Genomic DNA, 113,222 nt, shown 5'->3' with positions numbered 1-113,222 from the left:
ACACCGCGCGAAAGCTGCGGTGCGGTCTCGAAGAGATCAGCATAGTGCTGCTCGACCAGGCGCAGGCTTTCGCGGAAGGCTTCTGAAAACGCTTCTGCATCGTCGAAGGCGAGCAGATGCGCGATGCGCTCCAGTTCATCGTCCTCTTCGGGAAGCGTGTGGGTCTGCTCGTCAGCCACCATCTGCAGGGCGTGCTCGACATCCCGCAGGAACCAGTACTGACGCGTCAGCGCTCCCCGCGCCTCTTCGTCGATCCAGCCGCAACAGGCGAGTTCCTTCAACATAATGACGGTGCGCCGGCCGCGCAGTTCCGGGAAACGGCCGCCGGCGATCAATTGCTGGGTCTGGACGAAGAACTCGATCTCGCGGATGCCGCCGCGCCCGAGCTTGACGTTATGGCCGCGCACCGCCACAGCCCCATGTCCCTTGTGCGCATGGATCTGGCGCTTGATGGAATGGACATCGGCGATGGCCGCATAATCCAGATATTTGCGCCACACATAGGGCTGCAGTTCTTTCAGGAAGCTTTCGCCGGCCACAAGGTCGCCGGCAATCGGGCGGGCCTTGATCATCGCCGCCCGTTCCCAGTTCTGGCCGCGGCTTTCGTAATAGTGAAGCGCCGCCTCGACGGGTATTGCCAGCGGGGTGGAGCCCGGATCGGGACGCAGCCGCAGGTCCGTGCGAAAGACATAGCCATGCTCTGTCCGGTCCTGAAGGATTCGAACGAGCCTGCGTGTCAGGCGGACAAAGAGATCGATGGCCTCATAGGCATCGATGATGGCCGGCGCGTGCGGATCGACCAGCACGATCAGGTCGATATCGGAAGAGAAGTTCAGCTCATTGGCACCGAGCTTGCCCATGCCAAGCAGGATCCAGCCGCTGCCTTCTGCCGGTCTCGCTTGATCGGGGAGTTTCAGTTTCCCCGCCCGGTCCGCATCGAGAAGCAGAAAATTGACGGCGGCGCGAATGCATTTGTCTGCAAGAAGGCTCAGCCGCTCGGTGGTTGTGGCCGTGTCCGCAACATCGGCAAGCCGGCAGAGCGCAATCAGGAAATGCGCCTCCGCCTTCAGATCGCGCAGCGCCTTCATTTGACCGCTTTCGGTCTGTTCCTCAGCAAAGGCACTCGCATCGATGCGCTCGAACAGTGTTTTGAGCCGTTCGTCGGCCGGCGCGTCGAACAGGGCTTCGAGAGCGTGCGGGTTGCGGCGCGCGCAATCGCGCAGGAATGGCGAAAGCTCGAACACCGCCGAGAGGAAACCCGTTAAACCGGTGTTGCTCCCGAGGAGCTCGCACAGGCGCGCGCATTGAGCATCCTCGGCTGCTTCACGGACCATCTCAAGCGCTTCGGCGGCCTCGTCGTCATCCACCGGCTTCAGGACAAGAACCGGCGCCCCAAACCAGAGGCTTCCATCAGCAACCGCATCACGCCCCATCAAGGCCCCCTCTCCGGTCAAGCATTTTCGCTCGCCCAATCCCTCTCAGTCGGAGGCTTCACGTTTCCTGAAAACCGTTTCGACTTTCCGTTTCGGCGCTTCAGCGGGAAACACCATTGTCACGGCGAGACCGGGCTCGTTGTCGGCGAATTCGAGACGTCCACCATGGAATGTCATGACAGCCTTGGCAAGACTGAGCCCCAGACCGGACCCCGGCTGGGTACGGCTTTCCTCAAGGCGCACGAAACGTTCCGTCACGCGGCGACGGTCCGCGTCGGGGACACCGGGACCATTGTCGCGCACCGTCAGCCGAATTTCAGAGGCTGCGGTTTCCAGGGAGACCTGCACCGCCGGCGTCTCGCCAGAACCCGCGGAGTATTTGATCGCGTTGTCAACGATGTTCGATAGCGCCTGTCCGATCAGTTCGCGGTTGCCCTGCAGTGTGACGGCACCGTCAATCTCGGCCTCAAGCGCCACGCCCTGCTCCTCGGCGAGCGGCTCGTAGAGCTCCACCACATCGGCCAGAATGGCGCGCAGGTCGATTGTCGACGTGGCTTCCGCTGAGTAACCCGCCTCGAGCCGCGAAATCATCAAAATGGCGTTGAACGTGCGTATGAGCTGGTCGGATTCGGCGATGGTGCGCTCCAGAGCAGCGCGGTAGTCCGCCGTTTTCTGCTTTCCGGCGAGCGCAGCCTCCGCCCTGTTGCGCAGGCGCGTCAACGGCGTCTTTAGATCATGGGCGATGTTGTCAGAGACCTCCCGCAACCCTTCATTCAGGGCCGCGATACGATCGAGCATCTTGTTCAGATTGTCGGAAAGCCGATCGAACTCGTCACCCGCTCCCGAAACGGGCAGCCGGCGGTTGAGATCGCCACCCATGATGCTGCGGCTGGCCTCGGAGACGCGGTCGATGCGCTTCAACGCGCGGCGGCCGACAAAATACCAGATCAGCAGGGCGCCCGCACACATGATGGCGAGCGTGACCACAAGGGCGCGCTGCATCACATTGCGGAATTTTTCCGGTTCGCCGAGATCGCGCCCGACCATGACGATGATCTGGTTGGGCAGGCGAAAGACCACGGCCATCGCCTTGTGTTCCGCCTCACGCGCTCTTGGATCCAGACGCGCCTCGCCCTCGCCAAAACGGCTATAGGTGAAAGGCCGTTCGGTCCAGCCCATCACGTCGAGCACACCCGGCTGCAGGCTTTCCACATTGCCGGAAAGGATGCGACCGTTCGCATCGGCCAGAAGATAGAGATTGGCGCCGGGCTGACGCGCGCGCGATTCGATCACCCGCACGAGAAACGGCAGGCCGCCACGGCGATAGGCGCGGTCGAGGCCGCGCACCTCCTCGTTGATGGCCTCATGTGTCTGCCCGACCAGCATGCGGGCCGACAGAGATGTCATGTAAATGACGAGGAATGTGGCACAGACGGCGAAAAGGATGAGATAGAGCGCAGAAAGGCGCGCTGCCGTCGTGTTGAGGATCGAAAGGAGCCGCGCCATCAGTCCTTCAGCATGTAGCCGGCGCCACGCACCGTGTGAAGCAGCGGCTTCTCAAAGCCCTTTTCGATCTTGCCGCGCAGACGCGAGATGTGCACGTCGATGACATTGGTCTGCGGGTCGAAATGATAGTCCCAGACATTCTCGAGGAGCATGGTCCGGGTCACCACCTGGCCGGCATGGCGCATCATGTATTCGAGTAGCCGGAACTCGCGTGGCTGGAGAACGATTTCCTGCCCCGCGCGTCGCACCGTGTGCGACAGGCGGTCCAGCTCCAGATCGCCGACATTGTAGACGGTTTCGACATCCTTGGTGCCGGCCCGCCGGCGCAGGACCTCGATGCGGGCGAGCAGTTCGGAGAAGGCATAGGGCTTGGTCAGATAGTCATCGCCACCGGCACGCAGGCCGGTCACCCGGTCATCCACCTCTCCCAGTGCCGAGAGGATGAGCGCAGGCGTGTCGTTGCCGCCGTCACGCAGTTCGGCAATGATGGAAAGACCGTCGCGGCGCGGCAGCATGCGATCGATGACGAAGACGTCGTAGCTGCCGGTCTCGGCCATGGAAAAGCCGCTGTCGCCGTCCCGCGCGATGTCTGCCGTGTGGCCTGTCTCGGCAAAGGCGTTCCTGAGATAGTCCGCCGCTTCCCGGTCGTCCTCGATGACAAGAATCTTCATACGGTCGTTATAACCCGTTCACAGATGAGACGTCTTCCTGAAAGGTCTGGATGACAACCGAACTCCCCCACAGCGACAGCGGGGGAGCTCGAAACCTGCCCGAGAGATCAGCCTTCCCCGGTCGGCAGGGCGACAAAGCGGCTGGCATCGTCGCGCTCGATCTGCACGAGCACGGCCTTGCGACCGGCTTTCACGGCAGCCGAGACGGCTTCCTCGACATCCTTGCCCGACTTCACCGCCTGCGAGTTGACGGCGCGGATAATGTCACCAGGGCGGATTCCGCGGTCATCTGCCGGGCTCCCGGGCTCCACATCCGTCACCACCAGACCATCGCCGTCTTCTGCCGGCGTCACCTTCAGGCCGAACTGGGCATCCATCGTGCTCGACTGCGAACCGCCTCGCGCCGATGCCATCGTCTCCACGCCCGGCATTTCGGAAAGCGTCACCGTGACGTTTTCCGTCTCGCCATTGCGCCAGAGTGTGACGTCGACCTCATTGCCCGGCGCGAAGCCCGCGATCAGGCGGGCCAGTTCCTTTGGCGAAGCGACTGGCTTGTCCTCAACGGCGATGATGATATCGCCGGAGCGGATGCCGGCCTTGGCAGCCGGTTCGCCTTCCTGCGCATCGGCGACCAGCGCGCCTTTCTCCTCATCGAGGCCAACGGATTCGGCGATGTCTTTTGACACCGGCTGAATCTGGACGCCAAGCCAGCCGCGTTCAACCGTACCGTCCTTGATCAGATCCCCGACAACCTCTTTGGCGACCGAGGCTGGAATCGCGAAGGCGATGCCGACATTGCCGCCGGAGGGCGAGAAGATCGCCGTATTGATGCCAACGACCTCACCGGTAAGATTGAAGGCCGGGCCACCGGAGTTTCCGCGGTTCACGGCCGCATCGATCTGGATGAAATCGTCATACGGTCCGGCGCCGATATCGCGGCCACGGGCGGAGACGATGCCTGCCGTCACCGTGCCGCCGAGACCGAACGGATTGCCGACGGCAACCACCCAGTCACCGACACGCACCTTCTCGTCGTCTGCAAAATCGACATAGGTGAACTTGCGTTCCTCATCGACCTTCAGCACGGCAAGGTCCGTGCGCGGGTCGGTGCCGACCAGCTTTGCGTCGATCTCGGTACCGTCATCCATGACGACGGTGAAGTTGCTGCCGCCATCGACCACATGGTTGTTGGTGACGAGATAACCGTCTTCGGAAATGAAGAAGCCGGACCCCTGAGAAACCGGGCGGGGACGACGACGCTCGGACCGGCGATCCTGCTCAAATCCGCGATCGCCGCGGAACTCGCGGAAGAAGCGCTTGAGGGGGTGCCCGTCCGGCAGTTCTTCAAAGCCCGGCATGTCGAAGAAACCCGAGCCGCCAGGATTCGATGTCATTTTGACATCGGCTTTGACGCGCACGCTGACCACCGCAGGAGAAACCTTCTCGACGATATCGGCGAAGCTCGGAGCCTGAACCGGCTGGTCGAGCCGGACGGCTTCAGCCATGACCGGCGCCGTTCCGCTGGTAACGGCACCCAGGCCAATCGCCCCGGCAATGGCGACGGAAGCGATTGTCGCCATCAGGCGCCCGCGCTTCTTTGTGATGATACCCTTCTCCGGTGCCTTGTTATCCGCGTCCTGGTGCATGGTAACCTATCCTCTTGGAAAATCTCATTTCGGCGCGCAAACGCGTCTTAGGGTGATGAAATAGCGGTGCCTACATTACAACGCCATTTCCAGCCGATGAAATTTTCGTAATGTTCGGGCCCGCTTCGGGTCACTCCGCTCCGCTTTCCTCCCCGCGAACACCTGTATGAACATGCGCGACGCTCTCAAGCGTTCTGTGGACCGGACACTTGCCGGCAATTTCGATCAGTTTGTCCCGCAGCTCGGAGGATACGGGTTTCTCCACTTCGATGACGCGCTCAAATCGGTCGATACGCCCCTGAGCCTTCGCCGCCTCGGAGCAGTCCTCGCAATCCCTGGCGTGGACCTTGTCGTGCGAGACGTCGACGCTGATGCGCCCGAGATCCAGCTTCTTGCGATCTGCATAGAGCCGCAGCGTCATCGTGGTGCAGGCGCCGAGGGCTATGGACAGAAAGTCATAGGGGGACGGCCCAGTGTCGAGCCCGCCGAAACTCTCCGGCTCATCGGCGAACAGACGATGCCGGCCGGCCTGTACCGCATTCTGGAACTTGCCCTGTCCCGTCTCCATCACGCGCACATGCTCGACCGGCACCGTGCCCTGCGGTTCGTCGCCGGGAAGATAGCGCGAGAGCCAGCCATACATCGCACTTGCGGCAAAGGATGCGTCCTCGGGGGTTGTCAAAAGATGATCGCCCTGGTCCAGCGATATGAAGCTCTTGGGATGTTTTGCCGCCAGAAATATCTGCGTGGCGTTGTCGATGCCGACAATCTCGTCGAGCGGCGCATGCAAAACGAGCAGCGGCTTGCGCATGCCGGCGACGGCATCCAGAAGACTGTGCGACCGGACATCCTCGACAAACTGTCTTTGCACGCGAAACTGCCGACCGCCGAGCGAAACATCCGCTTCGCCTTCCTGCTGGATACTCTCAAGCGAAGCGCCCAGATTCTTCAGCACATGCGCCGTATCGGCAGGCGCTCCAATGGTTGCGACCGCCGTTACGGAGGGCAAGCGCCCGGCAATGGCAAGAACCGCCGCACCGCCCAGAGAATGCCCGACCAGAACGGAGGGCGCCTCATAATGCTTTTCAAGAAAGGTCGCCGCACTGAGCAGATCTTCGAGATTTGTGGAGAAATTGGTCGATGCGAATTCGCCCTCGCTGGACCCGAGGCCGGTAAAGTCGAAGCGCAACACGGCGATGCCGGCCCGCGCCAGTTCTGCAGCAATACGCCGCGCAGCAAGCAGATCCTTCGAGCAGGTAAAGCAGTGCGCAAACAGTGCGTAGGCTCGGATCGGCCCGTTCGGCAGGTCGAGCCGCGCAGCGAGATCAGCGCCGGAGTGGCCTTTGAACGCAAGCTTCTGTGTTTTCGCCGTCATGGGGTCCCCTTTCGCTTGTGCCCGAACCTGCCAACAGGCAGGCCGGTTTCAGGCTAGGTGAGCGCGGACCCTTCGTACAGGTTTGCGACGCAAAATTTCAGTCACGGTCGTTCAAAATCTGGTCAAGGCGCTTTTGCTCTTCAGCGCTCAGGCCAGAGATAGCCTCTCCGGTCTTCCTGCGCCGTGCGTTTGCGACAATCAATGCCCCCCGAACAGCAAGAGTATGACAGGAGCGCCCCAGAGAAGCGCGTTGCGATAGCTGAAGCGCGGTTTCAGGAGAACGAACTCGCCGTAGCGATCGACCACATAGGCGATGACCTCTTCGTCGCGGTCGCCCGCCTCCAGGCGGTCGCGCACCAGGACCCGGAGGTCACGTGCCAGCTCCGCATCGGAATCGTCGATCGACTGGTTCTGGCAGACCATACACCGCAACTCGGCAGAAAGGTCGCGCGCGCGCGCCTCCAGCGCCGGATCATCCAGCACCTCGTCGGGCTGCACGGCAAATGCGGGCTGAAGCGCCAGAAACACAAGCCCGCAGATTGCGAAGAAAGCGCCGGAAATCAACCGCCTCATGCCGCCCTGCCCTCTGCAGCCGGTTTTCTGCGTGGCATCGGCGCTCCAATCCGCAGCCGGCGGTCAAGCAGCGACACCGTCCCACCAATCATCATGACCAGCGCACCCAGCCAGATCAGCGTGACCATCGGCTTCCACCAGATTCGCACCACGATCTTGCCGTTCGGGGTCTGGTCGCCGAGGGAAACGTAGAGCTGGCTCAGGCCAAGTGTGCGGATGCCAGCTTCGGTGGTGGGCATCTGACGCGCGGTGTAGAGACGCTTGGAAGACACCACCTCGCCAAGCGGTTTCCCGGTCACACGGGTCAGGATGAACGTTGCCTGATCTTCCGTGTAATTCGGTCCGGTGAAGGGGCGCAGGCTGTCGAACCGTAGATTGTATCCCTGCATCTCCACCGTTTCGCCCGGCTGCATTGCCGCGATCTGCTCGGTTTCCAGCGTGGTTACGGAGATGATCCCGATTGTCGTGAGCCCGATGCCGGCATGGGCCAGCGCCGTCCCGAACACCGAGCGCGGCAACCCCCTGAAACGGCTGAACGCCACGGACGGCGCTGCCTTGCCAAGCCCGGATTTGACCACAAGGTCGGTCAGCGCGCCGAGCACCAGCCAGACGCCCAGCCCGATGCCGAGTGCCGCCAGAACGGAGGCGCGGTCAATCATCAGGACGACGAGAAGCGCAATCGCCAGTGCGCTGCCAAAAGCCCAGAACAGGCGTTGCGAAACGGCCCATAAATCACCGCGTTTCCAGGCAAGCAAGGGCCCGAAAGGCACAATCAGCAGCAAGGGAAGAATGAGCGGGCCGAAGGTGAGATTGAAGAAGGGCGGGCCGACCGAAATCTTGTCGCCCGTCACGGCTTCAACCAGAAGTGGATAAAGCGTGCCGATCAGCACGGTGGCGGTCGCCGTCGTCAGGATGAGGTTGTTGAGGACAAGCGCACCCTCGCGCGAAACCGGCTGAAAAAGGCCGCCCGGCGTCAGGGTTGCCGCCCTCCACGCAAAGAGCGCCAGCGACCCCCCGATGAACAGGATCAGAATGCACAGGATAAAGACACCGCGTGCCGGATCCGTAGCGAAGGCATGGACGGACGTCAGGACACCGGAGCGAACCAGGAACGTTCCGAGCAGCGACAGCGAAAATGTCAGGATTGCGAGCAGGACGGTCCAGATCTTCAGCGCCGAGCGCTTTTCCATCACCAGCGCCGAGTGCAACAGCGCCGTTCCTCCCAGCCACGGCAGCAGGGAAGCATTCTCGACCGGGTCCCAGAACCAGAACCCGCCCCAGCCAAGCTCGTAATAGGCCCAGTAAGAGCCCATTGCGATGCCTCCTGTCAGAAACATCCAGGCCGCCAGCGTCCAGGGCCGCACCCAGCGCGCCCAGGCCGCATCCAGCCGCCCCTCGATCAGGGCCGCAATGGCAAAGGAAAAGGCAACGGAAAACCCGACATAGCCGAGATAAAGAAGAGGCGGGTGAACGGCGAGCCCGATGTCCTGGAGAATGGGGTTCAGATCACGCCCTTCCATCGGCGCCGGGTCGAGGCGCGCAAACGGATTGGAGGTTGCCAGAATGAATATGATGAACGCACAGCTGATCGCCCCCTGCACCCCCAGCACATTGGCACGCAGCGACAGGGGCAGGTTGCGCCCGAAAACAGCCACCAGTGCACCGAAGAAGACAAGGATCAGCACCCACAGGAGCATTGAGCCCTCGTGGTTCCCCCATGTGCCGGTGATCTTGTAGAGAAGCGGCTTGGCCGAATGCGAATTCTCCCAGACGTTCAAGACGGAGAAATCCGACTGGATATAGGCCGAGGTCAACGCCATGAAGGACAGCGCCACCAGCATGAAGTTGGTCAGAGCGGCCGGTTCGCCCACGCGCATCAGCGTGTCGTTTTTGAGTTGCGCTCCAACGATCGGCACCGTCATCTGAACCAGCGCCAGCGCAAAAGCCAGGACAAGGGCGAAGTGACCGAGTTCGATGCTCATTCTTTCATGCGCTCCAATCAAGCCGTTTATGGCCTCGTCCCGACGGACTCTCAACCAGCGTCAGTTTTCCTGCCAGACACCCTTTTCCTTGAGGCTGTCGGCCACTTCACGTGGCATGTAGTTTTCGTCATGCTTGGCGAGCACCGTATCGGCGACAAAGGTCTGGCTCTCATCAAACACACCCTCGGTGACCACCCCCTGCTCCTCCCGGAAGAGATCGGGAAGGATGCCGTTGTAGCGCACCGTCACCGTGTCGCTTCCATCGGTCACCGCAAAGCGGACATGGGTATCGTCGGAGCGCTCGATGGACCCCTTTTCCACGAGGCCGCCAAGGCGGATGCGCTGGCCCGCAGCAACCGGCTTTTCCGCCAGGTCACCGGGCATGTAGAAATAAGAGGTCTGTTCCCCCAGAGCATAGAGGGTCAACCCGGTGGCGGCACCGAGAAAGCCGATCGCGCCTGCGATGATCGCCAGTCTTTTCTGTTTCCGTGTCACATCAAACCTATTCGATAACGACGCCGAGATCGGCCGCAAATCCCTTGAGACCGCCGCTTTCGGGAGCCTCCGGGCCGAATGCCGCCACGGCCCGCTCTAAGGCTTCTTTCGCGGCCTCCGGACGCTGCAGCACCATGTATGAACGAATGAGACGCCGCCATCCATCCAGATCGGTCGGATTTTCACGCAGCTTCTCGTCCAGTCCAGCGACCATGCCTTCGATCATCTGCTGCCGGTCAGCCCCGGAGAGGTCCGAAGCGGCCGCAACTTCGTCTTCACTGGGCCCCGCGCCGGATTCGGCGGCACCACCCGAACGCGCCATAGCCTGCTCAACCGCCGAGCGCCACGGCGAAACCTCCGGCAGATCGTCGAGCATTTCACGCCAGAGCGACCGGGCGTCGTCAGTCGCGCCGTCCTGTGCACGCGCCAGCCCCAGGAAGAAGCGTGCCTTCGGCTCCCTGGGATCAAGAACGAGCGCTTCCTGAAAGACCGTCTCGGCCTCAGCCGTGACCATGCCCTGTGCACTACCGACGATCGCCTCGCCCAATGCCGCTTTCATATCCGCCGTATCGCCCGACAGGCGCATGATGTTGCGCAATGCTGTCTGTGCATCGCCAAAACGCCCCAGACGCATGTAAACCGGCGCCAGCACCTGCCAGCCGCGCACATCGTCGGGATTGTCTGCCAGATGTGTCTCGGCCCGTGCAACCAGCTCATCAATCGGCGCTTCGGCGGGCTCCTCGGCCAACCGCGCATGCAGGGGCTGCGCGGGCATTTCCGGCGACCCGGTGAACACATAGAGCCCCCAGCTCACCAGTGGCACGGCGAGCACGGCGAGCACGGCGATTGCTGCCGTCAGGCGTGTCACGCGCTGGCTTGCCAGATGTTCCTTCTGGCCGCCAACCGCTTCTGAAATCCTCAGAATGCGGCGTCCGATCTCGGCCCGCGCCTGCTCGGCTTCCTGCTGCCCGATCAGCCCGCGTTCGGCGTCCCGCTCAACTTCCTCGAGTTGGTCACGATAGACCTCGATATCGTGAGCGCGCGCGTCCTCGGACATCGTGCTGCGCATGGCGAAAGGCCGCAGCACTGCAAAGGCTGCGACGAAGGTCAGAAAAGCTGCGAGTATCCAGAACAACATGGGCTTTAAATAGCGGTCGGGGAAGACGCTGCCAACTCGGCGCACCTGCGGCCATTTGGCAAACCCGTCCCGCCGCGGGGGTTGCCGCCATGGCAGCAGGGCTGCTCCCGGAGCGCTTCCACTTTTCAATAGAGCGCAGAAGCGCTCAATCATATTGTTCTCACGCAGTTCCGGATGGAGAACCGGCGCCAACTTCTCCGGGGATTGCTCTAACCGAGCAGCATCCAGCTTCCATCCTCATTTCGGCATGCGGTCCCGCGCGCTTCGCGCGGTGTGCCGTTGATCTGGATGGTATGGGTGTATTGCCTACAATCCTGGGAACCAACGCGGTAAGGCTGTGCCGCGCGCACCGTCCCGGCCCGGCTCGAGCCAGTGTCCTGCCAGGAAACATCCTGTCCGGCCGGTGTGTTCTCCAGCGCCTTGTATTCAGCCTCTATCGCAAGGCGCTTTTGCCGGCGCGACAGTGCCTCACCGAATTCACCGCCAATCAGGCCGCCACCCTCCATACCCAAAATGGCGGAGCTGTCAGCCGCCGCCTGGGACGCCGCGAACTGATTTGGCTCAAGCTGCGAACCCGACATGTCGCTGCTCAGGCAGCCCGACAAAACAGCGGAGAAGGCTATTGCAAAAACTGCTGCGACTTTCATTGATCCCGATGGTCCCCTGAGACACGCTTATCGTTTGCAAGGCATTTAAGGCGTCGATTTGGCCCAATTTAGGCAGTTCTCGTCAGCTGGCGCCCTGAGTTTCTGCCCGCGGCAAGGAAACAACGGCCTTTAGCCCGCCAAGCGAGGATCGTTCCAAAGCGAGAGAACCACCATACTCTTCCACCAGGTCTGCGACAATCGCAAGCCCAAGCCCCGTTCCCGGCTTTGTTTCATCGAGCCGCCGGCCACGCTTCAACGCATCGCGCGCCTTTTCCTCCGGAATGCCCGGACCGTCATCTTCGATGAGAATCAGAACGCCATGCCCATCGCCCTGCGTTTCTCCTTCCTCAACGGAAAGAGAAACCCGGCTTCGGGCCCACTTCATGGCATTTTCCATGAGATTGCCACTGATTTCCTCCAGGTCTTCCCGCTCTCCCGCAAAGATCAACGGTTCATCCGGGAATTGCACCTGAAGGTCGATGGAAGGATTGAGTTTGCCCATCACGCGCGCCATTCGCTCCAGCGACGCCTTGACCGGCGTGCGAAAAACAAGACTGTCGCGCTGTGCGGCGGCCCGCGCTCGCTGCAGATAATGATCAAGCTGCTGTTGCAGCGCGGTCGCCTGTGCGGTGATCAGCTTCCCGCGTTCGCCGCCAACGGCATGCCCTTCGTTCATAAGCACCGCCAGGGGCGTCTTGAGAGAATGCGCCAGATTGCCCACCTGCTTGCGTGAGCGTTCAACGATGCGGCGGTTGTTGTCGATCAGCGCGTTTGTTTCATCAGCGAGCGATTCGATCTCCGTCGGAAACGGCCCCTCCAGACGCTGCGCAGAACCCGCCCGAATATCCGAGAGGGCCTGTTGCACGCGATTGAGCGGGCGCAGACCGTAAAGGATGGCGAAGACGTTGATCGCGATCATGCCAAGACCGAATATGGCGAGGTAGCCATAGAGCTTGCGGACAAACTGACTGACCTCCTCCTCCAGCTCGCTTCGATTGCCCATGACACGAAAGCGGGCCACCTGCCCCTGATCTCCCACAACGAGTTCGGCCTCGACCACCTCGATCGTATCGCCGCCGGGTCCCACCGTCATGTAGCTGCGCTGGAACCCCGTATTAAACGGCACCTCACCGCTATCCGGTGAAGGGATCGGCGTCGCCATTGAGGGCGAGCGCAGTGCCCCACCCAGATCGCTGGTCACCGGTTCTACTGCCCAGTACCAGCCCGATTGGGGCTGCAGAAAACGCAGATCGTCGAGATTGGGACTGCCCTGCAGGTCACCGTCTTCAGCGATGCCCACCGAGCCGATTACATTGTTGAGATAGGCGGAAAGAACACTGTCAAAACCACGTTCGGACACCTGTCGAAACAAGGCCGAGATGATCGTTGCGATGACAACCAGCGCGATGACTGCCCAAAAAGATGAAAACGCGATGACGCGCACCGCAAGCGAGCGGGATACGATGCGCCTGAGCCAGGACTGCGTCTTCGGATCAGTCATCACCGGGGCCTAACCGGCCTCCGGTTCGCGCAATCGATATCCCATACCGCGCACGGTTTCGATCAGGTCCACATCTCCGAGCTTCTTGCGCAGCCGACCGACAAAAACCTCGATTGTATTGGAATCCCTGTCGAAATCCTGATCGTAAAGATGTTCGACCAGCTCCGTCCTTGAGACAACCGTGTCCCGATGGTGCATCAGATAGGCAAGCAGCCGATATTCGTGGGAAGTGAGCTTCAGCGGGATTCCGTCGACATCGGCCTTGGAGGCCTTGGTGTCGAGGCGCACCGGCCCACAGCGCAGTTCCGTCGAGGCGTGACCTGCTGCGCGTCGGATGAGCGCGCGCAGCCGTGCGAGCACTTCCTCGATATGAAACGGCTTGGTCACGTAATCGTCGGCTCCCGCATCGATGCCGGCCACCTTGTCGCTCCAGCGATCACGTGCGGTGAGGATCAGAACGGGCATTTTGCGGTCGTCCTGGCGCCAGCGTTCCAGCACGCTGATGCCATCCATCTGCGGCAAGCCGATATCGAGGACCACGGCGTCATAAGGCTCGGTGTCGCCGAGAAAATGTCCTTCCTCGCCGTCAAATGCCCTGTCCACAACGTAACCGGCGTCGGTCAGCGCCTCGCATATCTGCCGGTTCAGATCCTTGTCGTCTTCGACAACGAGAATGCGCATTAACCCCTCGACCTGGTTCGTTTCAAAATTTGGTTTTGTCGCCGCCGCTGCGCGACACTAGAGCAATTCCAGGATAAGCGAAAACGCTCTAATTTGCGGGTACAACGAATTCGGCCCGCTTCGGACGTTCCCCGTTGCCCCCCGGAATGACCACCACCACCCTGCAGACGGTCTGTCCTCCCTGTGTCTCCGCAGTTGCCTGAACAAGCGTACCACCGTTTTGGGAGGCGACCCGTGAACCGACCGAGTAGCAATCGACGCCCGCCTGGGCTGGCGATGCCGTGGGCCAGAGCAGCACCGGCAGAAGAGCCAGAGCCGCAAGGAAGCCGGGTTTATGTGCGCGATGCCAGAACATGTATCCGATGTACCCCATCGAGGCTGAATAGGAAATGAACAGCATGTCATTTTACCCCGATCCTGCCCTTTCGAAGCAGCGGCGCAACCGCCCGCTGCGCCGCTGCTTCGTTGTGTCACCGTATACGGCTACGGGCCTGGATCCTGCCGAAGATGGCGACCAGGCCGGAAATTGCGGTAACCGCCTGCAGAAGCCCGTCGGATACGGCAGAACTGTCAATATCGCCCAGCGGATAGCCCAGCATGGTTGCCGCCGTCGCTGCAATTGTCACCATCGACGCCCAGATCGTGCGGGACAGGTACCAGGGTTTGCTGTCATTCATCCTTTTTCCTTTCGCTCCTTTGGTGCTCAGCCGGCGACGGAAACTGCCGCCGGTATGCCCGGGCCGACCTGCGCGCTTAGCTGACGCACGGTGAACCGGATTTCAGACGGCGCCACCGGAAAATCAGCAGCCCTCATTTCCGGCGTGTAAGTCCAGTCCGCAGTCTCGGAAGTCACGCTGCGGAGCGGAGCGCCATCGTCACCGGCTATGTCGATCCGATAACGCTCGCTCGTTTCACCAAGCGGCACATCGTCGCCAAGCCAGCTGTCGGCATCCATGCGTCCACGTCGTATCCAGGAAAGTACGACCGCACCCGACGAGGCCTCACGGGCCCTGAGGTGCACCGGTGACAGGGGCATCAGCGCTCTCAGACCACCCGCCGCCCGCATCTGAAAGAAGCGGGCGCTGCCAAACGCCTCGCCGGCGGGGCCTATGCGCCAATGGCGTTCAAGTCCGATCTCTGCGGCACGCAGTCCCACGGCCTGCACGGCCTGATCGAGCAGGATGAATCCCGCCCCATCCGGGGCACCGGCCCTCATTGCATCGTCGGTACCAAGCTGCCCGCGCAGGAGCCCGTCAAGCCGCCATACCGATGGCTCGATCTCATCTGCGGACGTGAACTGCAGCACTTCCCAGACTCCGGCCCCGCTGAACACCGCGGCCGCGTTCGCGCCATTGACGAGCTGCGCCGGCGAAACACTCTCCAATGCGCCGGAAAGAAGCTCCACGGTGATTGTCCGGCTCCGGTCCAGTCGGCCTGAAACGCCCACATCCAGTCCCTCTCTCAGGAACCCTATGGTGGCACGCCGGGCAATCCGGCTCCGCATTTCGAAGCCGCTCTCCTCGGGTGAGGCGAACGCCACGTGGCTGCTCCATGGGGTTGCGTGAACGGCGACACGAAACTGCTCTTCCGCTTCCCTTGTTCCCGGCTGCCAGGGCAGGTCCAGCAACAGCGCGAAGGCAGCGCTTTCGCCCTGCTCGCCATCATCTGCCGGTGGCGTTGAAGCCGCTCGTGCCGCGGGCGCGGGATTGGCGTGTACGCGCCGCGCCTTCACGCTGCTGAACAGGCCGTCTTCAACCTCGGTGACCAGATATCGGGTCGGCCCCGAAACCTCCGGAAGACGCAGGATCGAACCCGGCTGCACCCGATCTGCAGAAAACGGTAGCGCAAAGCGAGCCTCTTCCCGCGCCGCCCAGTGGCGCAGCAGCCAGTCCTTCGCCTGTCTTTCAGCCTCCGGCGCCGCTAATACGCCCGGGAAACTCAAAAAATGCTTTCGTCGTCCTCTGGCGCCGATATGAACCGCGCGCGTCGTCGCGGCCTGGTGGTCGCGCATCTCATCGCGGAAATCCACATGCAGTTCAGCAGGCAACGCATGGTCGGGTTCGCGTATCCGCTCGAAAACGGCGCCATCGGCTTCCGTCGCCAGTTCCGAAACCTCCCGAGCATCCTTCAGGGCCGCTCCCAGCGAGCGGAAAACGAGTTCCCCGTCCCGCTCATGGGCACCGATCCCGAACAGATCGACAATCGGCTCGATGGCAGCCCGTGCGGTGGCCGGATTGGCGACCACATAACCCGCGATCGCGCCATCGCCATGCATCGTTTCCGCTGGCGCCAGACCATGGTCCTTCAGAATAGCGTTGATCAGGTCCCCGACCGTCATGCTGCTTGCGCGGCCATTGAGCCAATGTCCGCATGCCCAGTTTCCGCCATCTCCCCAGATGTCGCCGCGATTGGGAAAGGCCGGGAAGGGCCGTGCATCCCATGCCCACAGGCTGAACATCTTCGGATCGACCATCGGCCCTTGATAGACGGGCGAAACAGGGTTGTGAGACCCCGTTTGCGCCCAATAGGCATAATGCGCCTCGAGCAGACGATGCTGCGCCAGGTCAGAACGTCCGCCGTTTGAAAAGTACGGCAAGGCGTTCTCGGACGACTTGGCATCCGGGAACACGTTCGGCTGGTTCGGCCCCTTGTCGACCGCGGGGCAGCCAAGCTCGGTGAAAATGATCGGTTTGGAGGCCGGCACCCATCCCGTTGGCGAGAGCTGCTCCACACCACCTGGACGGTCGAAATGCTGATTCGACCACCACGAAACCAGATCCTTGTAGCGGAAAACCCAGGGTTTCCCGTGCGCGCCGTCGGTGATGGGCGTGCGAAGCCGCGCGTTCCTGTCCGCCTCGCTCGCATAGTACCAGTCGTAACCTTCGCCTGCGGCGATGTTCGCTTTCAGTCCGGTCGGGTCGTAGGGCCCGGAAAACCCGTCCGGGCTGTCGCCGGCATAGTCCTCGTCGCGCCAGTCGGCGAGCGGCATGTAGTTGTCGATGCCCACCGCGTCGATGGCGTCGTCCGCCCAGAGCCCGTCCAGGTGAAACAGCACATCACCGCTGCCATCGGCAGGACGATGCCCAAAATACTCGGTCCAGTCCGCGCCATAGGTGATCGTGGTCTGCGGCCCCAGAAGTCCGCGCACTTCGTTGGCCATCACCTTTAGGCCTTCGACAAAGGGGAATTGACCGTTCTGATCCCGTAGCCCTGTCAGCCCGCGCAGTTCCGAACCGATCAGGAAACCATCCACACCACCGGCCACCGCCGCCAGATGGGCATAATGCAGGAGAAAACGCCGGTAGCCCCAGTCCTCCGGTTCACCGGTGAAATCGACCGTATCACCTGCCTGCGCAAATTCTGCGGTGCCGGCATTGCCGAGCAAAGCGCTTACCTGCGCGGCAGCCGCTGCCGTCTTGTCGGCGCTTCCCGGGCGCCCCGGCCCCGGGTAGCACGTGATCCGCCCCCGCCAGGGATAGACCGGCTGATGCGCCGCTCCGTCGGGGCTCGGAAGACTGTTGCCGGCAGGCACATCCATCATGATGAACGGATAGAGCCAGACCTTGAGCCCCCGCGCCCTGATTGCCCGGATGGCAGCCACCACCGTATGGTCTGACGGCGTGCCCCCATAGGCGGCACCGTTTTCGGTGAATGAGACGATCGGTGCGTTCCATCGCATGAGGCTGGAAACCCGCCACCTCTCATTTTCGCCACCGCCGAACAGGTGACTGGAGAACGACGAAGGAACCCCCATGAGCGACCAGATGTTTCCCCAATGATTCGGGAAAGCGCTCCCGCCATGCGTGGTCACCATGGGTTTGATCTGGCAGTTGCCTGCCCGCAGATCCGTGCCAAACCAGGAAACCACCAGCGATATGCTTTTCAGGTTGGGCAGCAGCGCCTGCAACTCGTCAAGCGAGGCTTCGAAATCGCTCTCCGCAACCAGCGTATTGCGATTGATTACTTTATGATGTCCGGGTCTTTCATGGATTCTTACCGCATCAGGTGAAAGGCCGAACTCCGTGGAACCGGGAATGAGGGCGACGGAACCGATCTTCCCGTTCAACGCGCCAACCGGTCGAAGAACCTCGAACTGGAGCTGCGGTATGCGCCGCCCATAATCGTCGATCGGTATTCGGTCGATGACGACATAGGCGGTTCCCCGATAGGCTGGCGCGTTGCCCGCCCCCTGTTTCGCCTCGATCAGCGGATCGGGCAACTGGTCCTCGGTTCCACGATAGATCCGGATGTTGACCTTGCTCTGATCCACCTCCTGCCCGTCGGCCCAGATGCGCCGCACGCCTGCGATTTCCCCCTCGCAGATCGCAAAGGCAGCATTGGCGAAATACGCGTATGTCGTTACCTTTGGTCCACCCTTGCCCCCCTGGCGCTCCGTGGTGCTGGTTTCTTCGAAGCGCGTCGCCCAGATCAGTGTCCCGCCGGTGCGCACGGTGCCGTAGAGCCGGGGCAATGGCGCGCCTTCTTCCCCCGAAAACGGCCTTGCCGCCGAGAGGCGTGGCCCTTCGTAGTGCTGAGACCCTCCAAAAAGGGCCCGGTCCACAACATAGCCGGCCAAGGCACCTGCGGCGGTTCCGATGGTCGCGCCGACAGGGCCAAGAAGGCCGCCGATGAATGCACCGGCCGCCTGCAAGACGAGTGTAGCCATGAGTTCCTACTTTCCGGATCTGGAGGGCGCAGGCATCGGGAAGGCAAAGATACCCGCGATGCGCCTGCGCCACTGCGGCACGAGTGGCGACACCACGACTGCGCTTCCCTCATAGGCATGCACGAATGCGTCCCCCGCCGTCATGATGCCCACATGCTTGGCGGGGAGATGCGGGCGCCAGCGAAAAATCACCATGTCGCCCGGTCCTGGTTCTGAAAGCGCCCCCTCCAGGCAGTGCCGTCTGGCTGCTGCAAGGAGCCGGTCCTCTCCTGTGGATTCGGCCCAGTCAGCGCTGTAAACACCGGGATTCTCGGCCTCGCGGCCGAAAACATTCCGCCATACGCCACGGAGCAGACCAAGGCAGTCACAGCCCACGCCCCTACGGCTTGCCTGATGACGATAGGGTGTCCCGACCCAACTCAGCGCCTCTTCCACAATGGCATTTCGCAGGGCCGCTTCTGTCGGAAATTGCCGCTGCATCATTTCACCAGCGCCTTGCCGTCGAAGACACCCTCGTCCCGCACATAGCTATAGGCTGCATCGTCACCGGGAAGATGCGGAAACCCGCGAAAATTCCGCTGGTTCAGGAATTTCGCCTTGCAGGTGGAAAACCGCTTGTCGCACCCGGCGACAATCGTGAATGCGTCTCCCGCATCCCCAGCCAGCGGCGCTTCCCGCCACAGTGACAGCCGAGCATCACCACCAGCGTTCACATGGTTGACCACGCGCTCCTTCCGGCCTGAATGCGCACCGCTGGTCCAGGTCAACACCCCATTGTCAAACCAGCCCGTCTCAAAGGCACCAATCCCCGCAACAACCACGATGCCGCCGTCTTCGACGCGAAGGAGCGTGCCGCTACCCGCAAAGCGACTATCGTTCAGGTTCACGCCGCATCGATGGTCCCCGAGTTCGGCGTCGCAGCCGCGCCCGATGGTTCGCCCATTCGGCTGATCGAGCGCCCAGGCCTCGCTTTCCAGCTCGGCAACGAAACTTCCATCCCGCCGCGTCACCTTGCCGATCACGGCAACACGCAGTCTCTGAAACATCGAAGGGTCCCGCCAGTTGACGAGCAGTGTCTCGACCCTTGCACCGTCATAGAGCCCGGACAGAATGTCCTCCTCCCGGATATCAGAGGCGGAAAGCGCTCCTGCCACGTCCACCGTGTCCACTGAAAGCCCGAACGACGATCTGGCCTCGCTTGCCGTGAAACCCGTCTCCGGCTGGAAATTTGTTCCGTCGCACTGGAGCGCCCTGTCATGATCGGTAAAGCCGAGCACGGTGCCATCGGACCGGCTCAATCGCCAGCAATTGCAAAGACTGGTGACCTCCCCTTCAATGTGCGCGGCCAATGTTTCGCCCGTTGATGTCATGCAAGTATCTCCACAAGCGGGATCGAGGGGATCTGCCCTGCCCTGAAAGCACTCAGGCTCACAGACAGCCGTTCGATATCGAAGCGCACGGGCACGTCGAACACGAACCCGGCTGTTACGACTGCACCCACAGCCGGCACGGCCCCGGGCTGGAACACAAGCTCACCGGTCTCACCGTCGACTGCATAGTCGAGTGACGTTTCCTTCAGCACACCGTCGACGGCCACGAGCACCGCATCGGCCACGGGGTGGGTGATCGGGCGCCTGACCGCCTCCTGCCCCTCGCCATAGGTTTTCACCAGCGCGAAGCGTTCCGTCACGCCATCGCCCGTACCGATGGTCTGATCGTGCTCCGTCGGTGTCTCCGAAGGCCGGCATGATTTCATGTCGAACGGGTCGCGGAACCGAAAGCCGTGCAGCGAGCCGCGCCGCGCCTCGAAGAAGGCAAGCACTTCATGCACGTCATCGAGCGAGCGCAACCCGGTCCCGGCGTCGTAATGCCGCCGCGCCAGCGCCTGTCGCGCATTGCGTTTTTCGCGGCCCGACACCAGTTGCACAATCTCGTTGCGCCGCTCTGGCCCGCCCGTGGCCCCAAACGAGATAGCTAGCGGAAACCGCACGTCATGAAAGGCGTTCATGCCGGTTCTTCTCCTGCCTCAAAAGGTTTTGGCGCCACGCGAGACAGCCCGCGCCAGCATGCCCGTAATCTGGGCCTCCGATTTGCGAAACGATGCAGCGTCCGGCGTCGACACGTTGAAGACGATGTTCGCCGCGGGGGCGCCGCCGCCCGCCGCCACTCCCAGCCGCCCGTCAGCGCCGCGCTGCAGGGGGAGGATCGCCTCTGCGCCCGCCTCACCCATCAACCCCGTACCGCCTGCCATCGGAAAATAGGTTGGCGAGGAGACAATCCCGCCATCTGCAAACGGCACCACGCCGCCCTTGGCGAAAGGCAGGATGCCACCCAAGACGCCGGAAAACAGCGACGAGCCCAGCGCCGCCAAAGGCTGCAGCGCCTGCGACAGCGCCATGCTCGCCAGGTTCATGCCGATGTTGCGCAGCACGTCTTCAAACGATTTTCCGCTGACAACCGCGCTTTTCAGTGCACCGGTCATCTGCCGGCCGAAGCCGTCCGCCAGTTTTTCCAGTTCGCCCAGCGCCTCCGCGAACGGCTTGGTATCCGCGCGGATCTCAAAGGTCATGTCTTCCAAGGTTTTGCCTCCGCTCAGTCTCGGTTTTGGCGATCGGGAAACCGTTCCATCAGCTGATCGAGATCGTTGCGTGCCGGTACACTGACAGCGCTGCCGCACACGGTCTCCAGCGCGCAATTCAGTTCGCGCGGCGTCATGGACCAGAACGCATCCGGTGAAAGCCGCAGCACCCCGAAGGCAAACCCCATGACCTCACTCCAGGGAAAGGGTCTCGCGCGGGGTGCTGCGGCGTTCAAGGGTTTTGCGGCGGTTCCTCCGAGCCACCGAAGGTTGCCATCAGAAGCGCGCTTACAGTGCGGGCAAAGCCGGCCGCCCCCTCGTCGCATCGCATCGCCCGCACGTCTTCCTCGCTCACGGCGTGGCCGCCGCCGCGAAGACCGGCCGCGATCACCCGCAGCATGTCCCGTGCCGAAAGGCGTCCACTCGAAAACCGTGTTGCGAGTTCCCCCAGATCGTCCGCGGCAAAGGCGTCTTCGAGCTCGGCCAGCGCACCCAGCGTCAGGCAAAGCGTGTAGTCCCGGCCGTCGATCCGCGCGGCCACCTCGCCGCGCCTGCGGTTCACGCTGCTCATGGGACCTCCGCAAAGCTCACGGCACCGGCCGATTCCAGCGCAATCTCGAAGGTCACCTCGCCGTCGTGATTGCCGCCATATTCAAGAGCGGTGATCTGGAACGAGCCGGACACCACGCCGAAATCCGGGATCGCGAGTTGCCAACCGGCGATCTCACCGGCGAAGAACCGGCTGCGAATCGCGGCATCCGAAGCCCCGTCCTTGAATATCCCCGATCCGCTTATGGCCGCACGCTGGACGCCGCTGCCGGCCAGTAGTTCGCGCCACCGGCCTGCTGAATCCGCGTCGGTCACGTCCACTGTCTCGCTGTTGAAGGCGAGACGCTTGGCGCGCAGCCCCGCAACTGTCGTGAATGCCCCTGCTCCGCTCGTGTCGAGCTTCAGGAGCAGATCCTTGCCCTTCTTTGCACCCATATTTGTTCTCCAGGGATGTGTTGGTGTGTCAGACCGGCTCGATCACGGCGCGAAAGCGCATCAGGCCGTGATAGGCGATAAGGTCTTCATCGAAGCGGATTTCACTGCCCTCGCGGCGCAGGTTGACCAGTTGATGCCCCGCAACCGGCAGGGACGACCCCTTCAGCACCGTGTCGATCCGATCCATCAGTTGCAGCGCTTCGCGCCGCCCCTTGCCGTTCGACCAGACATTGACCGTGAAAAAATGCTCGCTGCCCTCTTCAGTATCCGTGCTCCAGTCATGAGCACTGGCCGGACCGAACATGACATAGGGATAGGCCGTGCGGGCCGGCGCCAGATCGTAGAGTTTCGCGCCGCCCAGCGCGCCCGTCAGCGCCACATCTGCCGCCAGCGCACCGAACACCGCCTTTTGCAGTTCAAACGCGGCGTCGAGCATTATCACGCTCCTGCGCTTCCAACCTGGCCTTCTCCTTCAGGCGTGAGGCGCGACGCGCCTCTTCCCCCGCCTCTGCGACCCTGTGCGCCAGCCGGCGCAGCGCGCGGGTCAGTCCCTCGCCAGTCAGTTTCATGCTCATCTTCATGTCTGCTTCTCCTTGGCGAGACAGACCAGGTAACGCCCGGTCTCGTCGGGATCGTGCGCCGTCAGGATGGTGAAAGCCCGTGTTGCGCGCACAAGCCGCATGCCGCCGCCCACGCCGGGTCGAAACCGCAGCGTGATGCGATGCGTCACCTCTTCATGGCGCTGCCCCGCGCCGAAAGGTGCCGACGCCCGCACCGGCTCGATGAAACCGAAGACCGTCGCCGTCTCGCTCCAGCTTTCGGTGTACCCGCCCGCCCCGTCCGGAACGAGTGCCGCATGCTGCAGGCTGAGTTCCGTGCGAAACGCACCGGGATCGATAAACTGCACCCGCATCACAGCCTCGGCTTCCGATAGCCCTCGACGAGCCGCTGATAGCCAGCCGGCAGTGAAACCGGTTGATCTTCCGCCCCAAACGAAGTGCGGAATTCGAACCAGTGCGCCACAAGAAGAAGGATGGCGCGCCGCAGAAGGTCCGGCACATCCGTCCCCGCCTCGCCATAGCCGGCCCTGAAATCAATCTCGATGCCATTCAGCAGCCTGCCCGGAAGCGGCCGCGATGCAATCGTCAGCCGCGCCGGTTGCGCATGCACATCGAGTTGACAGGTAGCGGGATCGACAATCGAGGCCGCACCATCGGCATCGAACACCGTCACCGAAAGCACTTCGCGCACCGGCGTCCGGTTCAGATAAAGCACATCGCCCTGCGGCCAGTCGTCCAGCGTCAGCCGCCAGGACTGATCGATCAGCGCCTGTCCGGTTGTCTTCTCCACTTCCTGGCGGGCGGCACGGATCAACCCTTCGATGAGCGCATCCTCGCTCAGATGTCCGATCCGCAGATGCGCCTTGGCCTCGGCAAGCGTCACCGGCTCGACCAACGGATCGACCGTTCGAAATAGCGTCATGCGTGAAACTCCCGTTGAAAAAACGGCCCCGGAACTGCTTCCGGGGCCGCATCGGCATGGTCGTCGAGGGAGGGCTAAACCGTGCCGAATTTCAAAAGCTTGACCGCATCGAAATCCTGAATGCCGCCGCCCACGCGCTTGGTCGTGTAGAACAGCACATAGGGTTTGGCCGAATACGGATCGCGCAGCACGCGAACGCCGGCGCGGTCCACCACCAGGTAGAAGCGGCGGAAATCGCCGAACGCGATGGGTGTCGTGTCGGCGCCGATGTCGGGCATGTCCTCGGCCTCCACCAGTGGGAAGCCCATCAACATGGCGCGGCTGCCCGGCGTGGCCGGCGGCTGCCACATATAGTTGCCGTCCGCGTCCTTCAGCTTGCGCAGCGTCGCCTGCGTCTTGCGGTTCATCACCCAGCTGGCGCTCTGGCGATAGCCCGCCTTCAGCGCATAGACCAGATCGATCAGCACATCCGAGGAGTCCGTTGCCGGCAGCGCGCCTGCGGCGCCGGTCACATTATAACCGACATTGCCCCAGCTCCAGGTGGCATTCGCCACCCGAGCATAGCTCAGGAAGCCCTTCGGCTTGTTGATCCCGTCACCATTGACGAAAGCCGCGCCCTCCTGCTCTGCGAAAGCGGTTTCCACCTCGCTGGCGATCCACTGGTCGAGATCGACCACCGCATCGTCGAGCAGCATCGCCGTTGCCGCCGGCATGGCGTAGAGCTCGGCCGTGGGAAACTGCAGTTCGTCCAGCGTTCCCGTCGCCGTTTCCGGGCGCGCCGCCGTCTCTGCCACCCAGCCCACCGCCGGGCCGGTCACCGCAAACGGCTTTTTCAGAACCGCACTCGAAACCTGCCGCACCGAGGCGATGGAGCGGATCGGAGAGAGTTCCGCCAGCCGCGCGCCGATGGCTGCCTCCGTTTCATCCGGCACCAGATAGCCACCATCCGGCGCCGAGCCATAGGACATTGCCTTTTCTTCAAGCGAGCGCATGCCGCGCTCGTCGCCCGAACGCATATAGGCGTCAAACGCCTGTTTGCGCTCCAGGTCATGAAGTGCCGCGCCGCCGCGCCCCAGCACCGGCCGCGTCTTCTTCAGAACCAGCGTGTCCAGCGCCTGTTTCTGCTCGTCGAGCGCCTGCGAAATGCGCTCCACCTTATCCACCGTCACCACATCGGCACTGCGCGTCTCAAGCTGTTTCAGCTTCTCGTTGTTGGCTTCCTTGAAGGTCTCGAACGCGTTCATGAATTCATGGAAAGCGCCCGTCACATCGCCCTCGTCCAGCGCCGATTTCACCTCCGGCGCGCGTTTTGCCTGTCCTGCCGTCATGTCTTCATCCTCAATCGTTGAACATGCGGGCCGCGCGGCGGATCACCGCCGCCAGCCCGTCATCAAAGCCCCGCGCGGCGTCCCGCTCGCGTTTCAAAGCGCCAAAGCCCTTGGCGATCACCACCCGGGCCTCGCGCCGCGTCAGGCCGGCATCCCGCGTCAGCCAACGCTCGAAGTCGCGCGCCGTGGGCAACGGCGCGCCCCTTCCCTCCGTCTTCACCTCGTCCACACGCGCCTCCGGCAGCATGGGAAAGGTGACCACGGAAATCTCCCAGAGATCCGCTTCCACAATGCGGCGTACGCCGGTCTTCGCCTCCGTCTTCGCCTTTACGGTGCGAAAGCCAATGGAAAGCCCGTCGAGCGCCCGGTCGCGCATCAGCTCCCAGACCTCCCGCGCCCTGGCGACACCAAGCGCCAACCTTCCCCGCACCAGAAGGCCGCGTGCGTCTTCGCGCAGTTCCTCCCAGGTGCCGATGGGCTGGTTCGGGTCGTGCTGGAAAAGCATGCGCACCCCGGCCGCCCCGCGCTTTTCGAGCGAGCGCGCAAACGCGCCCCGCTCCACCGCGTCACGGCCAAGGTCGACCTTCCCGAACAGGCTCGCATAGCCAGAGAACGTTCCATCCGCCTCGACCGTCTCGATATCGAGCCCGGCATATTTGCGCTCGTCGGGCATCGGCGCGATCTTTGCCTGCATGCTCTAGCGTCCTTTCTCATTGTGAAAAGTGTCGGCACGGCCATGCGGCAGCGGCGCAATCGGGCGCGCCTGAAAATACCGCAGCGCAAGCCCAATGGCGCTCCAGGCGCAAAGGCTTGCCACAGCCGCTCCCATCAGCATGGTTTCGGCCGCCCCCAGCCGTTCCGCCAGCTCCAGAATTTCGGCGAGCTTCAGCCCCGTCGCCCCGCCGAAAACCATTCCGCACACCACACCGACAGCAAAGCGGATCGCCGCATCGCGCCGGTGATTGGGCAGGATATAGGCAAGCGAAATCGCGGAGCCGGCCACAGCGCCAGCCCCCTTTGCGAGCCATATCCAGCCCGCATGGGTCATGTCGGTCATGGGAAAAATCCTCGTTCGGGATCTTGTTCAAATATCCGGGCTCAAATGCCCGGCCGTCTACGCAGCATCGAAACGCCAGGCGCCCCTCATGGTGCGCCTGACGCGTGGATCGTCAAACAGGCGTTCCAGCAGTCTTCTTTCGCAGCAAAGCAGGCGCTCCCGGCGCTCACGCTTGGCGACAGCCTTCGCCAGATATCGATACAGTTCCGCCTCACTGCCGGTATCCTGGTTGCGGTAGATCACACCATTTCCACTTTTGGCATTGCGCTCAAATCTGTACCCGTTCCGAAAGAGCTCTTTCAGCAACCGCCTGCGTCCCCAGAGAGGATTAAAATGGGGAATCGCCCCGCGGGTCAGCTCGTGAAATCGTTCACGCGCCTGTCGAGCAACAGCTTCGAAATGAAGTATTTCACCGTGTATGGTGGACGTGGCGCTTGTCGATCCACGCGCTCCCAGCCGAGAGAAAGACAACCCGTCATCACACCGATTGCGGGTTCTACCGGTCTTCCGGAATCTCCACTTGCAGCAACTGCCCGGCCAGCCGATCGACCCTCTTTCGATTCGGCACCAGCTCAGGAAGCATGCGCTCCGCAGCAAGCAGATGATACTTCAGGTCCTTCTCCGAAACGCCATCTTTCAGCAAGCCGTAAAAAGTCCACATCTGATCGGTGTAGGTGCGGTCGAGCTTTGTAAGATTCTCCACCAGTTCCGGGTTCCACTCCGCCAGAAGAATGCACAGGATGCGGTCCAGCGTCTGGCTGCGCGCGGTCCACCATTCAGTCCCGCGTTCATATTCGAGCTTCAGGCCGATAAGAGCACCCGCCTCCCCGATGACGACCTGCGGAATGTTCATTCTGCCAAAATCGCCCTTGCTGCAGGTCCAGTAGCCATCATCCGCAAGGACAAACCAGCTCTCCATGGAACGCAGAAACTCCACAGTTTCAGCCTCCGACATGGGAGGACACCTGCCAGGTTTCACCGTATCCCACGAGAACTGCGCAAGTCCTTTCCGGTGCAGAGACCTAACCGCCTCACAAAACTCAACCAGATCACTACGGGAAGGTGGCTCGAACACCGTATTGATCAGGGTAAAAACGTTCTGTTCCCAACTTTCCTCCAATGTGGCAAGCAAACGGTTGCAGACTTCATCGATCGTGGTCACTGAAAGTTGCCTCACTGGCCATCGGGAATAGGAACGTGTCGTCCCTCGCGACGATTTGGGACTTTATACCTATAGTAGTATTGCATCAACCATTTACCGGGATCCGTGTTCCTTAGCGGTGGCTCTCTATTGGGACGCCTCATGATACGGACTTCAGTGTCTTGGGCGTAGTTCCTGTAGATAACACCTTGCCCGGTATCCGCAGGTCCTTTGTATCGGTATCCCGCGTTGCGCAACTCTTCCAATAAGCGCGTTCGCCCCCACAATGGATCGAACTCCGGAATTGCACCCCGGGTCAATTCACCAAAACGCTTCCGCGCTGCCGTCGCCACAGCCTCCAAATCCCTGATTTCACTATTTATTCCCGGTCCCCTCAGCCGTTCCCCGAAACTCCATCGAGGGTCGAGCCTGCGTACCTTGTAGAGTTCGGTGCGCGCCTGCATCGTAGCAATCTCGAGACGCGTGATCTGCGCGAGCGATGCACCCGGATAGCGCCGGCGCATTCGCGCAATACGCGATGCCCGCCCGCTTGCCGGCACCACAACGGACCCACCCCCGTCCGTCCACCGCCCTCCACCGGGATTTCCCGCCGGAACGCGCGGCTGAAGGCGCCATCTGGGGTTGTGTTTCAGTGCCCGTTCCAGCCGCCCTGCAGCAGCCAGCAGCCGGACCCATGCCGCCTCCCCGCGCATTCGGGCGGCAAGCATTTCCGTATCCACCATAAAGCGCCTCACTCGCCGCGCGGGCCATAGCCCACGGCCCGGCGTTTTTCCTCGTCGCTCAGGAAGTCGGCTGCGCCCACCCGGCTCCACAGCGCCTCGCGCTCGGCGGCTAGCCCCTCGATGCCATCCGCGTCGTACCAAAGCCGCACGCCAGCGCCGAACACCGGCTGGAGCCAGGCGGAAAACTCCTTCGCCACCCGCCCCACAAGCGGCAGCACGGTCAGGCGGTAAAAGGCCCGGTTCGCCTCCTGATAATTGGCATAGGTGTTGTCGCCGGGAATGCCGAGCAGCATGGGCGGCACGCCGATCGCCAGCGCGATGTCGCGGGCGGCGCCATTCTTCGCCGCCATGAAATCCATGTCGCGCGGCGAAAGGCTCATCGCCTTCCAGTCGAGCCCGCCTTCCAGAAGCAGCGGCCGCCCGGCGCGGGCGGCACCCGCGTAACCCTGTTCCAGTTCCACCTTCAGCCGGTCGAACTGGTCGTCGGAAAGGTTCCCGCCCTCCTTCGGCGCATAGACCAGCGCGCCCGAAGGCCGCGCGGAATTGTCGAGCAGCGCCTTGTTCCAGCGCGCCGCCTGATTGTGCGTGTCGAGCGCCATCAGCGCCGCGCCCAGCGGCGCGAAACCATAGTGATCGTCGAGCGGATGAAAAAGCGTGAGTTGCAGCGCCGCCCCCGCCTCCAGCGGCACGCGCTCGCGCGCCTTGCCCTCGCGATAGTCCAGCGCCACCGGCCAGCCGCCCGCATCCGCCACCACCGACACCCGGTCCGGCCGCAAGAGATGCAGTTCGCGCGTGCCGGTGCCCGTTTCCAGCATGCGCGGATAGGCATTGCCCGACAGAAGCAGATGCCCGTAAAGCGCTTCCATGAAGCCGCTGCCCGCCTGGCGCTGGTTGGGCCGTGCCATCATCTCCAGCACGGGATGCGCGTCGTGCTCGCGTGCGCCTTCGTAAAGCAGCCAGGGGATCGCCGCCGCCGCCTCCGCCACAAGCCGCACGGCGCGATGCGCGATCGGGTTGGCCATAAACCCCTCGCGCGACATCGCGGCATAGTCGCGCCGCGTAAACCGCGCCTCCGCCTCCCGGTGCAACGCGACGAAGCCGCCGGCATGCATCTGTTTGGTTTCAACCGGCGCGACAGCACCTCCCGGACGCTTTGCCCAGGGCCAATACCAAGCCATGTGATTTTCCCGATCCGTGTTTCTTTGTCTGCTCAGCCGAGTGCGCGCACGCGCGGCTCCCGCCGGTTCGAAAGCATGAGTTCGCTCAAGGCCCAGACCAGTGCATCCACCCGGTCCGGCGAGTGCCCGCCCGAGAGACCGTCGAGACCGAAATCGCACATTTCGTCTTCAAGCTCCGGAAACCGCGCCGCATGGCGCACCCGCCCCTGCTCGTAAAGTGCCGCCACCGGCTCGGCCCGTAGCCACTTGCCCCGTGTTGCCCGCACCGCCTTCACCGGCACGCTCGCGTCCACCGTGGCAATTATCGTCGCCACCATCTCACCGCCCTGGTTCACCTCGGCCACAAGACAATCGGCCTCAAGCCGGTGATAAAGCGCCACCGCGCGCGCCGCCCATTCCTGCGGTTTTGCGCCTTTCACCGTCTCATCGCACAGCACGACGCCATGGCCCACCGCATCCAGCCCCGCCGCCACCAGCCCGCAGGCGTCCGAACTGCGGCCCGAGGCAGCCGGCGGATCGACCGCAACGACAATGCGCTTCAGGTCATCCACCCGTTCGGCGCAAGCTGCCGCCTCCAGCATCGCCCTTGTCCACAGTGCGTCGGGCCGATCCTCGATCAGTTCACCGTCGAGTTCCTGCCGTCCAAGCCGCGTTCCCGCATAGCGCTGACGGATCGCCCGCATGAAGCCCGGAGCCAGATTGTCCCGATTCTCATCCGTGCGCATCCGCGTCACCGTCACATGCGGATCGTCCATCAGCCGGCGGATCAGCGGGATCGGCCTCGGCGTGGTGGTCAGAATCTGCCTTGGCCGCTCGCCAAGCCGCAAACCGAACTGCAACATATCGAATGTCGCATCCGCCTGTCTCCATTTGGCCAGTTCGTCGCACCAGGCAGCGTCGAATTGCGGACCGCGCAGACTGTCCGGGTTCTCGGCAGAAAAAAGCTGCGCCACCGCGCCATTGTCCCAGACGATCCGCCGCCTGCTCGCCTCGAAGCGCGGTCGCACCCCACGCGAAACCGCCAGCACACCCGACGGCCCCTCCACCATCACCTCGCGTGCGTCGGAGAGCGTCTCGCCGATCAGGGCCAGCCGGCCATACCGCGCACCACTGGCAAAGGGCGGAAACCCACGAACCAGCGCATTCACCCATTCCGCGCCCAGCCTGGTCTTGCCTGCGCCACGACCGCCCATCACCAGCCAGCTGTCGAAAATCGCTCCAAGCGGATATTGCGCGAGCCGCGCAGCACCCAGCCATTCGCGTTCAATGGCGTGTGCCAGTTCCTGTGCCAGATTCAGCCTTGCCCATCCTTTCTGCAAGCTCTGCAGCAAGGCAGCGGATGCGGTCGTCAATGCGGTCGAGTGCGGCGGCCATTTCTTCATCGCTGGGGGCATGCTTTCCATTCATGTCCTGCTGCTCGATCGCGATTTCGTTCATCTTTTCCACGACCTTGAGCATCGAACCGAGGCCTTCGATCCGCCCCTTGTCGAAAAGATCGCGATGAACCGCATCCTCGATTGCCCGCTGGAGTTGATTGAAGAGCATCCCGATCATGCTTTGCGTCCGCTCGATCGATGGCGGCAGCGCCGGATCGTCTGGCGATCCCCACTCTTCCTCCTGCGCCCGCTTGCGCAAAAGCCGTTCCGAACGACCGCTTGCCAGCGCCAGCAGTTCAAAAGAGGGAGGCGCACCTTCACGAAGCGCACGCACGGCCATCAGATCGGCCGCACCCATCTTGCCCATAGCGTCCATCCATGTCCGAAAACAAAAAAGGCGCGCCCTCGCCAAAGGACCCGCCTCGAAACGCCGCAACTTTGCGACCATGCATGAACCCTACCGGCGAACCGTTACGCTGTCAAGAATTTTTTCCTAAATTCTCCTGCACGCATCCCATCCGTTAGCCATTTCGGCGAAATTCCCTTGCGGAAGCGGCGGAAATGCGAAGAAACTCACAGAGCAATCCGCTAGAATGGCCATTACATGCCGGAAATCGATGTGGGGTCGTGTCCGGCTGGCGGTTCCGCAGGACGGATTCGAACGGGTTGGCCGCAAATGGCCGGACGGGAGTTTGGGTGAGAATGCCGCGCGAAAAACGGCAGAGTAAGGCGCCGCGGGCGACCAGATTGCTGGCGCTCGACGCCTGGATCGATTCCACGCTTTACGAAGCGGGCTTCAAGCTCGCCGAGTTCTGGGAAAGCGTGACGATCTTCTTCCGCCGCTTCCGCGTCTACGGTGCCAGGCGCGCCGTGGTCGAAATCTTCAGCGAGGGTGCCACGCTGGGAGCTGTCGGGTCGGTCGTGATGCTGGCGCTCGCCATGCCTGCCTTCGAGGAAACCGCGGGCGACTGGCGCGCGCAGGACGATTACGCCGTCACGTTCCTTGATCGCTACGGCAATGAAATCGGCCAGCGCGGCATCATTCAGCGCGATTCCGTGCCTGTCGACGAGCTTCCCGACCACGTGATCAAGGCAGTTCTGGCCACGGAAGACCGGCGCTTCTTCAGCCATTTCGGGATCGATTTCATGGGCCTTGCCCGTGCACTCACCGAAAATGTGCGCGCCAATTCCGTTGTTCAGGGCGGCTCAACGCTCACCCAGCAGCTCGCCAAGAACCTGTTTCTCTCCAACGAGCGAACGCTCGAGCGCAAGGTCAAGGAAGCCTTCCTCTCGATCTGGCTGGAGATGAACCTGTCGAAAACCGAAATCCTGCAATACTACCTCGACCGTTCCTATCTTGGCGGTGGGACGTTCGGCATCTCCGCTGCTGCGGACTTCTACTTCGATAAGCCGGTCAAGGATCTCAGCCTCTCTGAAGCGGCGATGATCGCCGGGCTCTTCAAGGCACCCGCCCGCTACGCGCCGCATGTGAACCTTCCGGCTGCGCGTGCACGCGCCAATGAGGTTCTCACCAACATGGTGCAGGCCGGTTTCATGAGCGAGGGGCAGATTCTCTCCGCCCGCCTGCATCCGGCAACGGCCGTCGACCGTGACGGCGCCGATACACCGGACTATTTCCTCGACTGGGCCTTTGAAGAGGTCAAACGGGTGGTTCCGCGCAGCGCCACCCATTCCCTCGTTGCCCGCACCACGCTTGATCCCAACCTCCAGAAAGCTGCGGAAGAATCGCTCGAATTTCATCTGCGCCAGTACGGCAAGGACTATGACGTTTCCGAAGGCGCCATCGTGCTCATGGACACGGAAGGTGCGGTGCGCGCTGTCGTCGGTGGCCGCGACTATGGCGCGAGCCAGTTCAACCGCGCCACAAAGGCCGAGCGCCAGACCGGTTCGTCCTTCAAACCCTATGTCTATGCGGTGGCAATGGAGAACGGATTCGAGCCGGAAACCGCCATCTCTGACGGCCCGATCTCATGGGGCAGCTGGTCCCCGCGCAATTATGGACGCAGCTATGCCGGGCGCGTCACGCTGACGCGCGCTCTGATCAAGTCCTACAACACCGTTCCCGTGCGGCTTGCCCGTGACCATCTGGGCATCGATCCGATCATTTCCCTGATCAAGTCGTTTGGCATCGAATCGCCGCTCAACGGCCACAAGACGATGGTGCTGGGCACGTCAGGCATGACCGCGCTCGATCAGGCAACCGGCTATTCCGTCTTTGCCAATGGCGGTTATGCCGACAGGCGCTTCGGCATTGTCCAGATGATGACCCATTCGGGTAATCTCATCTATGATCATGGCCGCGATGCTCCGCCACCGCGCCGCGTGCTTTCGCAAAAGGCGGCCGCCTCCATGAACCAGATGCTCATCCTGGTTCCCGAACAGGGCACCGGCCGGCGCGCGGCCCTGCCGATGACGCGGTCTGCAGGCAAAACCGGCACCACCCAGTCCTACCGCGACGGCTGGTATGTCGGCTACACCGGAAACTATGTTGCATCCGTCTGGCTCGGCAATGACGACTTCCACCCCACAAGGCGCATGACCGGCGGCTCCCTGCCCGCCATGGTCTGGCAGCGCCTGATGGCCTACGCACATCAAAACGTCGAGATCAAACCCCTGCCGGGCATCGAGGGGCCGATGCGCATCGAGACGGACGCGGTAGAGACCGCCAGCGAAGAAGGCGCCGGGGACCGCCAGGAAAGCGAAACGCTTCCGCTGGCACTCTCGGCGCGAACCTCACTCTTCCTGAAGGGACTTTCCAAGGATTTCGAGGCCGCACCGCGCCTGCGCAAGCCCACCTCCAACGAAACCCTGTCCGCCCTGTAATGCTGCGCAAGGCATACCTCAAAACGCTTGAACCTTCCGTTCGAGTTGAAGTATCCGGAAGTGTCCGTGGCCTGCCGGAACACGTATGCTGAAAACCGTAATCTTCGTGGCCTTCGTATTGCTCATCGCGCTTGGCGGCGGTGCCGGCAGCGCGTGGCTGGCGCTCGAATCGACGCGGACAATCGGCTCCGTGGAAATCGGCCCATGGGTCACCTTTCCCAGGCAGGGCACACACGAGGCCGACCCCTATTCCCGGGCGAGAAGCACGCGTCTGGGGCAGCTAAGCCTTGGCCAGGCGGAAGGCATCGTCCTTGTCGCGGGTTCAGACAGCGCCGGGCGCCCTCTCCTGCGCCAGTGCACCTATCAGCTTCAGGGCGATCTCCCGCCCACCCGGTTCTTCACCCTGCATGCCACCGGTGAGAACAGGCAGATCCTTTCGGCGCCCGCCCGCTTTTCTTCGGCGCTTCATTCCCGCAACCTCCTATGGCGCCATGGCCAGCCCCTGAAGATCGTGGTTTCGGCCCGCCCCCAGCCTGAAAACTGGCTGGCCGTTGCCGGAACCGGCCCCATGGAACTGGTACTCACCCTGGTGGATACGCCCATATCCACGGGCGCCCGCGTTGGTGAAACGAGCCTGCCCGGCATCACCCGGATGGAGTGCGATGTTTAGGCTCCTTCATGTGCTCCTGCTTGGCCTGTTCGGCGCCGCCGCCGTTCACATCGCCATCCTGTTCCTGCTTCCCACCTATTCAGAACGCGATGTCTGGTCGGCGATGGCAGAGGAAGGTGATCCCTACGCATTCATCCGTCTGGGCGAAGGCAATGGCAACCCACTCCTCGCCGAAACACAAAATCCGTTCTTCGATACGGCAGCGTGCCGCTTTGATCTGGAAAACGGAATGGTCCGCATCACCGCGGACGAACGCGTGCCGTTCTGGTCGTTCTCGGTATACGACCGGGACGGATTCAACGTGTTCAATGCGAACGACCGGAGCGCCACCAACCGGGGACTGGATGCGCTGATAGTGAACGCCGCCCAGTTGCTGGAGTTGCGCAAGGGGGTTCCCGAAACACTCGCAACCTCGCTGATCGCCCAGACGGATATAGGGGAAGGCATGGTTGTGATCCGCGTCTTCGTTCCCGACGGGAGCTGGCGGATCATCGTGGAGCGGTTCTTTGAGGGCCTTCGCTGCGAGACACTGTGAATCTGACACGCTTTCCAGCCGCCTCCACGGGAGCGCACCGGACAATACCGGTGTGCCATCGGCCGCGTTCTTGCGCCAGGGTCCGGACCCTAACCCTTGGTCGAGCGTCGGCGGACATCGTGCGGGCGGTCGTCTCCACCGGTGTCGGGATCACCGTCCGGTCGTCTCTCATAGCGCACGCCGGGAAAAATGATGATCGAAGCGCCGGCAGTCCGTCTTTTGGGTGCAGCCGACGACGATCGTTTCGCTGCCGCTGCAAAGCTCAGTATCGTAGCCATGACATCGCGTCCCTTTCGGTGATGGAGTGGTACGCAACGCCTCCTTCTTCCAGTAAGGCAGTACATGGTTAACGTTTGGTTACCTCCCATCGACAGACAAACCCATCAACCGGGTCAGAACCGGAGAGTCTGAACAGAAGTCTAAAGAACCCGGTTAACAGCTTGCTAAGGGAATGGGTGTAAATCTCATCAATCATCGGCGCTCCAGGTGCAGCACCGGTGAGGTATCTTGTAACCAGTCGCGTTTCGGAGGTTTTGGTCTGCGTGTCGTCCGCTGTATTCAGGCAACTGGCTTCTGGCGGGGAAGCGCAAAGACCCGAGCGGCTGTTTCGCGCCGCGGTGTCCGCCTTCGTGTCGCTCACACGTCCGACACGGCGCGAAATCGCGCAGCTGGATGATCTTGTCCTTCCCCTCTACCCTTTGATATCCGCCGAAACGCGCCGCTACGCGGCCGCGGTCCTTTCAGAATGCAGAACCCCGCCGCAGGGCCTGCTCAAGAAGCTCGTGGACGAACCCGCGGAGATTTCCGCGCCACTTCTGATACGCTCACCGGCCCTGTCGGACGTCGATCTGATCGGTCTTATCGCACGGCATGGAAAGGGCCATGCCCGTGTCATCGGGCGCAGGACGGATCTCAATCCGGCGATTGCGGCGCTCACCCGCGCGCTGACGGCGCAAATTGCCGAGACGGACAGCCAGACGGAAGCCGGAGAAAGTGCCGCTGAAGCGGACGTGCGCAACCGCCTGCGTCTCATCATGCGAGCCGCCAATTCGCAGGCCCCGCTCGGCTGGCAGGGCAACGGCGCTGAACGCCCATCTGCGGGCGATGCCGGGCGGATTCTTCGTGCGGCAGCCCTTTCCGGCGAAAAGGATGCGTTCGAAAAAGCTCTATCTTCTGTTCTTGGGATTACCCTTCTGGCGGCCCGCGAGATAACCGGTTTTCCGACCTATGGCGAACTCATCATCGCCCTGAAAGCGCTGGAGCTGGATGATGCGGAAGCTTTCCTTCTTTCCGCGGCGGCTTTTCCCGGACTGTTTTCGCAGCGCAGCGCCATCGGCTTCTTTCTAGAGCGCTACATGGCTCTGTCTCCAGACGCCGCGCGCCAGACGCTGAACGACTGGCAGACAGGTGCCAACTGCCCTGGGCACGCTGGTCAGCCGGCCGCAATCTCGAAATAGCGTTCCGCCTCGTCCAAATCCGTCACTTCGATCTCGACCAGCCAAAAGTCGGGATCGAACCTGCGCTCGCGCTCAAGGCGCCTGTTGATGGCTTCCTCATCGTCCCGCGCAATCAATGCAAAGCGCCGCTCATTGGGCCGGGCCTCGTCATAGACCGCCTGCGCCGCAGGACCATAAAGCGCCTGCTGGCCTAGACGATTGCGCAGCAGAATGTAGACGGTTCCGGCCTCGCGCGCGCCCTTTTGCAGAACCGTCGCAAACCCGCCTTCCGCGAAGAGCCTCTTTGTTAGGGCTGAAACCCAGAATTCGCTGGTCAGACGCACGCGCAGCGCCTCCTTGGTTCCTGCGGAAAAATGATCTGCCGACGACGTCCGCGCTCACCTCAGTTGGTCAGGCCAACTTCGCGCATCTTGGCCAGAAATGCCTCATCCGGTCGCCCGCTGACCGGAAGACCGAAAAGGCTCTGGAACTCGCGGATGGCGGCCTGGGTGCCCTGCCCGAGAACACCATCAACCTCGATCCCGTCATTGCCGAACGCTTTCAGACCGGCCTGCACGCGCATGATGGTCGGGTCGGCTTCATCCGTATCAAGTGACGCCGTCTGAACACGCGGCTGCGGAACCTCCGCCGCCGGCACCGGCACCTGCGCAGCTTCCCGCTCCACGCTCACCGGGGTTGCCGCCGGGCGTTGATAGGCCGGTCGCGGCGTCGGCGTCGGCAGCACCTGCGGCATGGAAGGCGCTGCAGACGCGGGCGGCGTGTGGCTGACAGGCTGTACCGCCGCGAGACCGAGCTGACGCAGCAGCGCCTCATCGACCATCGGCGACGGATCCAGATCCACGATACGGCGATAATTGCCAATTGCCGTGCGGGTTGCAGGCCCTTCAAGGCCATCAATCGTGCCACGGTATAATCCCAGCTCCTGCAGCACTGTCTGCACCTGGCGTATGGTCGGATCGCCTCCCGCCACCTCGTCTGGACGCTCGACCGGGATCGCGCCGGTCGTATCCTGATCGGGCGCCACGTCACGTGGTGCCTGGCGGGGTGTTTCGGTGATCACTGCCGGCACCGCTGGCATGGCGGGCCGCCCAGATGCCGGCCCGCTCCGGGGATCCGTGAAGGCGGGCGTGCGCGTCGAAATCAGCGCGCCCGAGTGGAAATGCGGCTGGTACCAGAGCGCGTTTGCCGAAACGAAGGAGAAGGCGACGGCAAAGGCCGTCGCGCCACCGACTGCCACCGGATTGCGCACGATTGCCATTCCGACGCCGGCAAGCCCGGCGCGGAGCAGAGTTCCAAACGTGACCTCCGGTTCAGGCCGTCTTGCGGTATTCTTCATGACTCCACTCATCGTCAGATACCGGTTTGCCACCCCGGCCATTCTCGTCCTTTTCCGCGCCAACACCAACCGGCAGCGAAATGCTTACGCGCGTGCCTTCGCCGGGCGCGCTGTCGATCGTCATACCACCGCCCTGCAGGCTCACAAGCCCCTTCACGAGCGCGAGGCCAAGGCCCGTTCCTTCAACGTGCCTTGTCTCGTCATTTCGCACCTGGGCGAACGGCTCGCCGATGCGCTCCAGATCATCGGCCGCGATGCCGACACCGTTGTCGGTGACGCTGAAATCCAGGCGATTGCCGGACCGTTCGGCTGTGACCTGGACGCGGCCATGGGCGTGCGAGAATTTCACGGCGTTCGACAGAAGATTTATCAAGACCTGCTGCACGGCACGCCGGTCGCAATAGACGACGCCGACGTTCTCCGCAACAGCCACATCGACATCAACGGAACGGGCAGCCGCATCTGCCATGGCAAACGCCACGCTTGCGTCCACCGCCTCCGAAAAGCTGAACGCTTCCGGGTGCAGCGTATAGGTGCCTGCCTCCAGTTTGGAGATTTCCAGCGTCGAGTTCACGACCGAAAGCAGATGCTCACCGGCCTCATGAATGAGCCGCACATATTCGCGCTGCCGGTCATTGGAAAAGCGCCCGAATATCTCCGTCTGAAGCGTGTCGGAGAATCCGAGGATCGCGTTCAACGGCGTGCGCAGTTCATGACTGACGGCGGCCAGCATGCGCTTGCTCTCAACCTTTGCGACACGCGCCTCTTCCCGCGCCCGCGCTACATCATGTTCCAGTTCTGCCCGATCGCTCTCGTCGCGGATGATGGCGACGATCTGCCCGGCGTCGCCCTCCTTCAGAAGCTCGACACCGAACTGTCTGTATCCGGGAGCACGGAAGGCGTCACCCTCGGCGGGCATGCGCAGGCGGATACTGATCGCGCGCTGGTCGGCACCATCGGTCAATTCCGACACGGCACAGAGATAGGCAACGCGGTCGCCCACATGAATGCGCTCGAAAAAGCCGTTTCCGAGGAGAATGTCGGACCGGACATTCAGGACACGTTCCGCCTGGCACGACGCATCCATCACATCGCCGGTGCCATTAAGGCGCAGCACGAGCGCGTTCATCCGCGCCTCGATGCCTGTCTCTTGTGACGGCGTCTCGAGGCCCTTCTGCTTCGCCCCTGTTGTGCCGAAGCGCAGGGCGAGCGTCGCCGCATAGACAAGTGGGATCAGCCAATGGGCTGCCAGCGGCAGCGATGACTGGAACCCGAAGCCCAATGTCCCGCCGGAGACCGCCAGCACAAGAACCAAGGCACCGGCAGCACAGCCCGTAAGGGCAGCGCGCCGTGTCCGCGCGATCCAGAAACTCTCTGCCGCAAGAACACCGGCCATCGCCGTCATGGGAGAAGCAACCCCGCCCGAAAGCACGATCACGGCGCTGACGGCAGCAAGACCCAGACCAAGCGCCAACCCTTCAATCCACGCCCGCCGCCCGCCGGCAAGCAGACCCGCCGCAGTCAGCCAGCTAACCGCAAATCCCGCGCTGGCGAGCGCCAGCGTCTGGGCGAAACCGACCGTTCCTGCAAGAAGTAGTGCGACCGCTCCCGCGAACAGAAAGGGTGCCGCAAAGAGCACACCCGCCAGCCGCAACTGACGCGAACGCTCCACCCCGTGTTCGACACTGGGATGAATCAGCCTTTCGCATGCGGCAGAAAGGGCTGCCGGCCATTCTTGATATGATGCTACTCGTGAACTCAACTCGACGCGCTCTTGCTTTGTCCGTTCGGCGGGTTCTTGTTCCTGTCGAGACTCGCACCGAGCGTTTAAGGAAAGGATAAGCGCAGGCACCGATGGGCGAACGGCAAGCGCAAAAAGGAAGAAATCGGCCCGTTAAACGCGGATGAATGTCGTCATGGTTAACGCGCGCTGAACAAAATGACCTTAGAAACAGGCGCACTGAAAACCGCCGAATTCGGCCATGCCGGAGAAAAAGATCAACCGCGCCAGATCATTAGATGCCCAACAAAGCGTAACCGTCATCCCGCGGGTTTGTGACAGGTTTGCTTCAAAGGCCAGCATTTCCGAACTTTTAAAAAGTTTGCCTTCAATTTTAGGAAAAATCTCAAGAGCTCCTTGGCATGGCCATGACAGGATATTTGCCAGGGACGCCCCACGGGGCACGAAACGGGACTGGACGTCATGGGCTTTCTTATTCGCTCGATCTTCTGGCTTTCACTGGTGCTGCTTTTGCTGCCAATCGGCGGAACCGGCAGCGAGGATGGCACGGAAACACCGCAGGTCGGCGCCCTGCAGGCGCTGGGTGCGGCGCGCGAGGCCATCAGCGACATGGTCGGCATCTGTGAACGCAAGCCCGAGGTCTGTGAGACCGGACGTGCCGCCCTTCAAACGATCGGCGCGCGCGCCCGCGAAAGCGCCCGTTTTGCCTACGAGATGCTCGAAGAGCCGGCAGATGGTTCGGCAGAGGGTTCGGCAGGGGCCACTGCAGGCACAATGGAAGCGCCCCTGACAACCGGAAGCGTTGCCGAGCACCCCGCCGGTCACGATCAATAGATCATCGCCGGCTTTTGGCGGCAAACAAAGGTTTTCCGTGACGAACGGCCGGACAATCACTATATCCGGCTTAATGAGCACCACGATCGACACCATCTACGACGATTTCGCCTTCCTGGACGACTGGGAAGAGCGTTACCGCTATATCATCGACCTCGGCAACGGCCTGGAACCCTATCCCGAAGCCGCGCGCGACGAGGCGCATCGGGTGCGCGGCTGTGTCAGCCAGGTATGGCTACACACCGAGCGTGGAGACGGCGACGACCCGGTGCTGAGCTTCAGGGGCGATTCAGATGCCCATATCGTACGCGGTCTTGTCGCCATCATGATGCTTCTGTTTTCCGGCAGGCGCGCCAGCGAAATCCTGGCGATCGACGCCGAAAACGTCATGCGCAAACTCGGTCTTGACGAGCACCTCACACCCCAGCGCGCCAACGGGCTGCGGTCGATGGTTCAGCGCATTCGGAACGAAGCCACCGAAGTCGCGCCCGCGGCAGGCTGATTGCCTGCCTGGAGCCAGGACTTTCAGGCGAGCTTCGGTCGGTAGTTCTCCACGCCCCAGTGCAGGATGGGCCGAGATTTGTCGCCTCGAGCGCCGGAAGACGGCTCGTAGTGCCGCGCGAGCGCGCCGAGTGCGGTTTTCAGCACCACCTTGGCCGAGCGGACGGGCCAGCCCCTCTCCGTTTCCACCTGCTCAACCCCCTTCAGGAAGCAGCATATGTCGACGAGGATGCCGGCCAGTTCCGGCCCGACGGCATCGAGCGCGCGGTCGACACGCTGACGCGCGGCCAGAGCAGCGTCCGTGAGTTCCACGCCGCCTCCGGCCGCCGCGCCGCGCTTTCCCGCTGCAACGGTCGCCATCCAGTTCGCGCTCAGCCGCGGCATGATCTGCCCGCAGGTGTAATCCGCGCGCAATTTCTCTCCAGCGTCGAATTCCGCCCGGGTCAGAAAGGGCTCGCCGTTGCGTGTCCGCCGGCGCGCCAGTTGCGCAAGCGGAGATTCACTGAGTGTCGCCGAAACGATCTCCTTCTCAGTCCCCTGCTGCAGCACCCTGCGTTCAATCTCCCAATGCTGGCCCCTGAAAGGATCCCGGCGCGCTGCCAGCCGCCGCGCGCAGGCGACACCTGTTGCAGTCAACACAACCCTGCCCTCACTGCAGCGCAGGAGATCATCCTTCTCCAGCGCTCCCAGCACGGTAAGAGATACCGAAACCGTGCCCCGCTCACCGCCGTCGAGCAGCACGCATCCCCCCTTCGCGCCGCGCTGTTGCCAGGCCGGCCCCTTCTGCAGAAACCGCAGACAGCGCCGGCGTTCGCGCGCATGGCGCACCTCTTCCTTGAATGCAGCCATGTCAACGCAGCTCCATGTTGCGGAACGCCGCGGCAGTGATGCGTTCCGTCATCAAAACAATCCGGTCGAACTCCTCGTCGTCACGCATGTCCTCGATGATATGACAGGCGTACTGGACCGTGGTTCTGTCGCGCCCGAAGCCGCGCCCCACCTCGGTCATGTTGAGCCCAAGAACCACGTGCGCAGCGTACATGCCGATCTGCCGCACGCGCGTCACGCTGGTAGAAGAGCGCCGTGTTTCGCGCAGCTCACGCCCACTCACGTTGAAGAGTGCGGCAACGATGTCGAGAACACATTCGCAAACCTCCCCGACACGCTCCTCCGCAACCGGGCTCAAACGGCGATGCAGCATTGCGGGTGACTGTTCTCCAGGCGTTCCGATCCGCCCTTCTCTTTGTTCCGATGATTTGGCAGCGTTTGAATGCACAGGCTTTATCCCTTCACAGGAAAGAGGAATAAATTCTTATACCCTAGACATCCACACCCGGGAACAAATTACGAACAGATAATCCGCTGAAATCCTGCAAAGGTTTGAAATCACAGAAGAAGTAAAGCCGGCCTGCAATTTTCAGCACTGGTTTATCCCCGCACCGCCAGAGGCCCGCATAGTTGTCGCTCACGACAAAAAGGGTTGAGCATGACATCGATAAAGCAGGAGAGCCTGACCTTCCGCGAAGCCAAGCGGCAGCGCTACGAGAACGCGCGGCAGACAGCAGCGCTGTTCCTGACGGGCGGACTGGATCTGCAAAAGGCGCAGCAAAGCTCGGGCGCCGAGCGCATCAACATTCTTCGTCGCCTCAGACGGCTGATGGAGCGCGAGCGTCTGAAGGGTGCGCGCAATCACTGGAGCTACGACCTCAACCGCCACATAGCCCTCAGCCAGGCGCTCAAGCGCCTGGCGTCGAACGAAGCACAAAACGTTCCGCTTCACCATTGAACGGCGATGGGCAACCGCACGGCCCGCCCACATCGTGAGATGTTGGCCGGGAACATAAAAAAAGCGGCGCAGATTGCGCCGCCTCGGAGAAAATTACTCTGACGCCTCGCCGCGCCAAACGCTATTTTTCCTTGCGCTTGCGTCCTAAGCCCATCTGCTTGGCAAGTTTCGAACGTGCCACGGCATAGCTCGGAGCGACCATGGGGTAATTGGCATCCAGGCCCCATTTTTCCCGGTACTGCTCCGGCGTCATGCTGTAATGCGTCATCAGATGGCGCTTGAGCGACTTGAACTTTTTCCCGTCCTCAAGACAGATGATATAGTCTTCATGCACGGAGCGTTTCGGATTTACAGCCGGCTTCTGCTTTTCAGCAGGCGGAGCTTCCGGAGTGCCGCTCACTCGACCGAGCGCTGCATGAACGTCCGCAATCAAATTGGAAAGTTCGGATGCAGGAACAGGATTGTTGCTGACATAAGCAGCAACGACGTCTGCGGTCAGTTCAATAAGAGTATCATCGTTTTTTACAGAATCTTCGTTCATTTCGTTACCTTGCCCCAACGTAAATTCAAAACCACAACCTCATGCCGCCAGTGATGAGGTGTCTGTAGGAATCTTTAGTTCTTCAGGCATTTTTTGATCGATTCCCGACAAGCCGCAATCATATCGTTCTTTTCCTCCGGCCGGTCAACTCACAATTTCAAATTAATACTATCAGAACGCGAAATCAGATTGTTTATCCCATCTCAAAAATTCGAAATTCATTCCAAAAATCAGATAAGTTTGATCTTAAACTGAGGGCTAATCTAAGTCGACCTTATCAATTTTTCCGCGCATTGCGTAACAATCGGAGACTGGAGCGCGCGGAGAAGCGACTGCACGCATGCGAAACGTGCGAAACCACACCGGTCCGCGTCTTTCGTTCGGAAAGAGACGTCATGAAAAATTAAAAAAGAATACTGGAAGAAAAACTTTCTCTATTCTTCTTCACTTCTTCTATCTTCGCCCGGAAGCGAACCGGCGCTTTGAGGCGTTGCCATCTCGTCGTGTACCGACTGCCCCCAGAGCCTGTAGCCTGCCGCATAGGCGGCCTTGGCCAGAAGGTGTGCAGATATCGGCGCGGTAAGCAGAAAGAAAACCACCGCCGCCAGCGCACGCGTCACGATGGCCTGGTCCTGCGCAAAGATTGCCAGCGCGATAAGCATGAGTCCCGATCCGAGCGTCCCGGCCTTGGATGCAGCATGCATGCGCGTGTAAAGATCGGGCAATCTCAAAATGCCGATCGCAGCGATCAGCGTGAACGCTGCGCCAATAATGATGAGCAGGCCCGTAAGTATGTTGAACACGTCGCCCATCACTGCTCCTTGTCGCCGTAAATGCCCAGCGTATCGCGCTTTACGAACTCCTGCTCATACCGACGGCTGAGAACGAAGCGGGCAAACGCCACCGTTGCGAGAAAGCCGACAAGCCCCAGAGCGATGGCGATATCGAGATAAAGCGTGAACCCGGTGCGAATGCCGATAACCGCTATGAAGCCGATGGCGATGGTTACCAGCATATCAAGGGCAAGCACGCGGTCTGGCAGGCTCGGTCCCACCAGAACACGAACAACCGTCAGCAGAAAAGACAGGCTCAGCAATGCGAGCGCAATAAACTCGGCAAAGACGAGAAATTCTTCACTGGCGCTCATCGAAACGCCTCCATGATCTTTCGTTCAAAACCTTCGGCAATGTCACGCCGAAGTTCATCAGGGTCGGAGCAGTCTATGGCATGGACATAGAGAAAGCGGCGATCCTCCGAAACGTCGACAGACAGGGTTCCCGGCGTCAGCGTGATCAGGTTTGCCAGAAGCGTAATCTCGAAATCCCGGTCGACCTTGAGCGGATAGGCAAAGATGCCGGGTTTCAGGTCCATTTTCGGCGACAGGACGAGAAGAGCGACCCGCCAGGCCGATAGCACCAGTTCGTAGAGAAAAAGAAGCGCGAGCGAGACCACCCGCATGCTGCGCGCAAAATACCCCAGCGACCCGACCTGTTCGCGGATAAGGTAAAGCGCAGCGGCACCGAGGAGAAAACCGAAAATGAAATTCGGCAGGGTGAAGGAACCGCTCACCGCGGTCCATATCAGCGCCAGAATGATGTTGATCAGGGACAGTCTCATTGCGCTGCCTCCGCTGGAAACACCGCACCAATATAACCCGATGCATCCAGAAGCCCGGCAGCGGCAGCCTCGGCCACCTGGATGAACGGTTCCGGATAAACGCCAAGCAGGATAATCGGGACGCACAGCAGGGTCATTGAGGCGTATCCATAGCCGGGGGCGCCCGCAACCACCTCATCGGAAGGAGCCTCCTGTGGCCTGTTGCGCCAGATCGCCAGGATATAGACGCGCCCGAGGGCGATCGTGGTCAAAAGCCCCGTCAGCAGAATGGCGAAGGAGAGCCAGGGCCAGCCGGCTTCCAGCGAAGCCCGTACAAGCAGCACTTTCGGCCACAGACCGGATGCCGGCGGCAGCCCTGCCACGGCAAGCATAAGAACAAGCGCGAAAGCCCCCATCGCCGGATAGGCACGGTAGAGCCCGCCCAGTTCATGCAGCGAATAGCTCCCGCCAAGCTCCTTGATCACGCCGGCCAGAAGATAAAGCGCCGTCATCGCCAGAACGGAATGGAACGCATAGAGGATCGTCCCCGTCAGTCCCGTCTCGGTTCCCAATGCGAGCCCCGCAAGCATCACACCGACGCCGGAAATCACCACGAAGCCCAGAACGCGGCGAATATCCGACTGCGCGATCGCGCCCATGATGCCGAGCACCATCGTGCCGGCAGCCACCCAGGCGATGACGCCGGAAAGCTCCGCCCGCTCGATGGGGAACAGCATCACCAGAACGCGCAGAAGCGCATAAACGCCAACCTTGGTCAGCACACCGCCAAACAGCGCCGCCGTGACGATGCGAGGGGTGTGATAGGAGGCAGGAAGCCAGAAATTGACGGGGAACGCGGCGGCCTTCATGCCGAACGCGAGCAGGTAGAGGACGCTCAGCGTCATCAGTGGCCCGGTCTCGCGCATGGCACCGGCCCTGCGCGCAATGTCGGCCATGTTGAGTGTTCCGAACGTACCGTAAAGGTAGGCGGTCGCGGTCAGGAACAGTGTCGTGCCCACCAGGTTCAGAATGGCGTATTTGGTCGCGCCGTCGAGCTGGCGGTCGGTCGATCCGAGTATCAGAAGACCGAAGGACGAGATCAGAAACACCTCGAACCAGACATAGAGATTGAAAATATCGCCCGTCAGAAATGACCCGCCGACCCCCGCCATCAGAAGCATCAGGAACGGGTAGAAGCCGTAGCGCCGGCCGGTCGCGCCAATGTCCCTCATCGCATAGAGCGCGCAGACAGTCGCGACCAGCGTCGCGACAAAGGCAAGCGACGCGCCAAGCGCATCCGCGGTAAAGGATATGCCGAAGGGCGGCAGCCAGCGCCCCATCGTCATCACCTGCGGCCCGTCCGCCAGCACCTGCAGAAGGAGTGCCGCATTCGCGGCCAGCGTCAGGAGCAGCCCAGCAATGGCAATGCCCGCATGCAGCCGGGTTTCGTGACGAACCATGAGCAGCACGGCGCCGAAGAGGATCGGCACCCCGATCGGGGCCACCAGCATCCAGTCGCCCAGCACCGTCGGCTCTGTCACCATTGCGTTGGAAATATCGATCGTTTCAGCGGCCATCGGTGTCTCAGTATCCAAGCGGGGGCATCGGCTCACCCTCGGGTTCGGCAACGCGCATACCGTCCGTGTCGTCGGTTCCCAGTTCCTGATAGGCGCGGAATGCCAGCACAAGCAGGAAGGCGAAGAGCGAGAACGAGATCACGATCGCCGTCAGGACCAGCGCCTGCGGGAGCGGATTGGCGGTGGCGATCTCCGGTGTCTGCAATGCCTCGGGAATGATCGGCGGAACCTCGCGCATCAGCCGGCCAGCTGTGAAGATGGACAGGTTCACCGCATTGCCGAAGATCGATACCCCCAGGAGAATGCGAATGATGTGCTTTGACAGCATGAGATAAATGGCAACAGCAAAGAACACGCTGACCACAAAGGAGAGGGCGACTTCCATTATCCATGCTCCCTTTCTTCAAGGGCGAGCGCAATCGAGGTGATCGAGCCAAGGACGACGAGGTAAACGCCGATATCGAAGAACAGAACCGTGGAGAGGTCCACGGGGACACCGAGAACGCTCACCTTGACCCAGAGCCCTGTCATGAAGGGTACGTCGAAGGCGAAGGACAGCCATCCCGAAATCGCCGACACCAGCAATCCGAACCCCGAGATCGCCATGGGGTGGAAATAGAGTGCGCGGCGCACTGGTGAAACGCCGCAGGCAATACCGTAGATCGCGAAGGCCGACGCAGCGATCAGCCCTCCGATAAACCCGCCCCCCGGCTCATTGTGTCCGCGCAGAAGCACAAACACGGAGAACAGGATCATCAGGCTTGTAAGATAGGGGGCGACGGTTCGGAAGATCAGTGTGCGCATATCTCACCGCTCCTCTTTGTTGTCGGCCAGCGGCTTCACACTGCGGATGCGCACCAGGGCCAGAATGGCAAGGCCGGCGATCATCACCACGGCGATCTCGCCCAGCGTATCCGTTCCGCGGAAGTCGACGAGGATCACGTTGACGATGTTGCGGCCATGGGCGATCACGCGGGAATATTGCGAGAAGAAATCGCTGAGTTCGGTGTTGAACGGCACCTGCGTCACGCGCAGCAGCATCAGCCCCAATGCCGCACCGCACGTTCCGGCCACGGCAATGTCGAGCAGCTTTTCGCCCGTCGGACGATGATCGGTCGGCGACAGGCGCAGCCGCGTCATGACAAGGGCCAGAATGACGACGGACAGCGTCTCCACCATGAACTGGGTGAAGGAGAGGTCCGGAGCGCCAAGCAGCATGAAGATCAGCGCGACCGCAAATCCCTGAATGCCGAGGGAGACAATGGCGGTTAGCCGGTCACGCGCATAGATCACCGCACCAAGCCCGATCAGCGCAATCAGCAGAACTGTCCATTCATAGAACGGCATTCTTGGAAACTGCGGCGCCGCGGGCCATTCATCGTAAAGCCCCATAGGGACCAGAACAGCGACGGCGACAGCGATGAATGTCGCCGTCATGTAGTAGTCGAGGCGGCCATTCTGGATGATGTTGGTGACGCGGAAAGACAGGCGGGTCAGGCCGCGCATCACCTGGTCAAAGCCCTTGTCCGGTCCCCAGCCGATGGCGGCGAGAATGCCGGCCATGGTGGCACGCCCCTGCCCCAGCATGATGAAAACCAGAATGCCCAGCGCCACGGTTAACACCGAGAGTGCGAGTGGCAGGCCGATATGCGGCACGGTCGAGATCGTCACCGTTACGGGCTCGCCGAGAACGGCCGTCGACATCGGGCTGCTGACGAGTTCGTGGCTCACGCCTGAAAGCAGGGCCGAGACCAGCCCCAGTCCCGCCAGAACGAGTGGCCCGAGCCAGAGCAGGATCGGCCCTTCATGCGCATGTTTGGGCGTTTCAGTCTTCGCGCCGAGGAACGGTTTCAGCGCCACGGCAAAGCCGATGGCGAACATCAGGCCGTTGCCGGCGAGCGCCACCAGTGTCAGCAGCGTGGTCCAGCCATCGGCAAAACCGAGACCGGCGTAAATTTCCTCCTTGGCGAGGAAGCCGAAAAACAGCGGAACGCCACCCATCGACGCGGCAGCCAGAACCGCAGCGGCAAAGGTGACCGGCATCGCCTTGCGCAGGCCACCCAGTTTCGTGATGTCGCGGGTGCCCGATTCATGATCCACCAGGCCCGCCACCATGAAAAGTGCGCCCTTGAACATGGAATGTGCCACCAGGTAGAGCACCGCCGCCTCAACGGCCTTCTCCGAACCCACACCCGTCAGCATGACAAGCAGGCCGAGCGAGGCCACAGTGGTATAGGCCAGCATCAGCTTCAAATCCGTCTGACGCACCGCCAGAAGCGTGCCGACGAGCAGCGTGGTGCCGCCAAAGACGGGCAGGATCGTCTCCCATGCCGCAGTGTCGCCGAGCACCGGATTGAGGCGCATCAGGAGATAGACACCGGCCTTCACCATCGTGGCCGAGTGCAGATAGGCCGAAACGGGCGTCGGCGCTTCCATCGCGTTGGGAAGCCAGAAGTGGAACGGGAACTGCGCCGATTTCGTAAACGCGCCGCCAAGAACCAGGACCAGCGCAGCCATGTAAAGAGGTGCATCGCGCAGCGCGCTTTCGCTTGCGAGCAGCGCCGACATGGAGGTAACGCCCGTAGCGCTCCAGATCACCAGAAGGCCGGCCAGAAGCGAAAGCCCGCCAAGCCCCGTCACCACAAGCGCCTGCAGTGCGGCACGCCTGGAGGCTTCCCGTGAATGATCGAAGCCGATCAGCAGGAACGATGTGATCGAGGTCAATTCCCAGAAAACGAACAGGGTCAGGAAGGAATCGGCCACCACAAGGCCCAGCATGGACCCCATGAACATCAGGATGAACGAGAAAAAGCGCCCCTGATGTTCATGTCCCTTCAGATAACCACCCGCATAAAGCACGATCAGCGCGCCGATACCCGTGATCAGCAGCGCAAACGTGACGGAAAGACCGTCGAGAAACCAGGAAAAATCGACCGACAAACTCGGGATCCACACATAGCCCCCGGTCAGCGTCTCTCCACTGGAGATCGTTCCGACAAAGCCAGTGAAATGCAGAAAGATGAGAGCGGGGGCCAGGGCCAGCACCCATGCCGCGTTGTGTTTCAGCGCTTTTGTCAGCACTGGTGCGATGGCGGCGGCTGCAAACGGCAGCAACAGAGCGAGAAATGTCAGCCACTGGCCGTCTGCCGTCATGAACTCTCCCCAACTAAATTCGTGTTTCAGGACACGTTTGAAAAACTTACGGTGACATAAACACTCGCCTCAGGCACCACAAGGCGTAAACCGACCTGTAAAGCGCGATGAAACGCCGCCATTCACAGGAGATTGCACAGCTTAAACCACCCATCACGCCAGATGCAAAACCCGTTCACCGGATATGTCCCGGTTCCCGAAGCCGCCTGAAAAACACAACAGGCCATTGCCATGCCCCATTCGGTCGGGACATGTATGGAGCAATCCCTGCGGCGCATCCCGCGCGCCTCCTGCAGATATCCACAAGGTAACCTCATGACTTCCAGACCGTTCGCCACGGACGCAAAAGCCCCCTCGCCCCGCGCGCATCCCGTAAAAGACACGCGTCACGGCATCGAGCGCACGGATGAATACGCGTGGATGCGCGCCGAGAACTGGCAGGAGGTCCTGCGCGACCCGAGCCTTCTCGCCGACGACATCCGTGCCCACCTCGAAGCCGAGAATGCCTATCAGGCAGCGCTCATGGCCGATACGGAAGCCTTGCAGAAAACACTCGTTGCCGAGATGCGCGGCCGCATCAAGGAAGACGAAACCTCGGTACCGGCCAGAGACGGCCCCTATGCCTATGCCGCAGGCTTCCGCACCGGCGGCGAATATCCCCGCTTCTTCCGCCTGCCGAGCGCGGGCGGCACTGAGGAGACCCTGCTCGACGGCGACCGGGAAGCCGAAGGCAAAAGCTATTTCCGCGTCGGCGGCGTCGACCATTCGCCCGATCACAGGCGTCTCCTGTGGGGCCATGACGACAAGGGTTCTGAACTCTACACGATCAGCGTGCGCGACCTCGCCACCGGCGAAGACCTAGCCGACACGGTCGCCGAGACCGGCGGCGGCGGTGTGTGGGATGCGGCAAGCGACGGCTTTTTCTACACCCGCCTTGATGAAAACCACCGCCCCTCGAAAGTGTTTTTCCATCGCGTCGGCGCAAACCCCGACGAGGATCGCCTGGTCTATGAGGAGGCCGATCCGGGCTTCTTCGTCGGCGTCTCCGGCAGCCGTACACAGGAATGGGTCTACATTTCCGCCCACGATCACGAAACGTCGGAGTGCCACATCCTGCCGGCGAATGATCCCGAAGCCGCGCCGCGCCTGGTCGCCCCACGCGAGACCGGCCTTCAGTATGATCTTGAAGAAGGCGGCGACATCTTCTTCATCCTCACCAATGCGGACGGCGCCAGGGATTTCAAGATCGTCACCGCGCCGGCCAGCGATCCCTCGCGCGAAAACTGGCAGGATCTCGTGCCCCACGAGCCCGGCCGCCTGATCCTCGCAATCATGGCCTTCGCCGATTACCTCGTCCGTCTCGAGCGGAAGGACAGTCTGCCGCGCATCGTCATCCGCGACCGCCACGATGGTTCGGAGCATACCATCGCCTTCGACGAAGAGGCCTATTCGCTGGGCCTTCAGGGGTCCTACGAATACGCAACCGATACGCTCCGCTTCTCCTATTCCTCGATGACCACGCCGGAGCAGGTCTTCGACTACGACATGCGCACCCGCACCCGCACGCTCCTGAAAACGCAGGAGGTGCCGTCCGGTCACAATCCGGATGACTATGTCACGCGCCGTCTGATGGCCCCGGCTCCCGATGGCGAACTGGTGCCGGTGTCCCTCGTCTATCGCAAGGGCATCGCGCTCGACGGCTCCGCCCCCTGCCTGCTCTACGGCTACGGCGCCTACGGCATGGCCATGCCCGCCTCCTTCAGCACCAACTGCCTGTCGCTGGTCGATCGCGGCTTCGTCTACGCTATCGCTCATATCCGCGGCGGCAAGGAAAAGGGGTACGCCTGGTACGAGGACGGGAAACGCGAGAAGAAGGTCAACACGTTTACCGATTTCATCGCCGCCGCCCGCCATCTGGTGGCCGAGGGTTATACCAGCCACGACCGCATCGTCGCCGAGGGCGGCTCGGCCGGCGGCATGCTCATGGGTGCGGTTGCGAACATGGCGCCGGAAGCGTTCGGCGGCATTGTCGCCGCCGTGCCCTTCGTCGATGTGCTCAACACCATGCTCGACGACACGCTGCCGCTCACCCCGCCTGAATGGCCCGAATGGGGCAATCCAATTGCCGCGCGCGAGGATTACGACACCATCGCGGCCTATTCGCCCTACGACAATGTGGGCGCGAAGGACTATCCGCCCATTCTGGCGCTTGCCGGTCTCACCGACCCGCGCGTCACCTACTGGGAACCGGCTAAATGGGTTGCAAGGCTGCGTGATCGCAAGGGCGGCGACCACCCGGTCCTGCTGAAGACCAATCTCGATGCTGGACACGCCGGAGCCTCGGGCCGCTTTTCGCGGCTCGAGGAAAAGGCGCTCACCTATGCCTTCGTGCTAAAAGTTACCGGGACGATGGATAGCCATTAGGCCTCGCAGGCACCGCCTTCAGATAGGCGGCAATCGCCTCGCGGTCTTCCCTGGAAAGCCGGGCCATGTTCTTCTGGACGGAGACCATGGCCCCGCCGACCGAATCGAACTCCGGCGTAAACCCGCTCTCCAGATAATAGGCGATGTCGCCAGCCGACCAGGAATCGATCCCGCCATCGCCGGAGGTGACGTTGGGCACGACCCCCTCGCCTTCCGCCGACACGGCTCCGGCAAGCCACTGGTCGTAAAGCTGCCCGCCGGCAAAATTCCGCGGCGTGTGGCATTCGCCGCAATGGCCTGCCCCCTCCACCAGATATTGTCCGCGCTTTTCCGCCTCCGAAGCGTCGGAACCAAGCGCGAGCACCGGCGCTTCATGCATGAAGGCGAGCTTCCAGAGCCCGATGCCCCGGCGCATTGTGAAAGGGAAGGAGAGTTTATGCTCCCCCGCATCACCTTCCACTTCCGGCAGCATCTTCAGGAAGGCAAAGAGGTCGCTCACATCCTGCGCCGTCATCCTTGCATAGGAAGGATAGGGGAATGCAGGGTAGTAGTGCTCGCCCGCAGGAGAAACGCCGTGCAGCATCGCATTGGCGAAATCCATATCGCTCCACCTGCCAATGCCGTCCTCAGGATGCGGCGAGATGTTGGGTGCGACAAAGGTCCCGAAATCGGACTTCAGTTCCACCCCGCCCGCAAGCTCCAGCCGCGCATCGCCGTCAGCCCCGGGGCGGGCATGGCACGAGGCACAGCCGCCGGCCCAGAAAACCTGTTCGCCACGCGCCACGTCCGGCGCTTCAAGCGCGCCAAGTGCCCCGGCCTCCAGTGAGGTCGGAGCGCTCAGCATCCATAACGCCACTCCACCGCCCGCGATGGCCACGAGAGCGGTGGTCAGCAATGTCTTCTTCATGACAGCTCTAAATGTCCCGGATCAGTTGTTCTGCACGCGGAAATTCTCGTGGCAGCTCTTGCAGTTTCCGAAGACGGGCCCGATCGCAGCCTGGAAGGCGGCAAGGTCGGCAGGACCGTCTTTACCGGAGGCTTCAACGGCAGCCGCCGTGTCGGTCATGTACTTGTCGAGCGCGGCCTGAAAGCCTGCTGCATCGCCCCAGATGGCAGGTGCGGCCGTTGTGTCGCCGTCGCCCGAGCCTTCGGGGAAGAAATCACCAAAGGATTTCGCACTCGCGCTCAGCGTCAGAATGGCCGCCTTGGCGATGGCGGGGTTGTATTCCAGTTCCCGTTTCATCATCGCGCCAGCAAGCCCTGCAGAAGCGGCATTCGCCTGCATGATCGCCTTGCGCACGGCAATCGGATCGTCCGCCGCGGCAACAGCAGAAACGGATAAGCAGAGTGCGGAAACGGCAAGCGCAAATTTCTTCATGAGAACCCTCCGGTGATTTGTTCGAACAATACCCCGACCAACGCCCCTGACCCGCATTTATTCCAGAATGCGCACTCACGGTTTCGTGAAGGCGCATACGGACCGAGATGGTCCGGCGAATCAAAAAGGCCCGGCGCTGGCCGAGCCCTTTGGTACAGTTCGAGACTGTACTGATTGTGAAATCGCCTGGATCGTCGTGCGTCCGTCCGGACGCACAAAGGACGATCTAAGCTATGAATGGAGCATCGGAATAGCCCGAAAACCGGATTCCACTTTTCGGTCCGATGCTCTATCGCAATTACGAAGCCTGCTCGTAAAGCTCCAGCACGTAATCCCAGTTGATCAGGCTGTCGACGAAAGCCTCGAGGTATTTCGGGCGCGCATTGCGGTAGTCGATGTAATAGGAGTGCTCCCACACATCCACGCCCAGGATCGGCTTGGCATCATGAATGAGCGGATTCTCGCCATTCGGGGTCTTCATGATTTCCAGCTTGCCGTTCTTGACGGCGAGCCAGGCCCAGCCGGAGCCGAACTGCGTCGCGCCCGCATTGATGAAGTCGGCGCGGAACTTGTCGTAGCCCCCGAGATCGCTGTCGATCGCCTTGGCCAGCGCGCCCGGCAGGCTGGTGCCGCCGCCGCCCTTCTTCATCCACTTCCAGAAATGAACGTGGTTGTAGTGCTGGGCTGCATTGTTGAACAGGCCGGCATTCTTGCCGTGGGACTGCTTTACGACCTCTTCGAGGGAAAGGCCGTCCATTCCTGCTTCAGCCGCAAGCTTGTTGCCATTGTCGACATAGGCCTTGTGGTGCTTGTCGTGGTGGTACTCCAGCGTCTCCTTCGACATGAAGGGCTGCAGGGCCTCATAATCATAAGGCAGATCCGGCAGTTCAAAAGCCATGGTGGTAAACTCCCTCGTACAGGTGGTTGAATTCTGCAGGACGCAGATGGGGGTGCGTCTCCAGTGAGACAATACCCATCGCTCCCGATTGTTCCCGGCGCGTCAGGCGGGCAGCCCGGAATGGGCCCACTCCCAATAGAGGTCACGCGCCTTTTTGGCCACAGGCCCGGCCTGATAATTCTGGTCTTCGACCCTGCTCACCGGCACGACCTTGGAATGATTGCCGGAGGAGAAGACCTCATCCGCATCGAGGAAATCCTTCACCGAGAGCGTTTTCTCGACCACCTCGACACCGGCCTCGCGCAGGAGCGTAATCACGCGGCTGCGCGTGATGCCTGAAAGGAAGGTGCCATTCGGCGCAGGCGTGAAGACCACGCCGTCCTTCACCATGAAGATGTTTGAGCTGCCAGTTTCGGCGACATTGCCGAGCATGTCGAGCACCAGCGCATTGTCATAGCCGCGGCTGCGCGCTTCCATGATCGCGCGGCCATTGTTGGGATAAAGGCACCCCGCCTTCGCATTTGTCGGCGCGGTTTCGAAGGTCGGCCGACGGAAGGGCGAGACGGTCACCGAGAACCCGGTCGGCTCCAGCATCGGTGCCTCATACAGACAAAGGCAGAACCGGCTCGATTCAGGATCGGCAGGAACGCCCATATAACCGCCATGCTCACCCCAGTACATTGGCCGGATGTAAACAGCCGTCCTGCCGTCGAACTTTTTCAGGCCGTCCTTCGTCAACCCGACGATCTCATCGGCCGAGACTTTCGGCGAGAGGCCGAGATTGGCTGCCGACGCATTGACACGGCCGGCGTGAAGATCAAGGTCAGGGGCCACGTTCTCGAACCAGCGGGCACCATCGAACACGGTGGAACCGAGCCACATGGCATGACTACGCGGACCGATGAGCGGTACGTTCCCCTCGTGCCAATCGCCGTCAACATAGGTCCAGGTCGTCGATTGGACTTCGCTCACCACGGTCATGCTGTGTTTTCCTTCCTGTGATTGCGCACGCATCTCGGCAGAGATGCGAATTCTTCAACGCTTCGTGCCGTTCATCGAAATGGCTTTATCGGGTTTCGTCAATCGTTCCTGCATCGCTATCGATGGGGCCAGATGGCGTTTCTTGACCGGCGTTGGCAGGTGCGGTCAAGTAGAGAACACACAGAAGGAGTCTTCATGCGCCACGCGGCTTTCGTCTTCGATGCATATGGCACGCTGTTCGACGTACATGCGGCCGTGCGCCGCCACGCAGGCGAAATAGGCCCGGAAGGACAGCGGTTTTCGGAACTGTGGCGTGCGAAACAGCTCGAATATTCATGGGTTTTCACACTCATGGGTCAGTATCAGGACTTCTGGACGATGACGGAGCGGGCGCTTGATTACGCCTTCGCGAAAATACCGTCCGTCGATCCGCGCCTGCGGCAGGATCTTCTCGATGCCTATTGGCAACTCGACTGCTACGAGGAAGTGCCGGCGGTTCTCAAAGCACTGAAGGCGGGTGGTGCCCGCCTCGCGATTCTGTCGAACGGCTCACCGGCAATGCTTGAATCGGCGATCCGTTCATCGGCCCTCGATTCCGTTCTGGACGAAGTTTTCTCGGTCGAGAGCGTCCGCCGCTTCAAGACGGATCAGAGCGTTTACGAAATGGTGACAAACACCTGGCGTCTCTATCCGGAGACCGTTTCGTTTCAGTCGTCAAATCGCTGGGATATTGCCGGCGCGCACCAATTCGGTTTCCGCACGGTCTGGCTCAATCGGACCGGCCAGCCCGACGAGTATGAAGATTTCCCGCCCGATCTCATCCTTCCCTCTCTTGACGGGCTGGTGTCGTAGCGGCTTCTCTTCGTCATGCCCTCCCGTGTTATGATGCATCTATAACACACCTGATCGATAACTTGTGTGCGTGAGGCATTTTTCACCTTCAAGTCGAAGTCACTCGGTCTATCAAGCACACTCCGATAACTCTTCGGATCCCAGGGAGGGAAAGTGGGGTTGTCCCAGGGTGAGTGGGCGTTCACATGGAACGTTCGTTCTCACCGGTCCTGACGAAACGCGAGTCTACGAAGAAACCATGTCCAATTCTCCCATTGCCGCACGATCCCTTAACCGGCGCCGCTTCCTGTCCATGACCGCCGCTGGCGCCGCGTCGCTTGGCCTGTCCGCATGTGTCAGCAGTTCAGGTGACACGCCCAGAATCGTCGAGCGGCCCGAGCCTGAGCCCGGCCCGGTGCAATACAGCTCCATGTATGGAGCCGTCACTGATGCAGGATACGACATTCCCGCAGTGCCGATCGAAAAGATCAACCCGCGTTACTATCGTCAGGAAGTCGCTGATCCGACAGGCGAGCGTCCCGGCACCATCGTCGTCGATACCGCCAATCATTTTCTCTATCTCGTGCGTGAACGTGGCCGCGCCATGCGCTACGGCGTTGGCCTTGGCCGCGCCGGGTTCGAATGGGCCGGCCGCGCCGAGATCAAGTACAAGCAGCAGTGGCCGCGCTGGTTCCCGCCTGCGGAGATGATCGACCGCCGTCCCGAGCTCGAGAAGTATCGCGCAGAATACGACAAGGCCAACGACCAGTGGCTTGGTGGCATGCAGCCTGGCGTTTCCAATCCGCTCGGCGCCCGCGCGCTCTACATCTTCGAAGACGGCAAGGACACGCTTTACCGCGTCCACGGCTCGCCTGAATGGTGGACCATCGGCAAATCGGTTTCGTCGGGCTGCGTGCGCATGATCAACCAGGACGTCATCGATCTTTATAATCGCGTCCCGGACGGTTCCCCGATCCTCGTCACCTCCGGCCTGCGCAGCGTTTAAGCCGGCAGTCCTTTCATGATGGAACTCTAAGGGGCGCTCTAGCGCCCCTTTTTCAAACTACCGAGAATGCCCCGCACCAGGGCACGGCCAAGTGACGTACCCACGGAACGCACTACGGATTTGATCGCCGCTTCCGTCACCGACTGGCGGTTGGATGTGCGCCGGCGTGTGGTGGTGGTCTTGCGCCGCGTCTTCGTGCTCGTGCCGCCATCGCCGAAGTCCGGCAGCGACCAGCGCGAACGCTCATCGACCTCACCCGCCTCCTCGGCCTTCTGGGCTTCTGCCTCGGCCTTTGCCTTGTCGGCCGCCTTCTTCTGCAGGATTTCGAAAGCCGATTCGCGGTCGACGCTCTCGTCATACTGACCGAACACCGGGCTTGCCTTCAAAAGCCTGTCGCGCTCAGCGTCCGTGATGGGCCCCAGTCTGGATGCAGGCGGGCGGATCAACGTCCGCTGAACCATGGATGGAACGCCCTTTGATTCCAGCGTCGAGACCAGCGCCTCGCCGACCCCGAGCTTGGTGATCGCCTCGAAACAGTCGAAGTCCGGATTGGGCCTGAACGTGTCTGCTGCCGTCTTCACCGCCTTCTGCTCGCGCGGCGTATAGGCGCGCAACGCATGCTGTATGCGGTTGCCGAGCTGGCTCAGCACGGTTTCGGGCACATCGAGCGGGTTCTGGGTGACAAAATAGACACCGACACCCTTCGAGCGAATGAGGCGGACAACCTGTTCGACACGGTCGACCAGAATTTTTGGCGCTTCATCGAAAAGCAGATGCGCTTCATCAAAGAAGAAGACCAGCCGTGGCCGGTCCGGATCACCCACTTCCGGCAGCTCCTCGAAGAGTTCCGACAAAAGCCAGAGCAGAAACGTCGCGTAAAGACGCGGGTTCATCATCAGCTTGTCGGCGGCCAGCACATTGATGGCGCCCCGCCCGTCCGGCGTGGTGCGCATGATGTCGCTAATCTTGAGCGCGGGCTCGCCAAAGAAGAAGTTCGCTCCCTGCTGTTCAAGCACAAGAAGCGTCCGCTGGATCGCGCCCACCGACTGTTTCGACACATTGCCGTAGCGCGTGCCGATCTCGTCGGCGCGGTCGGCCACGTGAACGAGAAGCGCCTGCAGGTCCTTCATGTCCAGAAGAAGGAGACCTTCCTCGTCGGCGATGCGGAAAGCGATGTTCAGAACGCCTTCCTGCGCATCCGAAAGGTTCATCAGCCGCGACAGAAGCAGCGGCCCCATCTCTGAAATGGTCGTACGGATCGGATGCCCCTTCTCGCCGAAGAGGTCCCAGAAGATGACCGGAAATTCCTGGAAGGCGTATGGATCGAGCTTGATCGTATCAGCCCGTTTGGAAAGAAAATCCTTCTCCTCGCCCATCATGGCGATGCCCGAAAGGTCCCCCTTCACATCGGCGCAGAAGACCGGCACGCCCGCATTGGAAAACCCTTCCGCCAGGATCTGCAGCGTCACGGTCTTGCCGGTGCCGGTCGCCCCGGTGACGAGGCCGTGCCGGTTGGCGTATTTCAACAGAAGGCGCTCGGCCTGCTGGTAGCTGTCGTCGGGATGCCGGCTGGCCCCCAGAAAGATACTGTCTTCCGCCATCTGAATTCCGCCTCGCTTGCCGGTCCCGCTGAAACTTGGTGCTCTTCCGTATAGTCAGCCTCGCATAAAGTCTCAACGCCGTTGTGCGTGAAGTAAAGCGCGGCTTTCCTGCAACGCTAGCCGGCTATTCGGCCTATTGTGCATTGCGGCGTCTCCTGTGGCGTCCTAAACTTGTCCCTCAATGAACGGGTGGTTGCCCTCGGGATTCATTGCCCACTTTGCGGCATGGATTTCCGGGCCAACGGCGAATCGGGAGGCATGATGGATCGCGCGATCCTGAAAAAGGTGAAGTTTCCTCAGATCGACCAGGAGCGCTGGCGCGATCTGGTGATCGAATCTCTCAAGGGAGAAGCCGGTCCCGAGGCGCTTTCCTGGCAGACGGACGACAACATCTCCATGCGCGCGCTCTATGAGCGGATGCAGGATGCCAAGCCGCTTGCCCGCGGGCGGGACAAGTCCGGCTGGGCCACCGTCCAGCGTATGGACGATCCCGATCCGGTCCGCGCGAACCGTCAGGCAAAGGAAGACATTGCCCAGGGAGCAACCGGGCTCGCGCTCGTTTTCGAAGGTGCTCCCAACGCATTCGGCTATGGCCTTCCCGCCACGCCCGAAGCGGTTGCCAAAGCGCTCGACGGCATCGACCTTCAGGGTCTGCACCTGCGCATGGATGCAAATCCCAGTAGCCGCGCCATAGTCGACTGGCTGACGCAGATTTTCACCGAGCGCCGCATCAACCCGGCCGCCATGACGCTGTCCTTCGGCATTTCGCCGGCCGCCACCTTCGCCGGCACCGGCAAGCTGCGCATGTCGATCGAGGCGCTCGAAGCCTCCATGCCGCAGTCCTTTGCGGGTTTTTTCGCCATGGACCTGCCAGGCATCCTGCTTGAGGGCGATGGCCGTGTGTTTCACAATGCGGGCGCTTCCGAGGCACAGGAGCTCGGCATCATGCTGGCCTCCGCGGTCTCGCATCTGCGCATGTTCGAGCAGGCCCGCCAGCCGCTTGTCTACGCCGCACCGCATATCGGCTTCTCGCTATGCGTCGATCAGGACCAGTTCCTGTCCATCGCCAAGATCAGGGCTCTGCGCCGCCTCTGGGCGCGCGTTCAGGAGACCTGCTCCATCGAACCGTCGCTGGCGACGATCCATGCCGAAACCTCCTATCGGATGATGACCGCGAAGGATCCAGAAACCAACACGCTGCGCACCACCATCGCCGCATTTGCCGCCGCTGTCGGCGGTGCCGATTCGCTGTCCGTCCTGCCGCACACCATCGTCCACGGTCTGCCGGACGAAGATGCAAGACGGCTTGCCCGCAACACGCAGCTTATTCTCTCCGGCGAGAGCCATCTCGACCTGATCATCGATCCCGCCGCCGGCGCCGGCGGCATGGAAACGCTTACCGCAGCCCTTTGCGAGAAGGCCTGGGACGAGTTCCGCCGCATCGAGAGCGAGGGGGGCGTGCTGCGCAGCCTGATGAATGGCCACATTCAGGAACGCGTGCTTGAGATGCGCGAGCGCCGCGAGCAGCGCATCAATGATGGCAAGAAGCCCATTGTCGGCACGACGATCTATCCCGCCGCGGAAGAGCGTCCTGTCAGGACGTTGAAGGCCGAATCGCCCGACTTCTCGGGAGAAACGGCCGCCGTGCGCTGTCAGCCGCTCCTGGCGCAGCGTCTGGATGAGACCGGAGGAGGCATCGCATGATCCCGGATTTTGCCAGCATCGGCTGGTCGAATCCGGACACATCGCCTCTTCCAGCAAAGACCCCGCCCACGGCCACGCCCGAGGGCATCGAGATCAAATCCTTCTATTCGCAAGACGACCTGAAGGGTCTGCGCTTTCTTGACACCTATCCGGGCGCCGCGCCCTTCATTCGCGGCCCCTACCCCACCATGTATGCGCGCCAGCCATGGACGATCCGCCAATATGCCGGTTTCTCCACGGCAGAGGAATCCAACGCCTTCTACCGGCGCAATCTGGCAGCCGGGCAAAAAGGCCTCTCGGTCGCCTTCGACCTTGCCACCCATCGCGGTTATGACAGCGACCACCCCCGCGTTGCCGGCGATGTGGGCATGGCCGGTGTGGCGATCGATTCCATCCTCGACATGCGCCAGCTCTTCGACGGCATCCCGCTCGATAAAATGAGCGTGTCGATGACCATGAACGGCGCGGTCCTGCCGATCATGGCGCTCTACATCGTCGCGGCGGAAGAACAGGGTGTCGCTCAGAAAGACCTTTCAGGCACCATTCAGAACGACATCCTGAAGGAGTTCATGGTCCGCAACACCTATATCTACCCGCCCAAGCCATCGATGCGGATCATTTCTGACATTTTCTCCTACACGGCGGAGAACATGCCGAAATTCAACTCCATATCCATCTCCGGCTACCACATGCAGGAAGCCGGCGCGACGGCGGATCTGGAGCTTGCCTACACCATTGCCGACGGCATCGAGTATGCCCGTGCCGGCATTGCCGCCGGGCTCGATATCGACCGTTTCGCACCGCGCCTGTCCTTCTTCTGGGCCATCGGCATGAACTTCTTCATGGAAGTTGCCAAGATGCGTGCCGCGCGCCTTCTCTGGGCGACACTTCTTCAAAAGAATTTTGCGCCGAAGAAAGAGCGTTCACTCTCCCTGCGCACCCATTGCCAGACCTCCGGCTGGTCGCTGACGGCGCAGGATCCCTACAACAACATCGTGCGCACCATGGTCGAGGCCATGGCCGCCACCCAGGGCCACACCCAGTCGCTCCACACCAACGCCTTCGATGAGGCGCTGGCGCTGCCGACCGACCATTCCGCGCGCATTGCCCGCAACACGCAGCTTATCCTGCAGCTTGAATCAGGCACGACCCGCATGATCGACCCATGGGGCGGCTCCCATTTCGTCGAACGCCTCACCCACGACCTCGCCCATCGTGCGCTCAAACACATCGAAGAGGTGGAAAGCCTCGGCGGCATGGCTGCGGCCATCGAAAAGGGCGTGCCGAAAATGCGCATCGAGGAAGCTGCAGCCCGCACCCAGGCGCGCATCGATTCAGGCGAACAGACAGTGGTCGGCGTCAACCGCTTCCAGCCCGAGCGCGACACCGAGGTCGACGTTTTAAAGGTCGACAATGCCGAGGTCCGCGCCCGCCAGCTCGCGAAGCTGCAGCAGCTCAAGGGCACCCGCGACGTGGCCGAGACAGAAAGCGCGCTTGAAGCCCTCACGCGCGCAGCCGCAGAAGACGGAAACCTGCTCGAATTCGCCGTGCGCGCCGCACGCGCGAAGGCCACGGTGGGCGAGATCTCCACAGCCCTTGAGAAGGCCTTTGGCCGTCATGTGGCGGAAATCCGCACCATTTCCGGCGTCTACCGCAAGGAGGTAGGCGATCTCTCCTCCTTCGAACGCGCCCAGCAGAAAGTGGCAAAATTCCGCAAGAAGACCGGCGCCGCCCCGCGCATCCTGATCGCCAAGATCGGTCAGGACGGGCACGATCGCGGCCAGAAGGTCATTGCCACCGCATTCGGCGACCTCGGTTTCGAGGTCACGGTCGGTGCCATGTTCCAGACCCCGGAGGAAGTGGCCGAACTGGCCATTGCCAACGACGTCCAGATCGTCGGTGCCTCCTCGCTGGCCGCCGGCCATCTCACCCTTATCCCCGAGCTCAAGACAGCGCTTGAAAAACGCGGCCATGGCGACATTCTCCTGGTGGCCGGCGGCGTCATCCCGCCCGACGATTTCGAAGCCGTGCGCGAGGCCGGTGCGGCCGAAATCTTCCCGCCCGGAACGGTCATTCCCGAAGCCGCCGAAAAACTGCTCGACCGGCTGCTGAAAGCAGGCTGACGCCCTGATCTTGAAATGGACGGCGCCATGTTATACCTTAAGTTATAACAGACGGAGCCAAAGCCATGAACGTGACCATTCGCAAGATCGGCAATTCGGAAGGTGTCATCCTGCCGAAGGAGGTGCTTGAGCGTTACAATCTGCGTGCTGGCGACACGCTCAACCTTCTTGAGGACGGGACCGAACTGCGCCTTCGTCCTCCCGCGGATGATCCCGAAGAATTCGAGCGAAAGATGAAGATCGCTCGAGAGCGGATGAAGAAATACGAAACGGCCTACCGCGTTCTGGCCAAGTGACAGAGTTTCACTCACGTGACTTCGTCGAAGCGCTGCATGTCGAGCAGTTGCGCCTTCACGGCGGTGCCAGTGGCGTCCGCGATGAAGGTGCGCTGGAATCTGCGCTTCATCGCCCGCTGCAGAAACAGGCCTACGAGGAACCGGATCTGTGTGCGCTCGCAGCAGCGTACCTGTTTGGTATCGTAAAAAACCATCCGTTCGTTGACGGAAACAAGCGTACCGGCCTCGCTGCGGCCGACCTTTTTCTCTTCTTCAACGGGCTCAGCATGGAAGCCGAGCAGGAAGACGTCATTCAACTCGTTCTTCTCGTGGCCGCCGGCGAGGTCGACGAAGAAGGCGCAGCCCGTTTTTTCCGCGACCATACCGTCCCGATAGATACCTGACGCTGCGGCACGAAACCTGCATATAACAACCGGCAACAGCAGACCAAGTCGGAGTTGTACCAATATGAACCGCCGTCGCCTGTTGAAAGCCACCGCAGGGTTTGCCGTCTTCGGTCTTGCGATGCCGCGCACAGCCTTTGCTGACGCCGCACTGCGACGCGCTGCAACAGGTGCCGCAAACGCAGCCGAATTCGGCCTCACACCCAACGCAGCCCAGAACCAGACTGCAGCCCTCCAGGCCCTGCTTGAACGGGCAAGCGCGGAATCCATTCCCATATTCCTGCCGCCGGGTCGTTATCGTCTTTCAAGTCTCGTTCTGCCCCGCCAAACTCGCCTTGTCGGTGTTCCCGGCGCCACCCACCTGGAACAGGATGATCTGGGGTCGCTGCTGACTGGGCGGGAGGGCAATCATCTCGCGCTCTCCGGCCTCGCATTCGATGGCAGACTCATGCCGCCTTCCGGTTCAGGCGGCGGCCTGCTCGACATTGACGGTACACTGCACCTTTCCATCGAAGCCTGCACCTTCGCCAACAGCGGCGGCAATGGCCTCTCGCTCAGCCGCACACAGGGCAAAATCCGCAACTGCGCCATCACCGACATTGCGGACTACGCACTCTACGCACTCGATTCGAGTGGCCTTGATGTCATCGAAAACACTGTCTCCGATTGCGGCAATGGCGGTATTCTCATCCACCGCAGCGCTCCTGGCGCGGACGGCAGCCGTGTTTCTGGAAACCGCATCAGCCGCATCCGCGCCGACAGGGGCGGCACCGGCCAGTATGGCAACGGCATCAACGCCTATCGCGCCGACAATGTCCGTGTATCGGACAACGAAATTGCGGACTGCGCCTTCTCAGCCATACGCGGCAACAGCGCCGGCAATCTCCAGATATCCGGCAACACCTGCCTGCGCTCGGGCGAAACCGCGCTTTACGCGGAGTTCGCCTTTCAGGGCGCGGTCATCTCGGGCAATCTCGTGGATGGCGCCGCCCACGGCATCTCCATGGCCAATTTCGACAAGGGCGGGCGGCTCTGCGCCTGCACGGGCAACATCATCCGCAACCTTTCAGAAGATGGTCCGTACCCCTCACCCATGGCCGGTTTCGGCATCGGCATCAATGTCGAGGCCGACAGCACGGTCACCGGCAACATCATCGAAAACGCGCCGCTTGCCGGCATCCGCATGGGCTGGGGCCCCTTCCTGCGCAACGTCACGGCTTCGGGCAACGTCATCCGCAAGGCGAAAACCGGCATCATCGTTTCCGTGGTCGAAGGGTCGGGCGCAGCCGTCATTTCCGGCAACGTCTTCGAGGATACGCCCAATGGCGCGGTCGTCGGCCATCGGTGGGCCGATGCCGCAACCGGCGATCTGCTGCGCTCCGGCAGCGAGACCATCCCGCACCTGACGCTTGCGGGCAATCGCTCAAATTAATCCGCGCGCACGACCAGCGCTTCCGAGGGCCGCAGCGATCCAACCTCGAACCCGCGCCGATTGGTCAGAACCGGTCGGGCCATATCACGCAGCGTCTCGGCCAATGCATCACCATCCAGAAGCTGCGCCAGCACTTCGGCGACCATCACTTCTGCTGCCCGTGTCGTGCCATCATCGCATTTGAGCGCGATGCCGATGCCCCTTTCAGGGATTGCAGCACAAAACACACCTTCCGCGCCTGTCTTGGTGAAGATGCGCCCCTTGCCCGCTTCCATCATTAGCGTATCGGCGCGCCCGCTGCCTGCCACATAAAACGGTTCCGCCATGCAGGCGGCAAATATGCGCTTTGCGGCTTTCGCGCGTTCGGGCGCGAATCCGGTCCCCGTCGCCATGCGTGCGAACCCGTGCGCCAGCGCTTTCAGCGGCACGGCATAGGTGGGAATGGAGCAGCCGTCCGTGCCGCAGAGATCGGTCTCGTGCGCTGCACCCGTCACCGCCTCCATTGCAGCCTTCACGGCGTCCTGCGCCGGGTGCCCAAGCGCCACATAGCCCTGCGGATCATGGCCGAGATGCGCACAGGTGCACAGGAAGCCAGCATGCTTTCCCGAACAATTGTTGTGCGCCGCCGTCGGCTCCACGAGATCGCGCGCCTGCGCGATCAGTACATGCTGCTCTGATGACCAATGCGCCCCGCATTCGAACGCGTCGCTGCCAAGCCCTGCCCGTTCCACCATGGCAATCGCCAGCGCCGCATGCTCCGGCTCGCCTGAATGCGATGCGCAGGCAAGCGCGATTTCCCGATTGCCGAAGCCGAACGCATCCGCCGCCCCGCTTTCCACGAAAGGCAGCGCCTGAATGGCTTTTACAGCAGAACGTGGAAACACGGGCCGATCGACGTCGCCAAGGCTCATCACCTTTCCGCCATCCGCCTCAAACACGGCTATGGCGCCACGGTGCCTGCTCTCGACAACGTTACCGCGCAGCACTTCGACCAGAACCGGATTGCCCATGTTTTCACCGTAATTTGCGGGTTTCACTTTCAAATCAAGCCGACCGCAATAGACTGGCCCTCATGCGTTTTTTCAAGCGGACTTTGCTGTTTATCACCCTTGTCTTCATTCTGCCGGCCTTCGCCTCGCTGGCATGGTGGACCATGCAGGACAGGCCGGGCTCGTGGCGCAGCGCCGACTGGTCGGCGAGCGGCGTTCTTCCACACGCAACCGATGACCCAAGGGCAGCGATCTATGTCATGGCCGCGCGCACCGGCGGCATGAAGGGCGCCCTGTCCGTCCATAGCTGGCTCGTGCTCAAGCGCGCTCGTGCTTCATCCTATGACCGCTATGACAAGGTCGGCTGGGGAAACCCCGTGCGCCGCAACGCCTATCCGGCAGATGGGCGCTGGTATTCCAACACGCCCTATGTCGTGGCCGCGATCACAGGAGAGGAAGCCGAACGCCTCATGCCGCAAGTGGAAGCGGCCATAGCCAGCTATCCCTTCTCGCAGCGTGGCGACTACGGGATCTGGCCTGGACCAAACTCCAACTCCTTCACCGCACACGTGCTGCGCAGTGTGCCGGATCTCGACATCGCCCTGCCACCGACCGCTGTCGGGCGCGATTATCGTCCGGGCCTTTTCGTGTTTGATCACACGCCAGACTGGAGCGATGTGCATGTCTCGCTCGGCGGGCTGGCAGGCATTGCAGCCGGTCTGCGCTCCGGTGTCGAGTTGCATTTTCTGGGGCTGGTCGCAGGCCTCGATTTGCGCCGCCCGGCACTCAAGGTGCCGGGCTTTGGCCGCGTCGAACTGTGGCCCTCAGCGACGGCCGGCGAAAAGGGACAGCCCGCTACTTGATCCGTTCGAGGATCGACACATAGTTGGCGACCGCCGCGCCACCCATGTTAAAGATGCCGCCCAGCTTCGCGTCGGGGATCTGGATGCCGCCGGCCTCGCCGGTCAGTTGCATCGCCGTCAGCGCATGCATGGAAACGCCGGTGGCGCCGATCGGATGGCCCTTGGCCTTCAGCCCGCCTGAGGGGTTCACCGGCAGCCGCCCGTTCTTCTCGGTCTGGCCTTCGAGCGCGATCTTTCCGCCCTCGCCCGGCTTTGCCAGCCCCATCGCCTCATACTCGATCAGTTCGGCAATGGTGAAGCAGTCATGGGTTTCCACGAAGGAGAGATCGTCCAGCGTCACGCCCGCGCTTTTCAAAGCACGCTTCCAGGCCTCTTCGCAGCCCTCGAACCGAAGAATGTCGCGCTTGGACATGGGCAGAAAGTCCTGCACATGCTCGTTTGCCCTGAGCGCCACCGCGCGGCGCATCGAAAGTGCGGTTTGCGCGTCCGTCAACACGATCGCAGCCGCACCATCCGAAACGAGCGAACAGTCCGTCCGCTTCAGCGGTCCGGCGACATAAGGATTGCGCTCACTCTCCTGGCGGCAGAAGTCAAACCCCAGATCCTTCCGCATCTGCGCAAACGGGTTCTCGACACCGTTTTTGTGGTTCTTGGCCGCGAGTGTCGCCAGCGCGTCCGACTGGTCGCCATATTTCTGAAAATAAGCATCCGCGATTTTCCCGAAAACGCCGGCAAAGCCGCCCGGAATCTCGCCATCTTCGGGCAAATAGGACGCTTTCAGCAGGTTCTCGGCAATTTGCGGCCCAGGTGTTTTCGTCATCTGCTCCGCGCCCACCACAAGCACGATGCGGGCGTCGCGCGCGGCGATGGAACGGGCTCCTTGCCGAACTGCGGCAGAGCCGGTCGCACAGGCGTTTTCCACCCGTGTCGCCGGCTTGAAACGCAGCCGGTCATCGGCCTGCAGCACGAGACTTGCCGTGAAATCCTGCGGCGAGAAACCGGCGTTGAAATGGCCGAGCACGATCTCGTCCACATCCTCTGCTTCGATGCCGGCATGGTCCAGCGCCTCGCGCGCCACCTGAACGATCAGCCCTTCAAGCGTGTCATCGGTCAGCTTGCCGAATTTTGAATGGGCCCAGCCCACAATGCATGCGGTCATCTCGTCTCTCCCGGAGGGCGGCATTCTATGCCGCAGATTAGAGCAAACATGTGAGCGGCACCATAAATCCGCTGCCGACTTTGTTCAAGCATGAACTATTTTCTGCAAAGCCCCTGTTCTCTGTCTGACGTTTCATCCAAGTCCTCCTCCCTGGAGCGTGACCTTCTCCCCGTGAAGCCCGACAAATTTCCTTGATTGATTAGTCAATCAATAATAAATGTGACCCATGCCAAAAATCGGAATGGAACCCATACGCCGACGCGCGCTCATCGATGCGGCAATCAGCGCCATTGGCGAGCGCGGTGCGCTCAACGTCACCATGTCGGACATTGCCGGCCGGGCCGGCGTCTCGACAGCCCTTGCCCACCACTATTTCGGCGGCAAGGATGATCTTCTGTTCGCAACAATGCGCCACATCCTTTCACAGCTGGGCAATGAGGTCCGCCCGGCCATGGCAGGGCTTGCGGGCGCAGACCGTGTTCGCGCGATCATCGCGGTGAACCTCTCGCCCGATCAGTTCCGCCCCGAAATCATCGCCGCGTGGCTCGCCTTCTACGTGGAGGCGCGGCGTGATGCGGCACTCGGCCGCCTCTTCCGCATTTATGTTCACCGCCTTCACAGCGACCTGATGAGCGGGCTTACCCACCTTCCGCGCGCGCGCGCTGTCCACATCGCGCGGGGCCTCGCCGCCCTCATCGACGGGCTTTATCTGCGCCGCGCGCTCGGCGAAGGCGTCGAGGATTCCGCCGCAGCCATCGCCCTTGTCGAAGACTACCTCGACATGGCCCTTGCCCGGCACCCGTCATTCGGGAGCCTGCCCCATGCGTGAGGCCGATTTTGTCATCATCGGGTCCGGCTCCGCCGGTGCCGCGCTCGCCTACCGCCTTTCCGAAGACGGCAAAAACTCCGTCATCGTCATTGAATATGGTGGCAGCGATTTCGGCCCCTTCATCCAGATGCCTGCCGCCCTCTCCTTCCCCATGAACATGGCGCGCTATGACTGGGGCTTTGAGAGCGAGCCCGAACCGCATCTGGGCGGCCGCGTGCTCGCCACACCGCGCGGCAAGGTGATCGGCGGCTCCTCTTCCATCAACGGCATGGTCTTTGTGCGCGGCCACGCGCGCGACTTCGACCACTGGGCAGATGAGGGTGCGACCGGCTGGGCTTCTGCGGACGTCCTCCCCTATTTCAAGCGCATGGAAACGATGGCCGATGGCGAGCCCGGCTGGCGCGGCACGGAAGGCCCGCTCCATGTCCGCAAGGGACCGCGCGACAACCCGCTTTTTTCAGCTTTCATCGAGGCCGGCCGCCAAGCCGGTTTCGAAACCACGGAAGATTACAACGGCTCCAAGCAGGAGGGTTTTGGCGCGCTCCAGCAGACCATCCACAAAGGGCGGCGCTGGTCCACCGCCAATGCCTATTTGAAGCCCGCGCTCAAGCGAGAGAATGTGAGTCTCGTCAATGGCTTCGCCCGGCGTATTGTCATGGAGAATCAACGCGCCATCGGCGTCGAGATCGAAGCTCACAAAAAGATTCAGCTCGTTAAAGCGCGACGTGAGGTCATCGTCGCAGCCTCCTCGATCAATTCGCCAAAACTTCTGATGCTTTCGGGCATCGGCCCGGCGAAGCACCTGCGCGAGAATGACATCGATGTGGTGGCGGATCGCCCCGGTGTCGGCTCCAATCTGCAGGACCATCTGGAACTCTATATCCAGCAGGAATCACTTCAGCCGATCACGCTCTACTCAAAGCTCAATCTCCTTTCCAAAGGGTTGATAGGCGCGCAGTGGCTGTTCCTGAAATCAGGCCTCGGCACCTCCAACCATTTTGAGGCTGGTGCTTTCGTGCGCTCAGCCGCCGGGGTCGATTATCCCGACATCCAGTTCCATTTTCTGCCCGTCGCTATCCGTTATGACGGCAAGGCGGCAGCAAAGGGCCATGGCTTCCAGGCCCATGTCGGGCCGATGCGTTCGAAATCGCGTGGCACAATCCGTCTTCGGTCGGGCGACGCCTGGGAGAAGCCGGAGATCCGCTTCAACTACATGTCCCATCCGGACGACTGGCGCGACTTCCGCCACTGCATTCGCCTCACCCGCGAGATATTCTCGCAGGATGCCTTCACCCCCTATCGCGGCCGCGAGATCGCGCCGGGCGAGGCTATTCAAAGCGACGAGGAACTGAACGCCTTCATCCGCGAACACGCCGAAAGCGCCTATCATCCCTGTGGCACCTGCCGTATGGGTGCGCCTGACGACGCCATGAGCGTGGTGGATGCCGAATGCCGGGTGATCGGGGTGGAAGGTCTGCGCGTCGCGGATTCGTCGATTTTCCCACGCATCACCAACGGCAATCTCAACGGCCCGTCCATCATGGTCGGCGAGAAGGCGGCTGACCATATTCTCGGTCGCACGCCACTCAGCCCCTCCAACCAGGAGCCCTGGATCAACCCGCGCTGGCGGGAAGCCGACCGCTAGAACATTCTTGCGAAAAAATTGAATGGATCGGGAACGCGTTTCCATGAAACGATGTTCCGTTCCGAAAACTGGAGAATTCATGCGCGCGCAGCCAAAAGCATCGCACTACATCAATGGCCGCTATGTCGAAGACGAACAGGGTGAGGTGATAGAGGTCGTCTATCCCGCCACCGGCGAGATCATCGCCCGCGTCCATTCGGCAACGCCCAACATTGTCGAACTGGCCGTGGAGGCAGCCCGCGCCGCCCAGCCCACATGGGCCAGGCTGAAGCCGGTGGAGCGCGGCCGTATCCTGCGCCGGGCGGCAGACCTCCTGCTCGAGCACAATGAGGAACTGGCGAAGCTCGAAACACTGAACACCGGCAAGGCGCTGCAGGAAACGCTTGTCGCCGACGCCCCCTCCGCTGCAGAGGCGCTCGAATTCTTCGGCGGCGCTGTCGCAGCCTTCAATGGCGAGCAGGTCGAGCTTGGCGGTTCCTTCGGCTATACGCGCCGTGAGCCACTCGGCGTCTGTGTCGGCATCGGCGCGTGGAACTATCCGATCCAGATCGCCGGCTGGAAATCCGGTCCCGCCCTCGCCATGGGCAACGCCATGGTATTCAAACCGTCCGAGGTGACCCCGCTTTCCGCACTCCGGCTCGCCGAAATCTTCACCGAGGCCGGCCTGCCCGACGGTCTCTTCAATGTGGTGCAGGGTCTGGGCGATGTCGGCGCCTCTCTTGTCGCCCATCCGGAGGTCGCCAAGGTCTCGCTCACCGGTTCCGTCGAGACCGGCAAAAAGGTGCAGGCGCTCGCCGGCGGCGAGATGAAGCCGGCCACGATGGAGCTCGGCGGCAAATCACCCCTGATCGTGTTCGACGATGCCGATCTGGAAAACGCCATTGGCGGCGCCATGCTCGGCAATTTCTATTCGACGGGCCAGATCTGCTCCAACGGCACGCGCGTTTTCGTTCAGAGCAGCATCTACGAGCGCTTCCTGTCGCGCCTCACCGAGCGCACCAGCGCCATTCGCCTGGGCGATCCGCTCGACCCCGAGACTCATCTCGGCCCGCTCATCAGCAAGGCGCAGTATGACAAGGTGCTGCGCTATATCGAGATCGGCCGCGAGGACGGCGCAACCCTGCACCATGGCGGTGGCACGCCACGGCTTCAGGGCCTTGAAGACGGTTTTTATGTCGAACCGACCATCTTTACCGACGTCACAGACCGGATGCGCATTGCCCGCGAGGAGATTTTCGGTCCGGTCATGAGCGTTCTGACCTTCGACGACGAGGATGAGGTGGTCGAGCGCGCCAATGACACACCTTTTGGCCTTGCAGCCGGTGTCTTCACGCAGAATCTGGCCCGCGCCCACCGCGTGATCGGTGCGCTGAAAGCCGGAACCTGCTGGATCAACACCTATAATCTCACCCCGGTAGAACTGCCCTTCGGTGGTGTGAAGCAGTCCGGCTTCGGGCGCGAAAATGCCATGGCGGCACTCGCCCATTATTCACAGGTCAAATCGGTCTATGTGGAAATGGGAGACGTGGAAAGCCCATATTGATGACGGTTTGATCTTGCGCAGTCGAAAGACGGCAGCTATAAGCCCGCCGTCTGGTCATCGGAGTGTAGCGCAGCCTGGTAGCGCACCTCGTTCGGGACGAGGGGGTCGCAGGTTCGAATCCTGCCACTCCGACCAGTTTTCCCAGTTCATCGATATTACCCGGCCCGTTTAACACGGGATGCTGAAGGTGCTTGTCAGCATTCCTCGTTGGCGCCATTGCCGGCGGGCCGCGCGGCGCTAATTCTTTCGCCATGGACCAGTATGAGATCACTGCGCGCACCATGTTTGCGGCACTGGAACGCGGAAGCTGGAAGCTACAGCCTCCATCCGTGCGAGAGGAATGGCTTGCCAAGGCGCGCGCGCTTCACGCCGCCATCGACGCGGGCAAATGGCCTCCACGAGACAGTAGTGGACTCTAACTCTCCTGCGGCCTGGCGCGGCCTCGGGTCGCCCTCGCTCAATTTCTTAACGCAACGTTAAGCGCCCGCGCTTACACATCCAGGACAATTCCAGGAAAGCGGAAACACTCTGGAACCAGGACATCCCGCCCCGACGCCATTGGGAGAGACACATGCGCGGCCTGCTGAGATCGACATCCGTTGCCATCGCCCTGCTTTTCCCGGCGGCCTCGCCCTGCCTTGCCGAAAGCACTGTGCTGACAGTCAGCGGCGCGATCGGGAAGACCAACCGGGAGGCATTCGATCCATTCTTCGACGGCTTTCTCAAGTTTCACGACAAGACTTTCGACAAGGCCTACACGTTCGACTGGGATGCTCTTGCCGCCCTGCCGCAGCAAACGATCAAGGTGAACGCCGATACGGAGGACTGGCCCCGCACGCTCGCCATGGAAGGCCCGCTTCTCAGGGATGTGCTGGCCACTGCCGAGGCATCGGGGAAGACGGCCACGCTATACGCCCTTGATGGCTTCGGTTTTGAGATGGGCGCGGATAAAATGGCCTCTCACGACTGGATTCTGGCCATGAAGGTCGACGGGAAGCCACTCGGCATCGGCGGGTTTGGCCCGTTGTGGCTGGTGTACGACACTGGAGGCCGCAAGGCGCCCGAAGAAGAAGAGCGAAGCTGGGTCTGGTCTGTGTTTCACATCGAGGTCGAGTAGTCCGGCAGGCAGTGCCCAGGGCTGAACCTACGCGACAATCTCCTGTGGCGGGTGGTGCACCACGCGGTCGCGACCGCCCTGCTTTGCCTTGTAGAGCAGCGAATCAGCTTCCTTGACGACCGCATCGAGGGACTGCAGGGGCCGATGTACCGCGATGCCGATGCTGACGGTCGTGGATATGTCTTCGACGCTGGCGCCGCAACCGACAAGGCGGCATGTGATTGCAATGCGTTCGGAAACCATGCGGGCCAGCGGCAGATCCGCACCGGGCATGAAGACCGCGAATTCTTCGCCGCCGATGCGGGCGCAGATGTCGTCTGTGCGGACGCTCTGCCTGATCGCTTCTGCAATGAGAACAAGAACCCTGTCGCCTTCTGCATGACCGAAACGGTCGTTGATGCGTTTGAAGTGATCCACATCGATAAACAGGACCACGCCCGCCGATGCGTCGGTGGCGTCGATGGTTTCACCGGCGATCCGCATGAAATCCCGCCGATTGCGCAGCCCCGTCAGGAAATCCGTAGCGGCGGCCATATCCAGTTCTGCGGCCAGTCTGGCAACCGTCGCCGTCTTGCGCAGAAAGACGAAGGAAATAGGATAGGCGATCACGACCGTTATGAACGCGGTCAGGACCAGATCCAGCAAAAGCCGGTCTGAAAAGAAGATGGCGTAGAAGACGAGGGTCAGCGCATCAGCGCCCAGAACGGCAAAAAGCGTGACGAAGCAGGCCTGCTGCCAGATCCGCAGTCCATAAAATCTGTCAAATGCTGCCTGAAACCAGCTCATTCCGCGCCCCACTTTGCCGGCATATGAATAATCCGATCTCGTAAAGATGACGTTACCCTACGGAAGCACACATCCGACCAAATGACACTGACAAGTGAAAACTGGAGCTTTTCGCTGGAATTTCTTGTAATTTGCCTGCCTTATCATTCATACTGTCAATCAGCTAAAGTAACGGCGGTCTACGCTTCAGCGGCAGGACCTAATGCGAAGCATGCTGGTTTCTGAGGCTGTTTCTGAAGAAGCTGCTATTGGGTTTCCGCCCGAGGTGAGCGAATTCAGGAGACTGGACTGGCCCGTCATATCCGGCAACGATGAGACAGTCGGACAGGCTTCCGCGGAGATTGACCCCATGGAGATGGTTTCTCTGGCATCCGAGTTCCTGCAGGGCCTGGGAATTGCCGTTATCGCGGTACTCCTTTGTGAGCGCGCCGCCCGACTGACCATGACGTCGCTGCAGCGCAACCTGCTCGTTTCTGTAATGTTTTCGATCGGCACGATCGGCCCCGACCTTCTCGCGGCACCGTCGTCTTCCGGCTTTTCCTTCGATATTGGCAATGTCTTCGTCGTCCTCGCCATGACATATGGCGGCTGGATCACGTTGACCGTCACGACCGCGGTCGCGGTCCTCGGTCGCCTCTGGCTCGGTGGAGCCGCGGTGGCGAGCAGCGTTCTTGCCGTTCTGATCTGCAGTGCCATCGGCCTCGCTTTCGCCCAGATGGTAAAGGGCCGGCGTGTTTCGATACCGGCACTGGCCGGGGTCGGGCTTCTGGCATCAGTGTCGCTGATCTCGGTTTTCCTGCTGCCGCGGGAAATCGCCATGGAAACCTTGGGCGAAGTCGCATCTATTGCTATTGTCGCCAATGTAGTTGCCGCCGTGGTCATCGGTCGCATTCTCGAATTGCAGCGCTCGCATTTCGGCACCCCACGCCTGAAGGAGGCACCATTGGGAACCACCGACACAGCAACCGGGCTTTTGAACAGACGGGTGTTTGACAAGCTGGGGCCGGAACTCGCGGCCGCCATGAACTGGGCAGGACAGCCCTACTCCATGGCCCTGATCGACATCGATGAGTTCGATCAGGTGGTTGAAGCGCATGGGCATGCCGCCGGCGAGCAGACATTACGCCATGTTGCTTCGGTCGTTCAGTCCGCCGTCCGCCAGACTGACATGGTGGCAAGCTTTGGCGGCCAGGCCATTGCCCTGGTGCTGCCGGCCTATGACGCTGAACGCGCCTTCGGGCTTGCCGAGCGTATCCAGAGCGCGGTCGCCGACACGCCGTTTCATCTCGACGGGATCGAGATTCCGCTGACCGTCAGCGTCGGGCTACACACACCGCTGCCACGCAAGGAAAGTTTCTGGATCGCGCTGGGGCAGGCTGACACGGCGCTCAACCGTGCCAAGTCCACAGGCGGCAATCGGCTTGAAGTGGCTGTCTGAAGCCGAAAATTCTTCCCCGTCATAGAAGCGATGACCTGCCTGCATTGTGGGCAGGATGCCTGCCCTCATGTCACGATGACCGTCAAACGTTTTGCGCGAAACCGGCGATGGTGCGGGCAACCCCATGAAAAGGCGTGAAAAAGCCGGAACAAACATATTTGGCACGTTTGATGCTTCTCTTCCTGCGAGTCCGGAGGGGACTCTCCAGGAAAACGCCACAAGAGCGCTGGAGTAAGCCGTCAGACTGATCGTGCCTGCCGTGGGGCCGATCGTCTGGCGGCTTTTCATTTCTGCACATGGTCCCGTCCGGGATCACGGAACGATTGATTTGTTCCTCTTTTGTTCTTATTATGCAGGAATGCAATACACCCTGCCCCTTATGCCATTCGACCGGATGGCAAGCCTCCACCGGCGCTTGCTGGCTGTCTTCGGACCGCCAGCGGAGTTCGTGCGTCTAGACCCGGTCAGCCAGATGGTTCTGGCGATGCTTAGCGCCAGAACGCGCAGCGAGGCGGCGTTGAATGTCTTTGCCAGGCTTGTCGAACATTTCGAAGTGGCAAAATTCAGGGGCTCCTGGACACGGCTGGCCGAGGCTTCTTTCCACGAAGTAGACCCGCTACTCGAAGGCATTACCCATCCGGAGCGCAAGGCTGTTGCCCTGCCCCGCGCCCTGCAGGAGATCGCCAGTCTGAGCGGCGGGCTCGATCTCGGCTTCCTGCATGGCTGGTCTGTCGATGACGCCTTGTCCTGGCTGGAGCGCATTTATGGTGTCGGCCCCAAGACCAGCACTGCCACGCTCAACATGAGCACATTGCGCAAGCGCGTTCTTGTCGTCGACACGGCGCATTGGCGCGCGGCGCGCTGTCTTGGCCTTGTGCCCGAACAGGCCTCGCCGGAACGCTCGGTCCGCCTTCTCAATCGCCAGCTTCCCGATCGCTGGGAGGCTTCCGACACCGAAGAACACCACATCCTGATGCAGGATCTCGGTCGGGCGTTTTGCGCCCGCAACCGCAATGCGTCTTGCCCTTTCGCAAATGTATGCGCCGGCAAGGCCGCGCATCGGCGCACGCGCCTTCTGGAAGAGTGGCTGCGCGATGCGCCGCCCGCAGAGGCCCTGCCGGGCGCAGGCGCGAAGATGAGTCAAATCAGTCCCTTGAAGGAAAACATTGCGATTTTGAATCAGGGCGCTGCAAGCGTGCCGCCGCCGGCGCAAGGGGCGCCGGCATCCGCCGCGTCCTGTTAGCGCGTTCCGGAGTTGCGTCATGAACCGTGCGTTCGAAATAGAGGCTTTACGCCGCCGCATCGCCCCTCAGGAAAGGCTCACGCCCAACACCCGCCCGGCGCTTGGGCTGGGCGCGGAGGCGCTTGACGCCGCCTTGCCCGCCCATGGCCTCAAGACCGGCGCGCTGCACGAAATCCTTCCGGAAAGCCATGGCGATTTCGCCGCCGGAACCGGCTTCGGCATCTGTTTTCTGGCGCGTCTTCTGCGCCAGCGTCCCGGCCCCATCCTCTTTGCCGTGCCCGCGCATCTGGCAAACAGCGAAGGCGCGCTCTACCCGCCGGGCCTCGTCGCCCTCGGCCTCGACCCGAACCGCCTGATCCGGATCGAAGCGCGCAAGCCCGTCGACATTCTGTGGGCGCTGGAGGAAGGGCTTTCCCATGCGCCAATTGCCGCCGTCGCCGGCATCCTGCCGGACAGCGCCCGCGCCTATGACTTCGCCGCCAGCCGCCGCCTTGCCCTGCGCGCCGCGCGCCATGGCGTCACCGCGCTCATCCTGCGCGGGCGGCAGGCTTCAAAAGAGAGCACAGCCGCCGAAACCCGCTGGTCCGTCGCATCGCTGCCCGCAGCGTCCGCCGGGTCGGGTGCACCGCGCTGGCGGCTGGCTCTCATCAAATCAAGGCAAGGGATGTCCCGCCATTTCTCAAGCGGCTGGGATGTCGAGTGGGATCATGACACGCTTTCTTTCCGTCTTCCTACCCCGCTGGCCGATAGAACGCCGGCATGGGCGACTAAAGGGTCAACCGCAGGAGCATCCGCATGGCCGCATGATGCGGGACGCGGCAACGCCGAATGGGCGGAAGCCTCATGAGGCCGAGCCGCTGGTGCTCGTCACCACCACGGACAATGGCCAGCGCATCACCGCGCTCAACTCGGCAGCCCAAGCGCTCGGCTTTTCGCCCGGCATGGCGCTGGCCGATGCGCGCGCCATCCACCCCGCCCTCAGGGTCGCCCATGCCGATCTTCCAGGCGACGAGCGCGCGCTCATCCGGCTGGCGCTCTGGTGCCAATGTTTCTCGCCGCTCACGCGGCCCGACTTTCCCGACGGGGTGAGCCTCGACATTGCCGGCTGCGCGCATCTTTTCGGCGGTGAGACCGCGCTCATGGAGATTCTGGCGGCAAAGCTCGACCGTTTCGGCCTCACCGCGCGGCTGGCGCTCGCGCCCACCATCGGTGGCGCGTGGGCGCTTGCCCGCCACGCATCCGATGCCCGCCTTGCCGTCGCCCGCCCCGCCCTTGTCGAACACATGGCGCCGCTGCCCGTCTGCGCCCTTCGGCTGGAGGAAAGCACGGTCAAGGCGCTTGAAAAGCTTGGCCTCAAACGCGTCGGCGATCTCATCGGCAAGCCGCGCGCGCCGCTGGCGTCGCGCTTCGGCCCGCTGGCGCTGCGCCGGCTGGATGAAGCGCTTGGCCATGAGGACGAAAGCTTTCGCCCGCTCAACCCGCCGCATCTTCATGCCGCGCAATGCCGTTTCGCCGAACCCATTGTCACACAGGAGGCAATCGGGATCGCCATCGACCGTCTTTCGCGCGACCTGTGCGCGATGCTTGAAAAGTCCGGCAAGGGCGCGCGGCGGGTGGAGCTTCGCCTGTTCCGTATCGATGGCTGGTTCGAGGCCCTGCCGCTCGCCACCAGCATCGCCACGCGCGATGCGGCGCATCTTGCCCGTCTTCTCGGCGAGCGGCTCGACCGCATCGAGGATCGCGCGGGTTTCGGCTTCGAGGCCGCCAGTCTCACCGCCTTTTCCGTGGAAACGCTTGCCGTGCGGCAGGAGGATCTGGGCGACGACGCCCTGACCACGCGCGATGGCGACATCGCCCCCCTTCTCGATCGGCTGGTCAACCGGTTCGGCGCGCGCAACGTCACCCGCGCCGAGCCCCATGCGAGCTTTCTGCCGGAGCGCGCCGCGCGCGCCGTCTCCGTGCTCAAACCGGCGCAAGGCCACGATTGGCAGGCGCATGCCCGCTGCATTCAGGATGGCGCGGGCTTTGCCCGCCCCCTCTTCCTCTTTGCCGTGCCGGAACCGGTCACCACCCTTGCCGGCGTGCCCGATGGCCCGCCCACCCGGTTCGAATGGCGGCGCGTGGCCCACCGGGTCACCCGCGCCGAAGGACCGGAACGCATCGCGCCCGAATGGTGGCGCGCGCCGCTTGGGGCCAGCCGCAAGACGCGCGATTATTTCCGCATTGAGGACGAGGCCGGCCGCCGCTTCTGGCTTTTTCGCGACGGGCTCTATGAACGCGATGAGGAAACGCCGCGCTGGTTCATCCATGGGGTTTTCGCATGAGCGCACAATCGCCAAACCCCATCCCTCTCGACAGCGGCTCAAAGGCCGACATGCCTGCAAAACAGCGCCCGGCGCCGCCGGTCCCGCCCTTTGCCGAGCTCGGCGTCACCAGCAATTACAGCTTTTTGCGCGGTGGGTCGCATCCGCGCGAGCTGGTTGAAGAAGCCGCCCGGCTTGGCCATGCGGCCATCGGCATCGCCGACCGCAACACGATGGCTGGCGTCGTGCGCGCGCATGTGGAAGCCAAGGCGCAGAAAATACGCCTCGTCGTCGGCACGCGGCTGGCCATGCGGGACGGTTTCGAGACGCTTTGCTTCCCGACCGACAAGCATGCCTATGGCCGGCTGACGCAGCTTTTGACCGATGGCAACCGCTACGCGCCGAAAGGCGAATGCCACCTTCATCTGGAGAACCTCGAAAAACTTGGCGCAGGCCAGCGCTTCATCGCCATGCCGGCTTATGATTTCGGCACCGGTTTCGAGGAAAACCTGCGCCGCCTCGCCGCTCTTTTTCCCGGCAATGTGTTTCTGGCGCTCACGCCCCATCGCCGGGCCAATGACGGCGCGCGCCAGCACCGCCTTGCCGCGCTCGCCGCCGCCTGCGGCACGCCGCTCATCGCCACCAATGACGTGCTCTACCACACACCGGCCCGCCGCCCCTTGCAGGATCTCCTCACCTGCATCCGCGCGCACTGCACCATCGACGAAGCCGGTTTCCGGCTGGAGCGCAATGCCGAGCGGCACCTGAAAGCGCCAGCGGAGATGGCCCGTCTGCTGCGCGGGCACGAAGACGCCATCGCCCGTTCCGTGGCGCTCATGGACGAATGCCGCTTCTCGCTCGATGAGCTGCGCTTCGACTATCCGAGGGAATCGAGCGGCGAGAGCGCCACCCCGCAGGAAGAGCTTGAGCGCCTCACCTGGCTTGGCGCAAAAGACCGTTTCAACGGCATGGTTCCACCGAAGGTCGCGGGCATGATTTCCCATGAGCTGAAGCTCATCGGCCAGCTTGGCTATGCCGCCTATTTCCTCACCGTGCACGACATTGTGCGGTTCGCCCGCGCGCAGGAGCCGCCCATCCTGTGCCAGGGGCGCGGCTCGGCGGCCAATTCGGTCGTCTGCTATTGCCTTGACGTCACCTCGGTCAATCCCACCGAGATCGATCTTCTGTTCGAGCGTTTCATCTCCGCCGAGCGCGGCGAGCCGCCGGACATCGATGTCGATTTCGAGCATGAGCGGCGCGAAGAGGTGATGCAGTATGTCTACGACAAATACGGCCGCCACCGCGCCGGGCTTGCCGCCACCGTCATTTCCTATCGCACGCGCAGCGCCGTGCGCGAGGCCGGCAAGGCCATGGGCCTCTCGCCCGATGTGGTGGCCGCCATGACCGGCCTCGTCTGGGGTCATTCAGAAAAAACGCCGGCCCGCGAGCAGGTGCGCGAAGCCGGGCTCGACCCCACCGATCCGCGGCTGCGCCAGACCCTGGTGCTCGTCAGCCAGTTGATTGGTTTTCCCCGCCACCTCTCGCAGCATGTGGGCGGGTTCGTGCTCACCCACTCGCCGCTCAGCGAGATCGTGCCCATCGCCAACGCCGCCATGAAGGACCGCACCGTGGTGGAATGGGACAAGGACGATCTCGACGCGCTCAATATCCTGAAGGTGGATGTGCTCTCGCTCGGCATGCTCACCTGCCTGCGCAAGAGTTTCGATCTTTTGCGCGACCACTATGGCCAAGAGCGCACGCTCGCCACCGTGCCCCGCGACGATGGCCCCACCTATACGATGATCCAGCGGGCCGACACGATCGGCGTTTTCCAGATCGAAAGCCGGGCGCAGATGTCCATGCTGCCGCGCCTGCGGCCGAAGAACTTTTACGATCTCGTCATCGAGATCGCCATTGTCCGTCCCGGCCCCATTCAGGGCGACATGGTGCATCCCTATCTGCGCCGCCGCAATGAGGAAGAGGATGTGGATTATCCCTCCGAGGCATTGCGTGCAGTGCTTCAGAAGACGCTTGGCGTGCCGCTCTTTCAGGAACAGGCGATGAAGATCGCCATCGTTGCCGCCGGCTTTTCGCCGGAAAAGGCCGACCGGCTGCGCCGCGCCATGGCTTCCTTCCGCCGCACCGGCACGATCGATCAATTCCGCGAGGATTTCATCAACGGCATGCTCGCCAATAACTACGAACCCGATTTTGCCGAGCGCTGTTTCAACCAGATGAAGGGTTTTAGCGATTATGGCTTTCCCGAGAGCCATTCGGCCAGTTTCGCGCTGCTTGCCTATGCCTCCTCCTGGCTCAAATGCCACTATCCGGATGTCTTTGCCTGCGCGCTTTTGAATTCGCAGCCCATGGGGTTTTACTCCGCCTCGTCCATCGTGCGCGATTTCCGCGATCATGGCGGCGAGACGCGCCCCGTCGACATCAACCGCAGCGACTGGGACCACATGCTGGAACCGGCCTCCAGGCCGGGTGCGATCCGCCATGCGCTGCGGCTTGGGCTGCGCCAGGTGGATGGCATCCGCGAGGCGGCGGCGCTGAAAATCATGGCCACGCGCGGCGCGGGCTTTGCCTCCGTGCGCGATCTCTATTTCCGTTCCGGCATCGATATGTTTTCGCTGCGCCGGCTGGCCGAGGCAGACGCCTTCCGTTCGCTCGGGCTCGACCGGCGCGCAGCCCTTTGGGAAGTGCGCGGCCTGAGCGGCCATCAGGGCGTGCGCGCGGCGGCGGAGGAACTGCCGCTCTTCGCCAGCAGCGGAAGCGCGAGCGAAACCCCGCTTCAGGCTGAGGAAAGCGTCGCGCTGCCGGACCTTCTTGCCGGCGAGCAGGTGGTTGAGGATTACGGCACGCTTGGCCTTTCGCTCAAGGCGCATCCCGTTTCCTTCGTGCGCCGTCTGCTGGACAGGCGCCGCGTCCTGAAAACCCGCGCCCTTGCCGAGACACCGGCGGACCGCTTCGTGCGCGTGTCGGGCCTTGTGCTGGTGCGCCAGCGCCCGGGCACCGCCAGCGGCGTCATCTTCATGACGCTGGAAGACGAGACCGGCATCGCCAACGTCATCGTCTGGCCGCGCGTCTTCCAGCGGTTCCGCCGCATCGTCTTCGGTGCGCGCATGGTGACGGTCGAGGGCATTCTGCAGAAGGAAAGCGATGTCATCCATGTGGTTGCACGGCGTCTCATCGACACGACGCCGGACCTGATGGCCGCCATGTCCGATCAGGGTGGCGAGACGCGGGATGAAAAGGCCGCCACCGCGCAAAATCTCTGGCGTCATCCGCGCGATGTGCGCGTTCTACCCAAGGGCCGCAACTTCCATTGATCAGGCCCCGCGCATCCTGCATTGCCAAGCTGCCCGCAGCCCGCTACTCCCGATGGGCAAAACGAACGGGAGGCTTTTCATGATCCTTTGTTGCGGCGAGGCGCTGATCGACATGCTGCCGCGCCAGACAGGCCAGGGCGAGGCTGCATTTGCGCCCTATACGGGCGGCGCAGTCTTCAACAGCGCCATCACCATTGCGCGCCTTGGCATTCCGTGCGGTTTCTTCACCGGCCTATCGGACGATCTTTTCGGACGGATGCTGCGGGAGAAGCTCGAGGAAAGCCATGTGGATCTCTCCCTTGCACAATTTTCGAGCCGTCCCACCACGCTCGCCTTCGTGACCCTCGCCGACGGCCAGGCCGAGTACAATTTCTACGACGAAGGTACAGCCGGGCGCATGGTCGAGCCATCCGATCTGCCGGCTGTCTCAGACAATGTCTCGGCCATGCTCTTCGGTGGCATCAGCCTCGTTTCGGACCCCTGCGGCTCGACCTATGAGGCGCTGATGGCGCGCGAGGCCAAAAACCGCGTCATCATGCTCGATCCAAACATTCGCCCCGCCTTCATCACCGATGCGGCCACCCACCGCGCGCGCATCGAGCGCATGGTGGCGAACGCCGACATTGTGAAGATTTCAGCCGACGATCTTGAATGGTTCGGAGAGATAGGCAGCACTGACGAAATTCTCACCCGCTGGCTGGAACGCGGCCCCAGCCTCGTCATCCTCACCGATGGCGGAAAAGGTGCAACAGCCTACACGAAATCGCAAAAGCAGTTCGTTCCGGCAACACCCGTCGAGGTGGTGGACACGGTCGGGGCCGGAGACACATTCAACGGTGCGCTTCTGGCGGCCCTTGAGACGGCAGGGCTTCTGACGAAGCAAAAGATCGCGGCGCTCGACGAGGCGCAGATTTCCAAGGCAATCGCCTTCGCCTCCCGCGCCGCCGCCGTCACCGTGTCGCGCGCGGGGGCCAATCCGCCATGGAAAAATGAGCTTCCAGTGGGTTGATCAACCCGCGCCCTCAGCCACGAAAGAGGGGCTCACAAAGGCTTCCAGCCCCTCCCCGCCCTTCGGTCCATAGGTGAGCGGCGCGCCATCGAGCGTGCGCGCCATGCCGCCTGCCGCACGCAGGATCGCATCGCCTGCCGCCGTGTCCCACTGCATGGTGCGGCCGAAACGCGGATAGAGGTCCGCATCGCCCCGCGCGATCATGCAGAATTTTAGCGACGAACCGATGGAAACCGTCTCGGCATCGGGATAACGGGCGATGAAGGTGCGCGTCTCGTCGGTGCAGTGCGAGCGACTGGCAAGAATGGCGGGCGGTGTCCGGCGCGGCCGCGCGCTGATCGTCCGCCGATCCTGCGGCTTTCCGGCCACCACCGGAATTTCAAATGCAGAGCCCGGCCGCGCTGAATAAAGTAGATCGCGTGCCGGCGCATAGACAACGCCTGCCACCGGCTCGCCATTGCGGATCAGGCCGATATTGACGGTGAAATCGGGACGCCGCGCGATGAATTCGCGCGTGCCGTCGAGCGGATCGACCAGAAGGAAGTTGCCGTCGCCGCAGGCCGGAATGACGCCGCCGGACGCGGCCTCTTCGGAGACGCAGGGCGTTCCAAGCCCCACATTGCGAAAACCGTCGAGGATCACCTTCTCCGCCGCGCGGTCGGCCGCGGTCACAGGCGTGTCGTCGGCCTTTTGCTCCACCTCGAAGCCCGCTTCATAGTGCTGCATGATTGCAGCGCCCGCCGCCAGCGCCAGTTCCTCAAACAGCGCCAGAAGTGCTGCGTCGTCCTTCATCATGCCCATGGGCCAGTCAGTCTTTCCACTCAAGTCATCGGCAACAGCCGCAGATCAGCAATAGCCGCGTTCCTTGAGCCAGGCCTCGACCTCGTCGACCAGCTCTTCCGGCGCGCGGGCCGTCGTCTCGATGTGGATATCAGCCCTTTCCGGCGTCTCATAGGGGGAATCGACACCTGTAAAGTTCTGGATCTCGCCATTGAGCGCCTTGGCGTAAAGCCCCTTCGGGTCGCGCCTTGCGCATTCCTCGAAGGGCGTGTCCACGAAAACCTCCACGAATTCGCCTTCGTTCATCAGCTCGCGCGCCATGCGCCGCTCGGCCCTGAAGGGCGAGATGAACGAGACGAGCACGATCAGCCCGGCATCGGCCATCAGCTTCGCCGTTTCGGCCACGCGGCGGATGTTTTCCACACGGTCCTCGTCGGTAAAGCCCAGATCCCGGTTCAGCCCGTGGCGAATGTTGTCGCCATCCAGAACATAGGTGTGGCGCCCGGCCGCGTGCAGCTTCTTTTCCAGCAGGCTGGCGATGGTGGATTTGCCGGAGCCGGAAAGCCCGGTGAACCACAGCACCGCCGGCTTCTGGTGCTTCAGCTCCGCGCGCGACTGGCGCGTCACGTCGAGCGCCTGCCAGTGGATGTTCGCCGCGCGCCGCAATGGCCGCTGGATCATGCCCGCCCCGACCGTCGCATTGGTCAGCCGGTCGATCAGGATGAAAGCGCCCGTGGTGCGGTTGTCGCTGAACGCGTCGAAGGCAATCGGCGCCTGAAGCGAGAAGTTGCACAACCCCACCTCATTCAGATCGAGACTGGTCGCCGCTTCCTGGGCGAAATTGTTGATGTTGCGGCGATGCTTCAGCTGGCTCACCGTGGCCGAGACCTCATCCGTCTCGGTGCGCAGAATGTAGGAGCGCCCCGGCAGGAGCGGCTTTTCATCGAACCACACCAGCGTGGCGGAAAACTGGTCCGCCACATGCGGTCGCGCCTGAGGCGTCACCAGCATGTTGCCGCGCGAAAGCTCCACCTCGTCTTCGAGCAGAAGCGTCACCGCCTGCCCTTCGGATGCGACCTCCAGATCGCCATCCTGCGTGACGATGCGGCGGATGCGCGTCTGCTTGCCGGATTTGGCGACCGACACCCGCTCGCCGACGCCGATCCGCCCCGAGGCAACCGTGCCGGAAAATCCGCGAAAATCAAGGTTTGGCCGCGAGACATACTGCACCGGAAAGCGGAACGGCTTTGCCTCCGCCTCGGCTTCGATGTCCACCGTTTCCAGATGCTCCAGAAGCGACGGCCCCTCATACCAGGGCGTCTTGCCCGACGAGCGGATGACATTGTCGCCATAGCGCGCCGACAGGGGGATCGGCTGGATCGTCTCGAAGCCCAGTTCCTCGGCGAATGCGCGATACTCCGCCGCGATACGGTCGAACACCGCCTCGTCGAAACCGACAAGGTCTATCTTGTTCACCGCAAGCACGATGTGACGAATGCCCAGAAGCGAGGCGATCATCGAGTGTCGGCGCGTCTGCGGCAGGATGCCCTGCCGCGCATCCACCAGCACGATGGCCACATCCGCCGTGGATGCGCCGGTCGCCATGTTGCGCGTGTACTGCTCGTGGCCCGGCGTGTCGGCCACGATGAATTTGCGGCGCGGCGTGGAGAAGAAGCGATAGGCCACATCGATGGTGATGCCCTGCTCGCGCTCGGCCTCCAGCCCGTCGACCAGCAGCGCGAAATCGATCTCGTCGCCGGCCGTGCCGTGCTTGCGGGAATCGTTTTCAAGCGCTGCCAGCTGGTCCTCGAAGATCAGCTTGGTGTCAAACAGGAGACGCCCGATCAGCGTCGATTTTCCGTCATCCACCGACCCGCAGGTCAGGAAGCGCAGAAGACCCTTGTTCTCCTGCCTGGCCACATAGTCGCGAATATCGACAAGAACATCGTCTTCTTCACGCAGAAGCGCTGTGTTGGCGGTCAACATATCAGAAATACCCCTCGCGCTTCTTCTTTTCCATGGAGCCTGCCTCATCGCGGTCGATCAGACGCCCCTGCCGTTCAGACGTGCGGGCCGTCAGCATCTCGCCGACGATTTCCTCAAGCGAGGCGGCGGTGGACGGGATCGCGCCCGTCAGCGGATAGCAGCCAAGCGTGCGGAAGCGCACCATGCGCTCCTCCACCTTCTCCCCCGGCTGAAGGCGCATCCGGTCGTCATCGACCATGATAGTCATGCCACCCCGGTCCACCACAGGCCGCCGTGCGGCGAAGTAGAGCGGGACGATAGGAATTTCTTCCTGCAAAATGTATTGCCAGATGTCCTGCTCGGTCCAGTTGGAGAGCGGGAAGACGCGGATCGATTCCCCCTGCGCCACGCGCGTGTTGTAGATCTTCCACATTTCCGGCCGCTGGTTCTTGGGGTCCCAGCCATGGCCGGCGGAACGGAAGGAGAAGATGCGCTCCTTGGCGCGGCTTTTCTCTTCGTCGCGCCGCGCACCGCCAAAGGCGGCGTCAAACCCGTATTTGTCGAGCGCCTGGCGCAGCGCCACTGTCTTCATCACATGGGTGTGGGTGTTGGAGCCGTGGTCGAACGGGTTGATGCCGTCGCGCACGCCCTCCTCGTTCACATGCACCAAAAGGTCAAAACCCTTTTCCCGCGCCATCCGGTCGCGAAATTCGATCATCTCGCGAAACTTCCAGGTGGTGTCCACATGCAGAAAGGGAAAGGGCGGCCTAGCCGGATAGAACGCCTTCATCGCCAAATGCATCAGCACGGACGAGTCCTTGCCGACAGAGTAGAGCATTACCGGCTTTGAAAAGGTCGCCGCTACTTCGCGGAAGATGTGGATCGCCTCGGCTTCCAGCCTGTCGAGATGGGTAAGGGCTGCCGGCATGTCTTCGCCTTCGCGTCTTTGTCGCTGCGGCCGGAGCCTTCGCGACTTCCGGATCATGCCTTTGAGGTACCATGCGGTTTTCGGCCCTCTCAAGGCGCGCACGCCCAACCTCACCCCGGTTTGCGAGGCACATTTTGCGTTGTTTCCGGCAAAGAGGAAAAGGCATTTCAGAATGCGAAAAAGGCCCGTTTTCACGAGCCTTTTTGAGGTTTCCGACGCTGCTTTTTCGCCTATTCGGCGACAGCGCTGCGAATGGTCTCGATCACGCGGTCCTGGTCGCTCTCAGCCAGATAGGGGTGCATTGGCAGGCACAGGATGCGGTGCGGCAGGCTCTCCGAGATGGCGAGACCGCCCGGCGCTTTCGCATGCATCTCATAGGCCTTCTGCAGGTGCAGCGGCTTTTCGTAATAGACAACCGAGGGAATGCCCGCCTCGCCAAGGCGCTTGCGCACCAGATCGCGCTTTTCGGTCTCGATGGCATATTGTGCCCAGGCCGAGCGATGCCCCTTCGGCGTCACTGCCACCTTCACCACATCGCCAAGGCCTTCGGCATAGCGTGCGGCAACCTTCTGGCGCGCTTCCATCTCGTCTTCGAGGATGGCCAGCTTCTCGATCAGGATCGCGGCCTGGATCGTGTCGAGGCGCGAATTCAGGCCCACGCGCACATTGTCATATTGGCTTTCGCCCTTGCCATGGAAGGCGATGGAGCGCAGCACATCGGCCAGCTCGTCATCGTCGGTGAACATCGCACCGCCATCCCCATAGCAGCCTAGCGGCTTTGCCGGGTAGAAGCTCGTCGACGCCACATGGCCGAACGCACCGCAGCGCTTGTTGTTGAGCGTGCCGCCGATGGACTGGGCGGCGTCCTCGATGATGCGCAGACCTTCGCGCGCGGCGATGCCTTCGATCGCGCCATAATCGGCAGCCAGTCCGAAGAGGTCCACCGGGATCACCGCCTTCGGCGTCAGCCGGCCTTCCGCCTTGATGTGGTCGATGGCAGCCGTCAGGCTCTTGGGATCCATATTGTAGGTGTCGGCATCGATTTCCACGAAGACCGGCTCTGCACCCGCGAGCGCCACGACTTCGGCCGTCGCCGCAAAGGTGAAGCTCGGGCAGAACACTGCGTCGCCCGGTCCGACGCCATAGGCCATCAGCGGCATGAGCAGGGCGTCGGTGCCATTGGCGCAGGCAATCGCGTGCTTGGTGCCGACATAGGCTGCGAGTTGTTCTTCGAAAGCGCCAACCTGCGGCCCTAAAATATAACGCCCCTCAGCCACGACCGTGTCGATTGCAGCTGCGAGCTTGTCCTTGATGCGCTCACGCTGAGCGCCGAGATCGATAAATTGCATTTATTGCCCAATCGGTTGCGGGTGATTCCGCGTTAGCCCCGTCCGTTGAATAGGGCCCTCTCGTGCGCTCTGCAACCAAAGGGCCTCTTCAAACTGATGCGCCAGCTGTTACACGAGGTGAACAAGCCCGCATGCAACCGTTTCAGCTCTTGTGTATTTGCGTAGCGTGCGCATTTGTCGCCGCAATTCTGTCTCTGTGTGCGATCACTCGACTCTAACAAAACTTCAATCAATCATTGCAATGCTAAACGATGACAGATCATTGTTCATCTTCGAGATTATTCAGGAAGGAAAGTATGGGCGCCCCCTTTAAAGCGTATGACGTTCGCGGCCGTATCCCCGCAGAAATCAATGTTCCCTTCGCCTATCGCTTTTCGCAGGCGCTCAAGCAAAGCCTCAATCCCGGCACGGTCGTTATCGGCCACGACATGCGCATGGACAGCCCGGCGCTGGCCGAAGCGCTCACCCAGGGCCTTCTCGACAACGGCGTCGATGTGCGCCCCGTTGGCCGCTGCGGCACGGAAGAGGTCTATTTCCACACCGCCGCCAGCGGCGCGGATGCCGGCCTCATGGTGACCGCCAGCCACAACCCGCCCGATTACAACGGCATCAAGATGGTGCTGAAAGGCGCGTCCGCCGCCACGCCGGACAATGCTTTCAACGCAATCGAAGAGATCATGCGTTCCGATGCAGTGCTTCAGCCGGTTGCCGATTATGCCGCGCGCGGCGCCCTGCACGATCTTTGCGACCGCGACGCCTATATCGAACGCCTTCTCAACGAAGTGGCCGGTCAGGACCTGAAACCGATGAAGATCGTCTGCCATGCCGGCAATGGCTGTGCGGGCCCGATCATCGACCTTCTGGGAAAGCACCTGCCCTTCACCTTCATCAAGATCGACCATGAGCCCGATCCGCGCCTTCCCAATGGCGTGCCCAACCCGCTGCTTCCGGAGAAGCGCGAGAAGGCCAGCAGGGCGGTGATTGAGCACGGCGCGGATCTCGCCATCGCCTGGGACGGAGATTTCGATCGCTGCTTCCTGTACGACCACAAGGGCCGTTTCGTGGAAGGCTATTATCTGGTCGGCATGATCGCCCAGTCCCTGCTCGCCAAGCATCCGGGCGGCACGATCCTCTACGACCCGCGCCTGACCTGGAACACGATCGACATGGTGAAAAGCGCCGGCGGCGTGGCAAAACCCTGCCGCACGGGCCATGCCTATTTCAAAAAGATGATGCGCGAGGAAAACGCCATCTATGGCGGCGAGATGAGCGCGCACCATTATTTCCGCGATTTCGCCTATTGCGATTCGGGCATGCTTGCATGGCTCAACGTCATTGCGGACCTTTCGGCCAGCGGCACCACGCTTGCCGAGCGCCTGGAAGAGCGCATTGCCGCCTATCCCTGCTCGGGCGAGATCAACTTCACCGTTTCGGATGCAGCCGAGGTGCAAAAACGCATTTCCGACCACTACATGCCAAAGAATCCTCAGATCGAGAATCAGGACGGCCTCGGCATGGTGTTCGACGACTGGCGCTTCAACCTGCGCGCCTCCAACACCGAACCCCTGCTCCGCCTCAACGTGGAAACCCGCGGCGACAAGGCGCTGTTGCAGGCGAAGGTGGACGAACTGCGGGGGATGATCGAGGGGGCTGGTTGATCGTACGCACCGTGCAAATCCGGCCGAAGCCCGCTGCTCACCCGGCGGGCTTTCCTTTTGGGTGATATCTCAATCGGCTTGCCCAGCCGTAGCTTTAGCGGAGGCTGGCTGGGGCGGCAGGATTCGAACCTGCGAATGACGGTACCAAAAACCGTTGCCTTACCACTTGGCGACGCCCCAAGACCGAGCGAAGCGGTGGATAGCAGAAGCGCCGCCCCACGACAAGCAGGCGTTTTGTGCCTTTCTGTGGAGCACGCGCTTCCCATTCCCGCACGTGTCAGGCCATCCACTCTCCCCAGAACCGCGTCACCGTCGCCGGCACATAGCCATCAAGACCGCCGAAGAACTGTGCAAGCTCCACCGTGTCGCCCGCTGTGAGGTTCGCCATCACGTGAAGGTGCAGCGCCGTCTCCGACCCGTCGACCGCGAGACTGGCCACATCGCCCTTCACCAGAGGCGCGCAGAGGTCGCCCGCACCATTCAGCACCAGCTTCGCCTTTATCAGGGTGGGAACGTTCGCACCGTTCTGCTTCCAGCCGATGGCCGCTCCGAAGCGATAGAGCCCGTCGGCCGGCGCGGTAAAGCGGTTCGTTCCCGTGTCGAAGGCGATCTGATCGTTGGCCAGCGTGTTGTTGATGGCCACAGTCTGCCAGGTGTCGGCAGCGACATACTGGTCGTAGTTGATGAAGCCCAGAAATTTGGGGTTCGACGGCAGCGTGATACGGCCGGAGTTCTCGTCCGCGCGAATCGCATCGTTGAAGGCGGAACCGTCTGCAGAGACCGCAAGCCGCCAGTCATCCGATCCGAAAAGCCCCATCGTCGCCCTGGTGACAAACCCGCTCTGCAGCAAGAGGCCGACATCGCCGGCAGGCGCCTCCTTGTTCATCGTGCAGAGCAGGCTTCCTGTTCCCCCTTCGGCCACATAGCGCGCCGTCCAGAGCGCCCGGTCGAGTTTTACGGAAAACGGGTTTGCCGCATCGGCGCTGGTTCCAAGCCCGAACAGGGCCGCGTTCTGGATCTCGGCCCCGCTTTCCGGCACGCCGTCGATTGGCTGCCAGATCGCCCCATCGAACACCGCAAGGCATGCCTCGTCCACGATCCAGGCGCGCCAGCCCGCAACCGGCGCAAGCTTTTCCCATGCGCCGTCGACGAAATAGGCGATCGCACCTTCCCAGCCGGTCCATTCACCGCTGGCTGCGGGGCCGACAATGTAACTGTCGCCATCGTCTGAAGTGACCGGCGGTGCCGCGAGGTCACGGTCGCGCACGGCAAGGTGCACCAGCGCGTCGAGCAACCGGATCGCTTCGTTGTGGGTCACGTGCTTTTGCGCCTGCGAGGGCATGATATAGGGCAGTTTGAGCTTTGCAGTCTGTTCCATGTCGGCCGTTCCTTGTGAAGGCACAAGTCTACGGGCGGTTGCGCCTACGGGGATAAACGCGTGCGTGCCCGTTCCGGCCTTCCCCCCGGCAAAGGGCGCAGCACGCCCGCCCTTTTGGCTGCTTTCACGGGTTGCGGCGGGGAAAAAGAGCCTGTCGGGGTAGCCCCCTCTCCCCATGGACGCACCAAATCCACGGATGGGCCTATTGCCTACACCCCGTGTCAACGTTTCCAATCTAATCTCGGGGCACTCTTCGTGAAGGCATTCTGAAACGCTGAAAAGTGTTTCGCCGCGTTCACGGTCAAGACAACGCATTTTGGACGATGATGGCGGGGTAGGCTCATGTTGGTACCGGTGATCATGGCGGGCGGAATGGGAACGCGGCTGTGGCCGGTTTCGCGCGAGCACTATCCCAAACAGTTCTGCGCGCTGGTTGGCGACACGACAATGCTGCAGCAGACGATCGGGCGTCTCGACGGCCTCGACTGTGCTCCCCCGCTTACCGTCTGCAATGAAGAACACCGTTTTCTGGCCGCCGAGCAGCTTCGACAGGCAGGCGTTGAGAATGCCCCGATTCTGCTCGAACCGGTGGGCCGCAACACGGCACCGGCGATCACGCTTGCCGCATTGCAGGCGATGGCACATGGAGCTGACCCGCTGCTTCTGGTAATGCCTGCCGACCATCTGATCCCGGATGTGCCCGCCTTCCACAGGGGGGTCGAAGAGGCAAAGACACTGGCACAGGAAGGCCGGCTGGTGACCTTTGGCATCGTGCCGACCGGTCCAGAGACCGGCTTCGGCTATATTCGCCGTGGCGAAAAGATCGGCGAGACGGGGTTTGCGGTTTCCGGTTTCGAGGAGAAACCAGATCTGGCCACCGCAAAATCCTATCTCAAGGATGGCGGATACGACTGGAACAGCGGCATGTTCGTGTTTCGCGCCAGCGTGTATCTGGACGCCATGCAGACGCATGCCCCGGCAATACTGGATGCGTGCAGGGCGGCGATGGCGGGCGTTGAAAGCGACGCCTATTTCCTGCGGCCCGAACGCACGGCCTTTGAAGCCTGTCCGTCCGACTCCATCGACTATGCCGTGATGGAGAAGACCGACCGGGCTGCCGTCGTACCGCTCAATGCGGGCTGGAACGACATCGGGTCATGGTCGGCCATATGGGAAGCGCAGGACAAGGATGCCGACGGAAACGCGCTGACAGGCGACGTGTTGCAGGTTGCCTCGAAAAACTCCATCGTCTCCGCCCAGAAGCGCCTCGTCGCCATTGTCGGCGTGGAGGAGCTGGTCGTGGTCGAGACGGCGGACGCGGTCCTCGTCGCCAGCCGCGACGCGGTACAGAACGTCAAAGAGATCGTCACGCAGCTCAGGTCGGCCAAGCGCACCGAACACATGGACCACCGCCGGGTTTACCGCCCATGGGGCGACTACGATTCCATTGATTTCGGTAACCGCTATCAGGTCAAGCGCATTACCGTGAAGCCGGGCGCAAAGCTCTCCGTGCAGAAGCATCACCATCGTTCCGAACACTGGGTGGTCGTACGCGGCACCGCGCAGGTCCTGAAGGGTGAAGAAACAATCACGCTGACCGAGAACCAGTCGACCTATATCCCGCTTGGCGAGATCCACGCGCTTGAAAACCCTGGCAAAATCCCGCTCGAACTGATCGAGGTGCAGTCGGGATCGTATCTAGGCGAGGACGACATCATTCGACTGGAGGACCGATACGGCCGCGTTTGACGTTACCGAAAGGGTGCCGGTGCTTCGGCGTCGGCCAGGCGCGACGTGCCCCGCGCGAGAAAGAGCCCGATGATCAGGAAGATCATGAAAACCGTGTCGAGGATGTCGTGCCCGAAGATGAGGTTGACGGTTCCACCGCCGGCGTAGACGGCTGCCAGTATCAAGAGCACCACACCTCCCAGACGCTCCAGTCGATCCTCGGCTTTCGCCAGACTGCGCACGGCGATGACGGTTATCAGCGCAAACATGGCAATGATGGCAAGACCGGCAACGATCCCGCCTTCCACGAGGATGGTCAGGAAGCCATTGTGGAAATGCGTGAACCCCACCTGAATACCGAAATTCTGCTCCACGCCCTCTCTGATCAGGGTGGAAACGTTCTGCATTCCATGGCCGAAGAGCGGGTCCTCGGCAACGAGCTGCAAGCCGATTTTCCAGACGGCCACACGAAGCCCGAGGGAAGAGTTGTAATCTCCTCCCTCCGTAAGCTTGTCCATATTCTGCCAGAGGGCCTCGAAGCGGTTTACGATCAAGCCGGATGTCAGTACGGCGACCACGATCGCAGTGCCGAGTAGAGCTAGCACACGTCCACGAAACAGAGGCAGAACGCGGCTGCGGAACACGAAAAGCTGTGCCAGTGTGAGAACGGTCATCACTCCCCAGACTGAGCGTGACCCTGACAGCATCACTGCACCGAAAGCTGCTGCAAAGGCAGCAAGCAGAATCAATGACCGCCTAGTTTCAAGAATGAGAGCGCCTGCGAGGCACATCAACCCCGCCAGACAGATCACATCTGCAAAGACCAGCGCATTGCCAGCTCCACCTTCAGCACGCATTCCCAGAAATTTGTACTGCACGAGCGCGAGGGCAAGCCCCCCAAAACTTGCTATAACGGCACCTGCAAGCGCAGCATACGCGACCTCTTCCCTGTCAGCTATTGTCCAAACTGAGTAGGAAAAGGGAAACAGCAGGAATGCGACAAGCGGTAGAAGCTTGTAAGCCATTTCCAGCGACGGCTCGTTCACGAGGAACGAAACGACGTTGGCCAGCACATAGACCAGCATGAGCAGCGCGACCCATCGCATCGCGGTATCGGGGCTCAGCCGCCGCCTGCCGGAAAGAACCTCAAACACACACCAGAACGCACCGCCGTGCCAGACCACGCTGGTGGCTGACCCGACAATGGGCGGCATGGAAAAAATGACGAGGGTGAACAGCCTATTGACGGCCCGATAATTCATTGTCTGTTCCGTCTGGTGAGCTTCGTTTCCCAGTTCAGTGCATGGGTCACGATCGTTTTGAGGTCGTCGTAGCGCGGCTGCCATGCCAGTTCCCGGCGGCAGCGTTCCGCCTCCGCGACGATCGCCACCGCATCGCCCGGCCTGCGACCGGTGGTGCGCACGTCGAAGTCAGTCTGCGCCACGTCCTTCACGGCATTTATAACCTCAAGCACCGAGTAGCCCTTGCCATAACCGCAGTTCGCCACGAGGCTGCCCTTGCCTTCCCGCATGCGCAGAAGCGCAAGATAGTGCGCGTTCACCAGGTCGGACACGTGAATGTAGTCTCGAATGCAGGTTCCGTCCGGCGTGTCGTAGTCGGTGCCGAACACGTCCATATGATCGCGCTTGCCCGTTGCGGTTTCGCACGCGACCTTGATCAGGTGCGTGGCGCCTTTGGTCGACTGCCCGGTTCGAAGTTCCGGGTCCGCACCGGAGACGTTGAAGTAGCGCAGCGCCGTATAGGCGAAGTCATGCGCCGCAGCACAGTCGCGCAGCATCAGTTCCGTCATCATCTTCGACGTCCCGTAGGGAGATTCAGGCCGCAGTTCCGTATCCTCACCAACCGGGAAACTGGCCGGACTGCCATAAACGGCTGCCGTGGACGAAAAGATGAAGTGACGCACGCCACAGCGCACCGCGCTTGCGATCAGGCTCTGCGATTTCACCGTGTTGTTCAGATAATAGCCCAGCGGATCGGACACCGATTCGGGCACGATGATCGATCCCGCAAAATGAACGATGGCGTCTACACCGTGTTTGCGGATGATATCATCCACCAGTGCCTCATCAGCAATATCGCCAACAACGAGCGTTGCTGCATCCGCGACAGCCCAGTCAAAGCCGGTGCTGAGACGATCCAGAACCACCACCTCTTCGCCGTGGTCCAGCAGTTCCAAAACCATATGGCTGCCGATGTAACCGGCACCGCCGGTGACCAGAACACTCATCGCAGTCCCCTCAATAAAAAAATCGGGCCAGATACCCCCATCCGGCCCGATCTGCATTCCGCTTTAAATCGGCAATTCCATGGCGGGTCAGCGCCCGGAGACGCCCAGTCCCCGCAGCAATGCCCACGCCGCCGGCATGAAGCATGCAGCCAGAGCGACTTTGATCAGGTCGGGCAGGATAAACGGCGCAACGCCGAACTGCCAGGCCTTGTCCGCACCGATCAATCCGGCGAGCCAGGCAAATCCAAGTGCCATCATGACCATTTCCGCGAACAGCATGGCACCACCAAGCTTCAGCGGGCTGCGGTCCCATCCACGGTCAGCGGCCCAGCCTGCCATTGCAGCCATCGCCACGAAGCCAAGCAGATAACCGCCCGTCGGTCCCATCATATAGGCAAAGCCAATTCCCTTTTCGGGCGTACCCTGAAACACCGGAAGGCCCATGGCGCCTTCGGCCATGTACAGGAGAAGTGTCGCAACACCGAGGCGCATGCCGAAGGTCGCACCGATCACGAGCACGGCCAGCGTCTGAAGAGAAAGGTCGACCGGTCCGAGAACGACGCGTGTCTTCGCCGAAAGGGCGAGAATCACGGTCGCGCCGATGGCAAGGAAAAGCTGCGTCGCCAGACGCTGGGTAGCGTTACGCGGAAGCGTCTGCGAAACGAGGGATTTTGAGGCGATAGCGAGCGACATGGCTCCTCCGTTCAGGCTCTTTGCGAAATAGTGCGCGTTTCTTCTCCTATAAGCGCTTCCATGATATGCGGCAACCTGAATGCGGCTTCGTGCCGTTCGGTGCTCTTTATTTTCCGGACAATCTGCCAATGGCCCTCGAATTTGAAACGTGTTTCGATCCCGCCTATGGCGACGCGATCAAGGTCGCACCGGATGTTCTACGTCTCACGGTCAACAATCCGAGCGCCTTCACCTTCCACGGCACCAACAGCTACATCGTCGGCAGGTCCGCCCTCGCCGTCATCGATCCCGGCCCGGAAGACGAAGCCCATCTGCGGGCACTCCTCAAGGCCATTGACGGACGGCCGGTAAGCCACATCTTCGTCAGCCACACGCACCGGGACCATTCGCCGCTCGCCACACATCTGGCGCGCGAAACCGGGGCGCTGGTCTGCGCAGAAGGCCCGCACCGCGCCGCCAGGCCTTTGAGAATCGGCGAGACCAATCCCCTTGATGCAAGCGCGGATATGGATTTCGTGCCAGACCGGGCGCTCGCCGATGATGAGCTGATCGAGGGCGACGGCTGGGCCATCCGGGCCATCCACACCCCCGGTCATGCCGCCAACCACGCTACCTTTGCGCTTGAGAATACGGGCATCCTATTCTCCGCAGACCATGTGATGGCGTGGGCGACCTCCATCGTTGCTCCGCCCGACGGCGCCATGCCGGATTACATGGCCTCGCTCGACCGCCTGCTGGCGCGCGACGACACGGTGTTCTTTCCCGGCCACGGCGGCAGGGTGAAAAGCCCGCAGCGTTTCATGCGTGGCCTGAAAGCCCACCGCAAAATGCGCGAACGCGCCATACTCGACCGCGTCACGCGTGGCGACCGCACAATTCCCGAGATGGTCAGCTCCATCTATCGGGATACGGATCCCAGGCTGCACGGGGCAGCGGCCCTTTCGGTTCTCGCCCATCTGGAAGATCTCGTCGCGCGCGGGGCCGTGACAACCGAGACAGAACCGTCCATCGATGCGGTCTACCTGCCTGGCTGAGCCTGGAGCATCGGAATAATCCGAAAAGTGGAAACCGATTTTCGGATTATTCCGATGCTCCATCAATAGTTTAGATCGTCCTTTGTGCGTCCGGAGGGACGCACGGCAATCTAGGGTCAGGCCCCATTAATATGGCCGCAATGGTCGGCCTGATTTGTGTGGATACGCGAAGCAAGACCACAGGAAGACTTCATGTCTTTCAAGGTCTTGCGACAAAGTAGGCCGTGCAAATCAGGCCGATCCGAAGGACGTTCGATAGACTGGCGAGCTGCCGCGTCAAACCCCTTGACCGGGGGAAGGACCCCGCCGTGCAGGCTTTTCCTTGCATCTCTTGGTCTATCGATCGCCATTGCGGCCATATTAATGGGTCCTGACCCTAGACTGCTGCCAGCAGGGCCATTCTTTCATCGAGTTCTTTGAGAAATCGCTGAATGCGGGCGGCATTTTCTCCCAGATCGTGGCGCGCATAGCGCGAGACGGACCGCATGTCGACGAAAGTTGCGGCCTGGTCGTCCTCTATGCGGATCGCCACATCAGCAGGGAACCCAAGAATGAAGGAATGGGCTACGCCTTCCAGTGTGATGCTGCCGCCGGCGAGTTGTTCACCTTCCGGGCCCCTGGGTTGCCAGCCCTTGTCCTGCATCATCGAACGCACCACTTCGAGAACCTTGTCCGCCGTGTGCTCATAGCGCCGTCCGGCGACTTCGGGATACCCCTCTTCCTGCAACGCGCGGTCTTCGGGAGAGATGCCCTTGACCGGGTTCATGGCACCGTTGCGCGCGACCGAAGCCAACGGCATTTGCGGAGGGTGCTCGAGGTCAGTGGAGATGTCGATCAGCCTTGGGTGCTCGAACACGCGAACGCCCGATATCCCGTATGGGGTGAGCACGATGGCGGCAATCAGCACTCCGGTGCCCGCAATCGACGCGCCGGATGATCCATGTTCCCAAACCTGAACCAGGGCAATCACACCGAGCGCGAAACCGGCAAGGGCGAGAACGCCGCTCAATCCCAGCAGCCAGAAAAAGGGGACCGTTTCCACCAGTCCGAACCGGTGCCCCGCGCCCGACACAGCAAGAAGGACCGCCGCGAACACTGCAAACCTGCGGCTCCAGGGAGCGGCGGGAGCGCGTTGCGGTACCAAAGTTGCCTTCATGTAACGGACCAAGCATGTTTTGCTGCTGAAGATAGGTCTCTCTTAAACCAATGCCCGCCTGCGGGAAATGCGGTTTCCGTATATTCCTTGAAGATTCAGTCCCTTGTGTCTTTTGGTTGCGGAACTGATTCACCTTTCAGGAACCGCATTGCGCCATGCGGCGTTCTTCTCTCTAAAGCGTTTCCTTTGCTCGACATAACACGCCACATTCCGGCCATGCTGACCGGCACAATGGACGAGGCGGAGGGATGCGTGGGAGAAAGTTATGAGGTTCCGCCATGCAGACAGTGCTTCCAGAACGTCATGAAACCGCCTCGAGCTCACTGGAACTGGTTGAGCTGGAACTTGCTCTGAAGCATCAGGATTTCGTCGAGCTCGGCTTCGAAGGCGCTGTGCGGCAGGCGCTGGACCAGATCAACGGGCGCCTGCTTTTCCACATGCGGCTTGATGGAATGAACGATTGCGACTGGGTGGCTGCCGTCGTGCTAGAGGAGCATGATGAACATGCTTATGCCCTCGTGGTTCAGCGGACCGGAGGCGGATCGCTTGAGGTCGAGGACATCAACACAAGCGAACTGCCGGTGGCCAGGATCGTCAACGCCTATGCAGGCCTCATGACATCGCTCGATCGCGTGCAGTAAACCGGCGCACGGCGTTACAAGCCGTTATCCCGCGCAAGAAACCCACAGCACTCCACAGCGTTTCCTCCACAACGGAGTGAACGTCATGACTGACAACACAAATCCAGCCCCCAGATTCATGCGCAATCCGCACAAGCGCATCACCATCACACCGCACGCCAAAAGGATTATCGTGAAGGCGGATGGAATTGAAATCGCGGCAACGAAGGCCGCCAGACTTCTGCGCGAGACCGGCTGCCGGGATGTGCTTTACATCCCCTTCGCGGACATAAACTTCGCCGGTCTCGAACCGTCTCAGACCAGATCCCACTGCCCCTACAAGGGAGATGCCAGCTACTGGCGGCTGACCGGCGCTGGGGAGCCGGGTAGCGACATCATGTGGGCGTATAAAACACCATACGACGAAGCTCAGGAGATCAAAGAGCACGGCGCATTTTATGCCGAGCTCGTCGACATTGAGGAGCGCTAGGGTCGGAACCGAAAAGTGGTCCCCGGTTTTCGGGTTCGTCAGATGCTCCGTCAATGAACAATCTGGACCGCCTCAACCTCTTACGGGTTCGATGAGGCGGTCCAACTGTCTGTTTCCACGCAATTCCGGATGGAAAACCGGTTCCCACTTTTGCTGAAACTGCCCTATCCGGCAGCCTTGCTTTCGCTGATGGCAGCCTGCGCAGCAGCCAGCCGGGCGATCGGCACGCGGAATGGCGAGCACGAAACATAGTCCAGCCCCACGCTCTCGCAGAAGCGGATGGAAGCGGGGTCGCCGCCGTGCTCGCCGCAGATGCCCAGCTTGATGTCCGACCGTGCATCGCGCCCTTTCTGGCAGGCAATTCGCACCAGCTCGCCAACACCGTCGACATCCAGGGAAACGAACGGATCCTGCTCGATGATGCCACGCGTGCGGTAGGTCTCCAGGAACGAGGCCGCATCGTCCCGGGAAATGCCAAATGCCGTCTGCGTCAGATCATTGGTTCCGAAGGAGAAAAACTCCGCGCTGGCTGCGATTTCATCCGCTCTGAGAGCCGCACGCGGCAGTTCGATCATCGTGCCGACAAGATAACTGAACGTGACACCTCGCTCCGCCATCACTGTCTTCGCCACCGCATCGATGCGGTCCTTCACGAAGGTCAGTTCGGCGGACATGCCGACGAGCGGCACCATCACCTCCGGCACCACCGGCGCGCCTGCCTTTTCAGCAGCCTCGGCGGCCGCCTCGAAGATGGCGCGCGCCTGCATCTCCGCAATCTCCGGATAGGAAATCGCCAGACGACAGCCACGGTGGCCAAGCATCGGATTGAACTCGTGCAAAGCCTCGGTCCGCTGGCGCAGTTTCTCCGCCGAAACGCCCATAGCCTCGGCCACTTCGGCGATTTCCTCCTCGGTCTTGGGCAGGAACTCGTGGAGCGGCGGGTCGAGCAGGCGGATGGTGACGGGAAGCCCCGCCATCACCTCAAATATCTCCACAAAGTCGGAGCGCTGCATTGGCAGAAGCTTGGCGAGTGCCGCGCGCCGCTCGCTTTCCGTATCGGCCAGGATCATCTCGCGCATGGCGAGGATGCGACCGTCGTCGAAGAACATGTGCTCGGTGCGGCAAAGGCCGATGCCCTCCGCGCCGAAGGACCGCGCCGTGCGCGCATCGGCCGGCGTTTCGGCATTGGCGCGCACCCGCATGCGCCGTGCTTCGTCGGCCCAGCCCATGATCGTGGAGAAATCGCCCGAGAGCTCCGGCTGGAGCATCGGCACCGAGCCCTTTAGCACCTGTCCCGTCGCGCCGTCGATGGTGATCGTATCGCCGGCCTTCAGCATCTGCCCCATGGCCAGGAGAACGCCCTTCCTGTGATCGACGCGCAGGGAACCCGCGCCCGAAACGCAGGGCTTGCCCATGCCGCGCGCCACCACCGCCGCGTGGCTCGTCATGCCGCCGCGTGTGGTCAAGATGCCTTCTGCGGCATGCATGCCGTGAATGTCTTCCGGGCTCGTTTCCACCCGCACCAGGATCACCCGGCGCCCTTCAGCCTTTGCCTCTTCGGCAGCTTCCGAGGAAAACACGATCTCGCCCGTCGCAGCCCCCGGCGAGGCCGGCAGGCCCATGCCGATGATGTCACGCGGGGCGGAAGGGTCGATGGTCGGGTGCAGGAGCTGATCGAGCGACGCCGCATCGATACGCGATACCGCTTCCTCCCGGGAAATCAGCCCCTCATTGGCCATGTCCACCGCAACCTTGAGGGCCGCGCTTGCCGTGCGCTTGCCGGAGCGCGTCTGCAGCATCCACAGCTTGCCGCGCTCAATGGTGAACTCCAGATCCTGCATGTCGCGGTAGTGCCGCTCCAGCGTGTCGGCGATCTGAACGAAGGCGGCGAACGCTTCCGGCATCAGCTTCTCGAGCGAAGGCTTGTCTGAGCCGGCGGCGAGCCGTGCCGCCTCGGTAATGTTCTGCGGCGTGCGGATGCCCGCCACCACGTCCTCACCCTGCGCATTGACGAGAAATTCGCCGTAGAGCGCTTTTTCGCCGGTCGAGGGGTCGCGCGTGAAGGCCACGCCCGTTGCCGAATCCTCGCCCCGGTTGCCGAACACCATGGCCTGCACGTTCACCGCCGTGCCCCAGCTTTCGGGAATGTCGTGCAGGCGGCGATAGGTCACCGCGCGCGGGTTCATCCACGAAGAGAAGACGGCGCCAACCGCGCCCCAGAGCTGTTCGTGCGGATCCTGCGGAAACGGCGCACCCAGTTCGGTCTCGATCCGCCCCTTGTAGAGCGCGATCACATTCTGCCAGTCCTCGGCCGAGAATTCCGTGTCGACCTCATAGCCGAGCCGCGCTTTCTCCTCTTCGAGAATCTCCTCAAAGACATCGTGGTCAAGCCCGAGCACCACATTGCAGTACATCTGGATAAAGCGGCGGTAGCTGTCATAGGCAAAGCGCGCATCCCCCGCCTCCGCCGCGATCGCCTCGACCGTCGCATCGTTGAGGCCGAGATTGAGCACCGTGTCCATCATGCCGGGCATGGAGGCGCGGGCACCGGAGCGCACGGAAACCAGAAGCGGTTCGCTGGCATCGCCGAAGCGGCGGCCGGCCACCCGGCCCACCTCTTCGAGTGCCGCCTCGACCTGTGTTTTCAATTCGTCCGGATAGGTGCGGCCACTGGCGTAATAGTGGGAGCAGAGCTCGGTCGTGATCGTAAAGCCGGGCGGTACGGGCAGCCCGAGGCTGCACATCTCCGCCAGGTTTGCGCCTTTGCCGCCGAGCAGATTCCTGTCGCCCGCGCTGCCTTCGGCACGTCCATCGCCAAACACATAGACCCACTTGGTCATGCTGCATTCCCCTTCCGGTCGATTTGCCGGCACCTGGAACCATAATGCACCGGCCACGGGACGCAGCGTTAAGCGGCAGCGCGCGCCAAGGCAAGGCCGGCTTCCCGGCCATCCGCCTCTTTATCGATTGAAGAGAAGATTTTTTCTGATCAGCGCCCGTGAACGACGCAGGAGGGGCGAAGCCAAAGCCCCGCCCCGGTATTCTTCAGGCAGGTCAGGCCGCAGCGGCAACCGCCCTTGGGCGCACCCCGATGAAGATCATCACCGCTGCCAGCACCAGGACAATGCTCGCCACGCTGAACACACCCTGCGCCCCGCTGGCATCAAAGATCAGCCCGCCGCCGGCGGCCCCAATGGCAATCGCCAGCTGGATCGCCGCGACCAGCAATCCGCCGGCGCTCTCGGCCTGATCGGGCACGGTGCGCGCCAGCCAGGTGGACCAACCGACCGGGACAGCGCCAAATGCAAGTCCCCAGAGCGCGATCATCACCGCGCTGGCCGCCGGCATCGATGCGGCCGAGACGAGCCCGAAGCCCAGGACGCTCATCACGAGCGGCACAGTCATCAGCGTGCGGCGCAGACTACGCTCGACCAGAAGCCCGCCGAACAGCGAACCGAGAAAATTGGCGAGGCCGAAACCCAGCAGAATGCCGGAGACCGCCGTGATGCTCGCATCCGTAATGTTTTCCAGATGTGGCCTGATATAGGTAAAGAAGGCGAAGTGGCCGGCAAACACCAGCATGGCCGCCAGAAGACCAAGCCCCACGCCCGGCCGCACCAGCACATCGACCAGCGTGCGTAGTCGGGTGGCCGCGTTGGGCGCCAGATTCGGCAGGGTGGCAAACTGCACCACGAACGTGATGACGCCGAGTGCGGTCGCCAGTACGAACACGCTGCGCCAGCCGAACATGTCCCCCACATAGCTGCCGACAGGCGCGGCAACGATCGTTGCCGCGGCGACACCACTGACAATCATTGAAAGCGCCCTTGGCACCAGCGCATCGGGCACGAGCCGCATGGCGACCGCTGTCGACATGGTCCAGAACCCGCCCAGCCCAATGCCGAGCAGGACCCGCCCGGTGAGCAGTACCGCGATGTTGGGTGCGAATGCCACCATCAGGTTCGATCCGATGAGAAGCAGGGTGAACCCAAGCAACACATAGCGCCGGTCGATGCTGCGCGTGGCAGCCGAAACCAGCAGGCTCGTTATCAGCCCCACCACGGCTGTCGCCGTCACCGCCTGGCCGGCCATCCCTTCCGAAACGCCAAGATCGAGCGCCATCGGCGTCAGAAGGCTTGCCGGCAGAAATTCCGCCGTCACCAGCCCAAACACGCCGAGCGCCATGGAAACCACCGCACCCCAGGCCGGCGTCCGGCTGGCCTGGGTATTTGTCCACTGAGGGACTTCGTCCATCTGTCTGTCCTTTCACATGCAGGGTGTTTTGCAGTGCGACAGAGATAGGCTGGACACTTCGGACGCACCATGTCATAAAATCCGAAATGCTTGATCGAAACGCCGAAAATTCCTCGCTTCACCCCAACCCTGACCTGGTCAGTGACCTGCTCATGGGCATGCGTCTTTATGGGATGGAGTACAACCGCACACAGATCTCACCTCCCTTCGGCCTCCGCTTCCCGACCATTGAGGGGCGCGCTCAATTTCACTTTGTGGGCCGCGGACCGGTGTTTCTGCGCGGGCCCGGTGACGCGCTTCATGCGCTCGATACCGGCGACGCCGTGCTTCTCCCCCGTGGCGGCGAACATTCGCTACTGTCCAATGCGGAGATGAAGTGTCACTGCATTACGCAGTTCCAGCCAAAGACACTGTGCCGGAACGTCAATGAGATCGTGGCCTGCTCGAACGAGAAGGACCACACGTCCGATACCCTCATCTTCTCGGGCTGCATGGAGTTTGATCTGGGCAGCATGCATCCCCTTGTCGCCCTCATGCCCGACGTGATGCTGGTCAACACGCTCCTGAAGCGATATCCGGAAATCCTGCCGATCCTTGACGCCATGGAACGCGAAGCGAAGGAAGACCGTGCGGGGTTCGCCGGCATTCTCGCCCGGCTCGCTGACGTGGTCTCGGCCTTCATCGTACGTGCCTGGGTGGAATGCGGCTGCGGTGGCTCAAGCGGCTGGGTGGCCGCCCTGCGCGATCCACGTCTTGGACGTGTCATCGCCGCCCTGCACCGCGATCCGGGCCGCAACTGGACCGTGGCGGAACTCGCCGGCCAGATGGGCAGTTCCCGCTCCGTCTTCGCCGACCGGTTCCAGGCCGTCACCGGCATGACACCCGTGCGCTACCTTACAGAACTGAGGATGCGGCTTGCCGCACAATGGATCAGCCGCGAGGGCATGGCCATCGAAACGGCGGCGCAGCGCCTGGGTTACGGTTCCCAGGCCGCGTTCAGCCGCGCATTCAAACGCGTCATCGGCAAGCCGCCCGGCGCCGTCCGCACGCTCACATCGCCGCGCCCGCATCCAGCCGCTACCGTTCACGAAGCGGCCCCTGCCCCGCAGACCCCGTGAGGCGAAGCGTCGCCTCATCCATCTGCCCGCCACACCACCGCGCGAGTGCTTCGGAAAAGAGCGTTTCGCTCCCCTGCGCGCGTCACCATACGATCCACGGCACATCCCTGTCCGGCAACAAGAATGAGGATTCCGGCCTTGCAAAAAGCGCGGAAACGAAATAGAACAAAAAAAGAACATTGGAGATCATCATGCGCAAGACCGGAAAGCTCGACTATATCGAAATGCCGGCGGGCGGCGGCAGCATCGACCGGGTTAAAGCCTTTTACGCCAATGCCTTTTCCTGGTCGTTTACCGACTACGGCCCCGGCTACTCGGCCTTTAACGAGGGTCTGGACGGCGGTTTCGACGGCAATCCGGACGGGAACGATAAACCGCTTCCGGTGCTCTTCTCCGAGGATCTCGAGGCCACGCTGAAAACGGTCGAGGATGCTGGCGGAAAGATCGTGAGACCGATCTTTTCCTTTCCCGGCGGCCGCCGCTTCCACTTCACCGATCCGGCCGGCAACGAACTGGCGGTCTGGAGCGAGACATGAGGTCGTTGAACGCAGTGGTCGAGGTCGGGCCTATAGCATTTTGCAGTCAGGTGGAATCACCTGACGTCCGCATAAACGCGGTAAAACAGATAGATAGTGCGGAGGAGCGGGAGGAAATGCTAGCCTGCCTCGCGCAGGCGCTCGGCGGTCTGGAGATCGACGGAGACGAGCTGGCTGACGCCCTGCTCGGCCATGGTCACGCCAAAGAGCCGGTTCATGCGCGCCATGGTTATGGGATTGTGCGTGATGACCACAAAGCGGGTATCCGTTGACGCCGCCATCTCGTCCATAAGATTGCAGAAACGCTCGACATTGTGATCATCGAGCGGCGCATCGACCTCGTCCAGCACGCAGATGGGGGCGGGATTGGTCAGGAACACAGCGAAGATCAGCGCCATCGCCGTCAGAGCCTGCTCGCCACCTGACAGAAGCGTCATGGTCTGCGGACGCTTGCCGGGCGGGCGGGCGAGAATTTCAAGCCCCGCCTCAAGCGGGTCGTCGGATTCGATCAGTTGCAGTTCCGCGGTACCACCGCCGAAGAGATGGGTGAACAGCCGCTGAAATTGCTCGTTGACCACGTCGAATGCAGCCAGCAGGCGCTCGCGCCCTTCCCTGTTCAGGTTCTGGATTGCATGACGCAGTTTGCGGATGGCCTCGATCACGTCCTCACGCTCGGAAACGATGGTGCCGTGACGTTCGGTGAGTTCCGTCTGTTCCTCTTCGGCGCGCAGATTGACCGCGCCGAGCCGTTCCCGCTCCATCTTGAAACGCTCCAGCCGACGCTCCACCTCGGCGATCTCCGGCATCGGCGCATCCGGCTCCAGTTCGGCCATCGCCAGAACCCTGTGCGGCGCAACGTTCAACACTTCCTGAATTCGGGCTTCCGCCTCCTTGCGCCGTTCCTCGGCTGCCGTCACGCGCTCCTCGGCACGGGCCCTGGCTTCGCGCGCCGATGAAAGCGCCTGGATGCTCTCGGTCGCCCGCTTGTCGAGCTCCGTCTGGCGGTTTTCGGCTTCCTGCAGAGTGTCAGCCGCTTCCCTGCGCACGGCTTCCGCCTTTGCAATCTCCGAAAGCAGCGAGCGGCCGCGCACCTCGATCTCCTCTGGCGCTTCGGCGAGTTCTTCGAGCTCGGCTTCCGTATCGGCGCGACGCTGCAGAAGGGCCGCGGTGTGCCGGTCGGCGTTCTCCACGCGTGACTGCCAGCCGCGCCGTTCCGCAGCGATAGCCTCCAGCCGGCGCCGGCGCGCTTCCGCCTCGCGCCGCAATCCCTCATAGGCCGCACGCGCTTCGGCCACCGCCGCGCGTTTGGCGGAAACCTCGGCGGACTGCCGTTCAAGCTGCGCCTGCAGTTCGGTCAGATCGGGCGCGGCTTCCAGCGCTTCCTCCGCAGCCACTGTCGCCGCGGCGGCCTCTTCGTGATCCTCGACCACCCGGCTGCGCGCCTCATCAAGGCTCACGCGGCGACTGGAAAGCTCGCCCGCCGCCCTTTCTGCACCAGCCAGCGCATCGCGCGCCCGGCCAAGCGCGGCCTGCGCTTCGCGCGCTTCCTCGCGGGAGCGGCGTTCGGCTTCCACCGCGCTCTTCACCCCCTGCTCGGCATCGGCCAGCGCGGTTTCTGTCGCGCGCAGCCGCGCGGTCGCCTCGATTACCTCTCCATCGAGCTCGGCAAGGCGGTTCTTCTGCGCCAGCCTCTGCGCCGCCGCCGTGGGCGCGTCGGCGCTGGCGCGATATCCGTCCCAGCGCCACAATGCCCCGTCGCGCGCCACCAGCCGCTGACCGGGCTTCAGCATTTTTTGCAGCCGTGGCCCGTCCCCGGCGTCCACGATGCCGATCTGCGCCAGACGACGTGCAAGCTGCGCGGGCGCTTTCACCACAGAGGAAAGCGCCATCACGCCCTCTGGAAGGGCGGGGTCGTCCGCAACTATCTCCGAAGGCCCCCAATAAACGGGTGCGGCACTGTCGAGCGGCACATCGAGGTCTTCACCGAGAGCGGCACCCAGCGCCGTCTCGAAGCCGCGCTCCACGCGCAATTGCTCGAGAACCGCCGGGAAAAGGTCCGCTCCTCCGGCATTCAGAATCTTGCGCAGGGTCTGCGCTTCCGTCTCCACCCGGCCAAGTTCGGCCCGCGCCTCCTGCAGAGGCGGGCGGGCGGCCTGTTCGGCCTCGCGGGCGGCGGCGACACGCTCCTCGTTTTCGACTGCAGCCGCCTCCGCCATTTCCAGCCGCTCGGCTGCTTCGTCGACGAGCATGCGCTTTTCGGCCGGGTCCGGCAGCCCGGCAATCCGGCTGGCGATCTCCGCAAGCTCGGCATCCATACTGGCGATCTGCCGCGCCAGCCGGTCGCGGCGCTCGGCCTGATCGCGGATCGCACGCTCGGCCTGCTGCCGTGTCGCCGAAGCTTCTGCCTTCTCCGCCGTCAGCCGCGAGAGCAGTTCTTCGGCAGCCGAAAGTTCGGTGGAAACCGTTTCAAAGACATTCTGCAGTTCGGTTTCACGCCCTTCAGCGCCTTCTTCGGCCTCTTTGAGAGCTTCTTCCTCTTCTGCCAGTCGCGCCAGCGCATCGGCATTGTCGCGCACCATCTGCTCTTCGCGCGCCACGTCTGCGTTCAGCTGGTCGATGCGCTTCTTCAGCTCCTGCGTGCGCGCGTCTATGCGCTTGGCCTCTTCCTCCACCTGCGTGCGTGCGATGGTCAGTCGTTGCAGGGCAGCGGCAGCGGCGGCTTCGGCATCGCGCAGCGCGGGCAGCTTGTGCGCACCGATGGCCTGTGCCTTGGCCGCTTCCATCTGGCCGCTGGCGTTTTCGCCCACCAGTGCAGTCGCCCCAGACAGCGCGCTCTGGGCCTCGGCCTCCTGCGCCTTGGCCGAAGACCAGCGCAGGTGCAGCAGGATCGCTTCGGCCTTGCGCACTTCGGCAGAAAGTTTCTTGAAGCGCGAGGCCTGACGCGCCTGTCGTTTCAGACTCTCGATCTGGCTGTCGAGCTCGCTCACCACATCGTCGAGCCGTTCCAGATTCTGTTCGGCGGCGCGCAGCCTGAGTTCAGCCTCATGGCGGCGTGAATGAAGCCCGGAAATGCCGGCAGCCTCTTCAAGCAGCGCCCGGCGTGCCTGCGGCTTTGCCTGGATCAGCTCGCCGATCCGCCCCTGCCCCACCATGGAGGGCGAGCGCGCGCCGGTCGACTGGTCGGCGAACAGAAGCTGCACGTCGCGGGCGCGCGCTTCCTTGCCGTTGATGCGGTAGACCGAGCCTGCCTCACGCTCGATGCGGCGCGACACCTGCAACTCGTCCGCATCGTTGAAAGCGGCCGGCGCAGTGCGGTCGGAATTTTCGAGAAACAGCGTCACTTCGGCCGTGTTTCGGGCCGGGCGCGTGCCCGAACCGGAGAAGATGACATCGTCCATCCCGGAGGCGCGCATGTTCTTGTAGGAGTTTTCGCCCATCACCCAGCGCAGCGCTTCGACCAGATTGGACTTGCCACAGCCATTCGGACCGACCACCCCGGTCAGCCCGTTCTCGATCACGAACTCGCTCGGCTCGACGAAAGATTTGAAGCCCAGAAGGCGCAGCTTGGTGAACTTCATGCCGGTCGCGCCTCAATCAGCGCAAACGAAAACGGCGGACAAACGCGTTGTCCGCTAAAGCATGCCGTCGATGATCGCCGACATTTCCTCAATCGACATGGCTCCCGAGTGCTTCATCCCGTTGATGAAGAATGTTGGAACAGCCTCGATCCCCAGACGCTCCAGACCCCAATTGCGCATTGACCTGACTTCATCCAGAAGCTTGCTGTCCGTCAAGCAAGCTTCAAAGCTCTCCTGTGAGAAACCGGCATTTATGGCGGTTTTCAACAGGGCAGAGCGTCCATCCTGCACCCAGGCCCACTGCGTCTGGGTTCTGTAGAGGAGATCGGAGACGCGGAAATAATCGTCCTTCGCGCAATAGGCAAGCATCAAACCGGCTTCAGCGCGCGGGTCCGTCGGCAACCCACGCACGACATAGCGCACCTTGCCCGTGTCGATATATCTGCGCTTCAGTGCCGGCAGGGTCTCGACATGATAGCGGGCACAGTGTGCGCAGGTCATCGATGCATATTCGATGACTGTCACCGGCGCGTCGGGATCGCCGAGCGCCTGTTCCTCGAGCCCGCCCGTTTCAGCGAGCGCCTCCATATCCACGCTGCCGGCTATTGCCACCACAGTCCCGCTCAGTGAAAAACCGGCTGCAATAAGCGTCAATCCCAATGCTAGAAGTAAGAGAAGCCGTTGGCCGCCCCCCAGGCAAGCCAAAAGAAAACGCATCAATAAAAATCCAATAAACAAAAAACGCCACCGGCAAAACCGGTGGCGCGGCTACCTTAAATTAGAGCATCCCGTCGATGACAGCCGAGATCTCGTCGATGGACATCGCACCGGAATACTTCTTTCCGTTGATGAAGAAGGTCGGCGTGGCATCGACGCCGAAATCGCTCGCGCCGCGGGCGCGCACGGCCCGCACCTTTGTCAGAAGCTCCTGATCCGTCAGGCAGGCTTCAAAGCTCTCCTGGGTGAAACCGGCGAGCTTGGAAATCTTCAGGAGCGCAGACTGTGCATCCTGCACCGGTGCCCAGTTGTTCTGCTGCTTGAAGAGCACGTCGACCATCGCAAAGTACTTGTCGTCCGAGCAGCGCGCCAGCATGAAGCCCGCTTCCGCGCGCGGATCGAACGGGAACTCGCGCAGGATAAAGCGCACCTTGCCCGTCTCAATGTACTTCTTCTTCAGCTCCGGATAGGTCCGGGTGTGGAAGGTGGCGCAGTGGCTACACGTCATGGACGCATATTCGACAATGGTCACCGGCGCATTTTCATCGCCGAGAACCTTGTCCTCCAGCGCGCCCTCTTCGAGCAGCTTGTCCATGTCCACCGTTCCGCTGGAGGGCGGAGCCTCGACGGCGGCCGTGGTGATGGGATCCGTGGCAGGCGCTCCCGCCTCAGCTTCGGCATTGCTGTCGGTGCACGCTGCCAGTCCAAGCCCAAGCGCCGGCAAGGCGGCCATGGAAAGAAGAAGTCTGCGGCGCTGGATCAGTTCGGACATGAATTTTCACCTGTTCGTCTTGGAGTGTTACCTGCGAGTGTTACCTGCGTTCACGCCACAAAGCGGGCGTTTCGGGCGAATTTGGGTCAGGGGCGCATTTTTCTGAAGCAACAGCCCCATCACGTTTTGGTGATCGCGGGGGGCATGATCTGTCATTTGCGCCGGCCTAAAATGCTCGCCCCCAGCTTTTGCAGCGATTGGCGCAGCCCCTCGTCTTCCACCCCGGCGACCAGCGCATCGATCCGGGCGCTTTCCGATCCTGAAAGAGGGCGCGTGGGCGGCACACGGCGCACCTGCGGCTGAGCAACCGGCTTCTGTACGATCTTTATGCGCCCCACCGCGGCAAAGCCGAGGAAGGCATTGACGCGGGCGATCACCTCGCCCGTCTCGTGCTGCAGGCGCAGCGCCGCCGCGCCTTCGCACGCGATCACCAGCGTGGCCGGCTCAAACGGGTCGTCCTCGTGCCGGCGGCGCGGCCAGGCAAGCTTTTCAGGCCGCGTGCTGAGCGCCAGCCGCTCGCCCACGATCTCGCTCCAGCACTGGACAAGCTCCACCGAAAGCCCGGCGCGCTTGCGCATCACCGGATCGAGAATACCGGTGGCAAGATCGCTCACCGCGACGGGATTGCCCGATTGCCTCTTCCCTGTCATGACATGAAGTCTCGAATTGATCCGCAACGCATATTGAGTTTCGCTCCAGTATGGCACGCACGGAAGCGTCGGTCACCGACGCACAGGCCTCTTCGACCGATTTTTCGCGCCCGCTGCTCGCGTGGTACGACCGCCATCACCGGAGCCTGCCCTGGCGCACTCCGCCCGACGAGACAAAACTCGGTGTCCTTCCAGATCCCTACCGCGTCTGGCTGTCGGAAGTGATGCTTCAGCAGACCACGGTCGGTGCGGTCAAGCGCTATTTCGAGGCATTTACCGATGCATGGCCGACGGTCGAAGCCCTCGCCACCGCCGAAACCGACGACGTGATGAAGGCATGGGCGGGGCTCGGCTATTATTCACGCGCCCGCAATCTGAAGAAATGCGCCGAGACCGTCGCCAGCGAATATGATGGCCGCTTTCCAGATACCGAAGCCGGCCTCAAGGCCCTTCCCGGCATCGGCGACTACACAGCCGCCGCGATTGCAGCCATTGCCTTTAACCGCCCCGCCGCCGTGGTGGACGGCAATATCGAGCGCGTCATCACACGGCTTCATGCCATCGAGGCGCCTCTGCCGCAGGCCAAGCCCGAGATTCGCACCCTGGTCGCGCAGGCTCTTCCGCATGATCGACCAGGCGACTTCGCGCAGGCCATGATGGATCTCGGTGCGACAATCTGCACGCCGCGCAGGCCCGCATGCGTGCTTTGCCCCATCACCGATGGCTGCACGGCGCGGCGCGAAGGTACCGCCGAGCGTTTCCCCGTCAAGGCGCCGAAGATGGAAAAGCCTGCCCGCCGGGGCGCAGCCTTCGTCGCCGTGCGTGCCGATGGCGCGGTGCTTTTAAGGCAGCGCCCGCCCACCGGCCTTCTGGGTGGCATGACAGAGGTCCCGGGCAGCCACTGGACGGCGCGGCAGGATGGCGCCACTGATATCTCTGCCGCCCCCTTCCCCGCCGACTGGCGTGAAACCGGGTCGATCCGCCACGTCTTCACGCATTTCGCGCTGGAGCTTTCCGTTTTTCGGGCCGATCTTCACAATGATCAACTACCCGGCGATCAACCACCCGGCGATGGCTGGTGGTCTTCCCCCGACACACTGCCCGGCGAAGCCCTGCCCACTGTCATGAAAAAGGCTATCGAGGCTGCGATACCCGGAGCCACCAGGAAGCCCCGCAAAGGATAGAACCGCATGAGCGACATTCGACACATCGTTTTTGATATCGGCAGGGTTCTGATCCACTACGATCCTGAAATTCCCTATCGCCGCCTCATCCCCGATGATGCCCAGCGCCGCTGGTTTCTGGAAAATGTCTGCACCGGCGACTGGAACATCGAACAGGATCGCGGGCGCAGATGGGAAGACGCCGAGGCGCTTCTTATCGCCGAGCATCCGCAGGAGGAAGAGAACATTCGTGGCTTCCGCCGGCACTGGCACGAAATGGTGCCTCACGCCTACGACGATTCGGTCGCCATGCTCGAAACGCTCATCGACGCCGGCCATGACGTGACCATGCTCACCAATTTTGCGGCAGACACCTTCGCCGAGGCCCGCGAGCGCTATACCTTTCTCAACCGGCCACGCGGCGTGACCGTCTCGGGCGAAGTGAGGCTCCTCAAGCCCGACCGTGCAATCTACGACATCCATGTCGAAAGCTTCGGCCTCGAGCCGGCCGCCACGCTATTCATCGACGACAGCGAGAAGAATGTGGAAGGTGCAAGAGATGCCGGCTGGCAGGCCGTGCATTTCAGCGGCGCAGAGAAGCTGCGAAGCGATCTGGCCGGCTATGGCTTCGCAGTCTGAAAAAAGCGCTCCGCAGAATCATACAGAGATTCATCGAAGCGCTCTATCTTGCTGATCGTCTTTGGCTTTTGCGGCTCCGGGCTTCTCCACCTGAGCCCACGCGCCTGATGCTCAGGCGGCAACGCCCTGCATGTTGTCGCGCATGATCTGGCGCAGATCGTCGATCGGCTTCAGGCTGCCCTTTTCCTCGAAATGCCAGAAGGTCCAGCCATTGCAGGCTTCGAGCCCCTGAACGCGGGCGCCGATCCGGTGGATCGAGCCTGCCTCGTCGCCGATGGCAATCGTGCCGTCGGCACGCACATTGGCGGTCCAGCGACGCTTGGAATCGTGCAATTGCGTGCCCGGCTGCATGAGGCCTGCCTCCAGCAGGCTGCCGAAGGCCACGCGTGGCGCGGAACGCTTGGCCTGCATCTGGGCAAGATCCATCTCGTCCAGCGGTTCGATGCCGGCGATACGGGCGCTCGCCGCTTCGATATACTCATCCTGCCGATCGATGCCGACAAAGTGGCGGCCAAGCCGCTTGGCAACCGCCCCGGTCGTGCCTGAGCCGAAGAATGGATCGAGCACCACATCGCCGGGCTTGGTCGATGCCATCATCACCCGTGCAAGCAGCGCTTCCGGCTTCTGCGTGGGATGCAGCTTGCCGCCATCCTCGTTCTTTAGGCGTTCCTTGCCCGTGCAGATGGGGAAGAGCCAGTCGGAGCGCATCTGCACATCGTCATTGGAGGCCTTGAGCGCTTCATAGTTGAAGGTATAGCCCTTGGACGACTTGTCGCGCGAGGCCCAGATCATCGTCTCATGCGCGTTCTGGAACCTGCGGCCGCGGAAATTCGGCATCGGATTCGTCTTGCGCCAGACAATGTCGTTGAGCAGCCAGTAGCCCAGGTCCTGCATCACTGTGCCGACCCGGAAAATGTTGTGATAGGAGCCGATCACCCAGATCGTGCCGTTCGGCTTCAAGACGCGACGCGCTGCCAGCATCCATGCGCGGGTGAAGGCATCATAGGCAGCAAAACTGTCGAACTGGTCCCAGGCATCGTCAACCGCATCGACGCGCGATTGATCGGGGCGGTGCAGGTCTCCACCAAGCTGCAGATTGTAGGGTGGATCGGCAAAGATCACATCGACCGATTTTTCCGGCAGACGGTCAAGTGCGGCGACACAGTCCCCCTTGATGATCGTATCGAGCCATTCGGCCTTTTTCGGTTCGGGTGCAAGCTCATCGATACGACGCACAGCGGACATGGACTGACCTCTAACTCGGACTGTTTACCTGCCGTTATGGTTACGGAAGATGGTAAATATTCCGTAAGGGCCCGTGCCGATTTGCGGCCCATGCGAAGCTGTGCAATCTTCCCTTGCGTCAAGTTTCACCCACGGAGACCCGGCATGATCCGCACCCGCCTGTTGAGCGTCCTGGCAGCCCTGTTGTTTGCCTTCCCCGCGATGGCCGAAGGCAAAACGATCATCGTCCTGGATGGCTCCGGCTCCATGTGGGGGCAGATCGACGGCACGACGAAGATCGAGATCGCACGCGATACGCTGCGCAAAGTCATGGAAACGCTGCCGCAGGACACCGAGCTTGGCCTCGTGGCCTACGGGCACCGGGAGAAGGGTTCCTGTTCCGACATCGAGATCGCCATTCCGCCGGCAACAGGCACGGCAGCGGCGGTCGCCGATTTCGCCAACCGGCTCAATCCGAA

The 113,222-nt window shown here is 62.0% G+C and carries 108 protein-coding genes, 2 tRNA genes and 1 pseudogene (2 of these 111 running past the window's edge); 38 read left to right on the top strand and 73 right to left on the bottom strand.

What is annotated here, in order from left to right:
- The 34 genes and pseudogenes from BLW55_RS18355 to BLW55_RS20695 all read right to left on the bottom strand — a co-directional run.
- On the bottom strand, positions 1–1,433 hold the 5' end (the start) of the coding sequence (locus tag BLW55_RS18355) for a bifunctional [glutamine synthetase] adenylyltransferase/[glutamine synthetase]-adenylyl-L-tyrosine phosphorylase (RefSeq protein ID WP_090329740.1). Its footprint begins 1,525 nt before the window's first position; the window shows 1,433 of its 2,958 coding nt (coding positions 1–1,433); the start codon lies at positions 1,431–1,433; its stop codon lies off the left edge, out of view.
- A gap of 45 nt (positions 1,434–1,478) precedes the next feature.
- Positions 1,479–2,939, bottom strand: coding sequence for a sensor histidine kinase (locus tag BLW55_RS18350; RefSeq protein ID WP_007008438.1), 1,461 nt, complete (start codon positions 2,937–2,939; stop codon positions 1,479–1,481).
- A complete protein-coding gene (locus BLW55_RS18345; protein WP_090329739.1) occupies positions 2,939–3,610 on the bottom strand; it encodes a response regulator transcription factor in 672 nt (223 codons plus the stop codon). Before BLW55_RS18345 ends, BLW55_RS18350 begins: the two co-directional genes overlap by 1 nt.
- A 107-nt stretch (positions 3,611–3,717) precedes the next feature.
- Positions 3,718–5,256, bottom strand: a complete 1,539-nt coding sequence (locus BLW55_RS18340; RefSeq protein ID WP_090329738.1) for a DegQ family serine endoprotease — start codon at positions 5,254–5,256, stop codon at positions 3,718–3,720.
- Positions 5,257–5,386: 130 nt separating this feature from the next.
- A complete protein-coding gene (locus BLW55_RS18335) occupies positions 5,387–6,631 on the bottom strand; it encodes a bifunctional alpha/beta hydrolase/OsmC family protein (protein WP_090329737.1) in 1,245 nt (414 codons plus the stop codon).
- 97 nt (positions 6,632–6,728) lie between these two features.
- Positions 6,729–7,204 (bottom strand): annotated as a pseudogene (locus BLW55_RS18330) (cytochrome c-type biogenesis protein).
- Positions 7,201–9,186 (bottom strand): heme lyase CcmF/NrfE family subunit, encoded by a 1,986-nt coding sequence (locus BLW55_RS18325; protein ID WP_007008434.1) that lies wholly within the window; start codon positions 9,184–9,186, stop codon positions 7,201–7,203. The pseudogene BLW55_RS18330 and the gene BLW55_RS18325 overlap by 4 nt, the downstream one beginning before the upstream one ends.
- 60 nt (positions 9,187–9,246) lie before the next feature.
- The gene (gene ccmE, locus BLW55_RS18320; RefSeq protein WP_065818394.1) at positions 9,247–9,681 is read right to left on the bottom strand and encodes a cytochrome c maturation protein CcmE; all 435 of its coding nucleotides are present in this window, start codon (positions 9,679–9,681) and stop codon (positions 9,247–9,249) included.
- A 7-nt stretch (positions 9,682–9,688) separates the two neighbouring features.
- Positions 9,689–10,819: a c-type cytochrome biogenesis protein CcmI gene (gene ccmI / locus BLW55_RS18315; protein ID WP_177175109.1), complete on the bottom strand. Its 1,131-nt coding sequence runs from the start codon at positions 10,817–10,819 to the stop codon at positions 9,689–9,691.
- A 209-nt stretch (positions 10,820–11,028) separates the two neighbouring features.
- The gene (locus BLW55_RS18310) at positions 11,029–11,466 is read right to left on the bottom strand and encodes an RT0821/Lpp0805 family surface protein (protein ID WP_177175108.1); all 438 of its coding nucleotides are present in this window, start codon (positions 11,464–11,466) and stop codon (positions 11,029–11,031) included.
- A gap of 82 nt (positions 11,467–11,548) precedes the next feature.
- Positions 11,549–12,967, bottom strand: coding sequence for an ATP-binding protein (locus tag BLW55_RS18305; protein ID WP_090329735.1), 1,419 nt, complete (start codon positions 12,965–12,967; stop codon positions 11,549–11,551).
- Positions 12,968–12,976: 9 nt separating this feature from the next.
- Complete coding sequence (locus BLW55_RS18300; RefSeq protein ID WP_065818396.1) at positions 12,977–13,648, bottom strand: response regulator transcription factor; 672 nt, start codon at positions 13,646–13,648, stop codon at positions 12,977–12,979.
- Between the two features lie 88 nt (positions 13,649–13,736).
- Positions 13,737–14,048, bottom strand: a complete 312-nt coding sequence (locus tag BLW55_RS18295; protein WP_007008428.1) for a hypothetical protein — start codon at positions 14,046–14,048, stop codon at positions 13,737–13,739.
- A 70-nt stretch (positions 14,049–14,118) separates the two neighbouring features.
- Positions 14,119–14,325 (bottom strand): hypothetical protein, encoded by a 207-nt coding sequence (locus BLW55_RS18290; RefSeq protein ID WP_007008427.1) that lies wholly within the window; start codon positions 14,323–14,325, stop codon positions 14,119–14,121.
- 26 nt (positions 14,326–14,351) lie between these two features.
- On the bottom strand, positions 14,352–18,314 hold the full coding sequence (locus BLW55_RS18285; protein ID WP_090329734.1) for a baseplate multidomain protein megatron: 3,963 nt from the start codon (positions 18,312–18,314) through the stop codon (positions 14,352–14,354).
- Between the two features lie 6 nt (positions 18,315–18,320).
- Entirely contained in the window at positions 18,321–18,797 is a 477-nt protein-coding gene (locus BLW55_RS18280) for an NlpC/P60 family protein (protein ID WP_425286766.1), read from the bottom strand.
- Complete coding sequence (locus BLW55_RS18275) at positions 18,794–19,684, bottom strand: DUF2163 domain-containing protein (RefSeq protein WP_090329732.1); 891 nt, start codon at positions 19,682–19,684, stop codon at positions 18,794–18,796. Before BLW55_RS18275 ends, BLW55_RS18280 begins: the two co-directional genes overlap by 4 nt.
- Positions 19,681–20,322, bottom strand: a complete 642-nt coding sequence (locus tag BLW55_RS18270) for a DUF2460 domain-containing protein (RefSeq protein ID WP_090329731.1) — start codon at positions 20,320–20,322, stop codon at positions 19,681–19,683. The genes BLW55_RS18275 and BLW55_RS18270 overlap by 4 nt, the downstream gene beginning before the upstream one ends.
- Positions 20,323–20,340: 18 nt before the next feature.
- The gene (locus BLW55_RS18265; RefSeq protein WP_090329730.1) at positions 20,341–20,883 is read right to left on the bottom strand and encodes a phage tail tape measure protein; all 543 of its coding nucleotides are present in this window, start codon (positions 20,881–20,883) and stop codon (positions 20,341–20,343) included.
- Positions 20,884–20,906: 23 nt separating this feature from the next.
- Positions 20,907–21,128 carry a rcc01693 family protein gene (locus BLW55_RS20985; protein WP_280140481.1) on the bottom strand — a complete coding sequence of 74 codons (222 nt, stop codon included), beginning with the start codon at positions 21,126–21,128 and terminating at the stop codon, positions 20,907–20,909.
- Positions 21,125–21,463 (bottom strand): gene transfer agent family protein, encoded by a 339-nt coding sequence (locus tag BLW55_RS18255; RefSeq protein WP_090329728.1) that lies wholly within the window; start codon positions 21,461–21,463, stop codon positions 21,125–21,127. The genes BLW55_RS20985 and BLW55_RS18255 overlap by 4 nt, the downstream gene beginning before the upstream one ends.
- Positions 21,460–21,876 carry a phage major tail protein, TP901-1 family gene (locus BLW55_RS18250; protein WP_025031739.1) on the bottom strand — a complete coding sequence of 139 codons (417 nt, stop codon included), beginning with the start codon at positions 21,874–21,876 and terminating at the stop codon, positions 21,460–21,462. The genes BLW55_RS18255 and BLW55_RS18250 overlap by 4 nt, the downstream gene beginning before the upstream one ends.
- A gap of 28 nt (positions 21,877–21,904) precedes the next feature.
- Complete coding sequence (locus BLW55_RS18245; protein ID WP_090329727.1) at positions 21,905–22,312, bottom strand: DUF3168 domain-containing protein; 408 nt, start codon at positions 22,310–22,312, stop codon at positions 21,905–21,907.
- The gene (locus BLW55_RS20850; RefSeq protein ID WP_177175107.1) at positions 22,293–22,457 is read right to left on the bottom strand and encodes a hypothetical protein; all 165 of its coding nucleotides are present in this window, start codon (positions 22,455–22,457) and stop codon (positions 22,293–22,295) included. The genes BLW55_RS18245 and BLW55_RS20850 overlap by 20 nt, the downstream gene beginning before the upstream one ends.
- Positions 22,454–22,789, bottom strand: a complete 336-nt coding sequence (locus BLW55_RS18240; RefSeq protein ID WP_090329726.1) for a phage head closure protein — start codon at positions 22,787–22,789, stop codon at positions 22,454–22,456. Before BLW55_RS18240 ends, BLW55_RS20850 begins: the two co-directional genes overlap by 4 nt.
- Positions 22,789–23,358, bottom strand: coding sequence for a head-tail connector protein (locus tag BLW55_RS18235; protein ID WP_090329725.1), 570 nt, complete (start codon positions 23,356–23,358; stop codon positions 22,789–22,791). Before BLW55_RS18235 ends, BLW55_RS18240 begins: the two co-directional genes overlap by 1 nt.
- Positions 23,359–23,432: 74 nt before the next feature.
- Positions 23,433–24,686 carry a phage major capsid protein gene (locus tag BLW55_RS18230; protein ID WP_090329724.1) on the bottom strand — a complete coding sequence of 418 codons (1,254 nt, stop codon included), beginning with the start codon at positions 24,684–24,686 and terminating at the stop codon, positions 23,433–23,435.
- A 10-nt stretch (positions 24,687–24,696) separates the two neighbouring features.
- Positions 24,697–25,380: an HK97 family phage prohead protease gene (locus BLW55_RS18225; protein ID WP_090329723.1), complete on the bottom strand. Its 684-nt coding sequence runs from the start codon at positions 25,378–25,380 to the stop codon at positions 24,697–24,699.
- Between the two features lie 3 nt (positions 25,381–25,383).
- Positions 25,384–25,743 carry a DUF6107 family protein gene (locus tag BLW55_RS18220; protein WP_090329722.1) on the bottom strand — a complete coding sequence of 120 codons (360 nt, stop codon included), beginning with the start codon at positions 25,741–25,743 and terminating at the stop codon, positions 25,384–25,386.
- Positions 25,744–25,800: 57 nt separating this feature from the next.
- Complete coding sequence (locus BLW55_RS18215; RefSeq protein WP_143038461.1) at positions 25,801–25,986, bottom strand: LMBR1 domain-containing protein; 186 nt, start codon at positions 25,984–25,986, stop codon at positions 25,801–25,803.
- A 253-nt stretch (positions 25,987–26,239) separates the two neighbouring features.
- The gene (locus BLW55_RS18210; protein WP_143038460.1) at positions 26,240–26,905 is read right to left on the bottom strand and encodes a hypothetical protein; all 666 of its coding nucleotides are present in this window, start codon (positions 26,903–26,905) and stop codon (positions 26,240–26,242) included.
- A gap of 730 nt (positions 26,906–27,635) precedes the next feature.
- On the bottom strand, positions 27,636–28,805 hold the full coding sequence (locus BLW55_RS18200) for a phage portal protein (protein WP_090329719.1): 1,170 nt from the start codon (positions 28,803–28,805) through the stop codon (positions 27,636–27,638).
- A 32-nt stretch (positions 28,806–28,837) separates the two neighbouring features.
- Positions 28,838–30,103: a DNA-packaging protein gene (locus BLW55_RS18195; RefSeq protein ID WP_425286784.1), complete on the bottom strand. Its 1,266-nt coding sequence runs from the start codon at positions 30,101–30,103 to the stop codon at positions 28,838–28,840.
- A complete protein-coding gene (locus BLW55_RS20695) occupies positions 30,069–30,548 on the bottom strand; it encodes a hypothetical protein (RefSeq protein ID WP_025031619.1) in 480 nt (159 codons plus the stop codon). The genes BLW55_RS18195 and BLW55_RS20695 overlap by 35 nt, the downstream gene beginning before the upstream one ends.
- Positions 30,549–30,883: 335 nt before the next feature.
- On the opposite strand from BLW55_RS20695, the gene BLW55_RS18190 reads away from it, so the two are divergent.
- The 3 genes from BLW55_RS18190 to BLW55_RS18180 all read left to right on the top strand — a co-directional run bounded on the left by BLW55_RS18190 (position 30,884) and on the right by BLW55_RS18180 (position 34,230).
- Positions 30,884–33,025, top strand: coding sequence for a transglycosylase domain-containing protein (locus tag BLW55_RS18190; protein ID WP_090329717.1), 2,142 nt, complete (start codon positions 30,884–30,886; stop codon positions 33,023–33,025).
- Positions 33,026–33,110: 85 nt separating this feature from the next.
- Positions 33,111–33,695 carry a DUF1214 domain-containing protein gene (locus BLW55_RS18185; protein WP_090329716.1) on the top strand — a complete coding sequence of 195 codons (585 nt, stop codon included), beginning with the start codon at positions 33,111–33,113 and terminating at the stop codon, positions 33,693–33,695.
- Positions 33,688–34,230 carry a DUF1254 domain-containing protein gene (locus BLW55_RS18180; protein ID WP_007008422.1) on the top strand — a complete coding sequence of 181 codons (543 nt, stop codon included), beginning with the start codon at positions 33,688–33,690 and terminating at the stop codon, positions 34,228–34,230. Before BLW55_RS18185 ends, BLW55_RS18180 begins: the two co-directional genes overlap by 8 nt.
- An 89-nt stretch (positions 34,231–34,319) precedes the next feature.
- Here BLW55_RS18180 and BLW55_RS20690 read toward each other — a convergent pair whose 3' ends face one another.
- Positions 34,320–34,508, bottom strand: a complete 189-nt coding sequence (locus BLW55_RS20690) for a hypothetical protein (protein ID WP_143038459.1) — start codon at positions 34,506–34,508, stop codon at positions 34,320–34,322.
- A gap of 264 nt (positions 34,509–34,772) precedes the next feature.
- On the opposite strand from BLW55_RS20690, the gene BLW55_RS18175 reads away from it, so the two are divergent.
- Positions 34,773–35,687, top strand: coding sequence for a hypothetical protein (locus BLW55_RS18175; RefSeq protein WP_143038458.1), 915 nt, complete (start codon positions 34,773–34,775; stop codon positions 35,685–35,687).
- Here the strand turns inward: BLW55_RS18175 and BLW55_RS18170 are convergent.
- The 3 genes from BLW55_RS18170 to BLW55_RS18160 are packed head-to-tail and all read right to left on the bottom strand — an operon-like array spanning position 35,663 to position 38,695.
- Entirely contained in the window at positions 35,663–36,010 is a 348-nt protein-coding gene (locus BLW55_RS18170; protein ID WP_007008420.1) for a DUF1491 family protein, read from the bottom strand. The genes BLW55_RS18175 and BLW55_RS18170 overlap by 25 nt on opposite strands.
- A 59-nt stretch (positions 36,011–36,069) precedes the next feature.
- Positions 36,070–37,023 (bottom strand): peptidoglycan-binding domain-containing protein, encoded by a 954-nt coding sequence (locus tag BLW55_RS18165; RefSeq protein ID WP_090329714.1) that lies wholly within the window; start codon positions 37,021–37,023, stop codon positions 36,070–36,072.
- Positions 36,998–38,695, bottom strand: a complete 1,698-nt coding sequence (locus BLW55_RS18160) for a sensor histidine kinase (RefSeq protein WP_244509131.1) — start codon at positions 38,693–38,695, stop codon at positions 36,998–37,000. Before BLW55_RS18160 ends, BLW55_RS18165 begins: the two co-directional genes overlap by 26 nt.
- Before the next feature lie 531 nt (positions 38,696–39,226).
- Between BLW55_RS18160 and BLW55_RS18155 the strand changes: the two genes are divergently transcribed.
- Together BLW55_RS18155 and BLW55_RS18150 are read left to right on the top strand one after the other, a co-directional pair.
- Positions 39,227–39,598 (top strand): DUF5330 domain-containing protein, encoded by a 372-nt coding sequence (locus BLW55_RS18155; RefSeq protein WP_090329712.1) that lies wholly within the window; start codon positions 39,227–39,229, stop codon positions 39,596–39,598.
- A 73-nt stretch (positions 39,599–39,671) separates the two neighbouring features.
- On the top strand, positions 39,672–40,100 hold the full coding sequence (locus BLW55_RS18150) for a SufE family protein (protein WP_007008416.1): 429 nt from the start codon (positions 39,672–39,674) through the stop codon (positions 40,098–40,100).
- 23 nt (positions 40,101–40,123) lie between these two features.
- On the opposite strand, the gene BLW55_RS18145 is transcribed toward BLW55_RS18150, so the two are convergent.
- The gene (locus BLW55_RS18145) at positions 40,124–40,948 is read right to left on the bottom strand and encodes a DUF6456 domain-containing protein (protein WP_090329711.1); all 825 of its coding nucleotides are present in this window, start codon (positions 40,946–40,948) and stop codon (positions 40,124–40,126) included.
- Position 40,949: 1 nt separating this feature from the next.
- Positions 40,950–41,300, bottom strand: coding sequence for a helix-turn-helix domain-containing protein (locus BLW55_RS18140; protein ID WP_007008414.1), 351 nt, complete (start codon positions 41,298–41,300; stop codon positions 40,950–40,952).
- 285 nt (positions 41,301–41,585) lie between these two features.
- Between BLW55_RS18140 and BLW55_RS18135 the strand changes: the two genes are divergently transcribed.
- Positions 41,586–41,885 (top strand): cytoplasmic protein, encoded by a 300-nt coding sequence (locus tag BLW55_RS18135; protein WP_090329710.1) that lies wholly within the window; start codon positions 41,586–41,588, stop codon positions 41,883–41,885.
- Positions 41,886–42,006: 121 nt separating this feature from the next.
- On the opposite strand, the gene BLW55_RS18130 is transcribed toward BLW55_RS18135, so the two are convergent.
- The 8 genes from BLW55_RS18130 to BLW55_RS18095 all read right to left on the bottom strand — a co-directional run bounded on the left by BLW55_RS18130 (position 42,007) and on the right by BLW55_RS18095 (position 48,752).
- Positions 42,007–42,426 (bottom strand): Ros/MucR family transcriptional regulator, encoded by a 420-nt coding sequence (locus BLW55_RS18130; RefSeq protein ID WP_007008412.1) that lies wholly within the window; start codon positions 42,424–42,426, stop codon positions 42,007–42,009.
- A 434-nt stretch (positions 42,427–42,860) separates the two neighbouring features.
- Positions 42,861–43,238 carry a monovalent cation/H(+) antiporter subunit G gene (mnhG, locus tag BLW55_RS18125; protein WP_025030602.1) on the bottom strand — a complete coding sequence of 126 codons (378 nt, stop codon included), beginning with the start codon at positions 43,236–43,238 and terminating at the stop codon, positions 42,861–42,863.
- Complete coding sequence (locus BLW55_RS18120; protein WP_025030603.1) at positions 43,238–43,573, bottom strand: cation:proton antiporter; 336 nt, start codon at positions 43,571–43,573, stop codon at positions 43,238–43,240. The genes mnhG and BLW55_RS18120 overlap by 1 nt, the downstream gene beginning before the upstream one ends.
- Positions 43,570–44,043, bottom strand: coding sequence for a Na+/H+ antiporter subunit E (locus tag BLW55_RS18115; RefSeq protein ID WP_090329709.1), 474 nt, complete (start codon positions 44,041–44,043; stop codon positions 43,570–43,572). Before BLW55_RS18115 ends, BLW55_RS18120 begins: the two co-directional genes overlap by 4 nt.
- Positions 44,040–45,599 carry a Na+/H+ antiporter subunit D gene (locus tag BLW55_RS18110; protein ID WP_007008409.1) on the bottom strand — a complete coding sequence of 520 codons (1,560 nt, stop codon included), beginning with the start codon at positions 45,597–45,599 and terminating at the stop codon, positions 44,040–44,042. Before BLW55_RS18110 ends, BLW55_RS18115 begins: the two co-directional genes overlap by 4 nt.
- 7 nt (positions 45,600–45,606) lie before the next feature.
- Positions 45,607–45,984, bottom strand: a complete 378-nt coding sequence (locus BLW55_RS18105; protein ID WP_007008408.1) for a Na+/H+ antiporter subunit C — start codon at positions 45,982–45,984, stop codon at positions 45,607–45,609.
- Positions 45,984–46,403 (bottom strand): Na+/H+ antiporter subunit B, encoded by a 420-nt coding sequence (locus BLW55_RS18100; protein ID WP_007008407.1) that lies wholly within the window; start codon positions 46,401–46,403, stop codon positions 45,984–45,986. Before BLW55_RS18100 ends, BLW55_RS18105 begins: the two co-directional genes overlap by 1 nt.
- Before the next feature lie 3 nt (positions 46,404–46,406).
- Entirely contained in the window at positions 46,407–48,752 is a 2,346-nt protein-coding gene (locus BLW55_RS18095) for a putative monovalent cation/H+ antiporter subunit A (RefSeq protein ID WP_090329708.1), read from the bottom strand.
- A gap of 315 nt (positions 48,753–49,067) precedes the next feature.
- Here BLW55_RS18095 and BLW55_RS18090 point away from each other — a divergent pair, with 315 nt between their 5' ends.
- The gene (locus BLW55_RS18090; protein ID WP_090329707.1) at positions 49,068–51,176 is read left to right on the top strand and encodes a S9 family peptidase; all 2,109 of its coding nucleotides are present in this window, start codon (positions 49,068–49,070) and stop codon (positions 51,174–51,176) included.
- Here BLW55_RS18090 and BLW55_RS18085 read toward each other — a convergent pair.
- From BLW55_RS18085 to BLW55_RS18070, 4 genes are all read right to left on the bottom strand, one after another.
- Positions 51,151–52,083, bottom strand: coding sequence for a cytochrome c (locus tag BLW55_RS18085; protein ID WP_090329706.1), 933 nt, complete (start codon positions 52,081–52,083; stop codon positions 51,151–51,153). The two genes, BLW55_RS18090 and BLW55_RS18085, sit on opposite strands and share 26 nt — an antisense overlap.
- Before the next feature lie 21 nt (positions 52,084–52,104).
- On the bottom strand, positions 52,105–52,554 hold the full coding sequence (locus BLW55_RS18080) for a c-type cytochrome (RefSeq protein ID WP_090329705.1): 450 nt from the start codon (positions 52,552–52,554) through the stop codon (positions 52,105–52,107).
- A gap of 298 nt (positions 52,555–52,852) precedes the next feature.
- The gene (locus tag BLW55_RS18075) at positions 52,853–53,452 is read right to left on the bottom strand and encodes a superoxide dismutase (RefSeq protein ID WP_065818434.1); all 600 of its coding nucleotides are present in this window, start codon (positions 53,450–53,452) and stop codon (positions 52,853–52,855) included.
- Between the two features lie 102 nt (positions 53,453–53,554).
- Positions 53,555–54,433, bottom strand: coding sequence for a branched-chain amino acid aminotransferase (locus BLW55_RS18070; RefSeq protein ID WP_090329704.1), 879 nt, complete (start codon positions 54,431–54,433; stop codon positions 53,555–53,557).
- A 195-nt stretch (positions 54,434–54,628) separates the two neighbouring features.
- Between BLW55_RS18070 and BLW55_RS18065 the strand changes: the two genes are divergently transcribed.
- Both BLW55_RS18065 and BLW55_RS18060 read left to right on the top strand, forming a co-directional pair.
- A complete protein-coding gene (locus BLW55_RS18065; RefSeq protein ID WP_090329703.1) occupies positions 54,629–55,285 on the top strand; it encodes a haloacid dehalogenase type II in 657 nt (218 codons plus the stop codon).
- A 238-nt stretch (positions 55,286–55,523) separates the two neighbouring features.
- On the top strand, positions 55,524–56,270 hold the full coding sequence (locus tag BLW55_RS18060) for a L,D-transpeptidase (protein WP_143038457.1): 747 nt from the start codon (positions 55,524–55,526) through the stop codon (positions 56,268–56,270).
- A 38-nt stretch (positions 56,271–56,308) separates the two neighbouring features.
- On the opposite strand, the gene BLW55_RS18055 is transcribed toward BLW55_RS18060, so the two are convergent.
- Positions 56,309–57,871, bottom strand: coding sequence for a helicase HerA-like C-terminal domain-containing protein (locus tag BLW55_RS18055; protein WP_090329701.1), 1,563 nt, complete (start codon positions 57,869–57,871; stop codon positions 56,309–56,311).
- Positions 57,872–58,129: 258 nt separating this feature from the next.
- On the opposite strand from BLW55_RS18055, the gene BLW55_RS18050 reads away from it, so the two are divergent.
- The 5 genes from BLW55_RS18050 to BLW55_RS18030 all read left to right on the top strand — a co-directional run bounded on the left by BLW55_RS18050 (position 58,130) and on the right by BLW55_RS18030 (position 63,809).
- Positions 58,130–59,575, top strand: a complete 1,446-nt coding sequence (locus tag BLW55_RS18050; RefSeq protein ID WP_090330060.1) for a methylmalonyl-CoA mutase family protein — start codon at positions 58,130–58,132, stop codon at positions 59,573–59,575.
- A complete protein-coding gene (scpA, locus tag BLW55_RS18045; protein WP_090329700.1) occupies positions 59,572–61,698 on the top strand; it encodes a methylmalonyl-CoA mutase in 2,127 nt (708 codons plus the stop codon). The genes BLW55_RS18050 and scpA overlap by 4 nt, the downstream gene beginning before the upstream one ends.
- 65 nt (positions 61,699–61,763) lie before the next feature.
- Positions 61,764–61,994, top strand: coding sequence for an AbrB/MazE/SpoVT family DNA-binding domain-containing protein (locus BLW55_RS18040; RefSeq protein WP_025030611.1), 231 nt, complete (start codon positions 61,764–61,766; stop codon positions 61,992–61,994).
- Complete coding sequence (locus BLW55_RS18035; protein ID WP_090329699.1) at positions 61,991–62,377, top strand: type II toxin-antitoxin system death-on-curing family toxin; 387 nt, start codon at positions 61,991–61,993, stop codon at positions 62,375–62,377. Before BLW55_RS18040 ends, BLW55_RS18035 begins: the two co-directional genes overlap by 4 nt.
- 64 nt (positions 62,378–62,441) lie before the next feature.
- The gene (locus BLW55_RS18030; RefSeq protein ID WP_090329698.1) at positions 62,442–63,809 is read left to right on the top strand and encodes a TIGR03808 family TAT-translocated repetitive protein; all 1,368 of its coding nucleotides are present in this window, start codon (positions 62,442–62,444) and stop codon (positions 63,807–63,809) included.
- On the opposite strand, the gene BLW55_RS18025 is transcribed toward BLW55_RS18030, so the two are convergent.
- Complete coding sequence (locus tag BLW55_RS18025; protein ID WP_090329697.1) at positions 63,806–64,819, bottom strand: asparaginase; 1,014 nt, start codon at positions 64,817–64,819, stop codon at positions 63,806–63,808. The genes BLW55_RS18030 and BLW55_RS18025 overlap by 4 nt on opposite strands.
- A gap of 62 nt (positions 64,820–64,881) precedes the next feature.
- On the opposite strand from BLW55_RS18025, the gene BLW55_RS18020 reads away from it, so the two are divergent.
- Positions 64,882–65,661, top strand: coding sequence for a DUF3750 domain-containing protein (locus BLW55_RS18020; protein ID WP_007009278.1), 780 nt, complete (start codon positions 64,882–64,884; stop codon positions 65,659–65,661).
- On the opposite strand, the gene BLW55_RS18015 is transcribed toward BLW55_RS18020, so the two are convergent.
- A complete protein-coding gene (locus BLW55_RS18015) occupies positions 65,654–66,820 on the bottom strand; it encodes an acetyl-CoA acetyltransferase (RefSeq protein ID WP_090329696.1) in 1,167 nt (388 codons plus the stop codon). The two genes, BLW55_RS18020 and BLW55_RS18015, sit on opposite strands and share 8 nt — an antisense overlap.
- A 226-nt stretch (positions 66,821–67,046) precedes the next feature.
- On the opposite strand from BLW55_RS18015, the gene betI reads away from it, so the two are divergent.
- The 6 genes from betI to BLW55_RS17985 all read left to right on the top strand — a co-directional run bounded on the left by betI (position 67,047) and on the right by BLW55_RS17985 (position 71,954).
- Complete coding sequence (gene betI / locus BLW55_RS18010) at positions 67,047–67,649, top strand: transcriptional regulator BetI (protein WP_025030616.1); 603 nt, start codon at positions 67,047–67,049, stop codon at positions 67,647–67,649.
- Positions 67,642–69,294 carry a choline dehydrogenase gene (betA, locus tag BLW55_RS18005; RefSeq protein WP_090329695.1) on the top strand — a complete coding sequence of 551 codons (1,653 nt, stop codon included), beginning with the start codon at positions 67,642–67,644 and terminating at the stop codon, positions 69,292–69,294. The genes betI and betA overlap by 8 nt, the downstream gene beginning before the upstream one ends.
- Positions 69,295–69,373: 79 nt before the next feature.
- A complete protein-coding gene (betB, locus tag BLW55_RS18000) occupies positions 69,374–70,837 on the top strand; it encodes a betaine-aldehyde dehydrogenase (protein WP_090329694.1) in 1,464 nt (487 codons plus the stop codon).
- Positions 70,838–70,895: 58 nt separating this feature from the next.
- Positions 70,896–70,972 (top strand) — tRNA-Pro (locus BLW55_RS17995).
- A gap of 56 nt (positions 70,973–71,028) precedes the next feature.
- Positions 71,029–71,256 (top strand): hypothetical protein, encoded by a 228-nt coding sequence (locus BLW55_RS17990; protein ID WP_090329693.1) that lies wholly within the window; start codon positions 71,029–71,031, stop codon positions 71,254–71,256.
- 152 nt (positions 71,257–71,408) lie between these two features.
- Positions 71,409–71,954 carry a putative pterin-binding protein gene (locus tag BLW55_RS17985; protein ID WP_090329692.1) on the top strand — a complete coding sequence of 182 codons (546 nt, stop codon included), beginning with the start codon at positions 71,409–71,411 and terminating at the stop codon, positions 71,952–71,954.
- A gap of 27 nt (positions 71,955–71,981) precedes the next feature.
- Here the strand turns inward: BLW55_RS17985 and BLW55_RS17980 are convergent, their stop codons facing one another.
- A complete protein-coding gene (locus tag BLW55_RS17980) occupies positions 71,982–72,740 on the bottom strand; it encodes a GGDEF domain-containing protein (protein WP_007009282.1) in 759 nt (252 codons plus the stop codon).
- Positions 72,741–73,089: 349 nt separating this feature from the next.
- Here BLW55_RS17980 and BLW55_RS17975 point away from each other — a divergent pair, with 349 nt between their 5' ends.
- The 6 genes from BLW55_RS17975 (at position 73,090) to BLW55_RS17950 (ending at position 82,065) form a co-directional block, all read left to right on the top strand.
- Positions 73,090–74,178, top strand: coding sequence for a GGDEF domain-containing protein (locus tag BLW55_RS17975; protein WP_244509130.1), 1,089 nt, complete (start codon positions 73,090–73,092; stop codon positions 74,176–74,178).
- 448 nt (positions 74,179–74,626) lie between these two features.
- On the top strand, positions 74,627–75,421 hold the full coding sequence (locus tag BLW55_RS17970; RefSeq protein ID WP_244509129.1) for an endonuclease III domain-containing protein: 795 nt from the start codon (positions 74,627–74,629) through the stop codon (positions 75,419–75,421).
- 19 nt (positions 75,422–75,440) lie between these two features.
- Positions 75,441–76,268, top strand: coding sequence for an ImuA family protein (locus BLW55_RS17965; protein ID WP_244509128.1), 828 nt, complete (start codon positions 75,441–75,443; stop codon positions 76,266–76,268).
- Entirely contained in the window at positions 76,225–77,745 is a 1,521-nt protein-coding gene (locus BLW55_RS17960) for a Y-family DNA polymerase (protein WP_244509127.1), read from the top strand. Before BLW55_RS17965 ends, BLW55_RS17960 begins: the two co-directional genes overlap by 44 nt.
- 50 nt (positions 77,746–77,795) lie before the next feature.
- Entirely contained in the window at positions 77,796–81,056 is a 3,261-nt protein-coding gene (locus tag BLW55_RS17955; RefSeq protein WP_090330058.1) for an error-prone DNA polymerase, read from the top strand.
- Between the two features lie 79 nt (positions 81,057–81,135).
- Entirely contained in the window at positions 81,136–82,065 is a 930-nt protein-coding gene (locus BLW55_RS17950; protein WP_090329689.1) for a carbohydrate kinase family protein, read from the top strand.
- Here BLW55_RS17950 and cysQ read toward each other — a convergent pair whose 3' ends face one another.
- The 4 genes from cysQ to BLW55_RS17930 all read right to left on the bottom strand — a co-directional run bounded on the left by cysQ (position 82,066) and on the right by BLW55_RS17930 (position 87,087).
- Complete coding sequence (gene cysQ, locus BLW55_RS17945) at positions 82,066–82,866, bottom strand: 3'(2'),5'-bisphosphate nucleotidase CysQ (protein ID WP_007009290.1); 801 nt, start codon at positions 82,864–82,866, stop codon at positions 82,066–82,068.
- A gap of 45 nt (positions 82,867–82,911) precedes the next feature.
- Positions 82,912–84,831 (bottom strand): sulfate adenylyltransferase subunit CysN, encoded by a 1,920-nt coding sequence (cysN, locus tag BLW55_RS17940; protein WP_090329688.1) that lies wholly within the window; start codon positions 84,829–84,831, stop codon positions 82,912–82,914.
- Position 84,832: 1 nt separating this feature from the next.
- Positions 84,833–85,795, bottom strand: a complete 963-nt coding sequence (gene cysD, locus BLW55_RS17935) for a sulfate adenylyltransferase subunit CysD (RefSeq protein WP_090330057.1) — start codon at positions 85,793–85,795, stop codon at positions 84,833–84,835.
- A gap of 173 nt (positions 85,796–85,968) precedes the next feature.
- On the bottom strand, positions 85,969–87,087 hold the full coding sequence (locus BLW55_RS17930; RefSeq protein WP_090329687.1) for a DegT/DnrJ/EryC1/StrS family aminotransferase: 1,119 nt from the start codon (positions 87,085–87,087) through the stop codon (positions 85,969–85,971).
- 296 nt (positions 87,088–87,383) lie between these two features.
- On the opposite strand from BLW55_RS17930, the gene BLW55_RS17925 reads away from it, so the two are divergent.
- Positions 87,384–88,745: a phosphohexomutase domain-containing protein gene (locus BLW55_RS17925; RefSeq protein ID WP_090329686.1), complete on the top strand. Its 1,362-nt coding sequence runs from the start codon at positions 87,384–87,386 to the stop codon at positions 88,743–88,745.
- Positions 88,746–88,850: 105 nt separating this feature from the next.
- On the opposite strand, the gene BLW55_RS17920 is transcribed toward BLW55_RS17925, so the two are convergent.
- Together BLW55_RS17920 and BLW55_RS17915 are read right to left on the bottom strand one after the other, a co-directional pair.
- Positions 88,851–88,925, bottom strand: a tRNA-Gln gene (locus tag BLW55_RS17920).
- A gap of 97 nt (positions 88,926–89,022) precedes the next feature.
- Entirely contained in the window at positions 89,023–90,123 is a 1,101-nt protein-coding gene (locus BLW55_RS17915) for a DUF2793 domain-containing protein (protein WP_090329685.1), read from the bottom strand.
- Between the two features lie 342 nt (positions 90,124–90,465).
- Here BLW55_RS17915 and BLW55_RS17910 point away from each other — a divergent pair, with 342 nt between their 5' ends.
- Positions 90,466–91,872, top strand: coding sequence for a mannose-1-phosphate guanylyltransferase/mannose-6-phosphate isomerase (locus tag BLW55_RS17910; protein ID WP_090329684.1), 1,407 nt, complete (start codon positions 90,466–90,468; stop codon positions 91,870–91,872).
- Between the two features lie 2 nt (positions 91,873–91,874).
- Here BLW55_RS17910 and BLW55_RS17905 read toward each other — a convergent pair whose 3' ends face one another.
- The 3 genes from BLW55_RS17905 to BLW55_RS17895 form a co-directional block, all read right to left on the bottom strand.
- A complete protein-coding gene (locus BLW55_RS17905; RefSeq protein ID WP_244509124.1) occupies positions 91,875–93,113 on the bottom strand; it encodes an O-antigen ligase family protein in 1,239 nt (412 codons plus the stop codon).
- Entirely contained in the window at positions 93,110–94,099 is a 990-nt protein-coding gene (galE, locus tag BLW55_RS17900) for a UDP-glucose 4-epimerase GalE (protein WP_090329683.1), read from the bottom strand. Before galE ends, BLW55_RS17905 begins: the two co-directional genes overlap by 4 nt.
- An 87-nt stretch (positions 94,100–94,186) precedes the next feature.
- Positions 94,187–94,792, bottom strand: a complete 606-nt coding sequence (locus BLW55_RS17895) for a biotin transporter BioY (protein ID WP_007009298.1) — start codon at positions 94,790–94,792, stop codon at positions 94,187–94,189.
- Positions 94,793–94,920: 128 nt separating this feature from the next.
- Between BLW55_RS17895 and BLW55_RS17890 the strand changes: the two genes are divergently transcribed.
- Positions 94,921–95,826, top strand: a complete 906-nt coding sequence (locus BLW55_RS17890) for an MBL fold metallo-hydrolase (RefSeq protein WP_090330055.1) — start codon at positions 94,921–94,923, stop codon at positions 95,824–95,826.
- Positions 95,827–96,202: 376 nt separating this feature from the next.
- Here the strand turns inward: BLW55_RS17890 and BLW55_RS17885 are convergent, their stop codons facing one another.
- A complete protein-coding gene (locus BLW55_RS17885; protein ID WP_090329682.1) occupies positions 96,203–96,922 on the bottom strand; it encodes a DUF1499 domain-containing protein in 720 nt (239 codons plus the stop codon).
- A gap of 338 nt (positions 96,923–97,260) precedes the next feature.
- Between BLW55_RS17885 and BLW55_RS17880 the strand changes: the two genes are divergently transcribed.
- Together BLW55_RS17880 and BLW55_RS17875 are read left to right on the top strand one after the other, a co-directional pair.
- A complete protein-coding gene (locus BLW55_RS17880; protein WP_007009301.1) occupies positions 97,261–97,623 on the top strand; it encodes a hypothetical protein in 363 nt (120 codons plus the stop codon).
- Between the two features lie 85 nt (positions 97,624–97,708).
- Complete coding sequence (locus tag BLW55_RS17875) at positions 97,709–98,092, top strand: DUF427 domain-containing protein (protein ID WP_090329681.1); 384 nt, start codon at positions 97,709–97,711, stop codon at positions 98,090–98,092.
- Positions 98,093–98,256: 164 nt separating this feature from the next.
- Here the strand turns inward: BLW55_RS17875 and ppdK are convergent, their stop codons facing one another.
- Positions 98,257–100,932: a pyruvate, phosphate dikinase gene (gene ppdK, locus BLW55_RS17870; RefSeq protein ID WP_090329680.1), complete on the bottom strand. Its 2,676-nt coding sequence runs from the start codon at positions 100,930–100,932 to the stop codon at positions 98,257–98,259.
- 214 nt (positions 100,933–101,146) lie between these two features.
- Complete coding sequence (locus BLW55_RS17865) at positions 101,147–102,346, bottom strand: MFS transporter (protein ID WP_090329679.1); 1,200 nt, start codon at positions 102,344–102,346, stop codon at positions 101,147–101,149.
- A gap of 86 nt (positions 102,347–102,432) precedes the next feature.
- Between BLW55_RS17865 and BLW55_RS17860 the strand changes: the two genes are divergently transcribed.
- Entirely contained in the window at positions 102,433–103,464 is a 1,032-nt protein-coding gene (locus BLW55_RS17860; protein WP_090329678.1) for an AraC family transcriptional regulator, read from the top strand.
- Between the two features lie 191 nt (positions 103,465–103,655).
- The gene (locus tag BLW55_RS17855; protein WP_007009305.1) at positions 103,656–104,000 is read left to right on the top strand and encodes a VOC family protein; all 345 of its coding nucleotides are present in this window, start codon (positions 103,656–103,658) and stop codon (positions 103,998–104,000) included.
- A gap of 119 nt (positions 104,001–104,119) precedes the next feature.
- Here BLW55_RS17855 and smc read toward each other — a convergent pair whose 3' ends face one another.
- From smc to BLW55_RS17835, 4 genes are all read right to left on the bottom strand, one after another.
- The gene (gene smc, locus BLW55_RS17850) at positions 104,120–107,578 is read right to left on the bottom strand and encodes a chromosome segregation protein SMC (protein ID WP_090329677.1); all 3,459 of its coding nucleotides are present in this window, start codon (positions 107,576–107,578) and stop codon (positions 104,120–104,122) included.
- Positions 107,579–107,632: 54 nt separating this feature from the next.
- Complete coding sequence (locus BLW55_RS17845) at positions 107,633–108,232, bottom strand: DsbA family protein (protein ID WP_244509123.1); 600 nt, start codon at positions 108,230–108,232, stop codon at positions 107,633–107,635.
- A 124-nt stretch (positions 108,233–108,356) separates the two neighbouring features.
- Positions 108,357–109,067 (bottom strand): DsbA family protein, encoded by a 711-nt coding sequence (locus tag BLW55_RS17840; RefSeq protein ID WP_007007999.1) that lies wholly within the window; start codon positions 109,065–109,067, stop codon positions 108,357–108,359.
- Positions 109,068–109,219: 152 nt separating this feature from the next.
- The gene (locus BLW55_RS17835) at positions 109,220–109,717 is read right to left on the bottom strand and encodes a DUF721 domain-containing protein (RefSeq protein ID WP_090329675.1); all 498 of its coding nucleotides are present in this window, start codon (positions 109,715–109,717) and stop codon (positions 109,220–109,222) included.
- A 50-nt stretch (positions 109,718–109,767) separates the two neighbouring features.
- Between BLW55_RS17835 and mutY the strand changes: the two genes are divergently transcribed.
- A complete protein-coding gene (gene mutY / locus BLW55_RS17830) occupies positions 109,768–110,901 on the top strand; it encodes an A/G-specific adenine glycosylase (RefSeq protein ID WP_090329674.1) in 1,134 nt (377 codons plus the stop codon).
- A 6-nt stretch (positions 110,902–110,907) separates the two neighbouring features.
- Positions 110,908–111,519 carry an HAD family hydrolase gene (locus BLW55_RS17825; RefSeq protein ID WP_090329673.1) on the top strand — a complete coding sequence of 204 codons (612 nt, stop codon included), beginning with the start codon at positions 110,908–110,910 and terminating at the stop codon, positions 111,517–111,519.
- 111 nt (positions 111,520–111,630) lie between these two features.
- Here BLW55_RS17825 and BLW55_RS17820 read toward each other — a convergent pair whose 3' ends face one another.
- Positions 111,631–112,764, bottom strand: coding sequence for a site-specific DNA-methyltransferase (locus BLW55_RS17820; protein ID WP_007008003.1), 1,134 nt, complete (start codon positions 112,762–112,764; stop codon positions 111,631–111,633).
- Between the two features lie 144 nt (positions 112,765–112,908).
- On the opposite strand from BLW55_RS17820, the gene BLW55_RS17815 reads away from it, so the two are divergent.
- A protein-coding gene (locus BLW55_RS17815; RefSeq protein ID WP_090329672.1) for a vWA domain-containing protein crosses the window boundary here: on the top strand, positions 112,909–113,222 show its 5' end (the start). Its footprint extends 1,333 nt past the window's final position; only the first 314 of its 1,647 coding nucleotides appear in the window; the start codon lies at positions 112,909–112,911; the stop codon falls past the right edge of the window.

Origin of the sequence: Nitratireductor aquibiodomus, from assembly GCF_900105565.1 — a bacterium.
Taxonomy (GTDB): domain Bacteria; phylum Pseudomonadota; class Alphaproteobacteria; order Rhizobiales; family Rhizobiaceae; genus Nitratireductor; species Nitratireductor aquibiodomus.
Note: the sequence above shows the minus strand (reverse complement) of the source record. Positions and strands in the feature narration are given on the sequence as shown.

Excerpts from the sequence above, each read along its gene's own strand:
- BLW55_RS18350 (WP_007008438.1), bottom strand. The coding sequence starts at position 2,939 with ATGGCGCGGCTCCTTTCGATCCTCAACACGACGGCAGCGCGCCTTTCT.
- BLW55_RS18345 (WP_090329739.1), bottom strand. The coding sequence starts at position 3,610 with ATGAAGATTCTTGTCATCGAGGACGACCGGGAAGCGGCGGACTATCTC.
- BLW55_RS18340 (WP_090329738.1), bottom strand. The coding sequence starts at position 5,256 with ATGCACCAGGACGCGGATAACAAGGCACCGGAGAAGGGTATCATCACA.
- BLW55_RS18335 (WP_090329737.1), bottom strand. The coding sequence starts at position 6,631 with ATGACGGCGAAAACACAGAAGCTTGCGTTCAAAGGCCACTCCGGCGCT.
- BLW55_RS18325 (WP_007008434.1), bottom strand. The coding sequence starts at position 9,186 with ATGAGCATCGAACTCGGTCACTTCGCCCTTGTCCTGGCTTTTGCGCTG.
- ccmI (WP_177175109.1), bottom strand. The coding sequence starts at position 10,819 with ATGTTGTTCTGGATACTCGCAGCTTTTCTGACCTTCGTCGCAGCCTTT.
- BLW55_RS18310 (WP_177175108.1), bottom strand. The coding sequence starts at position 11,466 with ATGAAAGTCGCAGCAGTTTTTGCAATAGCCTTCTCCGCTGTTTTGTCG.
- BLW55_RS18305 (WP_090329735.1), bottom strand. The coding sequence starts at position 12,967 with ATGACTGATCCGAAGACGCAGTCCTGGCTCAGGCGCATCGTATCCCGC.
- BLW55_RS18300 (WP_065818396.1), bottom strand. The coding sequence starts at position 13,648 with ATGCGCATTCTCGTTGTCGAAGACGACAAGGATCTGAACCGGCAGATA.
- BLW55_RS18295 (WP_007008428.1), bottom strand. The coding sequence starts at position 14,048 with ATGCTGTTCATTTCCTATTCAGCCTCGATGGGGTACATCGGATACATG.
- BLW55_RS18290 (WP_007008427.1), bottom strand. The coding sequence starts at position 14,325 with ATGAATGACAGCAAACCCTGGTACCTGTCCCGCACGATCTGGGCGTCG.
- BLW55_RS18285 (WP_090329734.1), bottom strand. The coding sequence starts at position 18,314 with ATGGCTACACTCGTCTTGCAGGCGGCCGGTGCATTCATCGGCGGCCTT.
- BLW55_RS18280 (WP_425286766.1), bottom strand. The coding sequence starts at position 18,797 with ATGATGCAGCGGCAATTTCCGACAGAAGCGGCCCTGCGAAATGCCATT.
- BLW55_RS18275 (WP_090329732.1), bottom strand. The coding sequence starts at position 19,684 with ATGACATCAACGGGCGAAACATTGGCCGCGCACATTGAAGGGGAGGTC.
- BLW55_RS18270 (WP_090329731.1), bottom strand. The coding sequence starts at position 20,322 with ATGAACGCCTTTCATGACGTGCGGTTTCCGCTAGCTATCTCGTTTGGG.
- BLW55_RS18265 (WP_090329730.1), bottom strand. The coding sequence starts at position 20,883 with ATGACCTTTGAGATCCGCGCGGATACCAAGCCGTTCGCGGAGGCGCTG.
- BLW55_RS18255 (WP_090329728.1), bottom strand. The coding sequence starts at position 21,463 with ATGAGCAGCGTGAACCGCAGGCGCGGCGAGGTGGCCGCGCGGATCGAC.
- BLW55_RS18250 (WP_025031739.1), bottom strand. The coding sequence starts at position 21,876 with ATGGGTGCAAAGAAGGGCAAGGATCTGCTCCTGAAGCTCGACACGAGC.
- BLW55_RS18245 (WP_090329727.1), bottom strand. The coding sequence starts at position 22,312 with ATGCTCGACGCCGCGTTTGAACTGCAAAAGGCGGTGTTCGGTGCGCTG.
- BLW55_RS20850 (WP_177175107.1), bottom strand. The coding sequence starts at position 22,457 with ATGAAGATGAGCATGAAACTGACTGGCGAGGGACTGACCCGCGCGCTG.
- BLW55_RS18240 (WP_090329726.1), bottom strand. The coding sequence starts at position 22,789 with ATGCGGGTGCAGTTTATCGATCCCGGTGCGTTTCGCACGGAACTCAGC.
- BLW55_RS18235 (WP_090329725.1), bottom strand. The coding sequence starts at position 23,358 with ATGACGCTATTTCGAACGGTCGATCCGTTGGTCGAGCCGGTGACGCTT.
- BLW55_RS18230 (WP_090329724.1), bottom strand. The coding sequence starts at position 24,686 with ATGACGGCAGGACAGGCAAAACGCGCGCCGGAGGTGAAATCGGCGCTG.
- BLW55_RS18225 (WP_090329723.1), bottom strand. The coding sequence starts at position 25,380 with ATGCAGGCAAAGATCGCGCCGATGCCCGACGAGCGCAAATATGCCGGG.
- BLW55_RS18220 (WP_090329722.1), bottom strand. The coding sequence starts at position 25,743 with ATGACCGACATGACCCATGCGGGCTGGATATGGCTCGCAAAGGGGGCT.
- BLW55_RS18200 (WP_090329719.1), bottom strand. The coding sequence starts at position 28,805 with ATGGCTTGGTATTGGCCCTGGGCAAAGCGTCCGGGAGGTGCTGTCGCG.
- BLW55_RS20695 (WP_025031619.1), bottom strand. The coding sequence starts at position 30,548 with ATGGGCAAGATGGGTGCGGCCGATCTGATGGCCGTGCGTGCGCTTCGT.
- BLW55_RS18190 (WP_090329717.1), top strand. The coding sequence starts at position 30,884 with ATGCCGCGCGAAAAACGGCAGAGTAAGGCGCCGCGGGCGACCAGATTG.
- BLW55_RS18185 (WP_090329716.1), top strand. The coding sequence starts at position 33,111 with ATGCTGAAAACCGTAATCTTCGTGGCCTTCGTATTGCTCATCGCGCTT.
- BLW55_RS18180 (WP_007008422.1), top strand. The coding sequence starts at position 33,688 with ATGTTTAGGCTCCTTCATGTGCTCCTGCTTGGCCTGTTCGGCGCCGCC.
- BLW55_RS20690 (WP_143038459.1), bottom strand. The coding sequence starts at position 34,508 with ATGGCTACGATACTGAGCTTTGCAGCGGCAGCGAAACGATCGTCGTCG.
- BLW55_RS18165 (WP_090329714.1), bottom strand. The coding sequence starts at position 37,023 with ATGAAGAATACCGCAAGACGGCCTGAACCGGAGGTCACGTTTGGAACT.
- BLW55_RS18155 (WP_090329712.1), top strand. The coding sequence starts at position 39,227 with ATGGGCTTTCTTATTCGCTCGATCTTCTGGCTTTCACTGGTGCTGCTT.
- BLW55_RS18150 (WP_007008416.1), top strand. The coding sequence starts at position 39,672 with ATGAGCACCACGATCGACACCATCTACGACGATTTCGCCTTCCTGGAC.
- BLW55_RS18145 (WP_090329711.1), bottom strand. The coding sequence starts at position 40,948 with ATGGCTGCATTCAAGGAAGAGGTGCGCCATGCGCGCGAACGCCGGCGC.
- BLW55_RS18140 (WP_007008414.1), bottom strand. The coding sequence starts at position 41,300 with ATGCTGCATCGCCGTTTGAGCCCGGTTGCGGAGGAGCGTGTCGGGGAG.
- BLW55_RS18135 (WP_090329710.1), top strand. The coding sequence starts at position 41,586 with ATGACATCGATAAAGCAGGAGAGCCTGACCTTCCGCGAAGCCAAGCGG.
- BLW55_RS18130 (WP_007008412.1), bottom strand. The coding sequence starts at position 42,426 with ATGAACGAAGATTCTGTAAAAAACGATGATACTCTTATTGAACTGACC.
- mnhG (WP_025030602.1), bottom strand. The coding sequence starts at position 43,238 with ATGGGCGACGTGTTCAACATACTTACGGGCCTGCTCATCATTATTGGC.
- BLW55_RS18120 (WP_025030603.1), bottom strand. The coding sequence starts at position 43,573 with ATGAGCGCCAGTGAAGAATTTCTCGTCTTTGCCGAGTTTATTGCGCTC.
- BLW55_RS18115 (WP_090329709.1), bottom strand. The coding sequence starts at position 44,043 with ATGAGACTGTCCCTGATCAACATCATTCTGGCGCTGATATGGACCGCG.
- BLW55_RS18110 (WP_007008409.1), bottom strand. The coding sequence starts at position 45,599 with ATGGCCGCTGAAACGATCGATATTTCCAACGCAATGGTGACAGAGCCG.
- BLW55_RS18105 (WP_007008408.1), bottom strand. The coding sequence starts at position 45,984 with ATGGAAGTCGCCCTCTCCTTTGTGGTCAGCGTGTTCTTTGCTGTTGCC.
- BLW55_RS18100 (WP_007008407.1), bottom strand. The coding sequence starts at position 46,403 with ATGCGCACACTGATCTTCCGAACCGTCGCCCCCTATCTTACAAGCCTG.
- BLW55_RS18095 (WP_090329708.1), bottom strand. The coding sequence starts at position 48,752 with ATGACGGCAGACGGCCAGTGGCTGACATTTCTCGCTCTGTTGCTGCCG.
- BLW55_RS18090 (WP_090329707.1), top strand. The coding sequence starts at position 49,068 with ATGACTTCCAGACCGTTCGCCACGGACGCAAAAGCCCCCTCGCCCCGC.
- BLW55_RS18085 (WP_090329706.1), bottom strand. The coding sequence starts at position 52,083 with ATGAAGAAGACATTGCTGACCACCGCTCTCGTGGCCATCGCGGGCGGT.
- BLW55_RS18080 (WP_090329705.1), bottom strand. The coding sequence starts at position 52,554 with ATGAAGAAATTTGCGCTTGCCGTTTCCGCACTCTGCTTATCCGTTTCT.
- BLW55_RS18075 (WP_065818434.1), bottom strand. The coding sequence starts at position 53,452 with ATGGCTTTTGAACTGCCGGATCTGCCTTATGATTATGAGGCCCTGCAG.
- BLW55_RS18070 (WP_090329704.1), bottom strand. The coding sequence starts at position 54,433 with ATGACCGTGGTGAGCGAAGTCCAATCGACGACCTGGACCTATGTTGAC.
- BLW55_RS18065 (WP_090329703.1), top strand. The coding sequence starts at position 54,629 with ATGCGCCACGCGGCTTTCGTCTTCGATGCATATGGCACGCTGTTCGAC.
- BLW55_RS18060 (WP_143038457.1), top strand. The coding sequence starts at position 55,524 with ATGTCCAATTCTCCCATTGCCGCACGATCCCTTAACCGGCGCCGCTTC.
- BLW55_RS18055 (WP_090329701.1), bottom strand. The coding sequence starts at position 57,871 with ATGGCGGAAGACAGTATCTTTCTGGGGGCCAGCCGGCATCCCGACGAC.
- BLW55_RS18050 (WP_090330060.1), top strand. The coding sequence starts at position 58,130 with ATGATGGATCGCGCGATCCTGAAAAAGGTGAAGTTTCCTCAGATCGAC.
- scpA (WP_090329700.1), top strand. The coding sequence starts at position 59,572 with ATGATCCCGGATTTTGCCAGCATCGGCTGGTCGAATCCGGACACATCG.
- BLW55_RS18040 (WP_025030611.1), top strand. The coding sequence starts at position 61,764 with ATGAACGTGACCATTCGCAAGATCGGCAATTCGGAAGGTGTCATCCTG.
- BLW55_RS18030 (WP_090329698.1), top strand. The coding sequence starts at position 62,442 with ATGAACCGCCGTCGCCTGTTGAAAGCCACCGCAGGGTTTGCCGTCTTC.
- BLW55_RS18025 (WP_090329697.1), bottom strand. The coding sequence starts at position 64,819 with ATGGGCAATCCGGTTCTGGTCGAAGTGCTGCGCGGTAACGTTGTCGAG.
- BLW55_RS18020 (WP_007009278.1), top strand. The coding sequence starts at position 64,882 with ATGCGTTTTTTCAAGCGGACTTTGCTGTTTATCACCCTTGTCTTCATT.
- BLW55_RS18015 (WP_090329696.1), bottom strand. The coding sequence starts at position 66,820 with ATGACCGCATGCATTGTGGGCTGGGCCCATTCAAAATTCGGCAAGCTG.
- betI (WP_025030616.1), top strand. The coding sequence starts at position 67,047 with ATGCCAAAAATCGGAATGGAACCCATACGCCGACGCGCGCTCATCGAT.
- betA (WP_090329695.1), top strand. The coding sequence starts at position 67,642 with ATGCGTGAGGCCGATTTTGTCATCATCGGGTCCGGCTCCGCCGGTGCC.
- betB (WP_090329694.1), top strand. The coding sequence starts at position 69,374 with ATGCGCGCGCAGCCAAAAGCATCGCACTACATCAATGGCCGCTATGTC.
- BLW55_RS17985 (WP_090329692.1), top strand. The coding sequence starts at position 71,409 with ATGCGCGGCCTGCTGAGATCGACATCCGTTGCCATCGCCCTGCTTTTC.
- BLW55_RS17980 (WP_007009282.1), bottom strand. The coding sequence starts at position 72,740 with ATGAGCTGGTTTCAGGCAGCATTTGACAGATTTTATGGACTGCGGATC.
- BLW55_RS17975 (WP_244509130.1), top strand. The coding sequence starts at position 73,090 with ATGGAGATGGTTTCTCTGGCATCCGAGTTCCTGCAGGGCCTGGGAATT.
- BLW55_RS17965 (WP_244509128.1), top strand. The coding sequence starts at position 75,441 with ATGAACCGTGCGTTCGAAATAGAGGCTTTACGCCGCCGCATCGCCCCT.
- BLW55_RS17960 (WP_244509127.1), top strand. The coding sequence starts at position 76,225 with ATGATGCGGGACGCGGCAACGCCGAATGGGCGGAAGCCTCATGAGGCC.
- BLW55_RS17955 (WP_090330058.1), top strand. The coding sequence starts at position 77,796 with ATGCCTGCAAAACAGCGCCCGGCGCCGCCGGTCCCGCCCTTTGCCGAG.
- BLW55_RS17950 (WP_090329689.1), top strand. The coding sequence starts at position 81,136 with ATGATCCTTTGTTGCGGCGAGGCGCTGATCGACATGCTGCCGCGCCAG.
- cysQ (WP_007009290.1), bottom strand. The coding sequence starts at position 82,866 with ATGGGCATGATGAAGGACGACGCAGCACTTCTGGCGCTGTTTGAGGAA.
- cysN (WP_090329688.1), bottom strand. The coding sequence starts at position 84,831 with ATGTTGACCGCCAACACAGCGCTTCTGCGTGAAGAAGACGATGTTCTT.
- cysD (WP_090330057.1), bottom strand. The coding sequence starts at position 85,795 with ATGATCCGGAAGTCGCGAAGGCTCCGGCCGCAGCGACAAAGACGCGAA.
- BLW55_RS17930 (WP_090329687.1), bottom strand. The coding sequence starts at position 87,087 with ATGCAATTTATCGATCTCGGCGCTCAGCGTGAGCGCATCAAGGACAAG.
- BLW55_RS17925 (WP_090329686.1), top strand. The coding sequence starts at position 87,384 with ATGGGCGCCCCCTTTAAAGCGTATGACGTTCGCGGCCGTATCCCCGCA.
- BLW55_RS17915 (WP_090329685.1), bottom strand. The coding sequence starts at position 90,123 with ATGGAACAGACTGCAAAGCTCAAACTGCCCTATATCATGCCCTCGCAG.
- BLW55_RS17910 (WP_090329684.1), top strand. The coding sequence starts at position 90,466 with ATGTTGGTACCGGTGATCATGGCGGGCGGAATGGGAACGCGGCTGTGG.
- BLW55_RS17905 (WP_244509124.1), bottom strand. The coding sequence starts at position 93,113 with ATGAATTATCGGGCCGTCAATAGGCTGTTCACCCTCGTCATTTTTTCC.
- galE (WP_090329683.1), bottom strand. The coding sequence starts at position 94,099 with ATGAGTGTTCTGGTCACCGGCGGTGCCGGTTACATCGGCAGCCATATG.
- BLW55_RS17895 (WP_007009298.1), bottom strand. The coding sequence starts at position 94,792 with ATGTCGCTCGCTATCGCCTCAAAATCCCTCGTTTCGCAGACGCTTCCG.
- BLW55_RS17890 (WP_090330055.1), top strand. The coding sequence starts at position 94,921 with ATGGCCCTCGAATTTGAAACGTGTTTCGATCCCGCCTATGGCGACGCG.
- BLW55_RS17880 (WP_007009301.1), top strand. The coding sequence starts at position 97,261 with ATGCAGACAGTGCTTCCAGAACGTCATGAAACCGCCTCGAGCTCACTG.
- BLW55_RS17875 (WP_090329681.1), top strand. The coding sequence starts at position 97,709 with ATGACTGACAACACAAATCCAGCCCCCAGATTCATGCGCAATCCGCAC.
- ppdK (WP_090329680.1), bottom strand. The coding sequence starts at position 100,932 with ATGACCAAGTGGGTCTATGTGTTTGGCGATGGACGTGCCGAAGGCAGC.
- BLW55_RS17865 (WP_090329679.1), bottom strand. The coding sequence starts at position 102,346 with ATGGACGAAGTCCCTCAGTGGACAAATACCCAGGCCAGCCGGACGCCG.
- BLW55_RS17860 (WP_090329678.1), top strand. The coding sequence starts at position 102,433 with ATGCTTGATCGAAACGCCGAAAATTCCTCGCTTCACCCCAACCCTGAC.
- BLW55_RS17855 (WP_007009305.1), top strand. The coding sequence starts at position 103,656 with ATGCGCAAGACCGGAAAGCTCGACTATATCGAAATGCCGGCGGGCGGC.
- smc (WP_090329677.1), bottom strand. The coding sequence starts at position 107,578 with ATGAAGTTCACCAAGCTGCGCCTTCTGGGCTTCAAATCTTTCGTCGAG.
- BLW55_RS17840 (WP_007007999.1), bottom strand. The coding sequence starts at position 109,067 with ATGTCCGAACTGATCCAGCGCCGCAGACTTCTTCTTTCCATGGCCGCC.
- BLW55_RS17835 (WP_090329675.1), bottom strand. The coding sequence starts at position 109,717 with ATGACAGGGAAGAGGCAATCGGGCAATCCCGTCGCGGTGAGCGATCTT.
- mutY (WP_090329674.1), top strand. The coding sequence starts at position 109,768 with ATGGCACGCACGGAAGCGTCGGTCACCGACGCACAGGCCTCTTCGACC.
- BLW55_RS17825 (WP_090329673.1), top strand. The coding sequence starts at position 110,908 with ATGAGCGACATTCGACACATCGTTTTTGATATCGGCAGGGTTCTGATC.
- BLW55_RS17820 (WP_007008003.1), bottom strand. The coding sequence starts at position 112,764 with ATGTCCGCTGTGCGTCGTATCGATGAGCTTGCACCCGAACCGAAAAAG.